The organism is Streptomyces sp. JLBG701 (assembly GCF_058544905.1).
In genome coordinates this window covers 1923014-2035147 of the sequence record NZ_CM178588.1, presented here as the reverse complement: position 1 = coordinate 2035147, position 112134 = coordinate 1923014, and the positions used below count along the sequence as shown (strand labels likewise).

The following is a 112134-nucleotide window of genomic DNA, read 5'->3' as shown; positions in this document are numbered from 1 at the left end:
CCCGCGCGGCGGCGTCCGCGTCCCGGCACGCCGGTGAACTGCTGGCCCGCGCCGGGGTGCTCGACCTGTTCGACGTCCTCGTGCACGGCGGCGAGGCGGCCCGGCTGGGCCTGGCGGGCAAGCCGGAGCCCGACCTGTTCCTGGAGGCGGTCCGCCGGCTCGGCGTCCCCGCCGACCGCGCCGCCGTCGTGGAGGACGCCCTGGCGGGTGTGGAGGCGGGCCGGCGCGGCGGATTCGCCCTGGTGGTCGGCGTGGACCGCACTGCGGAGGAGGACACCGGGGCGCGATTGCTGCGGCACGGCGCCGACATCGTCGTACACGACCTCGGAGAACTGGTCGCGGGAGGAGCGAAGTGACGGGCTGGAGCTGGGAGTACGAGGGTTACGAGCCCGCCGACGAGCGCCTGCGGGAGTCGCTGTGCACGTTGGGCAACGGCTACTTCGCCACGCGGGGGGCGCTGCCGGAATGCGCCGCGGACGAGGTGCACTACCCGGGCACCTATGTGGCCGGCTGCTACAACCGGCTCACCTCCGAGGTCGCGGGCCGCCAGGTCGAGAACGAGGACATGGTCAACGTCCCCAACTGGCTGCCCTTGCGCTACCGCCTCCCCGACGGGCCGTGGCTCACCCCCGACACCGCGACCGTGCTCGAGCACCGCGAGATCCTGCACCTGTCCGCAGGACTGCTGGAGCGTCGCACGCGCTACGACCTCGGCCAGGAGCGGGTGCTGACGGTGCGCCAACAGCGGCTCGTGCACATGGCGGATCCCCATATAGCCGCGCTCCGCACCGAGTTCACCGCCGAGGGCTTCTCGAGCGCACTCGATGTCGAGGCGGCCCTCGACGGCGGCGTCGCCAACTCCGGCGTGCCGCGCTACCGGGACCTGGACGGCCGCCACCTGACCCACGTGTACACCGACACCGCCGCCCCGGACACGGTGTGGCTGCGTTGCCGCACCCGGACCTCGGACATTCGCATCGGCATGGCGGCCCGCGTCACCGCCGAGGTGCCCGTCACCAGCAGCCACGAAATCCCTTGCGCCGTCCAGCGGTTGACTCTCGACCTGGCCCCGGGCCGTACCGCCACCGTGGACAAGATCGTCGCCCTGCACACCTCACGCGACCCGGCCATCAGCGACCCGGTGTACGCCGCCATCGACCGGGTGGGTCAGGCGCCCGGCTTCGACGAACTGGTCGAGTCGCACCTCACGGCCTGGGACCAGCTGTGGCGCCGGGCCGACCTGGACGTGGCGGGGGAGGCCGGCCGTATCCTGCGGCTGCACCTCTTCCACGTCCTGCAGACCCTCTCCCCGCACACCGCCGACCTCGACGTCGGGGTACCCGCCCGGGGACTGCACGGCGAGGCCTACCGCGGACACGTCTTCTGGGACGAACTGTTCGTCCTGCCCTACCTCAACCTGCACTTCCCGGAGGTCTCCCGGGCTCTGCTCCGCTACCGTCACCGGCGCCTCGAACAGGCCTGTTCTGCCGCCCGGGAGAAGGGTCGCAGGGGTGCGCAGTACCCCTGGCAGAGCGGCAGCGACGGACGCGAGGAGACCCAGCAGCTCCACCTCAACCCGCGCTCAGGGCGCTGGCTCCCGGACCACTCCCGGCTCCAGCACCACGTCGGATCGGCGATCGCCTACAACGTGTGGCAGTACTGCGAGGCGAGCGGCGACACCGAGTTCCTGCACACCAAGGGGGCCGAGATGTTGCTGCAGATCGCCCGTTTCTGGGCGGACTCGGCCGTCTACGACGAGGCCCTCGGACGCCATCGCATCAAGGGTGTGGTCGGCCCCGACGAGTACCACGAGGCGTACCCCGGCGCGCGGGAACCCGGCCTCGACGACAACGCGTACACCAACGTCACCGCCGCCTGGGTGCTCGCCCGCACCCTGGATCTGCTGGAGACCCTGCCCGAGCCCCGCCGCCGCGAACTCGTCGAGCGCACGGGCCTGGACGGGGGCGAGCTCGAACTGTGGGAGGACGTCTCCCGCACCCTCCACGTGCCCTTCCACGACGACGTCATCAGCCAGTTCGAGGGCTACGGCGAGCTCGCCGAACTCGACTGGGACGGCTACCGGCAGCGGTACGGCGACATCAGGCGCCTCGACCGGATCCTGGAGGCGGAGGGCGACAGCGTCAACCGCTACCAGGCATCCAAACAGGCCGACGTCCTGATGCTCGGCTACCTCTTCTCGCCGGCCGAACTCCAAGGCCTGTTCGGCCGGTTGGGCGTACCTCTCGACGAGGTCACCTGGCGCCGTACCGTCGACTACTACCTGCACCGCACCAGCCACGGCTCCACCCTCAGCGGCCTGGTCCACGGCTGGGTGCTGGCCCGGGCCCGGCGCGCGGAGGCCTGGAAGTTCTGCCAGGAGGCCCTGCAGGGCGACATCGCCGACCTGCAGGGCGGCACCACCGGCGAGGGTATCCACCTGGGCGCGATGGCGGGCACCCTCGACCTCGTCCAGCGCGGGCTGACCGGCCTGGAGACAAGGGGCGGGGCGCTGTGGCTCGACCCCGTGCCACTGCCAGAGCTTTCCTCGTACGGCTTCGCCCTGCGCTACCAGGGCCACTGGGGCGTACGGCTGCGGCTGGAGCGCGAGCTGCTGCAGATCGAGGTGCCGTCGTCCGAGGGCTCGCCCATCGACGTACGGCTGCCGGACCGCGCGGTGTGCCTCCAGCCGGGGGAGACGGGGCGACTGGTGCTCCCGGAGTGACGGTCACGCTCGCTCGCCCGGATTGCGGACACACCATTTCGAGCGTGGTTCGGTCAACTCCGGCCCAGCATGGGCCGGATGGTCCCGGGCCAAGACCTGACGGCCCATACCCCCTGGTCGTGCGCGGCGTGAGGCTGGCCGTGCCGAGCAGTTCAAGCGTTGGAGGTATGCGTCATGCTTGCGCCCGTGATCGCCGGAGTGGACGGATCCGCCGAGAGCCTCGCCGCCGCCGAGTGGGCGGCCCGTGAAGCCGAGCGCCGCGACCGGTCGCTGCAGCTGGTGTACGTCAGGAACTGGAGCCCGCGTTCCGAGGAGGGGGAGTGCGCGGGCGCGGTTCACCGCTATATGGCGGGGCGGGTGCTGCGCCAGGCGGAGGAGCGCGTCCGCGAGGCGTGCCCGGACGTGCGCGTGCACGACGAGCAGATGGAGGGGCCGGCGACGCAGGCGCTGCTGCGTGCGGCGGAGCGGGCCGACGTGCTGGTCCTGGGCTCGCGAGGGCTGAGCGGCTTCACCGGATTCCTGGTGGGGTCGGTCGCCTTGGGGGTGGTGGCGCGGGCCACGCGGCCGGTCGTCCTCGTGCGGGCCACGGAGGAGGCCTCGGACGAACACCTGCCCGCGGACGACGGGAGCCCATCCACACGGACCGGGTACCGGGACGTCGTCCTGGGCATCGACCTGGGCGACTCCTGCGACGAGGTGCTGGAGTTCGCCTTCGAGGCCGCACGCCTGCGCGGCGCACGTCTGCGGGTCGCGCATGTCTGGCGCTCGCCGTCGCCCGTGAGCCTCGGGCCCGGAGACATCGGTCTGGTGGGTGACACGCAACGACAGGAGGAGTGGCGGGGATTCCTGTCCGCCATGCTTCAGGTGTGGCGGGACAAGTACCCCGAGATCGACGTCGTCGAGTCCGTGACGGAGGGCAATGCCGCGACCGCGCTGGTCCGGGCCGCCTCCGGAGCGAGTCTGCTCGTCGTCGGCCACCGCACGACCGAGCGGCCGCTGGGCCCGCGCATCGGCCCCGTCACCCACGCTGCCATCCACCACGTCGGCTGCCCCGTGGCCGTCGTACCCCACGAGTGAGCCGTACTCCACGAGCGACCGGAAGTGCCCGCGGCGCGTAGGCCGGTTCACGGTGCGAGGGAGAAGTAGTTCTCCTCCTCCTGCGTGAAGTGCAGACGCAGGACGGTGTGCAGCCCGTAGAGACAGGCACGCAGGTCGTCGAGCTGCTCCGGCGCCGGTCCGTCGTTGCCGGCGAGCGTGAGGTGGACGGCGATGCGCCGGGCGAGCCGTTCGATCTCGGCGTGGGCGCGGCTCATGGTGGCGGTGGCCTCGGGTCCGCCGAGTGTGGGGGCCAGCGCGGGGTAGAGCTGGTGCTCCTCGGCGTACTCGTGCGGCAGGAGCTGTTCGGTGACCAGGCGATGTGCCTCGCGGACTACCGCGAGGGACTCCGGTCCGGGGTTTTCCGAGAGGCGGTCGGCGGCGGCGCGCACGGACTCCAAGACGTCCTGCAGGTCGTCGTGTTCGGCCGCGAAGCGATGGATGAGGGCTTCCGTGGCGGGCTGCAGCACCGGCTGCGCCGCCCGGTCGTCGCGCAGCGCGCGCAGGGCGTTGAGGATGACCGCCGCGTCGATTGCCTCCTGGAGCAGGGCGCCGGCGGCCGGCGGGAGCAGACCGAAGGCGGCCGCGGCCATCGCGGCGAGCGACATCAGCATGCCGCCGAGCGCGCTCTGTACGGCGATGCGCCGCGAGCGTACGGCGATGGCGACGGCGTCGGCCAGGCGGTCCACCCGGTCGGTGGTCAGGACGATGTCGGCGGCCTCGGAGGAAGCCGTGGAGCCGCGTGCGCCCATCGCCACGCCGATGTCCGCGGCGGCGAGTGCGGGTGCGTCGTTCACGCCGTCGCCCACCATCACGGTGACCGCGCGGTCGCGCTCGGCGCGCACCGCGGTGACCTTGTCGGCCGGGGTGAGTCCGGCTCGTACGTCGTCGAGGCCGAGGACGGCGCCGATCTCGCGGGCCGATTCGGCACGGTCGCCGGTGAGCATCACGAGTCGGTCGATTCCCGCCGCCCGCAGCCGGCGCAGGGTCCGCGGCGCGTCATGGCGCAGGGGATCGCGCAGGAGGATGGCGCCGACAGGGGTGTCGTCGACGGTGAGCCAGGCGATGGATGCCCCGTCCAGGAGCGCCCGGTTCTCCAGCGAGCGCGCCCAGGCAGGCCTCGCCGTGCTGTCGTCGAGGCGGCCGACGGTCATCGGGCGCCCCTCGACGGTGCCGATGGCACCCCGGCCGGATTCCTCGGACACGTCCGCGGGCACGGACAGTTCCAGCCCGCGCTCGCGGGCCGCGTCGACGACGGCCTGGGCCAGGACATGCGGGGAGTATTGGTCGAGCGAGGCGGCCAGGCGCAGCACCTCCGCCGGCTGCAGGCCGGGCGCGGCGGTCACGTCGAGGACGCGCGGGCGCCCCCGGGTGAGGGTGCCGGTCTTGTCGAGCAGGAGGGTGCGGGCCCGGCCGAGGTTCTCCAGGGCCCCGCCGTCGCGGATCACCACGCCGAGGCGGGAGGCCCGCGACAGGCCTGAGACGATCGCCACCGGCGCGGCCAGCAGCAGGGGGCACGGCGTGGCGACCACCAGGACCGCCACCGCCCGCACGGCGGAGCCGCTGACCAGCCAGGCCAGCCCCGCCACCGCCAGGGACAGCGGCAGGAACCAGGCCGCGTAGCGGTCGGCCAGCCGGACGACGGGTGCCGTTTCCGCTCCGGCCTGCCGGGCCAGCCGGACGATCTCGGCGTACGTGCTGTCCTGCTCGGTCGCGGCGGCGCGCAGCTCGAAGGCGCCGCCCGCGTTGACCACACCGCTGCGCACCGACTGGCCCTGTGTGCGCCGCACGGCCACGGGTTCTCCGGTGAGCACCGATTCGTCGAGTACGGCCGTGCTGTCTGCCACACGGCCGTCGACGGGGACGACCTCGCCGGGGCCGACAACGAGCAGGTCATTGACGGCGACCTCAGCCAGCGACACCGTGTGCACCTCGGTGCCGGTGCGGCGCCGGGCGGTGCGGGGCGCGTGCTCCAGCAGGGCGCGCAGGTCGTGGGAGGCGCGCCGCTGCGCCGCGGCCTCAAGCGTGCGACCGGTCGCCAGCATCAGCGCGATCAGAGCCCCGGCGAGGTACTCCCGCACAGCCAGGGTGCCGCCGAGGGCCAGGACGGCGATCAGATCCACCCCGGCGTGACCGCGCCGCAGCGCGGCCAGCACCCAGCCCACCGCGGGCGCGACGGCCGCGACGGTGCCCAGGGCCCAGCACAGGTCGGCGAGGTCGGCGGAGCCCGCGAGCCAGAAGGCGCCACCGGCCGCCAAGGCGATGGCGGTGACGGCCAGGAGGACCGATTCCAGCGCCGGCGTGCGGGACAGCGCCGAGAACACCCGGCGCAGTGGTTTGTCCGTAAGCGTGCGGTCCATGGCAGTCCTACCTCGGGCCCTCCGGCCGGCTCAGTCGTGCGGGACAAGGGCGACGGGGCACGCCACGTGATGCAGGGCCGCGTGCGCGACCGGCCCGAGTTTCCACGTCCTGCGGGACGGGTGGCGCCGACGTCCCACGACGGTGAGTCGGCTGTGTGCGGAAGCGGCCAGCAGTACCTGTGCCGCGGGACCCATGGCGACGTGCTCCACGACGGGGAGGTCGGGGAACTTCTCGCGCCACGGCATCAGCACCGCGGCCAGCCGCGTGCGCTCCTCGGCCTCGCGGTCACGGTCGGTCGGCTGCGCGGCCAGCGGGTGCGGATGGGTCACCAGCGCGGAAACGGGCAGGGCCCGCACCGCGCGCACGGGGGTTCCGCGCAACTCGGCGGTGGTGAAGGCGAATTCCAGCAGCGGCTCGACATTCGGCCCGAGCTCCTGCACACCGACCACGACTTCGTTCCGGTCGGCCGCCGTGGGGTGCTCCCAGCCGGCGTCGACGGCGGGGGCACCGGCCCGGACGGCGACGGCGGGGCACTGGGCGAGGCCCAGGACGTGCAGGCTGATGGAGCCGAGCAGGAAGCTCGCCACGGAGCCGTGTCCGCGGGAGCCGAGGACGAGCATGGCCGCGTTCTCGCCGTGGTCCAGGAGGGCCTGTGCGGCCGGGGCCGACACCAGTTCCGTGGTCAGGGCCAGATCGCCGTGACGGTGGAGCAGTTCGGCCGCGGCCCGCCGCAGCACCTCTTGCCCGTACCGCTTCTTGTTGTGGGCCTCCTGGGCGATCGGCACGTCGAGTGGCTGGGTGGTCCAGGAGTGGAGCAGCACCACGGGCAGGTGCCGGTCCGCGGCTTCGCGGGCGGCCCACCACGCGGCCGTCATGCTCGCGGAGGAACCGTCGAGTCCGACGACGACAGGTCCGGCCATGGCGCACCTCCGGTAGCCGACGCGACAGCTGGGGCGCTCTGCCGCCGCGCATACACCCCCAGTGCATGGTCGCGGGCCGGCGACCGCCGGGGCGAGGGCCGAATGGTGCGCTCCTGAGGTCCGTCCGGCCCTGTGCGGACGGTGGACGGCGCGGGGGAGAGGCTGAGGACCCGAGAGCGAGGCGTGAAGGTCCGAACCCTGCGTATCGGCTGAGGTCCTCCGCACGCGTAGCCCGGTCCATCGGCCGCGGCACCGATTCCGGTACGCGGTCACCGAGGCCGGCGGCGTGGGAAAGATCAGCTCGCGCCCCACCGACTCCGTGAGCCCGTACGCCTCCAGGTCGTCCAGCCGCGAGGACCGTGTCGACGAGTCCAGCCTCGGCGGCCCGACAAGGCCTGCGGAAGGGGCCGTTCAGCCCTACGGAGGCAGACCTTCGGCACTCGGCGACGGCCACCGCCCGCGACGAGAGTGGACGGCGCGTGCAATGCGACGACCGACATCCACGACGTCCCGAAGGGATCATGATTATGGCCGTGCACGAGCAGCCTCTCCGGAGCCCCGGGTTCCACCGGCCGGCGTTCCGGAGGAACCCGGCCGCGTCCGACCCCGGGACCGATGCGCCGGTGAGCGTCGCCACGGCATCCGTGCGGGACTGCGCCTTCGCGTCCCTCCGCCTGCTGGCGGGGTTTGTCTTCCTGTGGGCGTTCCTCGACAAGACCGTCGGCGTCGGCTACTCGACCCGGACCGGCAATGGCTGGATCGACGGCGTCTCGCCCACCAAGGGCTTCCTCAGTGGCGTCGCCGCCGGCCCGATGAAGTCCACGTTCCACTCCTGGGCCGGTTACGCCTGGACCGACTGGCTGTTCATGCTCGGTCTGCTCGGCATCGGGCTCGCCCTGATCGGCGGCTTCGCGCTGTGGCCCGCCGCCGTCGCCGGGACCGCGATGATGGCGCTGATGTGGATCGCCGAGTGGCCGCCGGCCACGCACGCGTCCGACGGCGCGGCGATCTTGTCGACGAACCAGTTCGCCGAATACCACGTCATCTACGCCGTCCTCCTGATCACTCTGGCCGCGGTCTCGGCCGGCGACACCCTCGGCATCGGAAAGCGCTGGGCCCGACTGCCGATCGTTCGCGACAACCGCTGGCTGCGCTGACAACCGGAGTCATGGCGAGCCCCGCCATGGGGTCCGCCGTCCACTGGGCTCGCCGCGCAACCCCGCCCCAGGTGGGGCCAGTCGGCCCGGGCCGGGGACCTGCGGCCCCTGCACTACGAGGCCCCTCGGCAAGACGCTGGAATCAGAACCCCAGATGAGGAGGCAGGAATCATGGCCCGCACTGTTGTCGCAGGTCTCGACGGCTCGCCCGAGAGCCGTGCCGCCGCAGAGTGGGCGGCCCGCGAGGCGAAGCTGCGCGGCCTGCCGTTGAAGATCGTTCATGTCTGGGAGCCCGTGTCCGAGCCCATGGCCCAGGCTCCGCTACTTGGCGACGAGACGCAGCAGCACTGGAGCGAGCGCGTTCCCCGCGAGGCCGCCGAGGGGCTCAGGCTGCGCCACCCTGGCGTCGAAGTGAGCGTGGAGCAGCTGACCGGTGGGCCGGCCGACACCTTGACCAAGGCGGCCGAGGACGCCGAACTGCTGGCCCTCGGCTCCCGCGGGTTGAGCGGGATCGGCGGATTCATGGTCGGCTCCGTCGGCCTCTCCGTTGTGGCGCACGCCGAACGCCCCGTCGTCCTGGTCCGCGCCGGCGAGCAGGCCGCCGACGAGCACGAGCCCGACCCCGTGGGCATCCCGTCGGCCGCCACGCCGTACCGGCCCGTCGTCCTGGGCCTGGACCCGGCCGGCCCCCACGACTCGGTGATCGAGTTCGCGTTCGACGAGGCCGCCCGACGCTCTGCCGTCCTACGGGTCATCAACGGCTGGAACCTGCCGCCGTACTACGTCTACGGCCTCTCCGCCGACCTGGAACTGCACGGCGAGATCGCCCGGCAGCAGGCCGCCGCCCTGGCCGAGGCCCTGCGTCCGTGGCGCCGGAACTACCCGAACGTCCAGGTCGTCGAGGAGTCCCGCTCGGGCAGCGCCGCCAACTTCCTGGTCGACGTCTCCAGCGGGGCCTCCCTGGTTGTCGTGGGCCGCCGGATCCGCCGTAACCCGTTCGGCACGCACATCGGACCCGTCACGCACGCAGTCCTGCACCACGCCACCGCACCCGTCGCGGTCGTCGCCCACGACTGATGCAACCCCCTGAAGGAGCAGTAGTCATGAGCACGAAGCAACTTCCCCTGGTGGTGGGCGTCGACGGCTCCGAGCCGAGCCTGCGGGCCGTGGACTGGGCGGCCGACGAGGCCGCGCTGCGCGGAGTCCCACTGCACGTGGTGTACGCCTGCCTGTGGGAGCGCTACGAGGGTGACGCGCTCGCCCAGGACATCGGCAAGCCCTCCGCGCAGGCGTTGCCCCAGGAGATAGCGACGGGCGCCGCCCGGCGCGCCCGCGCCCGGCAGCCGGAGCTGAAGGTGTCCTCCGAGGTGGTGTTCGAGGAGCCCGAGAACGCCCTGGTGAGCGCGGGCCGGCAGGCCTCCGCGCTGGTCGTGGGCACCCGCGGCCGCAGCGGCATCGCCGAACTGCTGCTCGGCTCGGTCAGCCTGACCGTGGCCGCGCACGCCGACTGCCCGGTGATCGTGCTGCGCGGCACCCCCGACAACCAGGCAACGCCCTCGGTCCACAGCCGGGTCGTCGTGGGCGTCGGCGAGGACGCGAAGGACTCGGCGGCCGTCCGCTTCGCGTTCGACGAGGCGCGGCGGCGTGGGGTGCCGTTGGAGGCCGTACGAGCCTGGCGGTGCCCCGCACACGAGACCACCGACCACCCGCTGCTGGCCGACGCCCCCGCCCGGCTGCACGAGAAGCAGGCGGAAGAGACCCTCGCCGAGGCCCTGCGGGACGTCCCGCCGGACATCGAGTTGCACAGTCGGGTCATCGAGGGGCACGCCCGCCGGGTGCTGGTGGACCTCTCGCACCGCGCCGACCTCCTGGTTGTCGGCGCCAGGCACCGCAACGGGCACTTCGGGCTCCAGCTCGGCCGCGTCGCCCACGCGGCGCTGCACCACTCCGCCTGCCCCGTCGCCGTCGTACCGCAGCAGGTGTGAGGGCCGTGACCGGCTCACAGGCTCGCCGCGTGATCGGGGACCTAGGTCCGCAGATCGCGTGGCGGGCGCACGTAGCCGGTCGGCTTGGGAGGCGTGGCGATCCGCGCCACCCGCGGGTTGAGGTGTTCCGTAACTCGCTTGACTGTGTCGCCCATGCCCGCCGAATTCCGTCCCTCGAAGACGACGAACTGCCCGAGGTCGAGGCCTGTACCTGGAACGCCGGAAACCCGGCCTCACCTTGAAGGACCGACCGGCCCACCCTCCGCCCCCGGACAGCCCATGGGGCTCCGCCCCGTTCCGCTGGACGCTCTGAGTGTCAAGAGACCTGGAGGAGATCCACGATGACGGACGACGCGCTCAGCCGGCCCGCAGTCCACGCCCTGCTCACGGACGGCAGCACCGTGTGCATCCGGTCCGTGCGGCGGGCCGATCACGAACGGCTGGAGGGGTTCTACGAGGAGATGTCCCCGGAGAACCTGCGGCTGCGGTTCTTCGCGGCGAGTCGGCGTTCGGCCGGGATGGCCGCCGACTGGGCGGCCTCGAAGCCGCGCCCCGGCTACCGGGCCCTGATGGCCGAGACGGGCGGCCGGGTGGTCATGAAGGCCCACTGGCCGGGCCTGCTGCACAAGACCGCCGAGCATGCCGTCCATCTCGACCTGCGCGGCGATGCCCAAGTCCGTGCCGCCTACCGTGACTTGGAGACCCGGTTCGCCGGCCTGCTGACCGGCGTGGTGGTCCAGCCGCTCGCCGACCGCCCGACCTTCGCGGTCGCGTGCACGTAGGCGACCGCGCCGGTGTCCTCGACCGCGTCGACCACGAGATCCAGACCGGGAGTCTCCGAATCCTCCGGCGAGAGAAGCTCGAACTGCTCGGGCCGGACGCCGAGAGTGATGTCCGTGGCGGAGCCGTCACCCGCGGACTTGAGGGTCTGCCGGGGCAGCGGCAGGGTCAGCCCGCCGAGTTGGACTCCGTCGGGGGTGAGCGGGAGGCGGAAGAGGTTCATCGCGGGCGATCCGATGAAGCCGGCGACGAACGTGTTGGCCGGGTGGGCGAACACCTCCTTGGGCGTGCCGACCCGTTGCAGCAGGCCGTCGTTGAGGACGGCCAGGCGGTCGCCCATGGTCATGGCTTCGACCTGGTCGTGGGTGACGTACACCGTGGTGGTGCCCAGGCGGCGCTGCAGCACGGCGATCTGCGTGCGGGTCTGCACACGTAACTTCGCGTCCAGGTTGGACAGCGGCTCGTCCATCAGGAACACCTGGGGCTCGCGCACGATCGCCCGCCCCATGGCGACCCGCTGGCGTTGCCCGCCCGAGAGGGACTTGGGCTTGCGGCCGAGGTAGTCCTTCAGGCCGAGGGCTCCGGCCGGTTCGTGTTGACGTCGGCGCCGGGCGCCGGTGCCGACGGGCTCGACGTCAGGTCGGGGTCTCCGGTCGGCCGCACCGGCGGCGCCGAGGCCGGCGACACCCCGGGCGACGGTGGCGGGGGCCCGGTCGGGCTGGCGGTCAGCAGTTTCGCCGCGTCGTTGGCGATCGCGTCGAAGTCGACATCCCCGGTCTTCTCCAGCATCGTGATGTGGTCGAGCACAGTCTGGTTGGCGTCCGTGGCCAGTTGCCGGACGAGCGAGTTGCGGGTGCTGCTGCGGACCTCCGCGATCACCGAGAAGACCTTGCCATGCGCGGACCGCAGTAGATTCGCGAACTTCCGCTCGTAATCCTCGCCCTGGGCCTCCGACAGTTCCTTCAGCCAGCCCTGCTGCTGCGCGTTCGGCTGGTTCGGCAGCGCGATGCCGAGATCGGCCGCGATGATCCGGACGCGCTTGTCGAGGTCGTTGTGGCCGACCACCAGGTGGTCGCCCGCCTCCTTGACCGCCTTCGTGGGCGCGCGCTCGATCGCCTGCTGCCCCGCGGGAATCTCCCACAGACCGGCGAGCCGTACCCGCACCACCAGGTCGCGGTCGGCAGCGGTCAGCGGTCCCCAGCGTGTGCTCACCGTTTCTGCGGGGGCGGCCTGGGTGGCTTTCACGGCGTCAAAACGGTGGGGCCATGAGTAGAACACCGGGTACGCGAGTGAGCCGACCGTGCCGACGATCCCTAACGCGATGAGGAACTTACCAGCGTTGATGCGGCGCACACGAGCCTCCGGTGAGTCGACGGCAAGGGGCAGGCGGCGGCCGTTCTGGCAGCCGTATCCGTCCATGGCGCGCACCGGGTGCTCCGGCCCCTTCTCCCGTACGGGGGAGCGGAAGTGCGGAGGCGGGTGCACCCGGTCGCGACGTCAGGAGACCACCGGGCCCAGCGGGTCGGATAGGGCCGAACGGCCCTGGGGGACCCGGGCCGTTCGGCTACCGGGCCGCGGTGCGATACTGGCGCATTTCCCGGCCGCGCACCTCGCCGCCCTGGCTGGCCGCCGGAGCGCGTGGGTGAGTGTGCCGTAGCGGAACTCGCTGTGGTGATTCTCGGCCTCCGCTTCCGGGGTCGTGCCCGCCAGGGCCGGCCAGCCTGCTGTCATGGCCAACCGGTTCTGGCTCAGGTGGTCTTGCGAATCCACTGCGGTCCGACCTGGTCCCACTCCCGGCCCCACTGGTCGATGCGCCGCCGGTCCAGCCGACAATGTGCGACGCGCCCGACCGCGTACGTCACACCGCCGACCCCGAGTGCAGCTGCGGTACCCACGTATCCCGCATACACGGTGGCCTGGGCAGCAGTCGTCGGCTCCGCGGTGAGTTGCCCCTGGCTGTCCAACCAGATCTGCACCCTCGAACCGGCCTTGTGTCCCGGGTCCACCTTGGCCTCGCCAGTGTGCGTGGAGCCGTCCGCGGCGGTCCAGCGGACCTTGGCGCGGACCTGCTCGTGGCTTGTTCCCGCCTCCGTCACCAAGGCTGCCGGGGTGCCCTCAAGGAGTACAGCCGGGACGGAGTGCCGCCCGGCGCGCTGCTGCGCGAGGGACTCGGCGACGGCATGCCCGGCGACCAGGCCGGCGAGCGTGCCGCCCAGCGCGATGACTGTCCACACAGCCAGCACGACCCATGCCTCGACGACGTCGTCGTGGCGCCGCAGCGGGTTGCTCCGCCACCGCCACAGCCTCCGCTTCGTAAGAGTGTCCCTGCGCATCGGTCCGCACCTCCTCATGGGCACTGCCAGGTCATCAGCACTAGGAGAAAGGTGGCATTCGGGGACGGCACCGGACATGGGCCTGCCAGGCAGTGCGCATGGGGCCGTTTGGGGGTCAACTGATGTTCAGTAATGGGCCGTTCAGCCCTGCCGGGCACGGTCCAACCCATCACGATCTTGCGGCGGGGAACGGGGGAGGCGCGACATCACCGTGCGAAGAGCCGTGACGGTGGCATGGGCAGAGGGGCGGTCGGTCCGCCTGAGGTACCGCTTAGCCCCGCTGCGCGTTGGACCCTCCCGTCGGGAGCGCAGCGGCGAGCCACCCGGCGGGCCCTGTGCCGCATTCCGCACGCCTTCAGGGCGAGAGCTGAGCGCGACGTGGGGAACCGCCGTCCGTGGTCGGGCTGCCGCTGTCGTCGACCTTGAAGTCCAGGTGCTCGGAGACGTCGACCACCCCGTCCACACCGCGGCACAGCCGCAGGGCGACCGGTATGACGCTCTTGCGTTCGACGGTGCCGCGCAGGGTGACCCGTCCGTCGACGACATGCACGGTCACAGCGGTGGGCGGGACGCCCAGCGTGCGCATCAGCACGTCCCCGGTGATCTCCTCGCGGATGGCACGGTCGCCGCGGAGGAACACCCGCAGCAGGTCGGCGCGGCTGACCACGCCGATCAGCCGACCGGACTCGTCCACCACCGGCAGTCGCTTGACCCGGTTGCGCTCCATCGCCTGGGCCGCCTCGACCACCGTCCACTCGGGGCGCGCTACGACGGCCGGGCTGGTCATGAGCCCTTCCGCCGTGGTCGCGTCCGCCTTCGTGCGCTCGGCGGATTCCGGGTGCAGGGCGGGCAGGAGTCCCGTCGGGTCGAGTCGGCTCGCCTCCTTGCGCAACAGGTCCGCTTCGGAGACCACCCCGAGCGGCCTGTCGGTGTCGTCCACGACCGGAACGGCCGTGATGTCGTGCTCCGCGAGCAGCTTGGCGATCTCCGTGAAGGTCGCGTCCTGCCGCACGCTCACGACGTCCGTCGTCATCAGCTCGCTCACGATGCGGTGCCGCATGGCTGCTGCCTCCTTCGGCGTTGCCCCTCTCCAGTTTCCGGCAGCTCGGGCCGATCTCGTAGGGGCCCGTGGGCCACACCTGAGGCCGCCCGGCCCTGCTCGGCCGGGCAATGGGGGCCGAGCGGCCCATGCGGGCAGCTTCTGCCCGGGTCAGGATGGAGTTGAGGAACCGTTCCGGCCGCGAGGAGGTCGCCCTGCGGCACCCCCGCCGTGACGGGAAGCCGCGGCCGGAAGAGCAGGGAAGAGGGATCGTCATGAAGGCACTGGTCTTTCGCGGCCCCGGACAGTCGGCGTGGGAGGACGTCCCGGACCCCGGGATCGAGGACGCCACCGACGCGATCGTCCGCGTCGACGCCGTCACCATCTGCGGCACGGACCTGCACATCCTCAAGGGTGACGTGCCGGAGGTACGCCCCGGTACGGTCCTCGGCCATGAGGCAGTCGGCGAGGTCGTCGAGATCGGCGGCGACGTACGCACAGTGAGTCCCGGCGACCGGGTGCTGGTCTCGTGCATCACGGCGTGCGGCCGCTGCCGCTTCTGCAAAGAGAGCGCGTACGGGCAGTGCCGCGGCGGCGGAGGCTGGATCCTCGGCCACCTGATCAACGGCACGCAGGCCGAGTACGTCCGCGTGCCCCACGCCGACCTGTCCGTGCACCCGCTGCCCGGCGCGTTGGACAGCAAGGACGCAGTGCTGCTGGCCGACATCTTCCCCACCGCCTACGAGGTGGGCGTGCTCAACGGACGCGTACGGCCCGGAGACACGGTCGCCGTGGTCGGGGCGGGGCCTGTCGGACTCGCCGCGATCGCCACGGCACAGCTCTACACACCCCAGAAGATCATCGCCGTGGACCCCGCCCCGGCCCGGCTGGACGCGGCCAAACAACTCGGCGCGGACGCGGTGGCCGCCGCCGCGGGCGACGAAGCCGAACAGCTGGTCGCCGACCTCACCGAGGGACTCGGCGCCGATGTGGTGATCGAGGCGGTCGGGGTGCCGGAGAGCTTCGAGATGTGCACGCGCATGGTGCGCCCCGGCGGACATGTGGCCAATGTCGGCGTGCACGGCAAGCCCGCGACCCTGCACCTCGAGAACCTGTGGATCAAGAACGTGACGATCACCACCGGGCTGGTCGACACGTCCTCCACCCCCACCCTGCTGCGCATGATGGCCGCCGGCCGCCTGCAGGCGGTGTCGATGGTCACCCACACGTTCCCGTTGGACCAGATGGAGGAGGCATATGACGTCTTCTCCCGGGCCGCCGACACCGGCGCGCTCAAGGTCGTCCTCGGCGGGCAGCCCCACGACACCGTGGCCGTCAGGGCGGCCGACCCAGGGAAGTGAACGACCATGTCCGACCAGACACACCCGACCGGCGCGGCCGCAGCACTGGTGTCGCCACACGGCGACATCGGCAGGCGCATCGAGCGGCGACGCGAGGAACTGGGCCTCTCCCTGAGGGAAACGGCCGAACGGGCGGGCACCGCACCCGGATACATCCGGTATCTGGAGGAACAGCCGACCGCCGCGCCGGGCATCGGCCTCCTTGTCAGGCTTGCCGACGCACTGGAGACCACGGTTGCGGCCCTGCGCGGAGGCGACGCCGATCTGCCGCCCGGAATCGGCCGGGCGGCCTTGCACCCTCAGTGGAACGCGCTGACCACCGAGGAATGCTGGGCGCGGCTGGCGACGCACGGCGTGGGACGCCTCGCTCTGTCCACGCCCGAGGGCCTGGTCGTCGTCCCCGTCAACTACAGCGTTATCGACGGCGCGGTCGCCTTCCGCACCGCGCCCCACACGACGCCGGCGGCGGCTGCGGGAACCCAGGTCGCCTTCGAGGTCGACCGCATCGACGACGCGCTCAGCCAGGGCTGGAGCGTGTTGGTCCGTGGGCCCGCCCGGGAGGTGACGGACCCCGATGCCGTACGTCGGCTGGACGAGTTGGCGTACAGCGGTCCCTGGGCGGGCGGCGAGCGCAACCTATGGGTGCGCATCGACCCCGTGGGCATCACCGGGCGCGAGATCACCGTGCGTTGATTCCATGCCCGGTGGACCGGTCGGCTGGCAGTGGACTCCACGCGGGACGAGGACGGAACACAGCCGCGATGGCCGACCGCCGAAGGCGCGGGGTCAGGCCGGCAGAGCGACGTCGCGGCGGCGGAGCGACACTGTGCCCGCCACGGCGAGGACCACGGAGACCGCGACCAGAGCCGTGAGGGGAGTGGCAGGTCCAGGCTCGGGCCGAACAACGGACCGAGCAGGACGGATCTCATAGCGCGGCGGTTCCTGGGCGGCGGCCACAGGGGGCTCGGGATCGTTCAACGATCCTTCAATACCCGTCTATGGAGAGAAACGCGACCTTGGAAGGTGTCCGCCAGGTTCACTTTTTCCTGCGATTCACGAGAAAAGAACCGCTAGGGCTTTTGAACTGGCTTACCGGGGCGGCACTATGCGTATTTGAGGCGCTGAACGGGGGTCTCCAGCCGACGACTTGGCGGCTACAGGCTGGCGTTCGCGCTCTAGACGGTAATCCCGGGAACCAGACCCTCAGATCTGTCACCTACGGGGGAGTGCAGGCACGCCGGGCGTGTCGCTCGTTTCCTCCAGAGGCCCCCTCTGTGACACCACAGGGGGTCTCGTCATGGTCAAGCTCTAACCGTCCAGCTCGCCGGAGACAATCTTGGCGTACAGCTCCTGTGGAGTGGCTGGACGCTCTTCCTCGCGGTCTTGCTCCCGTTGGGCGCACTCCGCCTTCATCTCATCCATGTCATAGAAGACGTAATCGGAGTCCTTCCAGTCGGGAGGCGTCCACCCCTCCGGTATCTGGCCCTTCCGGGCGATCGTCACTGGTTGACCCGCCACTGGCGACCGGGGCCGCTCGGGCTTGCGGTCGTCGAGCGGAGGGGGTCCATTCGCGTTGTCTGCTGCCATACCTCGACCGTAAGACGCCCGATGCAAGGCGTCCATGTGTCACAGGGCGTAAGGAGCCGACCATGCACCGGCTGTTTACCCCGGTCACAGCCGCAACGATGTGGCCCTCAGGCCCGTAATCGGGTTGTCGGCGCCGTTCGGCCCCAGGAAGCCGTGCACTTCGCCCGTGGCGACGGTGAGGTCGAGGCGGTCGAGGGCCCGAGTCGGGCCGAACTCCTTGATCAGACCGGACACCGCAATCGCTGTGGACACGTTCCTTCACCTCATCACATGTGCCGCACGTCGGACCGGGAACGGCGGACGGCTGGGCCACTCGCGGCAGTACCGCATGGCCTGGGCGGCCGGCAGTGGTTCAGTACAGGGAGCCGGGCCAGGCGGATGCCACCGCGACGAGGACGCCCACGTCGAGCAGCACGCCGACGCTGAGCCACGGGTCGAACCAGATCGCCTTGAGGACAAGCCCGCTTGAGGCCGCGACCAGAGCTGCGGTCGGCCACCAGCCGCTGCCCGCGAGCACCCCGGCGCCGGCGACGACGTACACGAGAGCCGTGTACCAGGCCAGCGCCAGGGCCGCGGCCTTGGCCGGCGCGGGCGAGACACGGGCCGCTGTGAGCGCCCACGAATGTCCGGGGTCGAACGGGGACGGCTTCTCGGGCTGCTGCGGCGCGGTCCAGACGCCGGGGTGCAGCAGCCCGTGCACGATCAGGAACGCTGCCATCAGAAAGGCGGTCACGACAGCTCCTCCGGTTCGCCCGGTTCGGTGCCGCCCATGTCGAGCCGGAACGGCGGGTAGGTGTCCGTCATCAGGGCGGCGTAGGCGGCGACCCGGAGCACCCACCGGTTGAGGCCGAGGATCAGGTCGAACAGGCCCTTCGGGTACTTCTCGGTGAAGGCCATGGTCACGGCGGCGATCACCGCAAGCACCGCGACCAGCCCGCCGTCCCACCAGCCGAGGTGCCAGCCGCCGAGGAAGAAGCCGACGACGATGTAGTGCGGGATGGCCAACAGCCACCACTTCACCAGCACCAGGCCGCGGGAGAGGTGTTCGGGGTAGGCGATGTCCAGCCGGGCCGGGTAGTCGGGCTCCTCACCCAGGCTGAACGGTGGATACCGGTCGGTGCCCAGAGCGCCGTACGAGTAGTACGCGACCCGCCAACTCCAGCGCAGCACGCCGAGATTGAAGTCGAACAGGGTGCGTGGATAGCGCTCGGTGAACAGGATGGCGAAGAACGCGATCACGCTCACCACGGTGAACGCGATCCAGAGGAAGAACAGCACCACGTAGTGCGGGATGACCAGGATCCACTTCACCAGCCACAGCCAACGGGACAGCGGCGCGTCGAGGACCGCGCTCACCCGAACCGGACGGTCCGGTATGCCGGCCAGGGTTGTCATGGTGATCAACTCCTTCGGCCCCGGCGGGTGCCCGCCGGGTTGGGCTTACTACCAGCGTGGCCGCCGACCGGGTACCGCCAGGAGGGCCGTGTGGGTCCGTCCCGGAGGCCATCGGTCCCGGCTGCACCCATCAGTCGGCTTTTCAGCGGACGCCAGGGACGAGTCGGACGGCTCGCCACTCACGTCAGTCGCCGGAACCGGCGGACGACGTGACCGGTACCAGGACGACGGGGCTGTGGGCGTGGTGGAGCAGGGCGTGCGTAACCGGGCCCAGCTGCAGTCCGAGTCGGCCCGTGCGGCGGTGGGCGGCCACGACGACGAGGTCGGCCGTGACGGTTGCCTCCACCAGGGTGCGTGCCGGTCCACCGCGCACCGAGTCGAGGTCCACCTCCACCCCTGGGTGTTCCTCTCGTAGCCGGGCCACTGCGTGTGCGGGGACGGCCTCCTCGCTCTGCGAGCGGTGGTTGAGGTCCGCCTGCATGTGTTCGGTGGGCATCGACGTCAGGCCGGCGGGCGCCAGCTGTCGGTACGTCCAGGCGTGCAGTACCTGCAGTCGTGCCTTGCGGCGGGCGGCTTCCTCGAAGGCGAACGCGGCCGCCTCGGTGTCGGCGTCGCTTTCCAGGCCGAGCAGGACCCGGTCGTATCCGAGTGCTGTGCGGGCCACCTCGCGGTCGCCCCGGACGACGAGCAGCGGGCTTTCGGTGTGGGCGGCGACCCGCAGGCTGACCGAGCCGAGCAGAAGGCCGGTGAAGCCGCCGTGGCCGCGGGTGCCGACGACGGTGAGCGCGGCGTCCCGGCCCAGCCGGACCAGTGCCGAGGCCGGATCCTCGGAGACGGCCCTGAACACGACGTCCAAGTCGGGAACGCGCTCCAGGGCTCGCGCGGCGGCGGATGCCAACAGGTCGGTGGCCGCGTCGATCGATGCGTCGTTGTCGCTCTTGTCCCCCGACCATCCGTGCACGATCTCCAGTTGAGTGCCGCGGCGCTGGGCTTCGTCGACGGCCTGGTCCAGGGCGAACAGGGAAGGATCGGAGCCGTCCACTCCGACGATCACGCGGCCGTGCGGCGTTTCCGCCCCGGGGGTCTCCTGCCCCGCTGCTGGTGTGTCCATCTGCCGTGTCCCTCCAACCCTTTGGGCGCGGCGCTCTGCCGCCTGTTCAGCAGCCTGACGGTTTCTCTGAGCGTTGCGCTTGGGGCCGTTCGGTCCTACCCACAGGCCGAAGGGCCAGTCCGCAGGGGAGGGGATCAGACGTCGGTGGGCAGGCCGGTCAGCCCCGACGGATGCGCTCCAGGTGCGGCGATGCGGGTGGTGTGAGTGGCGTGTTCATGGCTCCAGCGCGATACCGATCTCGGGTGGCTGGTGGAGCGTGTTGTGGACGGTGCAGTGCGAGGCGACGGCGAGCAGGGCCGCGCGGCGCTGCTCGGACAGTCCGGGCGGCGGGGTGATGGTGACCTGGACGGCCGCGACGCGGGCCGGACTCTCGGTGGCCATCGTGAACTCCGTACGGACCCGCAGCCCGGCGCGGTCCAGGTCGTGGCGCTGGAGATAACGGCCGGCGTAGAAGGCGACACAGGTGGCCAGGGACGCGGCGAACAACTCGGTGGGGGTGGGCGCGATGTCCTCGCCGCCAACATCTTTGGGCTGGTCGACCAGGAGCCGATGTCCCCGTACCGCGACGGCGTACACGTCGCCGTCGACATGGGTGACCTCGAGCCGGTGCCCGTCCGCCTCCGGAAGCCGTGGGGTGGTGGTCTCCGTTCCTGTCCGGGTCATGACCGCGCCTCCTCGTCAGTGTCCACTGCTGTCGATCTCCAGTGGAGCGCGGGCAGGGCGACAGCGGGAGAGGCCGACGGGAGTGGGAAGAGGGCCGTTCGGCCCCACACCGGCGAACCTGGACCGAGATACCCTCCCGGGTATTTCGACATCAGGCTCTCCGTGGTCAGTTCCCCGACCGCAGGCATACCCCCATGGGTAACCAGCAAGGGACCAACGGCCCCTGACCACACGTCAACCCACTCCCGACAGTGGAGTCATGGACAAACGCATCGTGATTCTGGGAAGCGGTACCGCCGGCACGCTCACGGCCAACCGGCTGCGGAGGATGTACGACGAGCGCGAGTGCCGGATCACGGTCGTCGACCAGAACGACGACCATGTCTACCAGCCCGGGCTGCTGTTCGTGCCCTTCGGCCTCGCCCAGCCGCACGCTCTTGTCCGGTCCCGGCCGCGGCAGTTGCACGACGGGATCGCATACCAGCGGGCGGAGATCGACCGGGTGGACCTGGACGCGCAGAAGGCGCACCTCGTCGGGGGCAGGTCGCTGGACTACGACGTCCTCGTGGTGGCGACCGGAGCCACTCTGCTGCCCGAGGAGACCGAAGGGCTCACCGGCCCGGCCTGGGGAGAGAGGGCCTTCACCTTCTACGACCTGCCCGGCGCAGTCGGCCTGCACCACGCACTGGAGCACTTCGACGGCGGCCGGGTCGTGGTCAATGTGGCCGACCTGCCGATCAAGTGCCCAGTCGCGCCCCTGGAGTTCGCCTTCCTCGCCGACTGGTACTTCCAGCGGACCGGGATCCGCGACCGGGTCGAGCTGACCTACGTCACCCCGCTGGACGGAGCCTTCACCAAGCCGGTCGCTTCCAAGACGTTGAGCGGCCTGCTGGAGGAGAAGGGGATCGAGCTGGTCACCGAGTTCACCCTCGGCGAGGTCGACGGCGCGGGCGGGCGGCTGGTGTCGTACGACGGTCGGGAGGTGCCGTACGACCTGGCCGTGGTCGTGCCGCTGCACGGCGGCGCGGAGTACGTCGGCCGCTCCCCGGGCCTGGGCGACGAGCTCGGCTTCGTCCGCGTCGACCAGCACACCCTCCAACACCCCGACCACCCCGCGGTGTTCGCCATCGGAGACGCGGCGGGCCTGCCCGCGTCCAAGGCCGGCTCGGTGGCCCACTTCGAGGGCGAGGTGCTGGCGCACAACGTCGGCCGCTTCCTCGCCGGGCAGCCGCTGGACGCCTCCTACGACGGGCACACCAACTGCTTCGTCGAGACCGGCTTCCACAAGGCCCTGCTCATCGACTTCAACTACGACACCGAGCCGTTGCCCGGCCACTTCCCGGCCGCCGTCGGCCTGCCGCTGCTCAAGGAGTCGCACGCCAACCATCTCGGCAAGCTCGCCTTCGAGTGGCTGTACTGGCACAGCCTGCTGCCCGGCCGGGAGCTGCCCGGCATCGGCTCGGCGATGCCCGAGCGCGGCAAGAGCCACATCCAAGTCTGAGCGGAGGAGAACCGCCATGCCTAACGCCATCTACGACGGCACGTCCGTGACCGTCGACGAGGAAGGTTTTTTCACCGACCCCGGCCAGTGGACCGAGCCCATGGCTGACCAGATCGCCCGTGAGCAGGACATCGAGACGCTCACCGACCGGCACTGGCAGGTCATCAAGTTCATGCGCGCCGAATACGCCACCAAGGGCACCGGCCCCACAGTGCGGGTGCTCGGCAAGGCGTCCGGCGTGAGCGTCAAGGAGCTCTACCAGCTCTTCCCCAAGGGCCCGGCGAAGACCGCAGCGAAGATTGCCGGCATCCCCAAGCCCCGCGGCTGCATCTGATCCGTCCGCCGTACCGAAGGAGCACACGCCATGACCGCCACCGGCACGATCGAGAAGGTCTCGATCATCGTCTCCAAGGGGTCCCTGGAAGGGATCTACCCGGCCCTCATCATGGCCAACGGCGCCCGCGCCGAAGGCATCGAGGCCGACCTGTTCTTCACCTTCTTCGGCCTCGACGCCATCACCAAGAAGCAGTACGACCACATCAAGCTCGCCACCGTCGGCAACCCCGGACTCCACCTGCCCACCCTCCTGGGAGGCCTGCCAGGTGTCCCGGACCTGATCACCCGGTACATGGAACGCAAGATGGCGAAGCTCGACATCCCACCCATCCCCGAGTTCATCGAGATGATCGCCGACACCGGAGCCGGCATCTACGCCTGCAAGGCGTCCGTGGACCTCTTCGAACTCGACAAGGACGACCTCATCGACCAGGTCCAGGGCGTCATCACCGTCGGCGAGTTCTACGAGCACGCGGCCGGCGGCCAGATCATCTACACGTGATCGGCAGCGGCCTGGCAACCGGCGCGCAACGCGTGCCGGCGGTGGTCGCTCCTCCCGACGACGAGTCGTTCGGCCTGGCACATCCCAGGAATGGATGCGCTCTTCCAGCGTGTGCCTCGCCGCATGCCGCGCCGGCCCGCCGAGGCAGCCATGGGCCACGTGGGGCAACTCGGCAGACCATTCCCTTCGCCCCATGGCCGGCCCGGGCGAAGTGGGAGCCGACAACTGGAGCCTCGGGTAGCCCGCGCCCGGGGCCTGCACGGAGACCACCACCCGCGTTCGTTCGGCCCAGCAGCACGTGTCGGACAGGGACGGTGTCCATAGGGTCAGCGTGATGGCGCCCACCCCTCTCCCCACCCTCGGCGTCCGTGGCGGCATCGGAGGCAGCACAGGCCCAGCCGACTTCGAGCGGGCTCTTGGCGCGGGCCTGGCTCTCGGCTCCCTTGTCCTGGCAGCTGCTCGTGCGGCCCGGTGACGCCGCCATTCCGTCGGCCCGCGACGAAGCTGATCACCCAGGGACGGTTGGTCCGATGCCTGTCCCGGCACCGACGCGGCGATCCCGGAGGGGCGGGCGGATTCACCGGTCCTGGTGGTTCCCGGGGCCGGTGGGCGGGATGCGCACGGCAAGAAGGGCGAGGTCGTCGTGGCCGTCGCCGGGGTTGTGGTCGGCCAGAGTGCGGCAGAGCGTGTCGAGGGGCAGCCCGGCATGGGCGGCGGCGGTGGCGGCGAGTGTGTCCAGCCCGGTATCCAGAGGGCGCGCCGGGTGTTCGACCAGGCCGTCGGTGAACAGCAGCACCGTGTCTCCGGGCGCCAGCGGATGGGTGTGGTCGGGGCGCGGCAGCCGGGTGTCGACGCTCAGCGGCACGCCGGGTTCAGCCAGCAGGTAGCGGGTGCGGCCGTCGGCGGTGACGATCAGGGGCGGCAGGTGGCCGGCCGTCGACCAGTGCAGGCGCCAGCCTTGGCCGCAGGGTTCGATGCGGGCCAGGCAGGCGGTGGTGACGGGGGCCTTGGTGATGGAGTGCAGAGTGTCGTCGAGCCGGTTCAGGATCAGGCTCGGCGGGGTGAGCCGGTCGTACAGCAAGGCCCGAAGCATGTTGCGGGTCTGCGCCATGGCGGCCGCCGCTGTCAGGTCGTGGCCCAGCACATCCCCGATGATCACGGCGCACGCGCCGTCCGGAAGCAGCAGGGCGTCGTACCAGTCGCCGCCCAGGTGGTGGCCGGGAGCGGTCGCCGGCCGGTACACCGCAGCCGCGGTGAACGGGGTCAGGTCGGGCAGGGTGGGCAGCAGCAGGCGCTGGAACTGCTCGGCGGACGAGCGCACCTGCTGATACAGCCGGGCGTTCTCGATGGCGATGCCGGCAGCCCCGGCCAGCGCGAGGACGACCGCCGCATCCTGCTCGTCGAACGGTTTGCCGTCGCGCCGGTCGGACAGGTAGAGGTTGCCGTAGATACGCCCGTGCACGCCGATCGCCACCCCGAGCAGGGTCCGCATCGGCGGATGCCCCGCGGGGAAGCCGACCGCGTCCGGATGGTGTGGTATGTCGTCCACGCGCAGCGGTTCGTGCTGCTCGATCAGGTGCGCGAGCAGGCCGTGTCCGTGCGGGGGGTGGACTCCGGCCAGGTCCTGGCGCTCGGTGTCGCTCAGGCCGAGCGGGATGAAGTCCTGAAGGCCCACCCGGTCCTCGTTGAACACGCCAAGAGCGCCATAGTGGGCGTTCGCCAGCTGCATCGCGGCGCTCACGATCTGTCGCAGCACCACTGGCAGCTCCAGCTCCCGGCCGACCGCGAGCACCGCGTCCAGCAACGCCTGCATGCGTCCCTGAGCTCGGGTGAGTCGTTCGACCTGCTCGGCGATGCTGTCCAGGTCCACATCCCGGACCGGGCCAAACGCCGTCGATGGAAGCCGGCGCTGAAGGCTCTCGTCGCCGTTCATCGGCGCCTCACCTCTTCCCGGCCACCCCCGGGGTCCTGCGACCGGATACGGCCACACCGCAAACCCTAGAACACCGGTAGCCCTCCCGCCCCGCCGCGAGCGCAGGCGGCAAGGAGCGGCCTCGGAGGCGAGCGGCACGGGGCGTGCTCCTTTGGCCTCGCGGAACGAAATACGGGCGGGGACACGTTGCCGCACTTCCCGAGTCTTTCCCGTGATCGTTGGCCCTGGCCAGGACGCGATTGTCGCCTGTTCTCTGACTCGCCCGGCGGGCTCGGCAGGCGGCCCGCCGCACCCCGATCACCTTGCCGTGTCGGCCGCACAGCGGACCGCGCTCCGTGCTCGTCCCCGGGGTCGACGGCGAGCGCTCCGGGACACCGGTCAGCGGCGGGTCCACCCGCCTCCCGCCCGGTGCCTTACGCGTGCCGGTGGCCTCGGCGCGAGTCGAGCTCGTCCCAGGCGCGGTCCCACTGCGCCCAGCGGTGCCGGTCCAGTCGTACCCGGGCGACCCACCAGCCGCCCAGCGCCAGCACGCACGCACCTGCCCCGGCGACCGCTCCGACCGCGGCTCCCTGCGCCCTGGCCTGGACCGCGGTCGGCGGCGCGGGCTGAATGCGGCCGGCATCGTCGAGCCACACCGTGGTGGGTTCGCCGGTCCTGCTGCCCGCTGCCACCAAGGCGGTGCCGGACTCGGGAGCGCCGCTTGACGTCGTCCATCGCACGGTCGCCTGCACGTGCTTGTCGGTCGCCGCACCGGAGAACCGCGACAGCGTCGCGGGGGCGTCCTCGACGAGGTGCGCGGTGACACGATGCAGTCCTCGGGCCTGGTCGAGCGCGGAGCGCTCGGCGACGGCCGCCGTCGCCACGCCCACAACTGGCGGGACGAGAAGCAGTACTGCCGCCGCTGCCACGCCGATCCAGGCTTCGGCGATGTCGGAGCGGCGCTTGAGCGGATTGTGCCGCCAGTGCCACCACAACACCCTGCCGTTCCGTTTCAGCATCAGTGCACCCCTCCCTGCCCGACCGGCATGAACTCCACATGGCTACGGTGACCGACCCTTGATCCGTGGGGCAGAGCCCACCGGGCCGTCGCGTCGGGGCCGTTCGGCCCTGCCGGGGAGCCGACAGGACCGGGGCGGACCGACCGCCGCAAGGCACAATGCCGTTCATGAGAGACGAGGCGACGGCCGGCGTGCGTGCGGCAGAACTACGCGACGCGGTCGCCCTGTTGGCGGACTTCCTGAGCACCGAGCCGCTGACCGCGGCCATCGCCGGACTCGAGCACGACCTGGAGGGCGCGATCGCGGGGGACGTCCGCGACACCGCCGCGACCCGGTGCATCAGCCCCGAACTGCTGGTGGCCGGACTCACCGTGCGTGAGAGTCTCGGTCGTCTCAACGACCTCATCCACGCGGCCGGCATCGTCCTGGCGCTGCCCCACCTTCTGGAGGACGGGGAGAAGATCGCCGTACGCCCTTCACTGGCCGCCGGGGCCGCCGACCGCTCGGGGCGGCGCGCCGAACTGTTCGTCGTCGGGCCAGAGCCCGGCCGGTTCCTGCGCACCTCCAGGGCGACGGCTGCCTGGGGGCTGGACCGCACCCCGCACGCGCGCCGCGCCTTCGAGCAGTTCTTCGGCTCCCTGGACATCTCCATCGCCGAGTTCACCACCCAACACGCAGGCCATGTCCGCATCACCGACCTGTGTGACGTGCTGCCACCCACGGTGGCCGCGGCGCTGGTGCGCTGACGAAGCGGCCGGTCAGGCTGCGGACGGCTCGGGCACAGGCAGCCTGGTCAGGAGCATGATGCTGGGCTCGGTGGCGCGCACGGTGTGCGGCAGCCGTGCGGGCAGGTGGATCCAACTGCCGGGCGTGGCCTCGGTCTTCTCGTCGCCCAGGACGAGGCCGAGGCGGCCGTGGACGACCTGGATGACCACGGGCAGGGCGGGTCCGTGCCTCATGCGGCTCGCCGGGAGCCCGAGGCCGACCGGGGACGGTCCGCGGCCGGTGTGGCTCGTCGCCGGTAGACCAGGTACGGGCGGGCCAGGTAGCCGATCGGGGCGCTCCACACGTGGACCAGCCGGGTGAACGGCCAGGCCGCGAAGAGCAGGAAGGCGCTCAGGGCGTGCAGTTGGAACAGCAGCGGGGCTCCGGCAATCGCCTCGGGCTGCGGCTGGAGGGCGAACAGGCCGCGGAACCACACCGAGACGGTGGAGCGGTAGTCGTAGCCGGCGCCGAAGACGTTGTGCGCGGTGGTGGCGGTGATGCCGAGCAGGACGGTGGCGGACAGCAGCGGGAAGAGGAGTTTGTCGCTGCGGTCGGTGCTCAGGCGGATGCGGCGGGTCAGCAGTCGGCGGGCGCACAGCATGCCCAGCCCGGCGACCATGGCGACGCCCGCAACTGAGCCCGCCCACACGGCGGTTGTGTGGTACGTGTGCTCGCTGATGTCCACGGCCTCGGTCCACGAGTCGGGAATGGCGAGCCCCACGACATGCCCGGCGATCACCATGAAGGCGCCCAGGTGGAAGAGCGGGCTGCCCCAGCGCAGCCACCGGTGTTCGAGGAGCTGGCTGGTGTGCGTGGTCCAGCCGAACTGGTCCTGCCGGTAGCGCCAGACATGGCCGACGGTGAACACGGCGAGGCAGATGTAGGGGACGGCGACCCACAGGAGCAGATCGGCGCCGCTCGCCGTGGCGGAGAGCGAGGTGTTCATCGGGGGCCTTCCGTACGGCCGGTCGGGGAGGGCGGGACATGGGTCGGCGGGGCGGGTGTCGGCGGCACGAAGGTGCCTGGAGGTGCGAACTCCCCGTCTCCGTACGTGCCGTAGGGGTCGAGGCCGACCTCCTCGTTCGGTGGGCCCTCGGCGACCAGCTGGGCCACGGCCGCGCGGTCCGCCTCGGTGGGCGGCGGCAGAAGGGTGAGCAGCGCAGCCAGGACATGCCGGTAGGGGGAGTCCGCGTCGGTCAGGGCCCGGTGTATCAGCTCAAGACCGCGCCGGTGCTGACGCAGTGGCGCCTCGCCGCCACCGGGGCCCGCCAGGGCGGCGAACTCCAGGACGACCGGGAGGTGGTCGGGCAGTTCGCCGCCGGTGGTGTCCCAGCCGGCCGCGCGGTAGCGCTGGTTCAGGGTGAGGAGGGCCATGCCGCGGCGGCGGGTGTCGCCGTGGAGGTAGTAGGTGAGGTAGAGGCTGCTCTTGCGGCGCAGGTCGAACATCTCGACGTAGTGGCGTTCCAGGGCATCCACCTCCTGGCCGGTGAGCCAGGAGGTGAAGGCGGCCAGGTCCTCGGCGGCGGACGAGGACGGCAGCGCCTCGACGGTGGCCTTCAATACCGGTCGAGCGGTGGCGAGTTCGGTGTCCGGGTACTGCAGCAGCAGCGAGCACAGCCGCAGCAGCAGGGTGCGTGCCTCAACCTCCTCGGGCGTGAGCCGGGAAGGCCGGCGTACGGCCGCCCGGACGCGGGTGCGGACGAGGGCGGGAATCGATGGGGGTCCCCCCAGGCGTTCAGCTCTGGGGGAGGGCAGCGGGCTCACGGACGGCCTCCAGCGGTGTTGCGGCGCAGGGTGGGGATGCCGAGCATCACCCGCCGGCCACCGGCGTCCGCCGGGTCGCCGGACGATTCGACCGGGCAGCGGTTCTCCATCGCGCTCAGCGCGGCAGCGTCTTCCTTGTGCGCGGCCGGAACGACATACCGGTCGGCGTACTTGGCGACGGCGAGCAGCCGGTGCAGGTCCTCCGCCTCGCGTGCCGTGAGCCCGACGGCCTTCAGGACGGCCTCGTCGCCGGCCTCACCGAGGGTGCGCTCGCGCATGTACGAGCGCAGCGCGGTGAGTTTCATCAGCACCCCGGCGACGGCGTCGGTGTCCCCGGCGGTGAACAGCTCCGCCAGGTACTCCAGCGGAATGCGCAGCCGGGTGACGGCGGCGAAGACGTGGTCGGGGTCGTCCTGGTTTCCGCCCGCCGCGTCGACGGCGTCCAGCACGGGGGAGAGCGGCGGGACGTACCAGACCATCGGAATGGTCCGGTACTCCGGGTGCAGCGGCAGCGCCACCTTGTAGCGCATGACCAGGTCGTACACGGGGGAGCGGCGGGCGGCGTCCAGCCAGTCCTCGGGGATGCCGGACTCCCGTGCCGCCACGATCACTTCGGGGTCGTACGGGTCGAGGAAGACGCCGCGCTGGGCGTCCAGCAAGTCGTGCTCGTCGGGGGTGGCCGCAGCCTCGCCGACGCGGTCGACGTCGTACAGCAGCAGCCCGAGGTAGCGCAGCCGGCCCACGCACGTCTCCGAGCAGACCGTCGGCTGCCCGGCCTCGATGCGCGGGAAGCAGAAGGTGCACTTCTCGGCCTTGCCGGTGGCATGGTTGACGTACACCTTCTTGTACGGGCACGCCGTCACGCACATCCGCCAGCCCCGGCAGCGGTTCTGGTCGACGAGGACGATGCCGTCCTCGACGCGCTTGTACATGGCGCCGGACGGACAGGCGGAGACGCAGGCCGGGTTGAGGCAGTGCTCGCACAGGCGGGGCAGGTGGAAGAGGAAGGTCTGCTCGAACTCGAACTTGACCTTCTCCGCCCACTCGCCGGTGAGGTTGGGGTCGCCGCCGGCGTTCTCGGGTGCACCGCCGAGGCCGTCCTCCCAGTTGGCTCCCCAGGTGATGGCGGTGGGCTCGCCGGTGAGGACCGATCGGGGGCGGGCGACGGGGATGTCCCGGCCGGCCGGTGCGTTGACGAGGTTGTCGTAGTCGTAGGTGACCGGCTCGTAGTAGTCCTCGATGGACGGCAGGTCGGGGTTGGAGAAGAGGGACAGGAGTCGTTTGATGCGGCCGCCGGAGCGCAGGACGAGACGTCCGCGCTTGTCGAGCATCCAGCCGCCCTTCCAGTGCTCCTGTTCCTCGTAGCGGCGGGGGTAGCCGACGCCGGGCTTGGTCTCGACGTTGTTGAACCAGGCGTACTCGACGCCCGTCCGGTTGGTCCACGTCTGTTTGCAGGTGACCGAGCAGGTGTGGCAGCCGATGCACTTGTCGAGATTCATCACCATCGCGATCTGGGCCATGACACGCATGTCAGTACTCCACTTGCTGGCTGCGCCGGCGGATGACGGTGACCTCGTCGCGCTGGTTGCCGGTCGGGCCGTAGTAGTTGAAGGCGTAGGTGAACTGGGCGTAGCCGCCCGCGAGATGGGTGGGCTTGAGCAGCAGCCTGGTCAGCGAGTTGTGGATGCCGCCCCGCTTGCCGCTGACCTCGGTCTTCGGGACGTTCACGTTGCGGTCCTGGGCGTGGTACATGTACACGGTTCCCTCGGGCATGCGGTGGGTGACCACGGCCCGGGCAGCGACGACACCGTTGCGGTTGTACGCCTCGATCCACTCGTTGTCCTTGACGCCGATCTTCTCGGCGTCGGCGGTGGACATCCAGATCGTCGGGCCTCCCCGGGACAGGTCGAGCATGTACTTGTTGTCCTGGTAGTTCGAGTGGATGGACCACTTGGAGTGCGGGGTCAGGTAGCGGACTGTGACCTCCGCCCGGCCGTCGTGGAGTTCTTGGTCGCCGTAATGCCGCGGCGTGTTCAACGGGGGCCGGTAGACGGGGAGTTGCTCACCCAACTCGGTGATCCAGTCGTGCTGGACGAAGAAGTGCTGGCGGCCGGTGAGGGTGTGCCAGGGCTTCTTGTGCTCGGTGTTGATGACGAACGGCGAGTAGCGGCGGCCGCCGGTCTCCGAGCCCGACCACTCGTACGACGTCATCACCGCGCGCGGCTGGGTGCGGGTGTCGGCGAAGGTGATCCGCTCGGCCTCGCGTTCGGCGGCGAGTTCCACCAGGCCCTCGCTGCCGGTCTGCCGTTCCAGCTCGCGGAAGCCTTCGGTGGCCAGGCGCCCGTTGGTGGTGCCGGACAGGGCGAGGATCGCCTCGCACATGTCGGTGGCGGTGGCCAGGGACGGGCGTCCCGCGGCCAGGCCGTCGCGGACCGTGCCGCTGCGCCGGCGCAGTTCGTCGATCTCCTGGTCCGGGCGGACGGTGATGCCCTTGGTGGTGGTGCCCAGGGTGTCCAGCAGCGGGCCGACGGCGCGCATCTTCTCGGCTACGGCGGCGTAGTCCCGTTCGATGACGACGAGCTTCGGCATGGTCCGGCCGGGGATCGGCTCGCACTCGCCGGTCTTCCAGTCCCGAACGACGCCGCCCGGCTGGGCGAGTTCGTCCGGGGTGTCGTGCAGCAGCGGTACCGCGAGGACGTCGGTGCGCGTGCCGAGGTGCTCGGCGGCGAGCTCGCTGAACCTGTCGGCGATGGTCAGGAAGGTGTCGTAGTCGGTGCGGGCCTGCCAGGGAGGGGCGATGGCCGGGGTGAAGGCGTGCACGAAGGGGTGCATGTCCGTGCTGGACAGGTCGTCCTTCTCGTACCAGGTGGCGGCCGGCAGGACGACGTCGGAGAGCAGGCTGGTGGAGGTCATCCGGAAGTCCATGGTGACCAGCAGGTCGAGCTTGCCCTCGGGGGCCTCGTCCCGCCACACCACGTCCTTGGGTCGTCCCTCGGGTGGTGTCTCCTCGGAGCGGACCGCCGCGTCGGTGCCCAGCAGGTGGCGCAGGAAGTACTCGTTGCCCTTGCCGGAGGAGCCCAGCAGGTTGGCCCGCCAAACGGTCAGTACTCGGGGGAAGTTGGCCGGGTCGTCGGGGTCCTCGGCGGCGAACTTCAGGTTCCCGGCCTTGAGTTCGTCGACGATGTGCTCGGCGACTTCACGCCCTTGAGCAGCCGCCTCGTCCGTCAGGTCGAGTGGGTTGCGGTTGAAGCCGGGGTGGCCGGGCGTCCAGCCCAGCCGCACGGCCTGCGCCAGGCAGTCGGCGAACCCCTTGCCCTGGAACCGCCCGTTCCCGAGCGGGGACGCCAACTCGTCGGGCCCGAACGCCTCGTACCGCCACTGGTCGGAGTTCAGGTACCAGTACGAGGTGCCCGCCATGTGCCGGGTGGGCCGTTGCCAGTCGAAGGCGAAGGCGAGATGCTGCAGGCCGGTGATCGGGCGGATCTTCTCCTGGCCGACGTAGTGCGCCCAGCCGCCGCCGTTGACGCCCTGGCAGCCGGTCATCGTCACCAGCGCGAGGAAGGCCCGGTAGATGGTGTCGGAGTGGAACCAGTGGTTGGTGCCGGCGCCGAGGGCGATCATTGAACGGCCGCTGGTGCGCTCGGCGTTGCGGGCGAACTCCCGCGCGATCCGGGCCGCCTGCTCGGCCGGGACGGACGTGATCGTCTCCTGCCAGGCCGGGGTATACGGTTCGGATGCGTCCTCGTACGACGCCGGCCAACTGCCCGGCAGCCCTGGCCGCTGCACCCCGTACTGGGCGAGCATCAGGTCGAAGACCGTGGTGACGAGCCGTCCGCCGATCCTGCGGACCGGAACGCCCCGGACCATGACCGAACCGCCCTCGGTGCCGCCCTCGTCGAACCGGGGCAGCGCGATCTCGACGGTGTCTTCGGCGCGGTCGATGAGGCTCAACTCCGGTATGACATCGCCCAGTTCGAGGTTCCAGCGGCCTCGCCCCGCCTCCCCCCACCGGAAGCCGAGCGAGCCGCCCGGGACCACCGGATCGCCGGTGGCCCGGTCCAGGAGGACCGTCTTGAACTCGGCGTGCTCTTCTTCACGGCCGAGGTCGGCGGCGGTCAGGAACCCGTCGGGGACGAGACCGTGGTCGTGCTCGCGCAGGGCCACAAGGAACGGCGCGTCGGTGAACTTGCGCATGTAGTCCTGGAAGTACGGCACTTCGCGGTCGACGAGGAACTCGCGCAGAATCACGTGGCCCATGGCCATCGCCAGCGCCCCGTCCGTGCCGGGGTGCGGGGCGAGCCATTCGTCGGAGTGCTTGACGTTGTCGGCGTAGTCGGGGCTGACCGCGACGACCTTGGTGCCGTTGTAGCGGGTCTCGGTGAGGAAGTGGGCGTCGGGGGTGCGCGTGACGGGGATGTTGGAGCCCCACATGATCAGGTAGCCCGCATTCCACCAGTCGGCCGCCTCCGGTACGTCGGTCTGGTCTCCGAAGACCTGCGGGGAGGCGATCGGCAGGTCCGCGTACCAGTCGTAGAAGGACAGCAGAGTGCCACCGATCAGCGACATGAAGCGGGCGCCGGCCGCGAAGGACGCCATCGACATTGCGGGAATGGGGGAGAAGCCCGCGACGCGGTCGGGGCCGTACGCCTTGACGGTGTGCACGTGGGCGGCGGCGACCAGCTCGCTCACCTCGTCCCAGTCGGCGCGCACCAAGCCGCCCTTGCCGCGCGCCCGCTTGTAGGCGCGGGCCTTCGCCGGGTCAGAGGTGATCTCGGCCCAGGCCGCCACCGGGTCGCCGAGCCGCTTGCGGGCCTCGCGCCACAGCTTCAGCAGTGCCCCCCGCACATACGGGTACCGGACTCGGCCGGGGGAGTACGTGTACCAGGAGAACGACGCCCCGCGAGGGCAGCCGCGCGGCTCGTACTCGGGGCAGTCCGTGCCGATCGAGGGATAGTCGGTGGCCTGGTGCTCCCAGGTGATGATGCCGTCCTTGACGTACACCATCCACGAACACGAACCGGTGCAGTTGACGCCGTGCGTGGAGCGCACCACCTTGTCGTGCGCCCAGCGGTCACGGTAGAAGCCTTCCCACTTGCCGTCGTTCTCGCCGAACACGGCGCGTCTGTCGGCCGACACCTCGCGGCGCGTCAGCAGCCTGCGAGCAGCCAGCGGCCAGCCTTCCGCGACGCGCGACTGTCCCTGTCGTGCGTTCTGATCGTTCGCCATGACCAGGAACGCTAAGTGGCACAGGCCGCCCTGAACCTGGGGCCGGCGGTCCCTGCCGGATGACCGTCAGGCCCGGTCTGGGCAGTCGCGATAGGGCCCAATGGTCCCGGTGGTAGGGCCCGGTCGGCCGGGGAGTCGGTGTGGCCGGAGGTGCATGCTGGGCATTGATCGAACCGCAGATGCCCATCTGTACGACCGCATTCCGTGCCTGCCAGGCGGCCAATTCCCCCGTCCCTGGCCGCCGCAGGTGTAGCGCGTACGGTGCGTGGCGCCCGTTTCGGTCGTGCGTCCGGCCGCCCCTCGCGGCCGGACGCAGCGTCCTCTTCCCCGGTGCCAGAACCCCGGAATGGCATACAACGCACCCGCATCGGCCGGCCGAGCCGGCCCGACCTGCTGGAGACCCCGTCATGAGCGTGCTCACCCTCGCCTCGGACCCCGAGGACGCCACAGCCCTTGAAGGCGCCGAGGCGCATCATGCCCGCCTGGCCGGGGAGTTGGCCGGTCGGGTGAAGATGCTGCTCACCGCCGTGGACCGCGACGCGAGTGCCGCCGAGAGGATTCACGCCGGGCTCGTGGCCTTCTGTGACCGCTCGCTGCTGCCGCACGCCGCAGCCGAGGAAGCCGCACTCTACCCCGCCGCCCACGGCATGCCCGAGGCCCGTCTGCTCATCGAGAGCCTGATCGGCGAACACCGTTGCCTCACCGCGCTCGTCGACGCCCTGCGCACCGCGCCCAGCCCCGCGGGCGCGGCGGCCGACGCGCGGGCCCTGCAGGTGCTCTTCGAGGAACACGTGGCCAAGGAGAACGGCCTCGTGCTGCCCCTGCTTGCCATGACGCCCGAGGTCTCCCTGACGGCGCTGCTCGCGGCCATGCACCACCGGCTCGCGAACGACACGCCCGCCAAGGGTGCCTATGGAAACCAGGACACCGAGGAAGGACGGGACGTACAGGACGAACAGACCGAGGAGAGCGGTGGCTGCGGCGGAGTATGCGGCGGTGCGGAGGAGGCGGCCGAGCCCGAGCTGGACGTGCGGGAGGTTCCGCACGCCCTGCACGATGCCACGGTCTTCGGCGCCCTGGACGCCGTCCCGGCCGGCACCGCGATCGTGCTGGTCGCCACGCACGACCCGCTGCCGCTGCTCGCGCAGATCGAACAGCGCAGCCCGGGAGTCTTCGCCGTGGAGTACCTGGAACGCGGCCCGGAAACCTGGCGGCTGAGGCTCAGTCACCGCTGACCCGCACCCACTCAACCTCTCAGCGGAGCGGGGACGTTGCCCCACCCGACGTGCACGCACCGCCGTACCCGCAAGCACTCGAGGAAAGGAGGACAACAGATCATGGACGGATCGCACCGTCGGGCCCGCGTCCTGCTCGGAACGGTCGGCACAGCCCTGGCAGTCGCCGGGCCGGTCATGGTGCTGTGCGGCCGCAGCGGCAGGAAGGAGATCCGTACCGAGTTGGCCGCCCAGAAGATCACCTTCCCCGATCACGGACTGCCCACCGAACTCGCCGCCTTCGCCGGCCGGCGCGTGGAAACCGGCCCCGAAGCGCACGCCTACGCGGAGTTCATCAAGGGCAATCTCGCACATGCAACCGGCGGCCGCACCTACGCCGAGATCACCGCGGAGCTGCATACCACCGGAGGCGACGACGAGAAGCTCGCCAAGCTGCGCCAGACCGCGTTCATGGGCCAGTCCCTGCGCTCCTCGCTGATGTCCGCCTACCAGGCATGGCACCTCACGACCCTGGTCACGGGCCTGGGCGCCGCACTGACCGGCCTGGGCGTCGCCATGGTGGCCACCGCGGATGCCCTGACGCCCCGTTCCCCGAACCGCTCCTGAACCTGCGGCGGCGTGCACGGACGGGACCTGGACCCCGGTCTGCCTGGGGGGTGTTCAGGGGCGCTCCCAGGGCCGTCTCACGGCACCACGTCGCCTATCTGACAGCCCGTCCGGCCCTGTCGAACCTGCCGCGAAGAGGGACCATCGGCCCCGTTCGAGAAGACCATCGGCCGCCCGCCGACCACCGCCGCCGGTGGATGCTGACGGCGACCGATCCGGAGGTATCCCGTGCACGAGCGCTCCGCTGGAAACGCGGTTCGAAGCTGCGGATCCGTTGTGGCTGGTAGCGCAGTTCCCCGCGCCCCTAAGAGGCCTGCGGCCTCCTTCGGGGCGCGGTACCGCGGACTTCGGCAAGTCCGCCTAGGGAGGGCCGTCCGATGAACACCGTCAGTGCTCGGGCCATTCGGCGCCAGCGGCACGACGCGGCCGACCGGCCCTTCGTCGTCATCTGGGAGTCCACCCGCACGTGCCCGCTGGCCTGCCGCCACTGCCGCCCGGTGCCCGAGCCGATCGTGGCGGAGATGGCGTCGGCCGCGCACGCTGCGGGCGCGCACCTGTACGTGCCCGACATCCCGGGAACGCGGTCGCTGCTCCGCCTGACCACCGTGGCCGAGGCGCGCAATCACGCCCACCCGGCCCGCGTCGCCGAAACCCGCACCTGGATCACCACTCCGGGCGCGGACTCCGCCTACGGCATTCCTCTCACCGCCCTCGGCCCGCCGGACGCGGGTCGGCGGATGCCGATGCGGGACTTCACCGGCCCGCTGCCCCTCTTCCGGCGGCCCGCCCTGTGGTTCGAGCGCCACGTTCAGACTGCCCTGTTGTGGACGGCCCACGACCGGCGGGAGGACTGGCTGCGGGCGGGCCAGGCCCTGCAGTAAGTGCTGCTCACGGCGACCGCCCACGGGGATCGCACCTCGCTCCTGCACCAGGCCATGGAATGGCCCGACCTGCGTGCTGCGACGGCCTTGCCCCGACACAAGCGATGCCACTCGCAGCTGCTGATCCGCTTGGGCTACGGCCCGGACGGCAGCGCCACACCACGCGCACGGGCACACGGCTGCGCGTCCGGCGCCACCCGCGACGCATAGCGAGCCCATGAGCTGAACCGCGGTGGCCGCCCCCAGGCAGACCACCCCGTTTCCGCCGCACAGAGCGTGTCAGTCCGCGCCGAGGGCACCGCCGAGTTCCCGCCCGGTGACGATCTCCGACTCGATCCGTACGAAGACTCCGTCCCGCACGGGCATCCAGGAACGTGGGCCCGTCCGCGACAGCCGTTCGTGCTCGGCTGGATCGGTCACCACCGTGGCCCGGCCTGTGACGACCACGCTCCAGCCGGACTGGTCCTCGGCATTGAACTCGTCGGCTTCGAAGGCGACCACGACGCCGTCGATGGCGTGGACGAGGTCCGAGCCGGCCGAGGTGCGCAGCAACACGGCAGCGTCCGAGTCCAGACAAAAATTGACCGGGAGGACCGCGGGCAGCGCCTGCCGGGTGTACACGACCCGGCCGACCGGCACCTTGGCCAGCAGACTCAGGCACTCCTGCCGGTCGAGTGTGCGAAAGCCGTCGTTGTGGAACATCGGTCCATCGTCCGTTCCACCGCCGCCCAGGTGTTAGGGCCGTTCGGCCCCGTTTCGGCCCTCGCCGGTGGTCGATGGGCACCAACGGACGCAGCCTGCTCACACCCGCTGTCTCGATGATGCCGTGCGGGCGACCTGGGGAAAGGGCGCGATGTCCGCTCAGCTCGCCCACGCGTCTGGAACTCGGGACGGCCGGCCGGGTGATGGGGACTGTCGGCCCACTCACACCGGGCCATCGGCTGCGGATATTGGCTGCGGAGCACCAGCGCGCAGTGCGTGCCTGGAGCCTACGGTCTCACCACCGACGATCCCGAGGCCGTACCACCGCGAGCAGGAAGGAAGGCGGCATGTTCCAGCCGTCGACGAAGCAGACCGACACACGGACAAGCGGAGCACCTGTGCCTGGCAGAGCGTGGCTGATGCTCACCCTGGCTACCCTCGGTTTCGCCGTCAACTTCTGGGCGTGGGCGCTGCTCAGCCCCCTCGGCCCCCGCTTCAAGGACACCTTGGAGCTCAGTTCCTTCCAGCAGTCGCTGCTGGTGGCGGTACCGGTCGTGGTCGGCTCCCTGGGCCGCATCCCCGTGGGCGCGCTCACGGACCGGTTCGGCGGCCGGACGATGTTCCCGCTGGTCTCCGCGGCCACCATCGTGCCAGTGGTCTACCTCGGCTTGGCCGGACACTCGTCACTCGCCGCCCTGCTGGCCGGCGGCTTCTTCCTCGGCATCGGCGGCACTGCCTTCGCTGTCGGCGTGCCCTTCGTCAGCGCCTGGTTCCCGCCCGAGCGACGGGGGCTCGCCATCGGGATCTTCGGCGCCGGCATGGGGGGCACCGCGATCAGCGCCCTGACCACCGTGAAGCTGGTCGACGGGGGCAGCATGTCCACGCCGTTCCTGCTCACCGCGGGCGTGCTGGCGGCCTACGCGGTCGTGGCCGCGCTGGTGCTGCGGGACGCCCCCGGACGCACGGTGCCGACCGAGCCGCTGACCCGCCGCCTGGCAGCCACCCTGCGCCTGGGCGTCACCTGGCAGGCGTCCGTGCTGTACGCGGTGGCGTTCGGCGGCTACGTGGCCTTCTCCGTCTACCTGCCCACCTACCTCAAGACCGGCTACGGCCTGACGCAGGCGGACGCTGCGAACCGGATGGCCGGATTCGTGCTGCTGGCGGTCGCGATGCGTCCGTTGGGCGGATACCTGTCGGACCGCATCGGCCCCGTACGGGTCCTGGCCGGATCGCTGGCGGTCGTGGTCTCAGGCGCGGCAGCACAGTCCTTCACCCCCTCCCTGGCCCCCCTGGGCACGATCGCCTTCCTGGCCATGGCCGCCGCGCTGGGAGCCGCCAGCGGCGCCGTGTTCGCGCTGGTGGCCCTGCTGGCCCCGGCGAACAAGGTCGGCTCGGTCACCGGCGTCGTCGGCGCCGCCGGCGGCCTGGGAGGCTTCCTGCCGCCGCTGGTGATGGGCTCGTTGTACGGCGCCTACGGGTCGTACGCGATCGGCCTGGTGCTGCTGGCTCTCGTCGCGGCCGCGGCCCTCACGTTCACCGAAACCGGTGTCCGTCGCGCCATCACCCACCGGACCCCGGTCGCAAACATCGGCTGAGCAGATCGAACGGACTGCGAAGGAGGACATCGCGGCATGTGCGAGTTCTGCGGCTGCCAGGCCCTGGAGACAATCGACGAACTGACCCAGGAGCACGACGAGGTCGTCCGCCTGATCAGCCACCTCCGCCCCGCCCACCAGGACGGTGACGTGGCCCGGATGGCGGAGGTCGCCCGCGAGATCGCGTCCGTGCTCGGCCCCCACACAAGGGTGGAGGAGCATGGCCTGTTCCCCGCCCTGGCCGAGGACTTCCCCGACCAGATCGCTGTCCTGGAGGCCGAGCACCGCCACATCGAGGCGGTGCTGGCCGAGGCCGCCGACGGCGTCACACCCTCGGACCCGCCCTGGCCGGACCGACTGACGGAGGCGATGGCCATGTTGCGCAACCACATCCTGAAGGAGCAGGACGGCGTCTTTCCGGCCGCGCTCGCCAACCTCAGCATCGAGCAGTGGGAAGCGATCGAGGCCGAGCGCGTGAAGGCGGGCGGCACTCTCTCCCGGCCGACTGCCTGACCGGGCCGCGCTCCCGGGCGCTCGCGCGCGATCTGGCCTCCGTGCTGGATGCGCTTCACAGACGATCGGTATCGGCAACGCACCGCGCTCTCAGTATTGAGGCATCCCGGAGCCGGCACGCTCGGGGCCGGCCCTGAGTCCTGAGCGGCTTACCCGTCTTCGCTCAACCGGAGAGGAGTCCTCGGCTCGCAGGCCGTACGAGCGCTCAGGTAACGTTTTGTTGTAAGGCAGGTTCCTGCCCGGCACGGGAGCCCCCGCACCTCCTTGGAGGATTACATGATCGCGGGGGCGTCTTGCTGTGTCTTTGCGGGAGTGACCTGCGTCGTTTCGCGTGAAAATGTGGGTCTATGCGTTTCCTTGAGCCCGGTACTGGACGGCCCGTAGAATCAGCTCCGGTTCCCTACGACCTGACGTACGACGACGTGTTCATGGTCCCGAGCCGTAGCGCGGTCGGCTCGCGGCAGGGCGTGGACCTCGGCTCCCCGGACGGCACGGGCACCACGATCCCGCTGGTCGTCGCCAACATGACCGCCATCGCCGGCCGCCGGATGGCCGAGACGGTCGCGCGTCGCGGCGGTCTCGTCGTCATCCCGCAGGACATTCCGATCGACGTGGTCACCGACGTCATCACCTGGGTGAAGAGCCGCCACCACGTCCTGGACACCCCGATCGTGCTGGCCCCGCACCAGACCGTCGCCGACGCGCTGGCCCTGCTGCCCAAGCGCGCGCACAACGCCGGTGTCGTCGTGGACGAGGACCAGCGGCCGATCGGTGTCGTCACCGACGCCGACCTGTCCGGCGTGGACCGCTTCACGCAGCTCGCCGAGGTCATGTCCCGGGACCTGCTGCTGCTCGACGCGGACATCGACCCGCGCGAGGCGTTCAACAAGCTCGACGGCGCCAACCGGCGTTACGCGCCCGCCGTCGACCAGGACGGCCGCCTCGCCGGCATCCTCACCCGCAAGGGCGCCCTGCGCGCCACGCTCTACACGCCGGCCGTCGACGCGAAGGGCAAGCTGCGCATCGCGGCCGCCGTCGGCATCAACGGCGACTTCGAGGACAAGGCCAAGCAACTGCTCGACGCGGGCATCGACACGCTCGTCATCGATACCGCGCACGGCCACCAGGAGTCGATGATCAGCGCCATCAAGCTGGTGCGCGCCCTCGACCCGCAGGTCCCGATCGCCGCCGGCAACATCGTCGCCGCGGAGGGCGTGCGCGACCTCGTCGAGGCGGGCGCCGACATCATCAAGGTGGGCGTCGGTCCCGGCGCCATGTGCACCACCCGCATGATGACCGGCGTGGGCCGGCCGCAGTTCTCCGCGGTCCTGGAATGTGCCGCCGAGGCCAAGAAGTACGGCAAGCACGTGTGGGCCGACGGCGGTGTCCGGCACCCGCGCGACGTCGCGATGGCGCTCGCCGCCGGTGCGTCCAACGTCATGATCGGCTCGTGGTTCGCCGGCACCTACGAGTCCCCGGGCGACCTCCAGCAGGACGCCAGCGGCCGCCTCTACAAGGAGTCGTTCGGCATGGCGTCCGCCCGCGCGGTCCGCAACCGTACGTCCGAGGAGTCGTCCTACGACCGTGCCCGCAAGGCGCTGTTCGAGGAGGGCATCTCCACCTCCCGCATGTTCCTCGACCCGGCCCGTCCCGGCGTCGAGGACCTGATCGACTCGATCATCGCGGGCGTCCGCTCCTCCTGCACCTACGCCGGCGCAGGCTCCCTGGAGGAGTTCGCCGAGAAGGCCGTCGTAGGCATCCAGAGCGCAGCCGGCTACGCCGAGGGGAAGCCCCTTCACGCCAGCTGGAACTGACCCAAGTCCCGCTGCGACGGCCCCCGTTGAAAACCGGGGGTCGTCCGCATCTGTGGCGCACGTCAAGCCCTCTTGACGTCAAGCGGGCTTGACGCAAATCTTTAGTCATGACGACACCACAGAGCATCGAGCCGCAGCACACCCTGCTCACCGCCGTGGCCCGTCTCGACGAGTTGCGGGTGCGGGAATCCATGGCCGTGGAGGCACTCGACCGGTCCGAGCTGCTCGAACTCCTCGCGCTGAGCGAGGTCGTGGCCCGGAAGGCGGCCTACGGGCGGCAGCTCACCGTCCGTGCGGCCCGTGAGGCAGGGGCTTCCTGGACGCAGATCGGGGCCGCGCTCGGTACCAGCAAGCAGGCCGCGTGGGAGGCGCACTCGCGTTGGATCGACGCCCAGGCGGCGGCGTACGGGAATCCCGGGCAGATGGGGTTCGATGAGGCGGATGTGGCCGAGGCCAGGGCCCTTGCCGGGGAGCCGGACGAGCGCTGACCGAATGGCCGTGGGCCTCGTGTTCTACTGCGTGTACGGCCATCGCCGCTCCCGACCCGCACCGCCTGAAAGCTGATCCACCCACCGTGCTCAACGATCTCGACGAACGCATCGTCCACGCCCTCGCCGAGGACGCCCGCCGTTCCTACGCGGACATCGGCCAGCTGGTCGGCCTGTCCGCGCCCGCCGTGAAGCGGCGCGTGGACAGGCTGCGCGCGACCGGGGCCATCACCGGGTTCACCGTGCGGGTGGATCCGTCGGCCCTCGGCTGGGAGACGGAGGGGTTCGTCGAGATCTACTGCCGGCACAACACCTCGCCGGAGACCATCAGACGGGGCCTGGAGCGCTACCAGGAGGTCGTGGCCGCGTCGACCGTGACGGGTGACGCGGACGCGGTCGCGCAGGTCTTCGCCTCCGACATGCGCCACTTCGAGCGGGTGCTGGAGCGGATCGCGGGCGAGCCGTTCGTGGAGCGAACGAAGTCGGTGCTGGTCCTGTCGCCGTTGCTACGACGGTTTTCGTCGGGCTCGCCGACCTGACATGTTCGGCTGGCGCCGGCTTCAAGGGGGCGCGGGGAATTGCGCGACCAGCCACAGACGACCCGCAGACGGCACCCGACCGCGCCCTCCGAGCTCTACTCCGCGGTCTTCCTGGCAAGCGCGTTGTTCCCTATCGAGTTGTGCACGCTAAAGCTCACCGCATCCGACCGATACCGGTCATCCGACCACTCCACCGGCCGCCCTTCCCGCGTAGTAGTCACCCGCCGCACCCGCAGCAGCGGACTCGTACGGCGGACGAGCAACAGCTCGGCATCCTGCGCACCGGCCGCCACCGCGTCGATGACATGCTCGCCATAGGCGAAGACCAGCCCGGTGTCGTCAAGCAGCCGCTGCGTCACGGACGGACAGTCCGGCTCGATCGGCTCGACGGCGGGGGAGATCCAGTCGGCGTACACGGTCCGCTCCAGGAGGACCGGCTCGCCGTCCAGACCGCGCACCCGCAGGACGTGCAACACCGGTGTCCCGGCAGGCAGTTGCAGCCGTACCGCGTCCTCCCGCGATGCCGGGCGGTACTCCTGCGCGACCACCTGCCCCGTCGCCTCGCGGCCCATCGCGCGCGCCCACTGGGCGAAGCTGCGCAGTTCCTCGAAGGTCTGGCTGCGGCGGCTGGCCAGGACCACCCGGCGGGCGCCCTGGCGGGAGCCGATGAGTCCCTCCGCGGTCAGCGCGGCGACGGCCTGGCGGATCGTGCCGCGCGAGACGCCGTGGTGGGCCGCGAGCTCCGTCTCGGCGGGCAGCAGACTGCCGACCGTGTACTCCTCGCGGTCGATCGCCCGACGCAGTTCGTCGGCGATCTCCTCGTGTCGCGCCGCCATACGTCCCCTCTGAGTCGGCCGCTGTGTACAGCGTGATCAGCCTAGTCGACGTTCGACGGGATCCGAAGGGGCTCTGACTGTGCGGGAATTCGGGGGTCAGGGTTTCGCCAGTGTTTACGAGCACGACACCATCGGCGGGCGTACTGAGGCCAACTTGTTCAGACAAGTTCTCTCTGTTTGGCTCCTGCACCTCGCGCGTCCCCTGGAGAAGCCGTGACCGTGTCCCTGCCGAGAACAGCCGCCCTCGGCGTCATCGCCGCCCTCACCCTGAGCGCCTGTGGCGCCGCCCCCGAGAGCTCGTCGACCACCGCCGACGGCAAGAACGCCGCCACCGCCACCTCGGCCGCCGACTTCGGCGGCCTGGCCGCCCTGGTCAAGGCGGCGAAGAAGGAGGGCACGCTGAACGCCATCGCGCTGCCCCGCGACTGGGCCAACTACGGAGCCCTCATCGACGGCTTCGAGAAGAAGTACGGCATCAAGATCAAGGACGAGAACCCGGACGGCTCCAGCCAGGACGAGATCAACGCCGTGACCTCCCGCAAGGGCCAGGACCGCGCGCCGGACGTCCTCGACCTCGGCAGTTCCTTCGCGATCAGCGCGGCCCAGCAGGGGCTGCTCGCGCCGTACAAGGTGGCGTCGTACGACGACATCCCCACCGGGCAGAAGGACGCACAGGCGCGCTGGTACAACGACTACGGCGGCTACATCTCGATCGGCTGCGATGCCAAGCGGGTCACGACCTGTCCGACGACCTTCGCGGACCTGCTCAAGCCCCAGTACAAGGGCCAGGTCGCTCTCAACGGCAACCCCACCAAGTCCGGTTCGGCCTTCGGCGGCGTCTGGGCGGCCGCCCTCGCGAGCGGCGGTTCCTTCGACGACATCCAGCCCGGCCTCGACTTCTTCGCGAAGCTCAAGAAGAACGGCAACTACACGCCCGTCGAGTCGACCCCGGCCACCGTCGAGAAGGGCGAGACGCCGATCAGCATCGACTGGGATTACCTGAACGCCGGGTACGCCGAGGAGTTCAAGTCCAAGGGCGTCGACTGGCAGGTGTCGGTGCCCAGCGACGGCAAGTTCTCCCAGTACTACTCCCAGGCCATCAACAAGGACGCCCCGCACCCGGCGGCCGCCCGCCTGTGGCAGGAGTACCTCTACAGCGCCGAGGGCCAGAACCTGTGGCTCAAGGGGTACGCCCGCCCGGCTTTGATGACCGCCATGGAGACGGCCGGCACCCTCGACAAGACGGCCGCGGCCAAGCTGCCCGAGGTCTCCGGGACGCCCTCCTTCCCGACCGAGGACCAGCAGAGCAAGGCCAAGACGGTGCTCGGACAGGGCTGGGCGAAGGCCGTCTCCGGATGACGGCCACGCTCACGCGGGCCGACGTGGTCGCCGCCGCTTCCCCGAAGCGGCGGCGCCGCGTCCCCGGCTGGATCGCCGTGGTCCCGCTGCTCGTCTTCACCGCGGTCGCCTTCGGGGTGCCCGCCGTCGCGATGCTGAACGGCGCCTTCACCGTCAAGGACCAGACGACGGGGGCCAGTTCGTACACCATCGCCAACCTGACCGACTCGCTGCAGGGCGCCTATCTCACCGCGCTGGTCGGCAGCGTCAAGCTGTCCGCCGTCTCCGCGGCCCTCGGCACCCTGTTCGGTCTGCCCCTCGCCCAGGTCGTCGTCACCTCCCGCTTCCGCGCGCTGCGCGAGGCCGTCCTCACCGCGTCCGGCGTCCTCGCCAACTTCGGCGGGGTCCCGCTGGCCTTTGCGTTCGTCGCCACGCTCGGCAACGCCGGTGTGCTGACCACGCACCTGGGCCTGAAGGACAAGGGCTGGGACCTCTACAGCTTCTGGGGCCTGGTCATCGTCTACCTGTACTTCCTGATCCCGCTGATGGTCCTCACCATCACCCCGGCCCTGGAGGGCCTGCGCACCCAGTGGCGCGAGGCCGCCCAGAACAACGGAGCCACCGGCGTGCAGTACTGGCAGCACGTGGCCCTGCCGGTGCTGCTGCCCTCGCTGCTCGGCGGGTTCGTCCTCCTCTTCGGCAGCGCCTTCGCCGCGTACGCCACCGCCGCGGCCATGGTGGGCAGTTCGATCCCGCTGGTCACCCTGCAGATCGCCGACGCCATCTCCGGCAACGTGCTGGTCGGCCAGGAGAACGTGGCCCTCGCCCTCAGCCTGGACATGGTCCTGGTCGCGGGCCTGGTCATGGCCGTGTACCTGCCCCTGCAACGACGGAGCGCCCGATGGCTGGACGCCTGAACCTCTGGCGGTGGGTCGTCCTCGGCCTCGCCGCTCTGTACTTCCTGGTGCCGCTCGCCGCGTCCGTGATCTTCACGATCGACGTGCCCGGGCAGGGCGTCACCTTCGACGCCTACACCCAGATCGTCTCCGCCGACGGCTTCACCTCCAGCCTGCTGCTCTCGCTGGAACTGGCCGCCGCGACCATCGCCGTGGTCCTGCTCCTGATGGTCCCCGCCATGGTCGCGCTCCGGCTCACCGCGCCGCGCCTGCGGCCCGTCGTCGAGGTGATCTGCTCGTTGCCGCTGGTCGTGCCGCCGATCGCGTTCGTCGCCGGTATCGCCACCGTCCTCAAGTGGGGACCCGATCACCTCTCCCGCACCCCGCTGTTCCAGACCTTCGTGGCCATCCAGAACCCGAGTTTCCCGTTCGTCCTCGTTCTCGCGTATGTCGTGATGGCGCTGCCGTTCGTCTACCGGGCACTGGACTCCGGGCTGCGTGCCCTCGACGTGAAGACGCTCGTCGAGGCCGCGCGCAGCTGCGGCGCGGGCTGGCCGCAGGCGCTGGTGCGGGTCGTACTGCCCAATCTGCGCGGGGCGTTGCTCAACGCCTCCTTCCTCACGCTGGCGCTGGTGCTCGGCGAGTTCACCGTGGCCCAACTCCTCGGCTTCACACCCTTCGCCGTGTGGATCTACAGCGTCGGCGGGTCCAACGCCCAGCTCTCCGTCGCCGTCTCCGTGCTCAGCCTGGTCGTCACCTGGGCACTGCTCCTCACGCTCGCCGGTGTCGGCGGGCGCGACAAAACCGCTTCGTCCCGGGGATGAACCATGACCGCCACCACGCTTGAGAAGACCACCGCGGAGCAAGCCGCCACCGTCGAATTCCGGGGCCTGCGCCGGGAGTTCGGCGCGACGGTCGCCCTCGACGGACTCGACCTGACCGTCCGCCCCGGCGAGTTCCTGGCCCTGCTCGGCCCGTCCGGCTGCGGCAAGACCACCGCGCTGCGCATGCTCGCCGGGTTCGAACACCCCACCTCCGGCGAGGTGCTGGTCGACGGCCAGGACGTCACCGGCGTCCCCGCCCACCGTCGTGACGCCGGGATGGTCTTCCAGTCGTACAGCCTCTTCCCGCATCTCAACGCCCTCGACAACGTCGCCTTCGGGCTGCGCATGCGCAAGGTGAGCAAGACCGAACGGCGGTTCCGCGCCAACGAGTTGCTCCACCTGGTCGGGCTCGGCGACAAGGGCGAGCGGTTCCCGCACCAGCTCTCCGGCGGCCAGCAGCAGCGCATCGCACTGGCCCGCGCGCTCGCGCTCCGGCCGCGTGTCCTGCTGCTCGACGAGCCGCTGTCGGCGCTCGACGCCAAGGTGCGGCTGACCCTGCGCGAGGAGATCCGCCGGCTCCAGCAGGAACTCGGCATCACCACCCTCTTCGTGACGCACGATCAGGAGGAGGCGCTGTCCATCGCCGACCGGGTCGCCGTGATGCGCGCCGGGAAGCTCGAACAGTGCGCCGCGCCCACCGAGTTGTACGGGCGGCCCGCGACCGCGTTCGTCGCCGAGTTCGTCGGCACGATGAGCCGACTCCCGGGACGGCTGGTGGACGGCACCGTCGAGGTGCTCGGGCAGCGGCTGCCGGTCGACGGCGAGGCACCGGCCGGACCCGACGTGGACGTACTCGTACGGCCCGAGGCGATCCACGTGCGGGCCGACGCCGCCGCTGACGCGCGGGTCGTCGCCACCGCCTTCCTCGGCGCGGTCGTCCGCGTCACCGTACGGCTCGCCGACGGCACCGAGGCCAAGGCCGACCTGCCCGCGCACGAGGCCGCCGCGCTGAGTGCCGGCGCCGCCGTGAGCGTGGCGCTGCCGGAGCGGCCGGTACTCGTGGCAGAACGTACGAACCCGTAGGGCCTGCAGTCCCGTAGTGCCCGTAGTGAAAGAGAGAAACGTGACCCCCCACCCCCAAGTCCCGCTCCAGGCCGTCCTGTTCGACATGGACGGCACGCTCGTCGACACCGAGCGGCTGTGGTGGGAGGCGGTGGAGCAGGTCGCGGGCAGAACCCTGACCGACGCGGATCAGCCGGAGGTGCTCGGCCGTCCGGTCGAGCACACGGCCGAGTGGCTCGCCACGTGCTCGGGCGCACCGGCGGCGGACCTCGCGGCCGAGCTGCACCGCGAGTTCGCCGCCCGCGTCCGCACCGGCATCGTGCCCCGCCCCGGCGCGCTGGACCTGCTGGACGCCCTGGCCCGCGAGGGCGTCCCCACGGCCCTGGTGACCGCGTCCCCCAGAGCGGTCGCCGACACCGTGCTCGAAGCACTCGGCGCGAGCCGCTTCGCGGTCTCCGTCACCGCCGACGACACCCCGCGCACCAAGCCGGCCCCCGACCCCTACCTCGCCGCCTGCCACGCCCTCGGTGTCGACCCGGCGGCCTGCGTGGCCGTCGAGGACACGGAGACCGGCGTCGCCTCCGCGGAAGCGGCGGGCTGCGCGGTGCTCGCGGTGCCCTCGCTGGCCCCCATCGAGGCGGCCCCCGGCCGGACCGTCCGGGCCAGCCTGGAGGACGTCACCGTCACGAGCCTGCGGGCCCTGCTGCCGTACCGGCTCCGCATCATGACCTGGAACCTCTGGTGCGGCGGCACAAAGGTCCACGACCACCGGGCCAAGCAGCTCAAGGTCATCACGGAGACCGACGTGGACGTCGTCGGCCTGCAGGAGACGTACGGCACCGCCGCCCAGGAACTCGCCGACGCCCTCGGCTGGCACCATCACCGGGCCGGGGAGAACCTCGGCATCATCAGCCGCCACCCGATCACGGCCCGCCTCGGCGACCCGGACGTCGGCTTCTACGGCGCGGCGGGCGTCCGTGTCCGGGTCGCCGGGGGCGCCGAGGTCGACGTATGGACGCTCCACCTGGACTACAAGCCGTACGGGCCCTACGAGGCCGCGTTCGACGGGCTGGCGGCCGACGACCTCATCGCCCACGAGGAGGTGCGGCTGGCCCAGATGCGGGAGGCCCTGCGCCGGATCGACAGCGCCGTGCCGGTCGTCCTGGTGGGCGACTTCAACAGCCCCTCCCATCTGGACTGGCCGGACGTGGAGTGGCCGGTGACGAAGGCGGCCGAGGCGGAGGGACTGCGCGACTCCTACCGCGAGGTCCGTCCCGACCCGGTGCGGGACCCCGGCCACACCTGGTCCCCGGTCCATGCCGAGCACGAGGACGGCAGCGGCCGGCCGGAGCCGCAGGACCGGATCGACTTCGTCCTGCACCGGGGTCTCAAGGTGCTCGACTCCCGGACGTACGTCTGCGGCACCCCCCGGACCTGGCCGGATGTCGAGGACAACGCCTGGCCGTCCGACCATGCGGCGGTGATCAGCACATTTTCGCTGGGCGTCGGGGCAGGACCTGTCTAGACTCGGTGCCATGACCTGGCGACATTGATTCACCGGCAGCCGCCGGCTGACGACCACGCTGTACGGCTACGCGTTCCTCGACGACTTCGTCCTGCTCTACCCGGTGTACGCGCTGCTGTTCGCCGACACCGGGCTGTCGCTCTGGCAGATCTCCTCGCTGTTCGCCCTGTGGTCGGTCACGGCCGTCGTGCTGGAGGTCCCCTCCGGCGCGCTGGCCGACGCCGTCTCCCGGCGGCTGCTGCTCGTGGCCGGCCCCTTGTTCAACGCCGTCGGCTTCGCCCTGTGGGTGATCGTGCCGTCGTACTGGGCCTTCGCGCTCGGCTTCGTCCTGTGGGGGATCGGGGGAGCGCTTTGTTCCGGCTCCTTCGAGGCGCTGGCGTACGACGAGCTGGACCGGCTGGGGACCGCCGGCCGGTACGCGCGCGTGATGGGACGGGTGCGGACCGCGCGGCTGGTGGCCACCATGGCGGCGATCGGCCTCGCCGGACCGGTCTTCGCGCTGGGCGGCTACCCGGCCGTGGGCGCGGGCAGCGTCCTGGCCTGTCTGCTGGCCGCCGGGACGGCGACCCGGCTGCCGGAACACCGGACGCGACCGGAGTCCGGGGGAGACGGCTGGGGGAGGACTCTGCGCACCGGGCTCGCCGAGGCGCGCGGGAACCGCTCCGTGCGCTCGGCCCTGCTGCTGATCCCGGCGGTCGCCGCGGTGTGGGGCGCGCTCGACGAGTACACGCCGCTGCTCGTCCGTGACACCGGGGTGGCGGAGGCGACCGTGCCCTATCTGATCCTGCTGATCTGGACGCTCGTCACGGTGGCCGGCCTGCTGACCGGACCCGCCGAACGCCTCGGCACGACTGGGACGGCCTGGCTGCTCGCGGGCTCCGCGCTCGCCCTGGCCGCGGGTGCGGCGGCCCGCACCCCGGCCGGTATCGCCCTCGTCGGCCTCGCCTTCGGCGGTTTCCAGCTGGCCGAGGTGCTCGCCGACGTCCGGCTCCAGCACCGTATCGACGACTCCCGCCGGGCCACCCTCACCTCGGTGGCGAGCCTGGGCACCGAGGTGGTCACGGTCGTCACGTTCGGCGTGTACACGCTGCTCGGCACGGAGCTGGCGCACGGCACGGTCTTCGCGGTGCTGGCGGTGCCCTACCTGGCGACCGCCGTGGCACTGGCCCTCAGGGGACGCCGATGACCCCGCGCAACGAATCGCCGCCATCGCGTCCGCGCACGCAACAAACCGCTTACGGGCGCGCAACGGCTCCTCCTTGTCCGCCCCGGCCGACCGCCCGTACCGTCTAGGGGGCCCACTTGTGTGGCCCCCGCAACCACCTATCGTCCCGGTGAGGATCACGCATGCGCACCGCCCTGCTCCAGAGCTCCGGCCGACCCGGCTCCATCGCCGCGAACCTCAAGGTTCTCGACGAGGCCGCGGGCCGTGCCGCCGCAGCCGGGGCCGGTCTGGTGGCCGTACCGGAGATGTTCCTGACCGGGTACGCGATCGGCGACGACATCGCCCGTCTCGCCGAGCCCGCCGACGGCGACTCGGCCGACGCGGTCGCCGAGATCGCTTCCAGGCATGAGGTCGCGATCGTCTACGGCTACCCCGAGCGGGCCGGCGAGCGAAGCGAGATGGGGGTCCCCCCGGCCGAAGGCTGGGGGAAGGTCTTCAACTCCGCCCAGCTCATCTCCGCCGACGGCACCCGCCTCGGCAACTACCGCAAGACCCACCTCTTCGGCTGCTTCGAGCGCGACCACTTCACCCCGGGCGACCAGCCCGTCGTCCAGGCCGAGCTGAACGGCCTCCGCGTCGGGATCATGATCTGCTACGACGTCGAGTTCCCGGAGAACGTCCGCGCCCACGCCCTCGCCGGCACCGACCTCCTCGTCGTGCCGACGGCACAGATGCACCCGTTCCAGTTCGTCGCCGAGTCGATGATCCCGGTGCGTGCCTTCGAGAACCAGATGTACGTCGCGTACGTCAACCGGGTCGGCCAGGAAGGGGAGTTCGAGTTCGTCGGGCTCTCCACGCTGGCCGGTCCCGACGGGGTCGCCCGGGCCCGGGCCGGCCGCGGCGAGGAGCTGGTGTTCGCCGACGCCGACCCCGTGGCCCTCGCCAACTCCCGTGAGGCGAACCCGTATCTGCAGGACCGCCGCCCCGGCCTCTACGGGTCTCTGGCCTGAATCCCTCCTGATCTTTCTGACTGATCTTTCTGATTTTTTCTGATCCTTTCTGATCTTCTCTGTGTCGCAAGGAGTCCGTACCCCATGACGTCCACGGTGCCCAACGCCGTCCAGCACGCCGACGAGCAGCAGCCGCCGATCACCATGTTCGGCCCGGACTTCCCCTACGCGTACGACGACTTCCTCGACCACCCGGCGGGCCTCGGCCAGATACCGGCGACCGAGCACGGCACCGAGGTCGCCGTCATCGGCGGCGGTCTGTCGGGCATCGTGGCCGCGTACGAGCTGATGAAGATGGGGCTCAAGCCCGTCGTGTACGAGGCCGATCAGATCGGCGGCCGGCTGCGCACGGTCGGCTTCGACGGGCCCGGCACCGGGGAACTGACCGCCGAGATGGGGGCGATGCGCTTCCCGCCGTCCTCCACGGCGCTCCAGCACTACATCGACCTGGTCGGACTTGAGACCCGCCCCTTCCCCAACCCCCTTGCGGAGGCGACGCCTTCGACGGTCGTCGACCTCAAGGGCGAGTCCCACTACGCCACCACCGTCGACGACCTGCCGCAGGTCTACCGCGACGTGATGCACGCCTGGAACGCCTGCCTCGAAGAGGGCGCCGACTTCTCCGACATGAACCGGGCCATGCGCGAGCGCGATGTCCCGCGCATCCGCGAGATCTGGTCGAGGCTCGTCGAGAAGCTCGACAACCAGACCTTCTACGGCTTCCTCTGCGACTCCGAGTCCTTCAAGTCCTTCCGGCACCGCGAGATCTTCGGCCAGGTCGGCTTCGGCACGGGCGGCTGGGACACCGACTTCCCGAACTCCATCCTGGAGATCCTGCGCGTCGTCTACTCCGAGGCCGACGACCACCACCGGGGCATCGTGGGCGGATCGCAGCAGCTGCCGGTCAGGCTCTGGGAGCGCGCGCCGGAGAAGATCGTGCACTGGCCGTACGGCACCTCGCTGGCGTCCCTGCACGTCAACGGCGAGCCGCGCCCGGCCGTGACCCGGCTGCACCGTACCGCCGGCAACCGGATCACGGTCACCGACGCGAACGGCGACATCCGGACCTACCAGGCGGCGATCTTCACCGCCCAGTCCTGGATGCTGCTCTCGAAGATCGCCTGCGACGACTCGCTCTTCCCGATCGACCACTGGACCGCGATCGAGCGCACCCACTACATGGAGTCCTCGAAGCTCTTCGTGCCCGTCGACCGGCCCTTCTGGCTCGACAAGGACGAGGAGACGGGCCGTGACGTCATGTCGATGACCCTCACCGACCGGATGACGCGCGGGACTTACCTCCTCGACGACGGTCCGGACCGGCCCGCCGTCATCTGCCTCTCCTACACCTGGTGCGACGACAGCCTGAAGTGGCTCCCGCTGTCAGCGAACGAGCGGATGGAGGTCATGCTGAAGTCGCTCGGCGAGATCTATCCCAAGGTCGACATCCGGAAGCACATCATCGGCAACCCGGTGACCGTCTCCTGGGAGAACGAGCCCTACTTCATGGGCGCGTTCAAGGCCAACCTGCCCGGCCACTACCGCTACCAGCGCCGCCTGTTCACCCACTTCATGCAGGACCGGCTGCCCGAGGACAAGCGCGGCATCTTCCTGGCGGGCGACGACATCTCCTGGACGGCCGGCTGGGCCGAGGGCGCGGTCCAGACCGCGCTGAACGCCGTCTGGGGCGTCATGCACCACTTCGGCGGGGAGACCGACGCGACCAACCCCGGCCCGGGTGACGTCTACGACGTGATCGCGCCGGTCGAGCTGCCGGAGGACTGAACTCCGGGGAACAATCGCTCAGTCGGGCATGGGAGTGAGCAGCATGCGCCCGGCGAACCCGACCGCCGCGTCCAGCCGCTCGGTGAACTCCCCGGCGACATCGGGCAGTCGGCGCAGCGCCCACAGAGCGCGGGCCGCCGACCAGGTGGCGTCCCGGGCGCGGTCCAGGCTCCACGAGCCGAGCAGATGGGTCAGCGGGTCGGCGATCTGGAGGAGATCGGGGCCCGGCATCAGATCCTCGCGGATGCGCTCCTCCAGCGAGACGAGGAGATCGCCCACGCGGTCGAACTCGTCCTCCAGGTCGACGGGTTCGCAGTCGAGCGTACGACAGGCGTCCACGACGGCCAGCGCCAGATCGTGGCCGATGTGCGCGTTGATGCCCGCCAACGCGAACTGCAGCGGTCGTACGCCGGGATGGCGGCGGAACTGGAACAGTGGCCGCCAGCAGGCAGGCGGGCGCCGCTCGTCCGCCGCCGCGTCCACGGCCGCCAGATAGCGCTCCGCGAACTGCACATCCAGCGCGATCGCGGCTCGCGCGTCCGTGAAGCGGCCGGCGTCGATACGCCGGTCGACCGTCTCGGTGACGGCGAGGTAGACGCGGTTGAACACGGCGACGCCGTCGCGCTCGGGCAGATCCGCGTCCAGGGCGCGCATTCGGGAAACGACTGTGTCCACTGCGTCTACGGGAGTGGTGAACTGTTCCAATTGCGCCATGGGCGCAGGGTCTCAGTTCTAGGCTGACCGGAGTGCCGCCGTGCCCGAGGCTTCCCCAGAACGGGGGAACCCGGGGCCTGACGAAAGGGACGGCGGGAGCGGCGCGGGACGAGGGGGGAACAGCCAGGTGTCAGGCTTACGCGCGCAGCGGCTGGCCGCACGCCGGTCCGAGCGCAGGCGTGCCGCGAGGCGTAGCGCCATGGTCGCGGCGGCCTCGGTCGTGGTCGCCGTCGGCACCGCGACCGGCATGATGTCCGCCCTCGACGACGGGCGCGGCTCGGACGAGGCCCGCCCCGAGGTCACCAGCTCACCGCGCCTGCAACCGCTGCCCGCCGTGTCGTCCTCGGCATCCCCCTCCACCAAGGCGTCCAACTCCCTTTCGCCGTCCCCCTCTTCGAAGAAGAAGGCAAGCCCCACGCCGACACGCACCGAGAAACAGCAGACCGCCGACGCCGGCCGCCTCTACCGCCACCCCGAGTCCCAGGTGCTCGACTGGATCCGCGCCAACCCCGGCGACTCCCGCCGCGCGCTCATCGAGTCCCGCATCGCCGACCAGCCGGCCGCCGTGTGGTTCGCCGACTACACACCGGCGACGATCGCCTCCCGGGTCCGCGCGGTCACCTCGGGCGGCGCCGCACAGGGCCGGGTGCCGGTCCTCGTGGCCTACGCGATCCCGGGCCGCGACTGCGGCGGGGCCTCCGAGGGCGGCGCGCCCGATCTCGACGCGTACGACGCCTGGATCGACGCCTTCGCGCAGGGCCTGGGCTCCGGCGAGGTCATCGTCGTCCTGGAGCCCGACTCCATAGCCCAGGCCGACTGCCTCTCCGACGGGGCGCGCGCCGACCGCTTCGCCTCGCTGGCCCGCGCGGGCCGCGTCCTCAAGGCCGCCAACCCCGACACACGCGTGTACTACGACGCCGGGCACTCCGGCTGGAACCCGGCCGGGAAACAGGCGGCCCTCCTCCGCCAGGCGGGCGCCGCCTCGCCCGACTCCTCCGACGGGGTCTTCAGCAACGTCTCCAACTTCCACACCACGGCCGACGAGGTCGCCTACGACCGACAGGTCCTCGACGCCCTGGGCGGCCCGGCGAGCCTCGGCGCGGTCATCGACACCAGCCGCAACGGCAACGGTGCCCCGGCCGAGGGCCAGTGGTGCGACCCGGCGGGCCGCAAGATCGGCCGGGCCCCGACCCTCAACACCGGCGAGACCCGGATCGACGCCTATCTGTGGGTGAAGCTGCCGGGGGAGTCCGACGGCTGCAAGGGCGCCGCCGGCACGTTCACCCCGTCGTACGCCTACGACTTGGCGCGCTGAGCCTCGGCGGCGGCCGAGCCCTCGTACGACGACGTCCCCTCGTCGAGCAGCGGCAGAGGGGGCCGGGTGAGCGACCGCTTAGGATAGCGATGCTTGCCCCGTACATCTGCCTGCGCCCCAGGAGCCCGCCCGTGACCGCCGAAGCCCCGACAGCCCCCGCCCTGTCCCACGGCCGGCTGATGCCCGTCACCGTCCACTTCGACGACCTGGACGCGCTCGGCATGCTGCACAACGCCCGTTATCCGCTGCTGGTGGAGCGGGCGTGGACCGAGTTCTGGGAGGCGCACGGCGTCCGTTTCGAGGGCGACTGGGCGAGCGCCGGGGACGCGTGCAACGTGGTCAAGGAGCTGCTGATCAGCTACGACGCCCCGGTCACCCGGACCGGAACGTACGCCGTCCACCTCTGGCTGGAGCGCCTGGGCACCACCGGGCTGACGTACGGCTTCCGGCTCTGCTCGGCGGACGGCGTCACGACGTACGCGCGCGGCACCCGCGTGCTGGTGCGGCTGGACGCGGTGACGCTGCGGCCCGCGCCGTGGAGCGACGGGTTCAGGGTCGCGGGTCGGGAACTGCTGCGGCCGGCGGGCTGACCTTCGGCCGCTCGCGGTCGCCGACGCGCAGCACGCGCGCGAAGACCACGAGCCCGGTGGCCAGCAGCGTCACCAGGCAGAACGACACCACCAGGCTCGTCGCCTGCGCCAGCCCGCCGATCGCACTCGGCGCCACAAGGCCCGAGGTGTAGGTGATGGTGGCGACGCCCGCGATGGCCTGGCTCGGATTGGGCCCGCTGCGTCCCGCCGCCGCGAAGCACAGCGGTACGACGACCGCGATGCCGAGGCCGAGCAGCGCGAACCCCGCCATCGCCACCGCCGGATGGCCCGCGACGACGATGAGCAGCCCGCCGAGCGTGGCCAGGACACCGCCCACCCGCACCGTGCGCACCGCGCCGAAGCGGTTCACGACCCCGTCGCCCACCAGCCGGGCCACCGCCATGGTCAGCATGAAGCCGGTCGTCGACGCCGCCGCGAGCCCGTCCGAGGTGCCCAGCTCGTCCCGCAGATAGACCGCCGACCAGTCCAGGCTCGCCCCCTCCGCGAACACCGCGCAGAACCCCACCGCGCCGATGAGCAGCGCCGACCTGGGCGGCAGCGCGAACCGGGGCGGCGGCTCCTCGTCCTCGGCGGGCTGGAGGTCGAGGACCCAGCGGCAGGCGACCACACCGAGCAGCGTGAGCGAGGCCGCGGCGAGCGCGTGATGCACGCGCGCGTCCGAGCCCAGATGCGCGGCGAGCGTGCCGGCCGCCGAACCGATCAGGGCGCCCGCGCTCCACATGCCGTGCAGCCCGGAGAGGATCGACTTGTCGAGCCGGGCCTCGATCTCGACGCCGAGCGCGTTCATGGCGACATCGGCCATGCCGGCCGTGGCGCCGTAGGTGAACATCGCCAGGCACAGGGTGAGCAGGTTGGGCGCGAGGGACGGGAGGACCAGCGCCAGCGTCCAGAGCGCGATCAGGCCGCGCAGAGCCGTACGGCTGCCGAAGCGGTGGGTGATCCGGCCGGCCAGCGGCATCGCGCAGGACGCGCCGAACGCGGTGAAGGCGAGCGCCAGCCCCAACTGCCCCGCGCTGACCGAGGCGTGGTCCTGGATCCACGGCACGCGGGTCGCGAACGAACCGGTGACGGCGCCGTGCACGGCGAACACGGCGGCCACGGCGTACCGGGCGCGCCTCACCTCGCGTTGCTGGTAGACCACTGCGCTCATTGTCCGGCCCCTCCCACAGGGTCTCGTCACGGCGTCTCGGATCCCCGCTCCGTCGCGCTCGCCGCGTAAACTATCAGGGACCCTGCCTGATAGATAGCGAGTTACCGGCCGCCCATCCCGACGGGCGGCCTCGCAGATCTGGGAGGATTCCCGGCATGCCCGCATCCCCGAGCACCGCCCGGGCCATCAACGACCGGCTCGCCCTGCGTCTGCTCCAGCAGGAAGGCCCGCTGACGGCAGGGCAGTTGAAGCAGCTCACCGGCCTGTCCAGACCGACCGTCGCCGACCTCGTCGAACGCCTCGCGGCCGCCGGTCTCATCGCCGTCGTCGGAGAATCGGGCGAGCAGCGGCGCGGCCCGAACGCGCGGGTGTACGGGATCGTCGCCGACCAGGCCCACCTGGCCGCCCTCGACGTCCGCACCGAGGGCGTCTCCGTGGTCGTCTCCGATCTGCTGGGCGAGGTACTGGCCCAGGCATCGGTGCCGATCGGCGACGACACGGGGACCGGGCCCGCGGTCGAGCAGGCGGTCGCTCTGGTGGAACGGGTGGCAAAAGAGGCCGATGCCGAGCGACTGCACACCGTTGGCATCGGCGCCCCCGGTCTGATCGACCCCGGCACCGGCGAACTCCGCGACTCCTCCGGCCTCCCCGAGTGGCATCGGCGCCTCGTGGCCGCACTCCAGGAACGGCTCCCCGAGACCCGCGTCATCGTCGAGAACGAGACCAACCTCGCGGCGCTGGCGGAACAACGCGACGGCGCGGCCCGGGACCGGGACACCTTCGTACTCCTCTGGCTGGGCCACGGCACCGGCGCCGCGGTGATCCTGGACGGCACCTTGCGCCGCGGCGCCTCGGGCGGCACCGGAGAGATCGGCTTCCTGCCGGTACCGGGCACGACGACACTGCCGTCGGCGACGGACTGCGCGGGGGGCTTCCACTCGCTGGCGGGGTCGGCGGCGGTGGTGGAACTGGCGGGACGATACGGGCTGGAAGCGGAGGCGGCCGGTCATGTGCCGCCGGCTGCGGAGCTTGTGCGGGGGGCGGTGGCGGAGGTGGCTGGTGTCGGGGGCGGCGAACCTGGCGCAGGCCCCGCTTCCCGCTTCCTCGACGCCCTCGCCGACCGGCTGACGATCGGCGCCGCCTCGGTCGTCGCCGTCCTCGACCCGGGCTGCGTGGTGCTGGGCGGCGAGGTCGGCCAGGCGGGCGGGGAGCTGCTCGCCGCGCGCGTCGAGGAGCGGCTCGCCCGGATGACACCGCTCCCGACGGAGGTCCGCGCGAGCGCCCTCGGCGGCGCCGCGGTCCTGCGCGGTGCGCTGCTGACGGCACGGGACGGAGCTCAGGAGGAGCTGTTCGCGCCCCGCAGGGCGGTGAGTTGAGACCCGGTGACGGGCAAGGGCCGTCGACACCGCCACCGGGCCGGTCTGCGTGCGCTGTTGAGGCGAGTTGCTGAAGCGCGGGCTGTCGGAAACGACAGGTGATCAGACCCTAAAAGGACTAGACCAGCCCGGTCAATGGACGCGAACCCATGATCCACTGCAACCCCTTGTGAGCCACCCCACACAGCTCGTCTGTATGGACGTCGATCGGGCGTGGCACACTGGCCGTGTACCAGTAGCAGCGCACTCCGGGGTCGGTGAAAGTCCGAACCGGCGGTTATAGTCCGCGACCCGTCCGCTTCCAGCGGCCGGTTGACCAGGTGAAATTCCTGGACCGACGGTTAAAGTCCGGATGGGAGGCAGTGCGCGGCGGGCGGGCATTCGTGCGCGCCGCCGAACCGCTCGTCCATGAGGCGAGCTCCGTCCGGCGTCGCTCCCGGTGTCGTCGCCCGTACATTCTGTCGTCATCGACAGCCCCGGAGTCCGTGCCCGAAGAGGCAGGAGGACCCGGGAAGTGTTCACCGGAATCGTCGAAGAGCTGGGCGAGATCACCGCCGTCGAGAACCTCGGCGACGCGTCACGTTTCCGGCTGCGCGGCCCCGTCGTCACCGAGGGCGCGAAGCACGGCGACTCCATCGCCGTGAACGGTGTCTGTCTCACCGTCGTCGACCACGAGGGCGACGAGTTCACCGCCGACGTCATGGCCGAGACCCTGAACCGCTCCAGCCTGGGCGTCCTCGCCGTGGGCTCCCGCGTCAACCTCGAACGCCCGATGGCCCTCGGCGCGCGCCTGGGCGGCCACATCGTGCAGGGCCATGTCGACGGCACCGGCGAGGTGCTGGAGCGCAAACCGTCCGAGAACTGGGAGATCGTGAAGATCTCGCTCCCCGCGGACCTCACGCGCTATGTCGTCGAGAAGGGCTCCATCACCGTCGACGGCATCAGCCTCACCGTCGTCGACGCGGGCCCGGACTACTTCTCCGTGAGCCTCATCCCCACCACCCTCGCCCTGACCACGCTCGGCCTCAAGCAGCCCGGCGACCCGGTCAACCTCGAGGTCGACGTCATCGCCAAGTACGTCGAGCGGCTGCTCGGCACCCAGGGGGCGGCGAAGTGAACTGGCTGAACTCCGAGGCCTTCGTCCTCTTCGACCAGCACATCATCTGGTCGGACATGGTCGGCAACATCCTCGGCCTGATAGCCCTCGCCCTCGGCTGGCGACGCTCCCTGCTGAGCTGGCCCGTGCAGTTCCTCTCCGGCCTCATCCTCTTCGGAGCCTTCTACGGCCACCTCACCGGCAGCGCCGGCAAGCAGGCCGTCGTCATGGTTGTCGCGCTGTACGGCTGGTGGCAGTGGAACCGCGGCAAGGGCCAGGGTGAGGACGGCCGTATCTCCGTACGCTTCGCCAACTGGCGCGAGCGCGGTGCGATGGTCGCGGCCGGCGCCGTCGGCACGGTCGCCGTCGCCCTGCTCTTCAAGGCCTATCCGACCCTGTCCTGGGACCCCTGGCCGGACGCCTACATCTTCGTCGGCACCATCGTCGCCATGTACGCCCAGGCCCGCGGCATGGTCGAGTTCTGGTTCGCCTGGCTCCTCGTCGACCTGGTCGGCGTCCCCCTGAACTTCGCCAACGGCTACGCCTTCTCCGGCTTCGTCTACGTCATCTACGGCGCACTCGTCCTGTGGGGCATGCGCGACTGGTGGCTGCGCTCCCGCACGGACGCGCGGCCCGCTCTGGAAGGAGCACCGGCATGAGTGCGGCACCCATCCTGTACAGCACCGACGGCTTCGAGGACTTCGCGCTCGACCCCATCGAGCAGGCCATCGCCGACATCGCGGCCGGCCGCCCGGTCGTGGTCGTCGACGACGAGGACCGGGAGAACGAGGGCGACCTCGTCATCGCCGCCGAGAAAGCGACCCCCGAGATCGTCGCCTTCATGATGAGCGAGTGCCGCGGCCTGATCTGCGCCCCCATGGAGGGCGACGAACTGGACCGGCTCCGGCTGCCGCAGATGGTCGACGAGAACACCGAGTCGATGAAGACCGCCTTCACCGTGTCGGTCGACGCCTCGGCCGCCCACGGTGTGAGCACCGGCATCTCGGCCTCCGACCGCGCCACCACCCTGCGGCTGCTCGCGGGCGGGGAGGCGGGGGCCGACGACTTCGTGCGCCCCGGCCACATCTTCCCGCTGCGCGCCAGGCCCGGCGGCGTGCTGGTCCGCAACGGCCACACCGAGGCCGCCGTCGACCTCGCCCGCCTCGCGGGCCTGCGTCCGGCCGGCGCGATCGTCGAGATCGCCGGCGAGGACGGCCGCATGCTGCGGCTGCCCGAGCTGATCCCCTTCGCCCGCAAGCACGGCCTGACGATCATCTCCATCGAGGACCTGATCGCCTACCGCCGCACCTCCGAGCCCACCGTCCGCCGCGAGGCCCAGACCCAACTCCCCACTGCCTTCGGCGAGTTCACGGCGTACGGCTACCGCTCCACCGTCGACGGCGTCGAGCACGTAGCCCTCGTCCACGGCGAGATCGGCGACGGCGAGAACGTCCTGGTCCGCGTTCACTCCGAATGCCTCACCGGCGACGTCTTCCACTCCCTGCGCTGCGACTGCGGCCCCCAGCTGGAGGCCTCCCTGGAGCGCATCCAGGACGAGGGCAGGGGAGTGGTGGTCTATCTGCGCGGACACGAGGGGCGCGGCATCGGTCTGCTGTCCAAACTGAGGGCGTACGAGCTTCAGGAGCGCGGCCGCGACACCCTCGACGCCAACCTGGAGCTCGGCCTGCCCGCCGACGCCCGGGACTACGGCGCGGGCGCGCAGATCCTGGCGGACCTCGGAGTCCGCGGTGTGCGTCTGATGACCAACAACCCCGACAAGACCGACGCCCTCACCAGGCACGGCCTCAAGGTCACCGGCCGCGAGCCGATGCCCGTACAGGCGGGCGAGCACAACCTCCGCTACCTGCGCACCAAGCGGGACCGGATGGGGCACGACCTGCCCTGGCTGGACACGGCCCCCGTGTCCACCTGCGGCAACCAGTAAGAACAGGAACTGAGGAGAGACGTGAGCGGCAAGGGCGCACCGGAACTGTCCGTACGCAATGTGGGTGACCTGCGGGTCGCCGTCATCGCGGCACAGTGGCACGAAAAGGTGATGGACGGCTTGGTGGACGGCGCGCTGCGCGCCCTGCACGACCTGGGCATCGACGAGCCGACCCTCCTGCGGGTCCCCGGCAGCTGGGAGCTCCCGGTGGTCGCCAAGGTCCTCGCGGGCCGGGGCTACGACGCGATCGTCGCCCTCGGCGTCGTGATCCGCGGCGGCACCCCCCACTTCGAGTACGTGTGCCAGGGCGTCACCCAGGGCCTCACCCAGGTGTCGGTCGACACCGGCGTCCCCGTCGGCATGGGCGTGCTGACCTGCGACACCGAGGAGCAGGCCCTGGACCGGGCGGGCCTGGAGGGCTCCAACGAGGACAAGGGGCACGAGGCGGTGACGGCGGCAGTGGCGACGGCGGCCACCCTCCGCTCAGTATCTGAACCCTGGCGCTGAGGTGTGCCCGTAACCGCGTAGGGTTGGGCCATCATGTCCAAGAAGACGTTCGAGGAGCTCTTCACCGAGCTCCAGCAGAAGGCCGCCACCGGCGACCCCGCCACTTCCCGCACCGCTGAACTGGTCGGCAAGGGCGTCCATGCCATCGGCAAGAAGGTCGTCGAAGAGGCCGCCGAGGTCTGGATGGCCGCCGAGTACGAGGGCAAGGAAGCGGCCGCCGAGGAGATCTCGCAGCTGCTCTACCACGTCCAGGTGATGATGGTCGCCCGCGGAATCTCGCTGGACGACGTCTACGCCCACCTGTAGAAACGCCGTTAGTTCAAAGCGCTCCAAACACCCGTCACGAACATCCACGCAAAGGAAGCCGACCTCATGCTGCGCATCGCCGTCCCCAACAAGGGTTCCCTGTCAGGCCCTGCGGCGGAGATGCTGCATGAGGCCGGCTACCAGCAGCGCCGCGAGTCCAAGGAACTGCGGATCGTCGACCCGGTGAACGAGGTGGAGTTCTTCTACCTCCGCCCCCGCGACATCGCGATCTACGTCTCCTCCGGCCGCCTCGACATCGGCATCACCGGCCGCGACCTCCTCATCGACTCCGCCGCCAAGGCCGAGGAGATCCTGCCGCTCGGCTTCGCCCGCTCCACCTTCCGCTTCGCCGCCAAGCCGGGCACGGCGACCGGCATGCAGGACCTCAAGGGCAAGACGGTCGCCACCTCCTACGAGGGGATCGTCGCCGGGCACCTCGCCGACAACGGCATCGACGCCTCCGTCGTCCACCTCGACGGCGCCGTCGAGACCGCGATCGAGCTGGGCGTCGCCGAGGTCATCGCCGACGTCGTCGAAACCGGCACCTCGCTGCGCAACGCGGGACTTGAGGTCTTCGGCGACCCCATCATGAAGTCCGAGGCCGTCGTCATCCGCCGCACGGGCGCCGACACCGATGACAGCGCCGAGTCAAAGGTCCAGCAGTTCCTGCGCCGCCTCCAGGGCGTCCTGGTGGCCCGGACGTACGTGATGATGGACTACGACTGCCGGGTCGAGCAGTTGGAGAAGGCCGTCGCGCTCACTCCCGGCCTCGAATCCCCGACCGTCTCCCCGCTGCACAACGAAGGCTGGGTCGCCGTCCGTGCGATGGTCCCGGCCAAGGAGGCCCAGCGGATCATGGACGACCTGTACGACATCGGCGCCCGGGCCATCCTCACCACGGCCATCCACGCCTGCCGTCTCTGAGGGCCGTACACCATGTCTGATCTGCCTGCTCTGCCCGTCACTTTCCGGCCGGGCCGCACCCGTGTCGTCATGCGCAGCGCCGGTGTGGTGATCTTCGCGGTCATCACAGCCGTCGCGATGCTGCTGGAGCAGCTGAGCACGGGCGAGCGCCTCAGCTTCATCCTCACCGGTGCGCTGATGTTCGCCGTGCTCTACCTGCTCTCCCGGCCCAAGGTCGTCGCCGACGAGTCCGGCGTCACCGTCGTCAACATCGCCGGCCGACGCCGTCTGGCCTGGGCCGAGATCCTCCAGGTCAACCTGCGCCCGGGCGACCCCTGGGTGTTCCTCAACCTCAGCGACGGCACCAGCCTGCCCGCGCTCGGCATCCAGCCGGGCATCGCCAAGAAGCGCGCGATCGAGGACGCCCGCGCGCTGCGGGCGCTCGCCGAAGCCCACTCCGCCGCCGGTCCCGAGCAACATCAGGGCTGACTCAGGGCCGTCCACCCTGCCACAGGGGCCCATGTCTTGATTAATCTGTTGTCGGAGGCGTTTTTCGTCGCGCCTCCGCCACTGATGTTCCACCCGGTTCCTTCAGGCCCCCTGCTACCCGAGGAGTGACTCCCTCCAGCGATGGACGGATCGTCCTGTAGTACCTGCGCCGCCCCCTCCCGACATATCGAGGCGGCGGCATGACCATCCCCCTGCTGCTCCTCGGAGCGGCGTTCCTGCTCATTCTCGCCAACGGATTCTTCGTGGCCGCCGAGTTCGGCCTGGTCACGGTCGAGCGGCCCGACGCCGAGAAGGCCGCGGCCGAAGGCGACCGACGGGCCGGTACGGTCGTCGAGTCGCTCAAGGAGCTGTCCTTCCAGCTCTCCGGCACCCAACTCGGCATCACCATCACCTCCCTCGTCGTCGGCATGCTCGCCGAACCGGCCCTCGCCGAGCTGCTGCACGGCCCCTTCACCGCGATCGGCATCCCCGAAGGCGCGGTGCCCGGCGTGGCCGTGGTCTTCGGCATGCTGCTGGCCTCGGCCGTGCAGATGGTGATCGGCGAACTCGTGCCCAAGAACTGGGCGGTGTCCAAGCCCCTGCAGGTCGCACGCTTCGTCGCCGGCCCGCAGCACACCTTCGCCCGCCTGTTCCGCCCGGTCATCGCCGCGCTGAACGCCGTCGCCAACCGCCTGGTCCGCGCCCTGGGCGTCGAGCCCACCGAGGAGCTGGCCTCCGCCCGCACCCCCGGCGAACTGGTCTCCCTGGCCAGGCACTCGGCGCGGGCCGGCACCCTGGAACAGGACACGGCCGATCTCTTCGTACGGACCCTGTCCCTGGGCGAGTTGACCGCGCAGCACGTCATGACCCCGCGCGTGAAGGTCAGCGCGCTCCAGTCGTCGGCGACCGCCGAGGACGTCGTCAATCTCACCCGTGCCACCGGCCTGTCCCGCTTCCCCGTGTACCGGGAGCGGATCGACGAGATCGTCGGCATGGTCCACCTCAAGGACGCCCTGGCGATCCCCTCGCGGGACCGCCTGCGCACTCCCGTGAGCACGATCGCGCAGGCTCCCCTGCTGGTCCCGGAGACCCTCCCCGTGCAGCCCCTGCTCGCCCGGCTGCGCAGCGAACAGCCCATCGCCGTCGTCGTCGACGAGTACGGCGGCACGGCCGGCGTGGTCACCCTGGAGGACATCGTCGAGGAGCTCGTCGGCGAGGTCCGCGACGAGCACGACGGGCAGGACGTCCCCGAACTCGCCCCCGCCCCGCCCGAGGACGGACGGCCCGCCTGGGACGCCGACGGCAGCTGCCGCGTCGACATCCTCCAACGCATAGGCCTCGACGTGCCCGAAGGCCCGTACGAGACCGTCGCAGGGCTGGTCGCCGACCTGCTCGGCCGTATCCCGGCCCCCGGCGACAAGGCCGAACTGCCCGGCTGGCGGCTCTCCGTCCGCCAGGTCGGCCACTACCGCGCCGAACGTGTCCGCCTCGTACGGACGGCCCCCGTCGCGGAGGCCACCCGATGACCGTGCTCCAACTCCTCTTCGCCGCACTGCTCGTGCTCGCCAACGGCTTCTTCGTCGGCGCCGAGTTCGCGCTCGTCTCCGTCCGCCGCAGCCAGATCGAACCCCTCGGCACCGCACGCGCCCGACAGGTCCTCTACGGCCTGGAGCGGCTGCCGCAGATGATGGCCGCCGCCCAGTTCGGCATCACCGTCTGCTCGCTGACCCTCGGCGCGGTCGCCGAGCCCACCGTGGCCCACCTCCTGGAACCGCTCTTCGAGGCGATCCATCTCCCCGAAGGGCTGATCCACCCGCTCGGCTACGTCATCGCACTCGCCGCCGTCGTCTTCTTCCATCTCGTCATCGGCGAGATGGTCCCGAAGAACCTCGCGATGGCGGCCCCCGAGAAGGCCGCGCTGTGGCTCAGCCCCGGCCTGGTCGCCTTCGCCCGGCTGTGCAAGCCGGTCACCATCGCGCTGGGCGCCTGCGCCCAGGGCATCCTCAAGCTCTTCCGCGTCGAGCCCAAGGACGAGGTCGAGGCCGTCTTCACCAGCGAGCAGCTCAACCGGCTGGTGGAGGACTCCGGCCAGGCCGGCCTGCTCGACCCCGAGGAACAGGAGCGCCTGGAGGACGCGCTGGAACTGGGCTCCCACCCGGTCACCGACGTGCTCCTCAAGCGCGAGTCCCTGGTGACCGTCAGTCCTTCGGTCACCCCGGGGCGGATCGTCGCCCTCACCGCCCGCACCGGCTACTCCCGCTTCCCGGTGGTCGCGGAGAACGGCGCCTTCATGGGCTACCTGCACGTGAAGGACGTACTCGACCTGGAGGAATCCGAACGGGCCGTGCCGCAGCACATCTGGCGCCCCATGACGACCCTCCGATCCGAACTCCCCCTGGACGACGCCCTCACCGTGATGCGCCGCGCCGCCACCCACCTGGCGCAGGTGGCGGACGCGTCGGGCAAGGTACTGGGGCTGGTCGCGCTGGAGGACGTACTGGAACTCCTGGTGGGCGAGGTCCGGGACCCCGCACACCGGGAGGTACCGGCCCCGCAGAAGGTGTCGGAGCCCAGGTCGGGAGCACCGGAGGAGGCGCTGGCGAGCTGACGGACGAGCGCAGGGTCCGTCACATCGCCGACGGATCCTGCGGTCCCCTCCCCGACAGCACCTCTCCGTACGCCTGCATCAGATCCGGCAGTCGCAGCGTCGACAGATCGTCGCGCGACAACTGACCCGGATACATCGACAGCCGCAGATCCCGGTACGCGCAGCTCTTCTCGTACAGCGTCCGCAGGAACCGCCCGTTGCCCAGTTCGTCGATCCACCGCTGGTCCACGACATGCCCCGCGATGGAGCGCAGCTCGTCCAGCGCCTCCTCGTCCCACACGTCACCGTTCTCCGCGGCCAACACCTCTCCGATCGAGGTGAGTTCGAGGGGCCGGTAGGAGGGGAAGTCGACGCGGGTCGTGAAGCGGGAGGACAGTCCGGGGTTGGCGGCCAGGAGACGGTCCATGCCCTCCGGGTAGCCGGCCAGGATCACCACGAGGTGGTCGCGGTTGTCCTCGGCCCGCTTGAGGAGCACCTGGAGCGCCTCGTCGCCGTACGCGTCGCCCTTGCCGTAGCCGGAGTTGGAGAGCGAGTACGCCTCGTCGACGAAGAGGACGCCGCCGATCGCGGAGTCGATCAGCTCGTTGGCCTTCACGGCCGTCTGGCCGAGGTACTCGCCGACCAGGTCGGCCCGCTGCGCCTCCACGAGATGGTCGCCGCCGAGCAGCCCGAGGGCGTAGAAGACGCGCCCGAGGATGCGGGCCACGGTCGTCTTGCCGGTGCCCGAGGGCCCGGAGAAGACGAAGTGCCGCTTGGGCGGCTGGACCGGCAGGCCCTGCCCGGCACGCAGCCGGGCCATGTTCAACTGCGCGGAGAGCGCCTTCACTTGGCGCTTCACCGGCTCCAGGCCCACCATCCGCTCCAGCTCGGCGAGGGCCTCCTCCAGTAGGACGGGGTCGGTCGGTCCGGCGGGCAGCGGGGTCACGGGGCCGCCGGACTTCTCGCGCGCCGGGTCGACGGCCGACGGCAGCGGGCCGGTGGGCGGCAGGCCGGGCTCCGAGAGTTTGAGGTCGCGTCCCTCGGTGCCGAAGAGCGGGTCGAGACCGTCGGGCCCCTCCAGTACGTCCTGCCCGGCCCCGGCGAGCGTGATCGCCGCGAGGTCGGCGGCGGACTCGTCGTACCCGTCGCCCTCGGCGATCGCCGCGAGCCGGGCCGAGGTGTCCATGAACGCGGGGTCGACGCGGTGCACGGCCCGGTAGAGGGGGAGCGCGGCGGCACTGCGGCCGGTGCCCTCGTGAGCCCGCGCCAGCCAGTACCGCAGCTCCTTGCGCTGCGGTTGCTCGCTGCGACAGCGCATCAGGGCCGCGGACAGCAGCGGCTCGGCCTGTCCGAACATCTCCAGGCGGACCCGGGCCATCCCGCCGAACAGGCCCGCCTCGATGCCCAGCATCGGGTCGTTGATCAACGGGTCGGTGTGCCGGACCAGTTGCTCCCAGTCCTTGACGAGATAGGCCCGGCAGGCGTGCAGGAATCGGACCTGCGGGTCGGTGTCCACGGGCGGCAGTCCCGCCAACGCCCGGTCCAGTTCCGGGACATGGCGGCCGTCCAGCCAGTGCGAGGCGTGCGCGAGCAGGAGGTCCCGCGGGCTCTCCAGCACCGGCTGTACCCACCAGCCGAGCCAGTACCAGGAGTTGATCGCCCGGCGGTGCCGGGCGCGCTGCTCACCGAAGCGGTCCCGGTGCCGGAACATCCGCAGCAGCGCGGTCGTCGTGTCGACGCGCAGCGCGTGCAGCCCGAGCCAGCCGTCGGCCATCCCCGGATCCATGCGCACCGCGGCCCGGAACTCCTCCTCCGCCTGCGGATAGGCGCCCATCGTGTAGGCATCCACACCTCGCAGCCAGGCGAGGTCGGCCGGGGCCTCGGGGCCCCGCGTGCCGAAATCCATCACGTCCCCCCACAAACCGTGCCCCCGTAGGTCGCACCGCCGGGCCGGTCGCCCGTCGGCAGCCTTGGTCGAACCGCTGTGCCGCGGACGGGAGTTGCAGTGGTGCGCGAAGCAGCCGTCCGAAGGTCGCACCTTGCGCATCGTACCTGCGGGGGAGGGGCGCACCGAAGGGTGCCGCACAGGCCGTTTGACGAGGTGGGAGCAGATGGGGCGCACTCGGCTCGGTGACCGAGGGTGAGCGAATCACGCCACGGAGCGGCGACAAAATGGGCCGAGAGCAGAACGAAGCCCCCGATCACGGGGGAACAACCGGGGGCTTCGCGTCTGAGGGCGGCCTCGAACGGCCGCACATTCAGAACGTAAGACCTGTACGGTCCCCCGGTCAAGCCGAGTTGAGGCAGTCGGCCAAGTTCAAACACAACGGTCTTCACAAGTTCAGCACACTGCGGATGGCCCGTCACCGTGGGTGACATCCTGGTCCGATCCAACGGTCCCGGAGGGCCCGGGAATGATGTCGTATCCCTTCGCGCACTGCCGCACCAGAAGGTCGGCGAACGGCCGAGAGGGGTCCTTGGCGAAATGCCGCCGTTCCGCCGCGACCCACCCGGCCCAGAACTCCCGCTGCTCCGCCCCGTCCCGCGAACGCCCCCGCGTCCAGGACTCCTCGTGCGGCAACTCCATCCACAGCAGCCGCGCGAGAAACGGACGCAGGGCCCGGCGGCCGGCACCGACACCCTCGATCAGCACCACCGGCGCCGGCGGCAGCGCGCAGGCAGGTCCGAAGCGCCGAGTGTGCCAGTCGTAGGGGGAGTAGTACGCCGTCTCGCCCCGGCCCAGCGGTTCGATCACCTGCGTCAGCAGCCGCCCGGTCCAGGCGAACAGCTCGTCGTGGCTGGCGATGTCGTCGAGGTGCAGTACCGGCGCCCCGTCCAGCGCCTCGGCCAACCGCCCGGCGAACGTGGACTTCCCGGAACCGGCGTGTCCGTCGACACCGACGAGCCGGACCGGTCCGCAGGAGGCGGGAAGCCGGCGGAGCCGGGAGGCGAGGTCGTGCATGGCTGTTCCCGAGGTGCGGTGGGGCGGTGGCCGTGTGATGCGGACACTGTATGCCGGGCGCCGGGCATCCCAGGTCATGCCAGTGGTCGAGACCAATATTCACGGGCGTGGCGTGGGCCGAAGTGCTGGCAGGACCAGGCCGGGTACGGCCATAGTGGGCGCGACTGTGCACCGGATCCGTCCCGACTCGGACACCTGGGGGTCTCCCGCCCATGAGCAGAGCCGAACAACCGTCCCGCCGAGCCCTCCTGACAGCGGCCGTCGTCGCCGCCGTCGCGGGCAGCGCGGGCCCGGCGTCCGCCGCCGCGACCCCAGACGGCTTGGCCGCGGAGGCTCCGGCCGGCCAGGTCGACAACCGGGCCTGGACGACGTACGCCGACTGGTGCGCCGGCACCACGCAGGGCACCCGGGCCGTCGCGGGCACTCGCCCCGGCGTCGTGATCGGCGCCCCCGTCGGCACGGCCGACTACACGGACCCGCACACCGGCAGGACCGCGACCTGGGAGTACGGGACCTGGACCTCGCCCGTCCACCGACTCTCCGTGCCCTCCACCGAGGCGATCGCCTCCTGGAACGCGGATACCCCGGCCGGCACCTGGCTCCAGGTCGAGCTGACGGGGACGTACTCCGACGGCACGGACACCCCCTGGTACGTGATGGGCCGCTGGGCGGCCGGCGACCAGGACATCAGGCGGACCTCGGTGGACGACCAGACCGACGACAAGAGCACCGTCTGGACGGACACCTTCGCCATCGACGACGCCACGAGCGGCCTGCGCCTGGTGTCGTACCGGCTGCGGCTGACCCTCTACCGCAAGCCCGGCACCCGGCTCACCCCGACCGTGTGGCGGCTCGGCGCGATGGGCTCCGACATCCCCGACCGCTTCACCGTCCCGGCCTCCACACCGGGACTCGCCAAGGAGCTGACCGTCCCGCGCTACTCGCAGGAGATCCACGCGGGCCAGTACCCCGAGTACGACAACGGCGGCGAGGCCTGGTGCAGCCCCACCTCCTCGCAGATGATCATCGAGTACTGGGGCGGCCGCCTCACCCCGGCGCAGCTGGCCTGGGTCGACCCGGCGTACGCCGACCCGCAGGTGTGCCACGCGGCCCGGTACACCTACGACTACCAGTACGCCGGCTGCGGCAACTGGCCGTTCAACGCCGCCTACGCGGCCACCTTCGAGGGCATCCAGGGTGTCGTCACCCGGCTCGGCTCGCTCACGGATCTGGAGACGCTGATCGCGGCCGGTATCCCGGCCATAACGTCCCAGTCGTTCCTGGCGAGCGAGCTGACGGGCGCAGGGTACGGCACCTCCGGGCACCTGATGACGGTCATAGGGTTCACCTCGGACGGCGATGTCATCGCCAACGACCCGGCCTCGCCCGACGACGAGGCGGTGCGCCGCGTCTATCTCCGCCGGGAGTGGGAGAACATCTGGCTCAGGACCAAGCGGTACAACGCCAGCGGCAAGGTCGTCTCCGGCACCGGAGGTGTCTGCTATCTCTACTTCCCGGCACGACCGACGGCCCGCCAGCGCGCCGCGCTCGCGGCGGTCGGCGTGCTGTGACCAAGGTCTCGGCCGCAAAAGCCCCGCCCGGTGGCAAGGTGGACGGATGACCGCAAACTCTGCCACCGCCACCCGCGTCCGTACCGGCGGCCCCAAGGACGACGGCCCGAAGATCCTCGAACACGTCATGGGCTGGACCCTCGTCGTGGTCATCGCGATGCTCGTGGCGCAGCTCGGTCTGCTGTGATCTGACATTTTCGATCAGAGTCGAACGGGCAGGTGGTGGCTGTCTGCCATACTGCGGATGACGTACCGCTCGTTGAGATCAGGGTCGAAATTGAAGATCAGTCAACAGCGCGACGCCGCCCGCCCCCGGGCGCGCGGCACCGAGCGCTCGCTGGCGCGTCGCGCCGAACTCATCGCCATCGGGCGGAGACTGTTCGCCGACACGTCCTACGACGCGCTCTCCATGGACGACATCGCCAAGCAGGCGCATGTCGCCAAGGGGCTGATCTACTACTACTTCCAGTCCAAGCGCGGTTACTACCTGGCGATCATCAACGACTCGGTCGCCGATCTGGTCACGTTCGCGGCGAGCGGTCTCGAACTGCCGCAGCTGGACCGGGTCCACCGCACGATGGACAGCTATCTGCGCTGGGCCGAGCACAACCAGGCCGCCTACCGCACGATCGTCAGCGGCGGTGTCGGCTTCGACACCGAGGTGCACGCCATCCGGGACGGGGTGCGGGCGGCGATCGTCGCGACCATCGCCGAGGGGGCGTACGGCCACACCGACCTCTCGCAGCTCGCGCGGATGGGCCTGTTCGGCTGGGTGTGCAGCGTCGAGGGCGCCACCCTCGACTGGATCGACCACCCCGAACTGACCCGCGAGACGATGCGCGAACTCCTCGTGAAGACCCTCGGCGGCACCCTGCGCGCCATCGAGGAGTTGGACCCCGTCTACCGGGCCCCCGAGCCTGCCCGCCGGGACGCCTGACCGACAGGCGGGGCCGACCTGCTCGGCCGCCCCGCCCAACTGCCGTATCCGCTCGGTTAGTTGATCGACTTGATCAGCTCACCGCCGGTGGTGTCGCCGCTCAGCTCCCAGAAGAACGTGCCGCCAAGGCCCTGCTGGTTCTTGTACGTCATCTTCGTCGCGATGGTCGCCGGGGTGTCGTAACTCCACCAGTCGCTCCCGCACTTGGCGTAGGCAGTGCCGCCCACGGTGCCGGTCGCCGGGCACTTGGTCTTGAGCACCTTGTAGTCCTCGAAGCCCGCCTCGTACGTCCCCGCCGCAGGTCCCGTCGCCGTGCCGCCGGGTGCCGCCTGGGTCACACCGGTCCAGCCGCGGCCGTAGAAGCCGATGCCGAGCAGCAGCTTGGTGGCCGGGATGCCGAGGCCCTTGAGCTTCGCGATGGTCGCCGAGGTGTAGTAGCCCGCCGTCGGGATACCGGAGTAGGAGTTCAGTGGCGAGTGCGGGGCGGTCGGGCCGGTCGCCGCCCAGGCGCCGAAGTAGTCGTACGTCATCGGGTTGTACCAGTCGACGTACTGCGCCGCGCCCGCGTAGTTCGCCGCGTCGATCTTGCCGCCCGCCGTGGCGTCCGCCGTGATCGCCGCCGTGACCAGGTTGCCGGTGCCGAACTTCGACCGCAGGGCCGACATCAGGTTCTTGAACGCCTCCCGGCCGCTGGTGTCGCAGGTGTTGCCGCAGGCGTTGGGGTACTCCCAGTCGATGTCGATGCCGTCGAAGACGTCGGCCCACTTGGAGTTCTCGACCAGGTCGTAGCAGGACTGGGCGAACGCGGCCGGGTTCTGCGCCGCCTCGCCGAAACCGCTCGACCAGGTCCAACCGCCGAACGACCAGAGGACCTTGAGGCCGGGGTGCTTCTTCTTCAGCTCGCGCAGCTGGTTGAAGTTGCCGCGCAGCGGCTGGTCCCAGGTGTCGGCGACGCCGTCCACGGACTCGGCCGCGGTGTAGGTGCGGTCGGTCGCCGCGTAGGCGTCTCCCATCGCGCACTTGCCGCCGGTGACGTTGCCGAAGGCGTAGTTGATGTGGGTGAGCCGGGCCGCCGAGCCCGACGTCTCGATGTTCTTGACGTAGTACTTGCGGTCGTAGGTGCCCCATTCGGTGAAGTAGCCGACGACCTTGGAGGCGGCGGCCGGCTTGGGCTTTGCCGACGGGGTCGCGGTGGCCGTGCTCGCGCCGGCGAGCAGCCCGGCGCCGAGGACGGCGCAACACGCGGCGGAGATCAGTGCTCGAAAGCGCGAGCGGGAACGGAGGGGAGTGTGCATCGGGTGTCTCCTCGTGGGGGGTGAGGGGAACGCGTGCCGATTGGCATGAACGCGGGGAGGCGGTGCGCCGAAACAGTAAGAGGACTAGACCAGTCAGGTCAATGGTTCGGACCAATTTGGGCGTTCGGAACACAGTCGGATTACTCTTTGAGTAAGCGGTCGTTAACTGGTGACTGGATGCCTTCGATCGGGCATACTCACAGCGCGCAGCCGCTGGTCAGCAGCTTCCGAGACCCGGAAGTGCGGGCCCCGGCCGGCACCCAGTGAGACCCGGCGGAGTGCCCCCACCAACGGGCCCGTCCGCCAGTGCCCGACAGGGAGGAGAGCGTCGACATGCCCGACCGCGCCCCGCAGCAGGTGGACCGGCAACTGCCCACGGACGAGGCCCGGGATCTGATCTCGCTCGTCCGCGACATCGCACAGCACGAGATCGCCCCGAAGGCGGCCGAGGAAGAGGACACCGGACGCTTCCCGCGCGAGGTCTTCACCCTGCTCTCCGAGTCGGGACTGCTCGGACTTCCCTACGACACGGAGTACGGCGGCGGCGACCAGCCGTACGAGGTCTACCTCCAGGTCCTGGAGGAGCTGGCCGCGGCCCGCCTCACCGTCGGCCTCGGCGTCAGCGTCCACACCCTGTCCTGCCATGCGCTGGCCAACTACGGCAGCAAGGAGCAGCAGGTCGAGCACCTGCCCGCGATGCTCGGCGGCGGCCTGCTCGGCGCGTACTGCCTCTCCGAGCCGTCCTCCGGATCCGACGCGGCCTCCCTGCGCACCAAGGCGGTGCGGGACGGGGAGGACTGGGTGATCACCGGCACCAAGGCCTGGATCACGCACGGCGGAATCGCCGACTTCTACACGGTCATGGCACGCACCGGCGAGGAGGGCGCCCGCGGGATCACCGCGTTCCTGGTGCCCGGCGACGCCGACGGGCTGAGCGGCGCGCTGCCGGAGAAGAAGATGGGCATGAAGGGCTCGCCCACCGCGCAGGTCCACCTCGACGGCGTGCGGGTCCCGGACGAGAGGCGCATCGGGGACGAGGGCCAGGGTTTCGCGATCGCCCTCTCCGCGCTCGACTCGGGACGGCTCGGCATCGCGGCCTGCGCGATAGGACTGGCCCAGGCGGCGTTCGACGAGGCCCTCGGGTATGCCACGGGGCGGCGGCAGTTCGGGCGGCCCATCTCCGACTTCCAGGGCCTGCGCTTCATGCTGGCCGACATGGCGACGCAGATCGAGGCGGGCCGCGCGCTGTATCTGGCGGCCGCGCGGCTGCGTGACGCGGGCCGGCCGTTCGCCAAGCAGGCGGCCATGGCCAAGCTGCACTGCACCGACACGGCGATGAAGGTGACCATCGACGCCGTCCAGGTGCTCGGCGGGTACGGCTACACCGCCGACTTCCCGGTCGAGCGCTACATGCGCGAGGCCAAGGTCCTCCAGATCGTCGAGGGGACGAACCAGATCCAGCGGATGGTCATCGCCCGTCACCTAGCGGGTCCGGAGACCCGCTGAACTCGCCCAGCCTGACCTGCGGCGCCGCGAGCCGCACCCACTCCGGGTCGTGGCGCCCCGGCAGCGTGCGGCCCCGGTCCGCCCAGGTCCGCATGAGGTCGAGGTAGATGGGCGGATCGTGGGGCTGCGGCGGCGCGAGCGGAACCGATTCTGCGGGCATCGACACGAACACCCGGCGCTGACGCCCGGTCGCTGAATATGTGGGGGTCATACCAGGGCAACGCGGGGGGCCCCAACCGGTCACCGGCTCGCGTAATCGTGCGTGAGTTCGTGGTGTGCCCCGTTTCGGGCGGTCGCGAGTCTGGCCGCGTGGCGGTATCTGACGTACCGTCAACTCCCATTCCAGGGAGGTGCGCCGTGCCCGAAGACCGCCCCGTACCGCTCGACGAGTACCCCGTGCACCAGGTGCCCCTGTCCATGAGGCACGTCGCGACCGGGGACCGGAACGCCTACGACCGCTGCATCTTCCACGTCTTCGACCATCATGGGCGCGCCCTGCTGATCCTCGGGCTCGGGGTGTATCCGAACGTGGGCGTGATGGACGCGTACGCGACGCTGCGGGTGGGCGACACGCTGCACGCCGTGCGGGCCTCCGACGCCCTCGCGGAGGACCGGATGCGGCTGGCCGTCGGGCCGTTGCGGATCGAGGTCGAGGAGCCGCTGCGCAGGCTGCGCCTGAAGTGCGACGACGACTCACTGTCGTACGACCTCACTTGGACCGCCGACTTCCCCGCGCTCTGGGAGCCCCATCACGTCCAGCGCCGTGGCGGCCGGCTCACTCTCGAGGGGCGCCGCTTCGTCCAGGCGGGCGGTGTGGAGGGCGTCATCCGGGCCGCCGGTGAGGAGTTCGCGGTCTCTGCGGGGGAGTGGACCGGCACCCGCGACCGCAGCTGGGGTGTGCGGCCCATTCCCGGGGAGGAGGGCGGGCGGCTCGCCGAGGCGCACCCCACCGAGGGCTTCCACTGGATCTGGTGCCCGGTGCGCTTCGAGGACCGCTTCCTGATGGTGATCGCCCAGGAGGACGCGGACGGCTACCGCACGCTCAACGACGCCACGCTCGTCCGCCCCGGCCACCCCGACCGTCAACTCGGCTGGCCCCAGGCCGAGATCAGCTACCGCTCCGGCACCCGCCGCCCGGAACGCGCGCTCATCCATCTCGGCGACATCCGCAAGCCGCTGGAGCTGGACGTGGAGATCCTGACCTCCTCCCCGCTCGCGATCGGCGCCGGCTACCCGCCCGCCGACGACTGGCAGCACGGCACCTGGCAGGGCCACGCCTGGACCGACCGCCGCACCTACGACCTCTCCGACCCGGCCGCCCATCCCCTCGCCGGCTACGGCGTCACCGACCACGCGGCCCGCTTCCACCTGGACGGCCGGACCGGGCACGGCATCTTCGAGCACGGCTCGTTCGGGCGGCACGACCCGAGCGGCTTCACGGGTTTCGACTCGGTCGCCCCGTAAGGGAGTTGGAGGGAACATGGCCACGGCACCCCGCCCCCGTACGACCACCCGCGACCCCGAGGAACTCGCCCACCGCCTCACCGCCTGGCTCGGCACCCGCCTGCCCGGCGCGAAGGCCGTCCGCGTAGGTGTCCCCGCGACCAACGGCATGTCCAGCGAGACCCTGCTCTTCGACATCGAGCACCCCGAACCGCCGGTACGGGCCTGCGCGTTGAGGCTCGCGGCGGACCCGGCCGCGTACACGGTCTTCCCCGAGTACGACATGACCCGCCAGTACCGCACCATGCGTCTGGTGGCCGAGCACACCGACCTCCCGGTGCCCCGGGTGCTGTGGCTGGAGGAGGACGCCGGCCCGCTCGGCGCGCCCTTCTTCGTCATGGAGCGCGTCGAGGGGCGCGTGCCTCCCGACGTCATGCCCTATACGTACGAGGGGAATTGGCTGCACGCGGCGAGCGATGAAGAACGCGAGCACCTGGAAGCGGCCTCGATCGGGCTGCTGGCCCGGCTGCACGACCAAGTCCCGCCGCACGAGGCCGCGTTCCTCACCCTCCCGGGCGACGGAGACGCACTGCGCGCGCATGTCGCGGCCCAACGCGCGTACTACGAATGGGTGGTTGACGGCCTGCCCCGCTCACCGCTCATCGAGAGCGCCTTCGACCGCCTTGAGGAGCTGTGGCCGCGCGAGATCGGCGAGCCGGTCCTCAACTGGGGCGACGCGCGCATCGGAAATGTCATCTACGACGGGTTCGACCCCGCGGCCGTCCTCGACTGGGAGATGGCGGCCCTGGCCCCGCGCGAGGTGGACCTCGGCTGGACCGTCTATCTGCACCGCTTCTTCCACGACCTGACGGTCGCCTTCGGCCAGCGCGGGCTGCCGGACTTCCTGCGCCGCGACCGCGTCGAGGCGCGCTACGCGCAACTCACCGGCCACACACCACGCGACATGGACTTCTATACGCTCTACGCCGCCCTGCGGCATGCCGGCGTCATGCTGCGCGTCGCCTACCGCCAGGTGCACTTCGGAGAGGTGGCCGTCCCGGCGGATCCGGACACACTGATCCTGCACCACGGCAGTCTGCGCGCCATGGTGCAGGGCAGCTACTGGGATTGAGCGAGGAAGCTCAGGCGGCGTGGCGCCGCATGACGGGGACCCGCATGGGGCGCGAGCCCGGGCCGCCGACGTGCGAGAAGGGCTGCGTCCGCCAGTCGAGTCCCTGCGGGAGCGTCAACAGGAGGGCGGTGTCCTGCTCCTGCGGCTCCACCGACTCGTCCGCGGGCCTGGCCTCGGCCGCCGCGCGGCCCGTACCGGCACAGACCGTGAGCCCGAACGGGTTCCACGGCGAGGCGCACAGCGCGTGCTCCGGCAGGGACTCCTCGTCCGCCAGCAGGGCGATGGGCTGCGCACAGTCCGGGCAGATCACCCGGAACATCTCGAAGGTGTCGTACGCGTCGAGCTCTTCGGCCTCAAGAGCGTCGGGTTCGACGCCCTCCGGCTCGGGCTCGACGACGGTGAGCCGCTTGGGCGCGGTACGACCGGGACGCTTAAGACTCTGCATATGGGATTCTCCCCCTCGGGCTGGGCCGTGACGGCACTGCGGCCTCGACCACAGCAAGCACTTCCCGCCCCGTCTCGGCGGTAATCACGAGAGCATCACGGAGACCGTTCGAGGGCTGTGGCGTTCGTCACATGCCGCTTGCAGGTGCCCGGCGCTGCGCGTTCGTCCCTCAGAAGCCTCACAGGCAACTCTCGGCAACATCACGAACCGGGTATGACCTGGGCTGTGCAGGTATCCGCAGAGATCAAGCGCACTGTAGGTTCTGCGGCATGGAGGAGCTGGACCGACAGATCGTGCAGCTGCTCGTCAAGGACGGGCGGATGAGCTACACCGACCTGGGCAAGGCCACGGGCCTGTCCACGTCTGCCGTGCACCAGAGGGTGCGGCGGCTGGAGCAGCGGGGTGTCATCCGCGGGTACGCCGCGGTCGTCGACCCCGAGGCGGTGGGGCTGCCCATGACCGCGTTCATCTCGGTGAAACCGTTCGATCCCAGTGCCCCCGACGACATCGCGGACCGGCTGTCCGACGTGCCCGAGATCGAGGCGTGCCACAGCGTTGCCGGCGACGAGAACTACATCCTCAAGGTGCGGGTGGCTGCGCCGCATGAGCTGGAGGAGTTGCTGGCGCGTCTTCGGTCGCTGGCCGGGGTGTCGACTCGGACGACTGTGGTTTTGTCGACTCCTTATGAGGCTCGGCCACCGAGGATTTGAGCGATTTCGGTCTGATGTCGGCTGCGGGTTCGTTGTGGCTGGTCGCGCCCACGCGGCGGAGCCGCAAATTGATACAGCCCCGCGCCCCTTGGCGGCGTTGAGGGTGCCCTCTGTTCAGAGTGACCCCGGCCAGGCGCGAGACTGTTGCCCATGAGTGAGCGCATCCCCGAGGTCAAGACCGTCCTTCTCCGTCGCGGCGAAGTCCACAGCCCCGCCGATCCCTTCGCCACCGCGATGGTCGTCGAGCGTGGGCAGGTTGCCTGGGTCGGGTCGGAGGGTGCGGCAGATGCCTTCGCCGAGGGTGTTGACGAGGTGGTCGATCTCGATGGGGCCCTGGTCACCCCGGCTTTCACCGACGCCCACGTCCACACCACCGCCACCGGGCTCGCGCTCACCGGGCTTGATCTGTCCGGCGCGCCCTCGCTGGAGGCGGCCCTCGCACTCGTGAAGGACTTCGCCGCCGCCCGGCCCGCCGACCGTGTGCTGCTCGGTCATGGTTGGGACGCCGCCCGCTGGCCCGGTGGCCGTCCGCCGACGCGCGCCGAGCTCGACGAGGCGACCGGCGGGCGTCCGCTGTACCTGAGCCGGATCGACGTCCACTCGGCGGTCGTCACGACAGCCCTGCTCGACATGACGTCCCTGGGAGCCGTGGACGGCCCGCTCACCGCCGACGCCCACCATGCGGTGCGAGCCACCGCCCTGGGCTCCGTCGCGCCCGCCCAGCGCATCGAGGCCCAGCGTGCCGCCCTCGTCCACGCGGCGTCCCTCGGCATCGGCTCGCTGCACGAGTGTGCGGGCCCGGACATCTCGTCCGAGGACGACTTCACGGGCCTGCTGCGGCTCGCGGCCGAGGAGTTGGGGCCGCGCGTCGTGGGCTACTGGGCGGAGCAGAATGTCGACAAGGCCCGTGAGCTCGGGGCGATCGGCGCCGCGGGCGACCTCTTCGTGGACGGGGCCCTCGGCTCCCACACGGCGTGCCTGCACGAGCCGTACACCGACGCGGAGCACACCGGCATCGCCTACCTCGATGCCGCCGCTGTGGCCGCCCATGTCGTCGCCTGCACCGAGGCGGGCCTACAGGCGGGTTTCCACGCGATCGGGGACGCCGCGGTGACCTCGGTGGTCGAGGGCGTGCGCGCGGCCGCGGAGAAGGTCGGCCAGGCCCGCGTCCGCGCCGCACGGCATCGCGTCGAGCACGCCGAGATGCTCACCCCCGAGACCATCGCCGCTTTCGCCGAGCTGGGCCTGACCGCCTCCGTCCAGCCCGCCTTCGACGCCCTGTGGGGCGGCGAGGACGGCATGTACGCCCAGCGCCTGGGCGCGGAGCGGGCCCGCCTCCTCAATCCCTTCGCGGCCCTGCTGCGCGCCGGCGTCCCGCTCGCCTTCGGCTCCGACGCCCCGGTGACCCCCCTGGACCCCTGGGGCACGGTCCGCGCTGCGGCCTTCCACCGCACCCCCGAGCACCGCGTGTCCGTGCGCGCCGCCTTCACGGCACATACCCGAGGCGGCTGGCGGGCCGTCGGGCGGGACGACGCGGGCGTCCTGGTGCCGGGCGCACCCGCGGACTACGCGGTGTGGCGCACCGACGCCCTCGTGGTCCAGGCCCCCGACGACCGGGTCGCACGCTGGTCCACCGACCCCCGCTCCGGCACCCCGGGTCTGCCCGACCTGACCCCGGGCACCGACCTCCCCGTCTGCCTGCGCACCGTGGTGGGCGGACGGACCGTGTTCGTACGGCCGGGCGAGTGATCTCCCGGGGTGGCGCGTTACGGATCGGCCGCCACCGCCCCGTCGCGCGACCTGCGCATCCTCCGCGCTGACCAGGGCTTTGAGAGAAGACGCGCAGGTCAAACGGCTGTTGACAGCCGATGGCAGGGGGCCGGTAGGTTCGGCCGAGTCCACCACCGGACGTCCGACCGGGGAACCTCCGCACACTCGCGGCGGCGCCGCTGCGTCAGGGACGGTGTGCCGCACCGGGGCACCGCCACTGGGAGCCAGGCTCAGCGCCCGCGCCACAGCGAGGGAGCGTTCCGGCCGGTCGGCTGGGTGTGACCCGGGTGGGGCCCGGGCGTTCAGTAGACAACGGCTTTCGGTCGACCCGCAGCCAGCGGGTCCCAGGTCGGCCCGAAGGGCGCCGGGCCCCTATCCGCAGCACACACAGCAGACGGAAGGTGAACTCTTACCCCACTCTTGTTTAATCGACACCTCCATACGATCGTTCTGTCACGTCGCCGCAGAGAGCGGCCACTATGGTGTACCCCTGTGTACGACACGAAGGGGCAGCAGTGAACGACGGCGACGGGACCCTTGAGCCGCAGGCCAAGGGGAGGCAGTTCGGCCCCATCGGCACGGCCTTGGTGATCATCCCGACCTACAACGAGGCCGAGAACATCAAGGCGATCGTCGGCCGGGTGCGCAAGGCCGTCCCCGACGCGCACGTGCTCGTTGCCGACGACAACAGCCCCGACGGCACCGGCAAGCTCGCCGACGAACTGGCCGCCGACGACGACCAGGTCCAGGTCCTGCACCGCAAGGGCAAGGAAGGCCTCGGCGCCGCCTATCTCGCGGGCTTCCACTGGGGCATGGAGCACGGCTACGGCGTCCTGATCGAGATGGACGCCGACGGCTCCCACCAGCCCGAGGAACTGCCCCGTCTGCTCACCGCCCTCAAGGGCGCCGACCTGGTCCTCGGCTCCCGCTGGGTGCCCGGCGGCCGGGTCGTGAACTGGCCCAGGTCCCGCGAGTTCATCTCCCGCGGCGGCAGCCTCTACTCGCGCGTCCTGCTCGACGTACCGATCCGCGACGTCACCGGCGGCTACCGCGCCTTCCGCCGCGAGACCCTCGAAGGTCTCGGCCTCGACGAGGTCGCCTCCCAGGGCTACTGCTTCCAGGTCGACCTCGCCCGCCGCGCGATCAAGGCCGGCTACCACGTCGTCGAGGTCCCCATCACCTTCGTGGAGCGCGAGCACGGCGACTCGAAGATGAGCCGCGACATCCTCGTGGAGGCCCTGTGGCGGGTCACCTCATGGGGCGTGCGGGAGCGGGTGGGCCGCATCACAGCCCGCGGCAAGCGCGCACAGTCGTAGCCCTACGACCTCACAGGCGCCGTTGATCATCCCCTTATCCCGCACTGAGCCGGTCCCAGGCACACTGGAAGCATGACGACTGGCGCTTCGACTCCCACATACCCCGCCCGGCCCCGGCGCTCCCGGCTGCGAACGTTCCTGCCGCTGGGTATCGCGGCGTGGCTGGTGCTGGAGATCTGGCTGCTGACCGTGGTCGCGGGCGCGGCGAGCGGTTTCACGGTGTTTCTGCTGCTGCTCGCCGGCTTCGTGCTCGGCGGCGTGGTCATCAAGCGGGCGGGCCGGCGGGCCTTCCGGAGTCTGACCGAGACGCTGCAACAGCAGCAGAGCGGTGCGGCGCCGACGGCCCCGCAGGGCAACAGCGAGGGCAACGGCCTGATGATGCTCGGCGGCCTGCTGCTGATGATCCCCGGCCTGATCTCGGACGCGGTGGGACTGGTCCTGCTGATCCCGCCGGTCCAGAAGGCGATCAGCCGCTATGCGGAGCGCACCTTCGAGCGCAAGCTGCGCGCGGCCGCCCCGGGCACCCTCGGCGACGCCTTCCAGCAGGCCCGGATGCACCGCCCGGACGGCAAGGTGGTCCCGGGCGAGGTCATCAGGGACAAGCCGGGAGACACCCCGCAGGGGCCGCGCCCGCCGCTGACGGGCTGAGGCCGGCATAACTCAGCCCGTCCGGCGTTTGAGGACAAGGCCCGTTCAGGGCCGAAGCGGGGGTCTGGGGGCGCAGCCCCCGGGGACGGCAAGCACAGACCCACCCGCAGGCAAACGCGAAACCGCGGGCGCCGTACGTGAACCTCACGTACGGCGCCCGCGGTCATTGCGTGTGTTGTTTGATCCGCTCAGTCCCCGAAGGGACTACGCGGACTTGCGGCTGTCCCGGGGATGAACGGCAATGTTCATCGCACCGGAGCGCAGAACGGCCAGGCGCTCCTCGAGGACCTCTTCGAGTTCCTCGCGCGTCCGCCGCTCCATCAGCATGTCCCAATGTGTACGCGCGGGCTTGGCCTTCTTTTCCTCAGGGCCGTCGCCGTCCACGAGGAGTGCCTGGGCCCCGCAGACCTTGCACTCCCACTCCGGCGGGATCTCCGCCTCGACCGAGAAGGGCATCTCAAATCGATGTCCCTTCTCGCATGCGTACTCCACGGCCTGGCGCGGGGCCAGGTCGATGCCGCGGTCCGTCTCGTAGCTGGTCACCACGAGGCGCGTGCCGCGAAGAGCTCGCTCACTCATGAATCGTGCCTCCCGGGCTTGTCGCCCACAGGACAGGTGTCGCTGTCGTCGTCATCCGGTCAACGTCCGGTCGGCGGTAAAGATTCCCGTTCCGAGTCCCGTTCCGGGTCGTGCGTCGCCGTCGTAGCCGCCCCTTGTTGTACCCACCGACGCCCGGTTTGTCACATCTGCTAGCAGATGTCACCCAGCGTTTCGACATCTTTGACGCGCAGTAACGGTACGCCTGGCAGGCCAAACGCGTACACTACCGCCCTTTCGCCTCCAGCGCTAAATCCTGTCAGGAACGGGATTCCCCGCGTCGCTGATCGCCCGGCGCACCGGAACCCTCGCGAGCAGCACGAACCCGATGGCGAAGAAGGCCACCAGCGAGATGATCGCGTCCCGATAACTTCCGGTCAGCTGGTAGGTGACCCCGAACAAAAGAGGGCCCAGCCAGCTCATGCCTCGGTCGCTCATCTCGTACGCCGAGAAGTACTCGGCCTCTTTGCCGGGCGGGACGAGGTGGGAGAACAGCGACCGGGACAGGGCCTGGCTGCCGCCGAGGACGAGACCGATCCCGGCGGCCAGCACGAAGAACCACATCGGTGCCCCGGCCGGCAGGAAGTATCCGGCCCCCAGCGTCACCGTCCACGCGATCAGCGATCCGAGGATCGTGCGCTTCGCGCCGTAGCGCCGAGCCATTCGGCCCATCGCCAGCGCGCCGGCCACCGCGAGCACCTGGACCAGCAGCACGGCCCCGATGAGCGTCGACTGTCCGAGGCCCAGTTCCTCCGAGCCGTAGACCGAGGCCTGGGAGATCACCGTCTGGATGCCGTCGTTGTAGATGAGGTACGCCAGCAGGAAGGAGAGCGTCAGCGGATGGCGGCGCATGTCGCGGACGGTCGCCACGAGCTGGCGAAAGCCCTGGCCGGTGGTTTCCGAGGCCTGGGACCGGCGGTCACGGAGGCGGCGTAGGGGTATGAGGGTGAAGGCGCCCCACCACAGGCCGGCCGAGGCGAGGCAGATGCGGACCGCCGCGCTCTCCGAGAGGCCGAAGGAGTCGTGGGCCTGATAGAGCACCAGGTTCAGCACCAGGACCAGCGCGCCCGCCGCGTAGCCGAAGGCCCAGCCGCGGGAGGAGACCGTGTCGCGGTCCTCGGGCGGGGCGATCTGCGGCAGATAGGAGTTGTAGAGCATCATCGAGACCGACAGCGCCGCGTTCGCGACGACCAGCAGGGCGCCACCGAGCAGGTAGCGGTCGCCGTCTAGGAAGAACATCCCCGTCGTCGCCGCGGCCCCGACATAGGCGGCGGCCGCCAGGAGGGGCTTCTTGCGGCCGGTGCGGTCGGCGGCTGCGCCCACCAGGGGCATCACCAGGACGGCCACGATCACCGACAGGGACACCGAGTACGCGAAGAACGACCCCGCGCGCACCGGGATCCCCAGCGGGTGGACGTATCCGTCCCCGTCCGCCGCGGACTTGGCGACCGACGTCAGATAGGGGCCCAGGAACACGGTGAGCACGCTCGTCGAGTAGACGGAGCAGGCCCAGTCGTAGAAGTACCAGCCGCGCTGCTCGCGGCGCCGCTCGGCGGCCTCGCCGGCCGCCTCCGTCCGCAGGGTGTCCGTGCCCACCCATGCCCTCGCTTCCCCGTGAAGGTGCCGTGCGAGGGCCAGGGCCTGCCGGGGGCTCAGACCCAGACGCCCCGGTCCTCCATGACCTTGCGCAACGTGTCGATGTGATCGGTCATGATGCCATCGACTCCCAGGTCCAGGAGCCGGTGCATACGCTCCGGTTCGTTGACCGTCCACACGTGCACCTGCAGCCCGCGCGCGTGGGCGGTGCGCACGAAGCGGCGGTCGACCACGGGGATGCCGGACTGCGACTCGGGAACCTGCGCGGCGACGCCGGAGCGGCGGACCGGGACCGGCAGCCCCCACGAGCGCAGCCGCAGGTTGAGCACACCGCGGGTGCCGTACGACGTCGCCAGGCGCGGCCCCGCCAGCCGCTGGGCGCGGACGACGCGGGCCTCGGAGAACGAGCCGACGCAGATCCGGTCCCAGCAGTCGGTGCGCTCGACCAGGTCGAGGAAGGGGAGCAGCGCCGGCTCCGCCTTGATGTCGACGTTCCAGCGCGCGTCGGGGAAGGTCTCCAGGAGCTCCTCGAAGAGCGGGACCGGTTCCTTGCCCGCCACGCGCGCGTGGCTCACGTCCTGCCACGGGAGGTCCGCGATCCTGCCCGCGCCGTCCGTGACCCGGTCCAGCGTGCCGTCGTGAAAGGCGACCAGCTTGCCGTCCGCGGTGGCGTGGACGTCCGTCTCCAGGTACCGGTAGCCCGCAGCGACCGCGCGCCGGAACTGCAGCAGGGTGTTCTCCAGACCGTCCGCCGCCCCGCCCCGGTGGGCGAAGGGGATCGGGCCGGGGTGGTCGAGGTAGGGATGGCGTATCGGCGTGCTCACGGACGCAGTATGGCCCGCTCCGGTTGACCCGTGGCAACGACCGTGCTGCCGTCGGATGCCGGGGGAACGGCGAACATGCGCAGGAAGAGCTGGGCGAGCGGGCCGATCGACAGGGCGTAGAGGACCGTGCCGACCCCGATGGTGCCGCCGAGGGCGAACCCGGTGCCGACCACCGTCAGTTCGACCGCTGTGCGCATCAGGCGGATCGAGCGGCCCGTGCGTAGGTGCAGGCCGGTCATCAGGCCGTCGCGCGGGCCAGGGCCGAAACGCGCGGCGATGTAGAGGCCGGTGGCCAGGCCGTTGAGCACAATCCCCGCCAGCAGCAGGGGAATCCGTACGCCCAGGCCGTGCGCCTCGGGGACCAGCGCGAGCGTGCCGTCCATGGCGACGCCGACCACGAAGACGTTGGAGACCGTGCCGAGGCCGGGGCGCTGGCGCAGCGGGATCCACAGGAGGAGCACCGCCGCGCCCACGATGATCGACACGACACCGATCGTCAGGCCGGTGAGTTCGGCCAGGCCCTGGTGCAGCACGTTCCAGGGCTCCAGGCCCAGGTCCGCCTCGACGAGCAGGGCCGAGCTGGCGCCGTAGAGCGTGAGGCCGACGTAGAGCTGGATCAACCGTCGCCCGAGACGGTTCCGCGTGGACAAGGTGCCCCCTGGTGGTGGTAGTGGCCTGGTTCGTGACACCCTGTGGCTTGAGAACGAACGTCATCCATGGCCAATTCGGGGAAGGTGGACTGATTTCCATGGCGCAGTGGACCTCGGCGATCGGGGCAGCTCAGCTGGCCCGACTGCTCAACTCCCAGCAGGAGCGCCCCGCCGGCCCCGGCACACGCCGTCCGCCCGCCTATCGCGCGCTCGCCGACGGCGTTCGGCTGCTCGTGCTGGAAGGCCGGGTGCCGGTGGCGGCCAGGCTGCCCGCCGAGCGTGAGCTGGCCCTGTCCCTCTCCGTCAGCCGCACCACCGTCGCCGCCGCCTACGAGGCGCTGCGGGCCGAGGGCTTCCTGGAGTCCCGGCGCGGCGCGGGCAGCTGGACCGCGGTGCCGGCCGGAAATCCCGTGCCCGCGCGGGGTCTTGAGCCGCTGCCCCCCGAGGCCCTCGGCTCGGTGATCGACCTGGGCTGCGCGTCACTGCCCGCCCCCGAACCGTGGCTCACCCGGGCCGTGCAGGGCGCGCTGGAGGAACTGCCGCCCTACGCGCACACGCACGGCGACTATCCGGCCGGGCTGCCCGCGCTGCGGTCGATGATCGCCGAGCGCTACACCGCGCGCGGGATCCCGACCATGCCCGAGCAGATCATGGTGACGACCGGTGCGATGGGCGCGATCGACGCGATCTGCCACCTCTTCGGCGGGCGGGGCGAACGCATCGCCGTGGAGTCGCCGTCGTACGCCAACATCCTCCAGCTGATGCGGGAGGCCGGCGCCCGACTCGTACCCGTCGCGATGGCCGAGGGGCTCACCGGGTGGGACATGGACCGCTGGCGGCAGGTGCTGCGGGACGCGGCGCCCCGGATCGCGTACGTCGTCGCCGACTTCCACAACCCGACCGGCGCGCTCGCCGACGAGGACCAGCGGCGGCGGCTGGTGGACGCGGCCCGTTCGGCGGGGACGGTGCTCGTCGCCGACGAGACGATGACCGAGCTGTGGCTCGACCCCGAGGTCGAGATGCCGCGGCAGGTGTGCGGCTTCGATCCGGCCGGGTCCACGGTCATCACCGTGGGGTCGGCGAGCAAGGCCTTCTGGGCGGGGATGCGCATCGGGTGGGTGCGGGCCGCGCCCGACATCATCCGCAGCCTGGTCTCCGCGCGCGCGTACGCCGATCTGGGCACCCCTGTGCTGGAGCAGCTGGGCGTGAACTGGCTGTTCAGCACCGGGGGTTGGGAGCAGGCCGTGGAGGTGCGGCGGGCGCAGGCCCGGGAGAACCGGGACGCGTTGGTGGCGGCTGTGCGGCGGGAGCTGCCCGAGTGGGAGTTCGAGGTGCCTCGGGGTGGGCTCACCCTGTGGGTGCGTACGGGGGGTCTGTCGGGGTCGAGGCTCGCGGAGGCGGGGGAGCGGGTGGGCGTGCGGGTGCCGTCCGGTCCGCGCTTCGGGGTCGACGGTGCCTTCGAGGGGTATGTGCGGCTGCCGTTCACCGTGGGGGGAGCGGTGGCGGAGGAGGCGGCGGTGCGGTTGGCCGCGGCGGCGCGGTTGGTGGAGAGCGGGGGGACCGCGGGGACGGAGGCGCCGAGGATGTTCGTGGCGTAGCCGTCCGCGGCTATGCGGGCTCGACCGCAGCTGCCTCCGCAGCTACCGGCTCCGGCTCCGCGTCCGCCGGTGTCGTCCGTGGCGGGAGCAGTTCCAGTACCGCCTGGCGGTGGGCGTCGCTCGTCGCCTCGTCGTACGGGTCGGGGGTCGCCGGGACCTGGAGGCGGTGGACCGGGCCGGTGCCCAGACGGGCATAGCCGCGGCCGGGGGCGACGTCCTTGACCGGGGTCGTGTGCGGGGGTGCGCCCAGGACCGCTTCCAGCTGGTCGGCCGTGGCGGGGCCGAGGACGACACGCGCGCGTGTGTGCTGCCGTACGGCGTCGCTGAGCGCGTCCACGCTGTCGAACTGGTCGGCCACAACCACGGTGACGTTCGCGGCGCGGCCGTGCCGAAGCGGGACCTGGAGCAGGGACTGCGGGTCCGTGCGGCCGTCGGCGGCGGCCAGGTGGCCCAGCGCGCTCGGGCGGTCGAGGAGGATCCACAGGGGGCGCCTGGTGTCGTCCGGTGCCGGATGGCCCGCCTGCCGGGCGCGGTTGGCGGCGATCAGCCGGCGCTCCGTCTCGTGGGTGGCCCACTCCAGGCTCGCCAGCGCCCCGGTCAGCGCGCACTCGACGGCCAGGACGCCGTTCCGGCCGGTGAGACAGGCGTACTCGCCGGTGCCGCTGCCCTCGACGATCAGGACGTCGCCGTACTGGAGGGCCTGGAGGGCGATGGAGCGCAGGAGGGTTGTCGTGCCGCTGCCCGGTTCGCCGAGGGCCAGGAGGTGCGGCTCGGTGGAGCGGATGCCGGTGCGCCAGACGACCGGCGGGACGTCGCGCTGTTCCTCACCGTAGGTGAGAGGAAGCGTGCGCTGGACCTGGGTGGGGTCGGTGAAGCCGAGGACCGTCTCGCCCGGTGCGGTGACGAAGCGCTGGGCACAGACGTCGGTGGGGAGCGGGGCGAGGACGCTGACCGTGAGCTGGTTGCCTTCCTCGTCCCAGGTGAAGTGGTACTCGCGGCCGCGGCCCGACTTCGCGGTGAGCAGCTGCTCGACGCGGGCCCGGGACTCGGCCTCGCCGTCCGTGAAGTAGGCCGGGTAGTGGATCACCAGGTGGGAGACGCGGTTCGTGGCGTCGAACTCGTACGCCGGGAACGCCTTGTCCCAGTCGCCGCCGTGGGCGAACAGGGGAGCCGGGTCCTCGGCGGCCGAGAAGTACGGGACCAGGGCCTCGTACAGCGACTGGAGGCGCTGGGTCTGGGACTCGTCCGGCCCCTCCGGTGCCGCGGGGGTGCGGTCCCGGCCCTGCCAGGCTGCCGCCGCCATCAGGCTGATGACGGCGAGCAGCGGGCCGTACGGCACCAGCGCCACGACCAGGACCACCGACGCCGCCAGGAAAAGCAGCGGCCCGCGCTTGTCCTTGGGGGTGTCGGCCCACTTGCGCCGCCCGGCCGAGGCCAGCCGGCGCAGACCGCGAGTGATCGTGATCAGCGGATGGAGGACGTCGGTGGCGCTGTCGGCCGCCGTCCGGGCCAGCTCCCGGCTCCGGGCGATCTGCGTGCTGCCTGTGCTCAGGATGCGAGGGAGAGGGCGCCGGGCCACTGCTGTCTCCTGTAGGTGCGTACGGACGGGACGGACGGCGTCAGAACTTGATGCCGCCGAGCAGGCTCGCCAGGCTCTCGCCGCCGGCCTTGATGCTCGGGGCGATGGCCGTACTGGCCATGTAGAAGCCGAAGAGTGTGGCCACCAGGGCGTGGGAGGCCTTGAGTCCGTCCTTCTTGAAGAAGAGGAAGACGATGATGCCGAGAAGGACGACGCCTGACATGGAGAGGATCATTTGAGATCTCCTGGTTCGTGGGGACAGTCACCATGAGTTCTTCCAGGCTCACAGCATGTATCCATACGACAAAAGGTGCAAGCGGGTGAATTTCGTTGAATTTCCCCCGAATGGCGGAGCCTTGGAGGCGTCCGGTCATGTGCCCGGGGAGCCAGTACCCTGGCGATTCACCCGTACTAGTGAGAGGCGGTCCCGGCGATGACTGAAGCCCCCGACCCGGAGGTCGTGGAGCTGGCGACCAAGATCTTCGATCTGGCCCGGCAGGGGCGGACCGAGGCGCTCGTGGCGTACGTCGACGCGGGCGTTCCGGCCAACCTCACCAACGACCGCGGCGACTCGCTCGTGATGCTCGCCGCCTACCACGGGCACGCCGACGCGGTGCGCGCTCTGCTGGAGCGCGGCGCCGAGGCCGACCGGGTCAACGACAGAGGCCAGACCCCGCTCGCGGGGGCCGTCTTCAAGGGTGAGCAGACAGTGATCAAGGCGCTCCTGGACGGCGGCGCCGACCCGGGAGCGGGCACTCCGTCGGCCATGGACACGGCTCGGATGTTCGGCAAGACAGAACTGCTGGAATTGTTCGGTGCACACTGATCCGAACGTCCTGACCAGGTGAAACAGACTTCCTGAACAGGAAGAACAAGGACAACGGGGGAGGCGGTACGGGGCCGCCGGAAATTTCGGTCGCGGCAGGTGGAAGAGCCGGGTCATCATGACGTCGTGATTTACGGACGCGATGGCTGGGCAGGTGTTGCCGCACCGCGCGGGCCGTGATGCGGCCCGCATGGGCCACCGACGAGAGGCAGAGGAAGATGGTCTACAGCAAGCAAGAGACGGCGGGGGCCCCGACGTTGTGTCACGCGGCCAGGTAGTGCAGGTTCCCCGGTTGCGTCGACGCTTGATGTGAGGCTGTTTCCCATGTTCGATCCGGTCATAGCGCCCAGCGGTACGCTGCTCGGCCTGCTCCAGAGGGGCCGCGGCGACGGCACGCTGCACGCGCTCACCGCCCCGCGCGCCGAGGCGCTCGCGGCACTGAACCACTGCGTGCTGCGCGATCCCCGCCACGACTGGCAGGTGGAGAACCGCTCCCTCTACTACGCCCGGCTCTTCCTCGACCTGGGCGGCGGTCTTGAGGAGATTGAGGCGCACCTCTTCGACGTGGCGGACGTCTTCGACGGCGAGGAGTCCCGTACCGGGCTCGCCCTCGCGGTGCTCGGACACCTCGCCTCCTACGGCCGCCTGGACGCCCTCGGACTGCTGCGCAGGTACGCCGCCTCGGGCTCCAACTGGGCCTGGGCCCTCGACGAACTCGCGCTCAGGGACGACGACGCGGGCCTGCGCGCCCTGGCCGTCCCCGTCCTGGCGCGTTTCTCGACCGACGCGGCGGGCGAGGCCGAACTCGCCGCCGTCGTGCGCGACGCCTTCGAACCCCGGCCGTGGCGGCTGTGGGCCGACGATCCGCGCGAATCGATCGCCTCACGCGTGCGTGCCGCTCAGGAGGCCGGCTGTTTCGACCGCTGGCAACGGCAGATGCGGCCCAGCGGTCCCCGCCCCGGGTGGAGTGTGCGGGCCGTGTTCGAATGGGCTCAGCAGGGCATCGAACGCGGGGCGGCCCTCCACGTCCCGGCCGCCCGCTGTCTCACCGCCGTCGCGGGACCCGATGACCGGCCCGAGATCGTCGCGGCCGCCCTGGACGGTACCGACGGAGCCCGCTGCACAGCCTTGCGCTACCTGGCCGACAGCAATGATCCCGACGCCCTGGGCCTGATCGAGGGCGCCATGGCCACCGGCTCGGCGGCCGTCGTGGAGGCCGCCGTCGACGCCTTCGAGCGGATGCGCAGCGTCGCCGCCGTCGACCGGGCACGCGGCTGGGCCCACCGGCCCGACCCGTTGGGCGCCGCTGCGGGCCGCATGCTCGCCTGCCGGGGCGGCACCCAGGACAGCGACCTGGTCCTCGGCGCGCTGCGCGAAGCCGTACGGGGTGAAGGCCCCGACGCCCCGACCCTGTGGACCCTCGTCGATGGCACCGGGCGGCTCGGCATTGTGTGTGCCGCACCCGTTCTCCGCCATATCTACCGAGAGACGGCCTCCTCCCATCTGCGCGGCCGGGCCGCTCGCGCGCTGGCCGCCACCGACCCCTCCTTCGCCGCGGGATTCGCCGTCGAGTGCCTCTGGGACTGCGAGGAGACCACCCGCGAGGTCGCCGCCCGGCATGCCGAGACCGGTGACGCGAGGGTCGTCGAGCAGCTGCGCAGGCTCGCCGCGGACCCGGCCGAGGAGGCCGAGGTTCAAACAGCCGTTCGGAGTCGGATCGGGCCAGACACACCCGCTGTATGAACACGAGGTGACTCGCGGGTCAGGAGTGCATGGACGCGGTCTGGCCTGGACAGGTGCGCAGCGTAACGCTCATGGGACGTTCGCCGTTGGGAAAGATCCACGTTGTCGTGACCACGTTCGGCCCGGCGAGAACACCCCTATGCGTGTCGTCATCGTGACCGAATCCTTTCCCCCCGATGTGAACGGCGTGGCCCATTGCGCGCTGCAGACCGCCCGGCACCTCGTCGATCGCGGTCACGTTCCCCTCGTAGTCGCCCCGGCTCCCGCTCCCGGGAACAAGGCGGCCGGCCTCGCGCCGTGCCGCGTCGTCCATGTCCCCTCCCTTCCGCTCCCGGGCTACCCCCAGGTCCGCGTCGCCCTCCCCAGCCGGCGCCTCGCCGCGGCGGTCATCGAGCACCGCGCCGACGTCGTCCACCTGGCCAGCCCCTTCATCCTCGGCGTCCGTGGCATGGCCACCGCCGCCCGGCTCGGTGTCCCCGCCGTGGCCGTCTACCAGACCGACCTCGCGGGATACGCCCGCACCTACGTGGGTGCCGGTGAGGCCGCGGCCTGGCGGCGCATACGCTCCGTCCACTCCGCCGCCGACCTCACCCTCGCCCCGTCCAGCGCCTCCCTGCACGACCTGGAGGCACATGGCGTGCCCCGGGTGAAGCTGTGGCAGCGCGGCGTGGACACCGTCCGCTTCCGCCCCGAGCTCCGGGACGACGCGCTGCGCCGCGAACTCGCCCCGAACGGTGAGCTGATCGTCGGCTACGTCGGCCGGCTGGCCCCCGAGAAGCACATCGAACTGCTGGCGGACGCCTGCCGTCTGCCCGGGGTCCGCGTCGTGGTCGTGGGCGACGGTCCCAGCCAGCCGAGCCTCACCGAGGCCCTGCCAGGCGCGGTGTTCCTGGGCCGTCGTACCGGCGACGAACTCGCCCGGATCTTCGCCTCGTTCGACGTCTTCGCGCACACCGGCCCCTTCGAGACCTTCTGCCAGACGGTCCAGGAGGCGATGGCGAGCGGAGTGCCCGTCATCGCGCCCGCAGCGGGCGGTCCGCTCGACCTGGTCGCCCACGGGCGCACCGGGCTGCTGGTCCCGCCGCGCGACGCGGGCGCCGTACGGGACGCGGTGCAGACCCTGGCCGCCGACCCCGCGATGCGGAGCGCGTACGGCACCGCCGCGCGCGCCATGGTCGAGGGACGCACCTGGGCGGCCGTCGGCGACCAGCTGATCGGGCACTACACCGACGTGCTCGCCGCGCGGAAGGCGGTGCTGGCGGCATGAACGAGTCCCTGCGGATCGTCCGGCTGGCGAACTTCGTCGCGCCTGCGTCCGGCGGACTGCGCACCGCGCTGCGCGAACTGGGCAAGGGCTTCAAGGCGGCCGGACACGAGCCCGTGCTCATCGTGCCCGGCGAGCGCGACACCGACCGCGAGACCGAGCAGGGCCGCGTGATCACCCTGCGCGGCCCGCTGCTGCCCGGCACCGGCGGCTACCGCGTGCTGATCGACAAGCGGCGCGTCGCGGCCCTCCTGGAGGAGCTGGCGCCGGACCGCCTGGAGGTCTCCGACCGTACGACCCTGAGGTGGACCGGCAGGTGGGCGCGGCGCGCCCGGGTCCCCGCCGTGATGGTCTCCCACGAGACCGCCGACGGCGTCCTGCGCACCTGGGGCCTGTCGGAGAACATGTCCCGGCGCACCGCCGACGCCATCAACGTCCGTACGGCGCACACCTACTCGCGCGTCGTGTGCACCACCGAGTTCGCCGAGCGGGAGTTCGTGCGGATCGGGGCGCGCAACGTCGTACGGGCTCCGCTGGGCGTCGACGTGATGGAGCGGCACCCCGCGCTGCGGGACCCTCGGCTGCGCGCACAGCACGCGCGCGTGGACGAGGCGCTGCTCGTGATGTGCTCCCGGCTGTCCGTGGAGAAACGGCCCAGCACGGCGATCGAGGCCGTGGAGTCGCTGGTGCGGCGCGGCCGTCGGGTGCGGCTGGTGGTGGCCGGTGACGGACCGCTGCGGGCACGCCTCGAACAGCGGGCGCGGGAGCGGCACCTGCCCGTCACCTTCCTCGGGCACGTCACGGACCGGGGGATGCTCGGTGCGCTGCAGGCCTCCGCCGACGTGAGCCTGGCTCCCGGGCCCGCCGAGACGTTCGGGCTCGCGGCCCTGGAGGCGATGGCGTGCGGCACGCCCGTCGTGGCGAGCGCCTCGTCCGCGCTGCCGGAGGTGATCGGCTCCGCCGGCGCCACCGCGGCGGACAACGGGGACGCCTTCGCGGACGCCGTGGACATGCTCCTCGAACGCTCCGAGGCCGACCGTCGCGAAGCCGCACGCGCGCGTGCGGAGTGCTTCGGCTGGGGCACCGCGGTCGAGGCGTTCCTCGCCGCGCACGACGCCACGGTCCTCGCGGCCCCGGTGCGGCCCTTCGTGCCGGAGGGCGTGGCATGAGACCGGTGCGTTTCGTGGCGCTCGGGGACTCGCTGACCGAGGGCGTGGGCGATCGTGTGGGCGAGGCGTGGCGCGGCTGGGCCGCGCTTCTCGCCGGCGGGCTCGCCCCGGAGGACGTGGAGTTCACCAACCTCGCGGTCAGCGGGGCGCAGACGCGTGACGTGCTGGAACGGCAGACCCCTGTGGGACTGGCCGCGAGCCCGGACATCGTGTCGGTCGTCATCGGCGTCAACGACACCCTGCGCTGCACCTTCGACATCCACGCCGTGGCCGAACGGCTCGACAAGGTGTACGCGGCCTTCACCGAGCAGGGCGCGGTCCTGCTCACGGCCTGTCTGCCCGACCCGGGCTCGATGCTCGGACTGCCGGGTGCGCTGGCCCGTCCGCTGGCCCGGCGGCAGCGGGCGGTCAACACCGTCGTGCACGCGCTCTCCGAGCGGTACGGGGCCGTGCACCTGCACGCGGCGGAGGAGGACTGGATCTCGGACAAGGCGATCTGGAGCGCGGACCGGCTCCACCCCAGCGAGCGGGGGCACCGGCAACTGGCCGCGCGCTTCCACGCGCTGCTGGCGGAGACGAGCCTCGCGACGGGGGCCACCCCCGTGACCGAGCCCGAGTTCCCGGTGCCCACCAAGTCGGCGAGCCTGCTGTGGCTGGCCACCGCGGGCACCGCGTGGGTGCTGCGGCGGTGCACCGACCTGCTGCCGCAGCTCCTCAGGCTCGCCGCCCACGAAATGCGTCACCGCGCGCGTGGCACCAGCGCCCGGCTCGACCTGAGCGCGTCCCACGCCGTGTCCGCGGCGCTGGCCTCGCTGTCCGTGCCGGAGCAACAACCGCAAGCGGACGCCGCGTAGCGCTCCGCTGGAAGTGCCACGATGTGCCGTCGATTGTCTGCGGCGCCGTCGTGGCTGGTCGCGCAGTTCCCCGCGCCCCTTCGGGGCGCTGCCCCGCTTACAGGCTCAGCGACGGCGTACGGCCACGAAGCGGACCGGGGTGCCTGGTACGGCCTGGGCGGCGGCCGGGAGGTCGGCGGCGCGGACGACCGCGATCACGGGGTAGCCCCCCGTGGTCGGGTGGTCGGCGAGGAAGACCACCGGTCGGCCGTCCGGGGGCACCTGGACCGCGCCCAGGACCATGCCCTCGCTGGGCAGTTCACCGGCTCGGGCCCGCTCAAGGGCGGGCCCCTCCGTACGCAGCCCGATGCGGTTGCTCGCGGAGGACACCCGGAACGCGCGCGAGGTGAAGACGCGCAGTGCCTCCGGCGTGAACCAGTCGTCGCGCGGGCCCGGCGTCACCCGCAGGACGAGCTCGGCCGGCGGGCTCGGCTGCGGGGCCACGTCCACGCGCGCGTGGAGGCCGGCCGGGCTGCCCAGGGGCAGCACGGTGCCGTCGGTGAGGGCTGGCGGGCCGAGGCCCGACAGCAGGTCGGTGGAGCGGCTGCCGAGCACCGGCTCGACGGCGACTCCGCCGGAGACGCCCACATAGGCGCGTACACCGGAGACGGCCGCCCCTACGTCGAGCAGCGCGCCGGCTGATACGCGTACGGGTGCTCCCCAGGCGACCGGCCGCCCGTCCACCGTCACCGGGCAGGGCGCGCCCGCGACCGCCACGGTGACCGTGGAACGGGGGCGCACGGCACAGCCGTTGAGCGTGGTCTCCAGGACGGCCGCCTCGGGAGGGTTGCCGACCAGCCGGTTGACGAGCGCCGCCGCCGGTGCGTCGAGGGCTCCGGAGCGGGGCACGCCGAGGTGGGCGTGGCCGGGGCGGCCCCGGTCCTGCACGGTGGTCAGCGCCCCGGCCCGTACGACGGCGAGCGCACGGTCCGTCATGAGCGCCCCACCGGCACGAACCGCACGCGCGTGCCCGGCGACAGCAGCGCGGCCGGCACGCGCGCGTGGTCCCACAGCACGGCGTCCGTGGTGCCGATCAGCTGCCAACCGCCCGGCGACGAACGCGGGTACACGCCGGTGTACGGGCCCGCCAGCGCCACGGCACCGGGTGGCACGGCCGTGCGGGGAGTGGCCCGGCGGGGGACGTCGTAGCGTGCCGGGAGGCCGGTGAGGTAGCCGAAGCCGGGGGCGAAACCGCAGAAGGCGACGCGGAACTCGGCGGCCGCGTGGATGCGGGCCACCTCCCGCTCGTCCACGTCCCAGAGGGCGGCGACGTCCGTGAGGTCGGGGCCGTCGTAGCGCACCGGGAGCTCGATCACCTCACGCGCGCGTGAGGGTGCGGGCGGGAGTGCGGAGGAGGTCAGTTCGGATGCCAGCCGGGCCGGGTCGGCCAGGCCGTCGAGGAGGACCGTACGGGCCGCGGGGACGATCTCGCGGACCGTCAACGAGCCCTCCGCGCGGCGGCGCAGCAGTGCCGCGTGCAGGGCCTGGGCCTCCTCGCCCGAGGCGACCTCGACGAGGAGTGCGTCGTCGCCGACGGGCAGCGCCCTCATACGAAGGCCTCGACCAGGACGCCGGACTCCCGGAGCCGGTCCCGGACCCGGCGGGCCAGTTCGACCGCGCCGGGTGTGTCGCCGTGCAGACACAGGGAACGCGCGCGTACCTCGATGCGCGCCCCGGAATGGGCGGTGACCACACCGAACCGGGCCAGGCTCACCGAGCGTTCCACGACGGACTCCGGGTCGGTGACCACGGCGCCGTCCTGGCCGCGCGGCACCAGCGTGCCCTCCTCGGTGTACGCCCGGTCCGCGAACGCCTCCGTGACGGCCGGCAGTCCCGCCTTCTCGGCCAGCTCCAGCAGACGCGAGCCGGGCAGGCCGAGCACGGGCAGGGTGGCGTCGGCGACGAGCACGCCGTCGACGACCGCGCCGGCCTGCTCCTCGTCGTGCACGACGCGGTTGTACAGCGCGCCGTGCGGCTTCACGTACGACACGCGCGTGCCCGCCGCCCGTGCGAACACCTCCAGGGCGCCGATCTGGTACGCCACTTCGGCGGCCAGCTCGTCGGGCGGCACGTCCATCGCGCGCCGCCCGAACCCCGCGAGGTCCCGGTAGGAGACCTGGGCGCCGATCCTTACCCCGCGCTCGGCCGCCAGCTCGCACACCCGCCGCATGGTGGAGGCGTCCCCGGCGTGGAACCCGCAGGCCACGTTGGCGCTGGTGACGACGGACAGCAGCCGTTCGTCGTCGGTCAGCTGCCAGCGGCCGAAGCCCTCGCCGAGGTCGGCGTTCAGATCGATCGCGGTCATGGATCCCCATGTCTCCTGTGCTGTGACTTGCCTGTCTTCTGTCAGGCCACGCGGTACTGCTCGTCGCGGGCGTCGGTGAGCAACATCTGTCCCGGTGCGTGGGTGATGGCGAACGGCGGGCGCGAGGCCGTCACCGCGGCCTGCGGGGTCACACCGCAGGCCCAGAACACCGGGATGTCGTCCGGTTCGGCGTCCACCGGATCGCCGTAGTCGGGACGGCCGAGGTCTTCGATGCCGAGCCCCGACGGGTCACCGCAGTGTACGGGGCTGCCGTGCACCGCCGGGAGCAGACTGCTCTCCCGGATCGCGGCCGCCAGGTGCTCCGGCGGCACCGGACGCATGGACACCACCAGGGGGCCGTGCAGCCGCCCGGCGGGACGGCACTGGCGGTCGGTCACATACATCGGGACGTTGCGCCCCTGCTCGATGTGGCGGATCGGGACGCCCGCCCCGGCGAGCGCCCACTCGAATGTGAAGCTGCACCCGATCAGGAACGACACCAGGTCGCCGCGCCAGTGCGCGAGCACGTCCGTCGGCTCGTCCACCAGCTCGCCGTTCTCCCACACGCGGTAGCGCGGCAGATCGGTGCGCAGGTCGGCGCCGTCGGCGAGAACGGTCGACCAGGAGCCGGCGTCCGTGACGTCGAGCACCGGACAGGGTTTCTGGTTGCGCTGGCAGAACAGCAGCATGTCGTACGCCCAGTCCGCGGGCACCGAGATCAGGTTGACCTGGGTGTGGCCGGCCGCGACGCCTGCCGTGGGTCCGGTCAGCCCCGCGCGGAAGCGGTCCCGTGCGCTTTTCGGGCTCCACGCGTGCGCGTGCTCGTCGACGAGGGGCAGGGGGCGGTCCTCCGTGCGGTTCACTCAAGCTCCTTTCCGCGGGTCTCCGGCAGCCCCAGCAGCGCCAGCGCGGCGATCCCGTATCCGATCGCCCCGAAGACCAGGGCGCCGCCCACACCCCAGCTGTCGGCCAGGAAGCCCACGGTCGTGGGGAAGATGGCACCGACGGCGCGGCCGGTGTTGTACGTGAAGCCCTGCCCCGTGCCGCGCACGGCCGTCGGGTAGAGCTCGCTCAGGAAGGACCCGAAGCCAGCGAAGATCGCCGACATGCAGAACCCGAGCGGGAAACCGAGCACCAGGAGCAGGGTGTTGGCGCCGTTCGGGATGTTGGCGTAGGCCAGGATGCAGATCGCCGAGAGCAGTGCGAAGAGCCAGATGTTGCGCCGGCGGCCCAGCCGGTCGGTGAGGTAGCCGCCGGTCAGATAGCCCAGGAAGGCGCCGGAGATCAGGAAGGTCAGATAGCCGCCGGTGCCGACGACCGACAGTCCGCGCTCCGTCTTCAGGTACGTGGGCACCCAGGTGGCGAGCGTGTAGTAGCCGCCCTGGACACCGGTGGAGAGCAGGCCCGCGAAGATCGTCGTACGCAGCAGGCCCGGGGCCTCGGCCGTGCCCGGCTTGAAGATCGCCGCGAACGAACCCTTCTGGGGGTTCTTCTCGCGCACCGCGGCCGCCTCCGGGGCGTCCTGCACACTGCGGCGCAGCCAGACCACCAGCAGCGCGGGCAGCGCGCCGGTCCAGAACATCACGCGCCAGGCCAGGTCGGCGTCGAGGAACGAGAAGACCAGCGTGTAGACGATCGCGGCCAGCGCCCAGCCCACGGCCCATGAGCTCTGGATCGCGCCGAGCGTACGGCCGCGGTGCTTGGCGCTCGCGTACTCGGCGACCAGGATCGCGCCGACCGCCCACTCGCCGCCGAAGCCGAGGCCCTGGAGGGCGCGGAACACCAGCAGGGTCTCGTAGTTGGGCGCGAAGCCGCAGGCCACGGTGAAGACCGCGTAGGTGATCACCGTGATCATCAGCGCCTTGACCCGGCCGACCCGGTCCGCGAAGACGCCCGCGAGGGCGCCGCCGACCGCGGAGACCACGAGGGTGACGGTCGTGAAGAGGCCGGTCTGGCCGCTGTCCAGGCCGAAGTACGCGGCCAGCGCGACCATGCTCAGCGGGAGCGTGAAGTAGTCGTACGAGTCGAGGGCATAACCGCCGAACGCGCCGGCGAAGGCGCGGCGGCCGCGCGGACCGAGGGCCCGCAGCCAGCCCAACGCGCCGTCGTCGGAGGCGAGTTCGTTCGCGTCCGGCCCAGGGCCGGTGGCCAGGGTCTTCAGGGTCCGGGGTGGAGGGGTCGTGCTCATGGGCACCTCGCAGTATGAGGACGGAGGGTGCGGAGCTGAGCCGTGCGGTGAGCAGTAAGGTAGAGGATCGTTCAACGATCCTTCAATACCCCTGTTGTTTCGTTCTCGTGTCTGCGGTTGAATTCCGGGCATGGCAGAGCAGCTGACCGGACTGGCCGACGACCGTGCCCTCCTGGGCCGTACGAGCACGGCCGAGCGGGTCTCGGACATCCTCAGAAGCCGTATCGCCGAGGGCTATTTCCCGCCCGGCACGCGGCTGTCGGAGGACAGCATCGGCGGGGCCCTCGGCGTCTCCCGCAACACCCTGCGCGAGGCGTTCCGCCTGCTCACGCACGAACGCCTGCTCGTCCACGAGCTGAACCGGGGCGTCTTCGTCCGGGTGCTGAGCATCGAGGACGTCGAGGACATCTACCGCACCCGCGCCCTCGTCGAGTGCGCTGTCGTACGAGGACTCGGCGAGCCCCCGTACGCGCTGGACGGGCTCGCCGAAGCCGTCGCCGGGGGGCAGCGGGCCGCGCGTGAAGGTGACTGGAAAGCGCTGAGCACCGCCAACATCCACTTCCACCGGGAACTGGTCTCGCTCGCCGGCAGCGCCCGCACCGACGAGCTGATGCGCAGCGTCTTCGCCGAGTTGAGACTGGCCTTCCACGTCGTGGACGACCCGCGCCGACTGCACGAGCCGTATCTGGCACGCAACCAGCAGATCCTGCTGACGCTGCAGCGGGGCGAGAAGGGCAAGGCCGAGGAACTGCTTGAGGTGTATCTCGCCGATTCGCTGGAGCGGGTGGTCGAGGTGTACCGGCGGCGGGTCGGCGAGGAGGGTTAGCAGGTCCGTCGCACTGGTGTGACAACCGTGACGCCGGGTCGCATCTGCGTCGTTTGGGTCGTTGTCAGACCGAGGACCTAGTCTGTGCACCGTGACTTCGCCTGCATCGACGGACAGTGTTCCGCCCCAGTTCAGCGCGGGGCCGCGTCCCGCGTTGGGCCCGGCCGCCGACGAGGGACTGGCGCGTCGGCTGCGTGCGCTCGCCTGCACCGCGCCGCTGCACGACCTCGATGCGCGCAAGGCCAATCTCGCGGGCGAGTACTCGGTGTACGGCATGGCTGAGGTTGCCCTCTCCGCCATCGACCTGGTCACCCTGAACATGGACTTCGACACGGGCGCGGACCACGACCAGATAGTGGCCCGGCTCATTCCGCGCATCGCCGCCCAGGCCCCGCAGCGGCCCGTCACCGAGCACGAGCGCGTGGCCCGCTGGGTCCTGGAGAACCTGATCAACGTCGGCAGCGTCGACCGCGGCTTCCGGGCCGTATACGGCACGTTCGCGCCCGACGGTACGTACGTCCGCCGCGACTACGACTTCAAGCTGATCGAGGAGGTCCCCGGCTACGGCGGAAGCGTCTACCTCCGTACTACGGATGAGGCGGTCAACGTACTCGTCGGGGCCCTCGACACCGACGTCACCAGCGCTCAGATCGCCGCCGAGGTGAAGCTGGAGGTGTTGATCAGCCGGGGGCGGCTCGCCGACGCCCAACTCGCCGCCGAGCAGGCCCGGTACCGGACCGTGCAGTACTCGGAGACGCTGCGCAGGGCGCTCGACGCGACCCGGCGCAATGTGCGGGCGGTGGACTGGCTGGAGACCGTGCCCGACATGATCGCCGAGGCGCTGGACCATGTCGCCGACCGGTACCGGCACGAGAACGCGATCCTCACGAACATCCGTCGTGCGCGAGACGAGTCCGAGGATCCGGAACAGAAGCGGCGGGCCGCCGAGCTGGTCGACATCGTCAAGGACTGCATTCGGCGGCATACACAGTTGCAGTCCCGGTTGCTGGAGGCCGGGCCGTTGTTCCGGGCCGAGCAGGATCGGCAGGCGTTCGCCACGCCGATGACCACGTCGGGGATCGATCTGTACGGGCATCTGGTCGCGCCTGTGCTGCCGTTGACGTTGGAGCGGGCCGTTCGGGTCACCGATGCGTTCTTTGCTCGTGGGACCGGGTTGCGGACGCCGGTGTCCGTGCGGGTCGGTGATCTCGTCGACATACTGCTGACGCCGCCTGTGGAGCGGGAGCATCTTGGGGCCGAGATGCCGGAGCCCGACCTGATTGCCACGCCGGACGACAGTCGGTTCAGTGAGGAGCAGTTGGCGGCGGCCATGGAGTTGCTCGACTTGCCTGCGGACGCGCCGCGGCGGTTGTCGGGGCTGCTGTCCGACGCGCGTCGGCAGGACCCTGATCTGCCCTATCTGGTGGCCCTGTTGGCTGTGCATGCGGCCAGTCCGCCGGTGGGGACCGCGTATCGGCAGGGCGAGGAGAAGTTGCTGTTTGCCGTTGATGACGGGGTCCAGCTGGATGATCCGGAGTTTGGTGGGGCCGATTTGATCGTGGGGACAGCCTTGTTGGATGCGGTGGGGATGGCTGCGGACAGGACGGAGGCCGCGTGAGGTTTCGGTTGTTCTTTGGCTGCGGCGCCGCTGTGGCTGGTCGCGCAGTTCCCCGCGCCCCTAGGTGGGCTGCCCTTAGCCCTGCTTTTCAGATCCCCGAGGAGTCCCAGTCGTGAGCGAGCATGTCGAGTGGAGTGAGCCGGAAGTCGCCGTCGCTGCACCGGCGGCCGCTGCCGTCACGCCCGCCGATGCCGCCGACGCGGCTCGGCTTGTTGCCTTTGGACTGCAGCCCAAGTTGCAGCCGGCGCGGGATCAGGAGTACGTGGAGTTGCTGCGGCGATACCGGGAGGATTCGCCTTTCGCGCGGCTCGCCGATGCCGTTGCCGCCGGGCTTGGGCTGGTTGTGCTGGAGGTGTCCTCTCGTGCGGGGATGGCGGTGACCGCCGCCGAGGACTCGGTGTTCGCCGTGCGGATGGGGGACTACGCGCGTCGGACGGCCGCCGACTCCGGGGACCGGTTCCTGCACGGGCTCGCCCATCTCGCCGTGGCCGCCATGGCGTTTCCGCGGCCCGAGGATCTCGCCGACGACGGGTACATCGGGCGGGTCACGGTCAACGGGGTCGACGCCTTCGTACGTCAGGCCTGCCGTCGGCTGGAGGAGCGGGCCGAGGCGCAGGGGGAGAACACCGACCCGGCGACGGACACGCCCGGACTTGAGGCCGCCTGGCGGATCTGGGCCAGACGTAGCGCGGCCGGTGCGACCAAGGACGCGCGCAGACTCGCCGGGTCGACCACCGGCATCGTCGGCAAGGCAGCCGCGTTCCTCACCGACTCCGGGTTCCTGCAGCGCACCGGTGACGACAGCGGCGGGACCTATCGGACGACGGCCCGCTACCAGCTCCAGGTGCGGGACATGGCGGGCAGCGCCGCGATGGCCGAGCTGCTGGAGCTGGGCGTCGTCCCGGTCACCGACGGCACCGCGACACTGCTGCCCGCCGAGGACACCGACGACGTGGAGCTGGTGGCCGACGCCGGACTGCCCTTCCATTCCTGATCGCCTCGATCGCCGCGATCGGTTCCATCGCCTCGATCGCCTCAACTGACTTCACGACTACGAGAGTCCGCCATGTACGAGCTGTCCCGGGTCCGCCTCTACTCCATCGGTCCCGCAGGTGCGCGTTACGCCGACACCGTGCTTGACCTGCGGGGAGTCGGCGAGCCCGTGCCCGACCCCGCGCCCACCCAGGCGGAGTTCTTCGAGGACGAGCCCGTCGGGCCGCCGCGTCGGCCCGCGCCCGCGGGCGTGCTCTTCCTGGAGAACGGCGGCGGCAAGTCCGTACTCCTCAAGCTGATCTTCTCCGTGATGCTGCCGGGCCACCGCAACACGCTCGGCGGCGCCAGCTCCGGTGTGCTGCGCAAGTTCCTCCTCGCCGACGACTGCGGGCATGTCGCCCTGGAATGGCAGCACACGCTGACCGGCGAGTGCGTCGTCGTCGGCAAGGTGAGCGAGTGGCGGGGGCGACAGGTCTCCAACGACCCGCGGAAGTTCGCCGAGGCCTGGTACTCCTTCCGGCCCGGGCCCGGGCTGAGCCTGGACAACCTGCCGGTCGCCGAGTCGACCGCCGTACGGCCGTCCGCCGAGGGCGCGTCCGGTGCGCACGGGCGGCGGCGCACCATGAAGGGCTTCCGGGACGCCATCACCGAGGCGGGCAAGGCGTATCCGCACCTGGAGGTGCACTGGGAGGAGATCCACGACCGGTGGATCGAGCACCTCGGCGACCTCGGCCTCGACCCCGAACTCTTCCGCTACCAGCGGGAGATGAACGCCGACGAGGGTGAGGCGGCCGGCCTCTTCGCCGTCAAGAAGGACTCCGACTTCACCGACCTGCTGCTGCGCGCCGTCACCGACACGCGGGACACCGACGGACTCGCCGACCTGGTCAGCGGCTTCGGCAACAAGCTCGGCAGGCGCGCCGAGCTGATGGCCGAACGGGACTTCACCGCCGGTTCGGTCGATCTGCTCGGGCGGATCGTCGAGGCCGCCGAAGCACGCTCCCGCGCGCGTGACATCCACGCCGGCGCCGAGCGCCGTACGCGCACACTGGCGCGGCGGCTGACCGCGCGCGGCGCCCAGGAACGCGTCCGCGCCGGAGACCTCGCCCAGCGGGTCACCGCCGCCGCGTACGCCGTCACCCATGCCGAGGGCGGGCGTGAGCGCAGTTCCCTGATCGCCGCCGAACTCGCCTACCGGCACGCCTCGTTGGCGCTCGCGGCCACCGAGAAGGCCGCCGCCGCGCAGAAGCGCGAGCTCGCCGACGCCCGCACCCTGCACTCCGCCTGGCAGGGCGCCGAGGCCGTGCTGCGGCACCGGGCCGCCGCCGACCGCTCCGCGCGCGTGGCGGTCGCGATCCGCGAGGCCGAGCGGGACGCCGCACCGGCCCTTGCCGCCCGGGCCAAGGCGGCCGTGGACCTCGTACGAGCCCTGCACGCGGCCGCGGACAGTGCCGAGAACCTCGCCAACGAGGAGGAGGAGCGGTCCGCCGGGCTTCAGGAGGTCAGCGACGCGGCGTACCGGGACTCGACCTCCGCGGCGACCGAGGCACAGCGTGCCCGCAGTGAGGTCGGGCATCTGCGCCAGCGGCTGAGCGAGGTCGAGCAGGAGACCGCGGAGGCGGTGCGTGCGGGATGGCTCGACGACAGCGCGCCCGACGCGGACCCGGCGCGGGCCGCGCTCGCGGCGAGCGACGCCGAGAAGACGGCCGTCGCGGCCTGGGACACCGCGCGTGAGGCTTCGCGCAAGACCTCGGAGCATGCCCGGGAGGCGGCTTCCACCGAGTCCCGTGCCGAGCTGACGGCGGCCCGCGCGGCGGACGCGGCGACGGCGGCCGAGCGGTCCTACGACGCCGAGTGGCGGCTCGCCGAAGGGCTGGCGGGGGAGGAGCGGCTGGCCGAGCTGCTGAGCCTCTCGGGTGCGCAATCGCGGCCCGGAGTCCCGCAGCCCCGGCCGGACGCGACCGGATCGGCGGCTCCGGCCGAAGCCGCCCTCACGCCCGAGGAGTTGGACCGGTTCGCCGACGAGCTGCGTGAGTTGCTCGACGACGGGGTCTCCGCCGCCGAGCGGCAGCTCTTCGAGCTGCGGACCGCCGCCGCTGACGACTCCCGGATCCTCGGTGCGCTCGGTGACGGAGGACTGCTGCCGCCCGGCCCCGACGTGCTGGCCACCGTGGAATACCTCGGTGAGCACGGCATCCCCGCCCTGCCCGGCTGGCGCTATCTCGCGCAGGCCGTCGACCCCACCGACCACGCGCGTGTGCTGGCCGCCCGGCCCGAGCTGGTCGACGGCGTGATCATCACCGACCCGGCCACGCACGCGCGTGCCCGGGAGGCGTTGAGCGAGGCCGCGCTGCTGCCGCGGTCCGCCGTCGCCGTGGGTACGGCGGCCGCCCTGCTCGCGCCGACTCCGGCGCCCGATTCCGGGAACGGGGACGTCTTCCTCGTACCGCCGAACCCCGCCATGCACGACGAGCATGCCGCCGACGAGGAGCGGCAGGCGTTGCGGGCGCGGGCGGGCGAGCGGGACGAGGAGATCCGGACGCTCGCCGCGCGGCTCGGCAAGGACCGGGAGTTGGCCGCGCGGCTCGCGTCCTGGCGTACCGGCTGTCCGGCCGGGCGGCTCGTCGAGCTGGCGGAGGCCGCCCGGGAGGCGCGTGCCTTCGCCGAGGAGTCCGAGGCCGAGCTGGCCGAGGCGCGGACCGTGCGGGCCGAGGCCGACGAAGCCGCCGCCGAGACCGCGCAGGTGCGTGACGAGCGGCAGGAGGCCGCCCAGCGTGCCCGGCGCGCCGCCGATGCCCTCGCGGGGCTCGCCTTCCGGTTGCGCGAGCGCGCCGGCTGGCAGGTCAAGGTGCGTGAACTCGCCGACGAGGCAGCCGAGTCGGAGGCCCGCGCCCAGTCCTGCCTGGACCGGGCACGCGCCGCCGACGAGGACCGGCGGGCCATCCAGCGCGCCGCCGACGACGCCCGCCGCACCGCCCGCACGCTGCGCGCCGAGCGGGCCGAGATCGCGGGCGCCCCCGACGACGTACCGGCGGACGACCCTGGTGCCCCGGAGTCGTCACTGCCCGCTCTCCGCGAGGCCTATCGGGCCGCCTCCCAGCTCTACGAGAAGGTCGGTGTCGGCGCCGACCTGCGCGCCGAGCAGGCCCGCGCGGAGAGCGACGAGAGCGCGGCGCGTACCGAGCTGGACCGGCTGAGCAACAAGGTCCGCACGCGCGCGGAGCAGCTCCTTCAGTCCCCCGACGGTTCCGACGGGCCGTCCCGGCAGGCCGCCGCCGCCCGTGCCGAGGAGCTCGTGCAGCTTCTGGAGACCCGGATGTCCACGGCCAGCGAGCAGCTCGGGCGGCTGCGCGGTGAGGCCGAGCGGCACGCGCCCCAGGACGGCGAGGCGCACACCGAGCTGCCCGAGGAACTGCTCCCGCGCGACGCCGAGCACGCGCAGGCCCTGCTGCGCACCGCCACCGCCGAACTCGCGTCCCGCACCGAGGCGTTGAGCCAGGCCCGCGAGGCGCACGCCGAACTCCTCGACGCCCACCGCGGCGCCGAGGACGCGGCCGGCGGCTTCGACGAGATCTCCGCCATGCTGCGCGACCTGTTGCGCGAGCACACCACGGACGAGGAACAGGAGGAGACCGAGCCGTACCCCGGCAGCCCGGAGGAGGCCCGGCACTCCGCCGCCGAGGCCCGGCGCTCCCTGCGCGGCTGCGCCGCCGACCTGTCCGCCGCCGAGGGCGCGGTGCGCGAGGCGAGCGATGTGCTGGTGCGGCACGCCAACTCCACGCGCTACGAGCAGGTACGGACCCCCGCGCGGCAGCAGATCCGTGAGCTGCCCGCGTCCGCGCTGCCCGAGCACGCGCAGAAGTGGGCGGACGCGTTCCGGCCCCGCCTCAGGGTCCTGACCGACGAGTTGGAGCAGCTGGAGCGGAACCGGGACTCGATCGTGGACCGGCTGCGGGGGCTCGTCGAGTCGGCGCTGGCCACCCTGCGGTCCGCGCAGCGGCTGTCCCGGCTGCCCGAGGGGCTCGGCGAGTGGTCCGGGCAGGAGTTCCTGCGCATCCGCTTCGAGGAGCCCGACCAGGCGACCTTGACCGAGCGGCTCGGTGAGGTCGTCGACGAGGCGACCCGGGCGGCCGTGAAGAAGAACTCCGACATGCGGCGCGACGGGATGTCCTTGCTGCTGCGGGGAGTTGGGGCCGCGCTGGAACCCAAGGGTGTCGCCGTCGAGATTCTCAAGCCGGACGCTGTGCTGCGGGCCGAGCGTGTGCCCGTCGGGCAGATGGGTGACGTGTTCTCGGGCGGGCAGTTGCTGACGGCGGCCATCGCGCTGTACTGCACGATGGCGGCGCTTCGAAGCAATGACCGGGGACGTGACAAGCACCGGCACGCGGGGACGCTGTTCCTGGACAACCCCATCGGACGCGCCAACGCCACGTACCTGCTGGAGCTGCAGCGGGCCGTGTCGGATGCCCTCGGCGTCCAACTCCTCTACACCACCGGCCTGTTCGACACGACCGCGCTCGCCGAGTTCCCGCTCGTCATCCGGCTCCGCAACGACGCCGACCTGCGGGCCGGCCTGAAGTACATCAGCGTGGAGGAACACCTCCGGCCGGGACTGCCTCAGCAGAACCCGGCCGGGGAGGACGAATCGGTGCACAGCGAGATCACGGCGACCAGAATGTTCAAACGCCCGGCGCCGACAGCACCGTAGGGGTGCCTACGCGTCCTCCTTCAGCAGGTCCGCGCACTTCTCGCCGATCATCATCGTCGTGATGCACGGGTTGACGGTGACGAGTTCCGGCATCACCGATCCGTCCGCCACCCGCAGACCCTCGACCCCCTTGACCCGCAGCCGCGCGTCGAGCGGGGCCGAGGTGTCGTCGTCCGCGCCCATCTTCACGGTGCAGGACGGGTGGTAGACGGTGTTGTGGGTCTTGTGGATGTAGTCCAGGAGCTCCTCGTCGGTCTGGACGTCCGGGCCCGGGGCCAGCTCGGCACCCGCCCAGCCGCTCAACGCGGGCTGTGACGCGATCTTCCGTGCCAGCTTCAGCCCGAACGTCATCACCCGCACGTCGTGCTCATGCGTGAAGTACCGGGGATCCACCATGGGCTTGTCCCGGTAGTCCCGGGTGCGCAGCCGCACCGTGCCCCGGGACTGCGCGCGCGTCACGTTCGGCGTGAGGCAGAACGCGTTCTCCGACGTCGGATAGCCCCACCGCGCCGTGTTCATGTCGAACGGCACCGAGCCGTAGTGGAACATCAGGTCGGGCCGGTCCAGGCCCGGTTCGGTGTCGTAGAAGATGCCCGCCTCCCACCACTGGCTGGACGTGGTGGTCATCGGCTGTTTGGCGTCCCACATGATGACGCCCTCGGGGTGGTCCTGGAGGTTCTCGCCGACGCCCGCCGAGTCCACCACGACCTCGACGCCGATCTCGCGCAGGTGCGCGGCCGGTCCGATGCCGGACAGCATCAGCAGCTTCGGCGTGTCGATCGCGCCGCACGACACGATCACCTCGCGTCGGGCCCGTACCGTGCGGGTGTGGATGAGGTCGGGGTCCAGGTACTCGGCCCCGACGCACCGCCGCCCCTCAAGGAGCAGCTTCTTGGCGCGTACCCCCGTCCGGACGGCCAGGTTCGGCCGCTTGTCCATGACCGGGTGGAGGTAGGCCACCGACGACGACTGGCGGATGTTGTTCTCGTCGGAGTTGATCTGGAACCAGTTGGCGCCCCGGACGACCGTCTTCCCGGTGTTGAAGGGGGTCGTCGGGATGCCGGCCTGGGCGCAGGCCTCCAACAGGGCCGTGCCGCACGGGTCCTCGCTCTTCAGGGTGCGGAGTTTCACCGGACCCGTGCGGCCGTGGTGCTCCCCGGGAGCGTCGTTGTTCTCCAGCCGCTGGTAGAGCGGGAAGAGATCGGCGGAGCTCCAGCCCGTACAGCCCGCCGCGGCCCAGGCGTCGAGGTCCTCGGCCGGTGCCCAGAAGGCGATACAGGAGTTGTGCGAGGAGCAGCCGCCGAGCACCTTCGCCCGGGCGTGCCGCATGAAGCTGTTGCCGCTGGCCTGGGGCTCGACGGGGTAGTCCCAGTCGTAGCCGGATTCCAGCAGACCCATCCAGCGTTCGAGCTTCAGGATGTCGTCGTCGCCGACGTCGCTGGGTCCTGCCTCCAGGACGCAGACGGTGACCGACGGATCCTCCGACAGCCGGGCCGCCACCGCGTTGCCCGCGGTGCCGCCGCCGACCACGACGTAATCGAACTCATCGATGCTCATGGGGAGTCGCCCTCCTTGCTAGCGGAATGTCAGTCGGCCGCCGGAGCGGCGACGGGCTCCGTCGCCGACTCGGAGTCCAGACGGTGCTCTTCGAGCACACCGGTCTTGTGCCGCTGGATGAACCAGTAGTAGGCGAAGCCGCCGCCCATGATCACGCCGACGAACAGGAGCGCGCCCCACTGGAGGTACCAGTGGAAGGGGGCGGTCGCGTTGTAGACGGCGGCGCGCGGCCAGATCAGGTTGATCGTCATGCCCGCGCCCCATATGACGGCCACGATGTTGACGATCAGGCCCCAACGGCCCAGCGAGAACTTGCCGTCGCCGGCCGGCTCCCACTTGCCGCGCAGCCGCGCCACCAGCATGGGCCCGGTGACGCCCAGGTAGGCGAGGTAGATCATGATGATGCCGATGCTGGTGACGACCGTGAAGATCTGCGGCTGGCGGATGTTGACCACCAGGATCGCCAGCGCCAGGATGCCGATGATCACGGCCGGCAGCACCGGGGTCTGGAAGCGCGGGCTGACCTTGGCCATCAGTGAGGACGCGGGCAGGTTGTTGTCCCGGGCCATCGCGAACGCCAGCCGGATCGCCGCCGTGTGCACGGCGAGCGCGCAGACGGTGACCGCGATCAGCACGCACCACAGCATCGCCTTGCCGGCCGTGGAGCCGAGCACGTCGAGGACGATGTACTGCAGACCGTCCGTGGACAGCTCCCCGCTCTTCAGGCTGGAGACGCTCATCAGCGCGAGCAGCAGGACCAGTCCGCCGAGGATGAAGGAGGCGACGATCGCCCGGATGATCGCGCGGGGCGCGTTCCGGGACGGGTCCACGGACTCCTCACCGAGCGAGGCGGCCGTGTCGAAGCCGTACATGACGTACGCCGAGGCCAGCGAGGCCACCAGGAACGCGCCAAAGTAGCCGGCGCCGTACCCCGCCCCGGTGCCGTTGGTCTCCATGACGACCTGCGGGCCGCGCGTGATGTGCACGGCGAACAGGACGATCAGTACGACGGTGGCGATCAGCTCGATGAACACGCCCGCCGAGTTGATCGTGGCCATCAGCTTGACGCCGAAGGCGTTCACGAGGGTCGTGAACAGGATCAACACCGCGGCCAGGATGACCGCGTTGGTCGCCACGTCGTACTTGCCGGATCCGTCGCCGACGATCTGGAACACGTCGGAGATCTGCGGCAGCGTCAGCTGGTAGGCGAGTGCCACTGCCGAGATCGACACGATCGACGCGATCAGCATCGTCCAGCCGGCCAGCCAGCCCAGGTGCGGATTGCCGATCTTCTTCGACCAGTTGTAGACGGAGCCCGCGACGGGGTAGCGGGCTGCCAGCTCGGCGAAGCACAGGGCGACCATGAACTGGCCGATGAAGACCATGGGCCACGACCACCAGTAGGCGGGGCCCCCGGTGCCGTAGCCGAAGTAGAACAGCTGGAAGGTGCCGGTGAGGATCGAGATGTAGCTGATGCCGGCGGCGAAGGTGTGGAAGTTGCCGAGGGTGCGCTTGAGTTCGGGCTTGTATCCGAACTCGGCGAGTTCGGTGTCGTCCTGTCCTGGTTGTCCGGACGTTGGTTGCTCGGTGGTTGTCATGAGCGGACTCCTGGTGGGCCGGGGAGGGGATGGGAGCGGCTCGTGCGGGTGCCTGGATCAATGAGGGGGGTTATACGTGGGGTGCATGATCGCGCTGTTACGCGCGGGTTAGGCGAACCATCCCTGTGGGGCGGGAGCCGTGTTGCGCCAGATGTGCTTCGCCTCGCGGTACTCGGCGAGACCCGAGGGCCCGAGTTCGCGGCCGAAGCCCGACTGTTTGAAACCGCCCCATTCGGCCTGGGGGACGTAGGGGTGATAGTCGTTGATCCAGATCGTGCCGATCCGCAGCCGCGAGACTACGCGCGCGGCCTTCGCCTCGTCACTGGTCCAGACGGCACCGGCCAAGCCGTAGATCGTGTCGTTGGCGAGCCGTACCGCCTCCTCCTCGCCGGTGAACCGCTCGACGGTCATGACCGGTCCGAACGACTCGTCCTGGACGACCGACATCCGGCCGGTGCACTCGCCGAGCACGGTCGGCGGGTAGTAGAAGCCGTCGTCGTAGCCCGGACCGGACAGCCGGGCGCCACCGCAGCGCAGTACGGCGCCCTCCTCCAGCCCCTTGGCGACATAGGCCTCGACCTTCGCCAGATGGCCGGCGGAGATCAGCGGCCCGGTCTGCGCCTGCTCGTCGAAGGGCCCGCCGAGCCGGATCTCCGAGGCCCGGCGTACGACCTCGTCGACGAACCGGTCGTGCAGCGAGTCCTCCACCAGCAGACGCGCGCCGGACGAGCAGACCTGACCGGAGTGCAGGAACACGGCGGTCAGCGCCATGTCGACGGCCGTCTCGAAGTCGGCGTCGGCGAAGACGATGTTGGAGTTCTTGCCGCCGAGTTCCAGCGCCACCTTCTTCACCGTCGCGGACGCGGCCGACATCAGATGACGGCCCGTCTGGAGTCCGCCCGTGAAGGAGACCATGTCGACGTCCGGGTGCTCGCTGAGCGGAGCGCCCGCGTCCGGTCCTGCGCCCAGGATCAGGTTGCCCGCGCCCGGTGGCAGTCCGGCCTCCTCCAGAAGGCGCATCAGATGGATCGCGGTGTGCGGGGTGAGCTCGCTCGGCTTGAGTACGAAGGTGTTGCCGGCCCCGACCGCCGGGGCGACCTTCCAGGCCGTCTGGAGGAGCGGATAGTTCCAGGGCGTGATCAGCGCGCAGACGCCGACGGGCTCGTACACCACCCGGCTGTCGACGTTCGCCACGCCCGTGTCGATGACGCGGCCGGTCTCGCTCGCCACCAGCTTCCCGAAGTAGCGGAAGCAGTTCGCGATGTCGTCGATGTCGTACTCGCTCTCGACGAGCCGCTTCCCCGTGTCCAGGGACTCGGCGCGGGCGAGCGCGTCCTTGTCGCGTACGAGGAGGTCGGCGACCCGCAGCAGCAGGTCACCGCGCTCGTTCGCCGAGGTCCGGGGCCAGGGGCCTTCGTCGAAGGCACGGCGGGCGGCGCCGATCGCCTCCACCGTGTCCTTGCCGCCCGCCTCGTCCACGACCCCGACCAGGGAGCCGTCGGCGGGACAGCGGATCTCACGGGTGCGTTCGTCGACCGCGCCCCGCCACTCCCCGTCAATGAACAGGTCCGGCATGACCGCCTCCCAGCTTCTCCAGGACCCACTCATGGAAGATCCCGATGTGGTGCTCATTGGGGACCAGCACACCACCGTTGCGGTACGCCCGCGACGCCATGGCGGGCTGCGTCCGTTCACATGCCTCAAAATCCTGGACGTTCACCCGGTGGAACAACTCCACCGACTTCGACACGTCCGCCCCCGACTCGACGACCTCGGGTGCGTACAGCCAGTCGCACTCGACGATCGTCCGGTCCTCGGCCATCGGGAACATGCGGTGCAGGATGACATGGTCCGGCACGAGGTTGATGAACACCGTCGGTTTCACGGTGATGGCGTAGTACCTGCGGTCCTGGTCCTCGGAGACGGACGGCAGCTTCTCGAAGCCCTCGCTGCCGTCGACCGTGAACCCCTGGATACCCTCGCCGAACTCGGCACCGTGACCCACGTAGTACTGGGCCGCGTAGCCGTCCGCGAACTCGGGGAGTACGTCCGTGAGCTCGGGGTGGATCGTCGCACAGTGGTAGCACTCCATGAAGTTCTCGACGATCAGCTTCCAGTTCGACTTCACGTCGTAGGTGATGCGCTTGCCGAGGGCCAGGTTCTCGGTGCCGTAGTGCTCGATCGCCGCCGCGTCGCCGAGCCGCTCGACGGCCGCGCCCATCACCGACTCCTCGAAGGAGGGCGGTTCGTCGGCCAGGCACACCCAGGCGTAGCCGAGCCACTCGCGCAGGGCCACCTTGATCAGGCCGTACTCGACGCGGTCGATGTCCGGCATCTTGATCAGGTTCGGCGCGGCGACCAGCTTGCCGTCGAGGTCGTACGTCCACGCGTGGTACGGGCACTGGAGGGTGCGGCGGACCTCGCCGGCCTCCTCCATGCACAGGCGGGCCCCGCGATGGCGGCAGATGTTGAGGAAGGCGCGCAGCTCACCCGTGCGGGTGCGGGTGATGATCACGTTCT

At 71.1% G+C, this 112134-nt stretch carries 102 protein-coding genes, 4 pseudogenes and 1 riboswitch (2 of these 107 only partly in view); of the genes and pseudogenes, 62 read left to right on the top strand and 44 right to left on the bottom strand.

Going from position 1 to position 112134, the window contains the following annotated elements; all coding sequences use genetic code 11:
* The 3 genes from AC5DRG_RS09315 to AC5DRG_RS09305 all read left to right on the top strand — a co-directional run.
* A protein-coding gene (locus tag AC5DRG_RS09315; RefSeq protein ID WP_491809524.1) for an HAD family hydrolase crosses the window boundary here: on the top strand, positions 1–356 show its 3' end. The gene continues 394 nt to the left of window position 1, outside the view; only the last 356 of its 750 coding nucleotides appear in the window; its start codon lies off the left edge, out of view; its stop codon occupies positions 354–356.
* Positions 353–2722, top strand: coding sequence for a glycoside hydrolase family 65 protein (locus AC5DRG_RS09310; RefSeq protein ID WP_491809523.1), 2370 nt, complete (start codon positions 353–355; stop codon positions 2720–2722). The genes AC5DRG_RS09315 and AC5DRG_RS09310 overlap by 4 nt, the downstream gene beginning before the upstream one ends.
* A 174-nt stretch (positions 2723–2896) precedes the next feature.
* Positions 2897–3799 (top strand): universal stress protein, encoded by a 903-nt coding sequence (locus AC5DRG_RS09305; RefSeq protein WP_491809522.1) that lies wholly within the window; start codon positions 2897–2899, stop codon positions 3797–3799.
* A 47-nt stretch (positions 3800–3846) separates the two neighbouring features.
* Here the strand turns inward: AC5DRG_RS09305 and AC5DRG_RS09300 are convergent, their stop codons facing one another.
* A complete protein-coding gene (locus AC5DRG_RS09300; protein WP_491809521.1) occupies positions 3847–6177 on the bottom strand; it encodes a heavy metal translocating P-type ATPase in 2331 nt (776 codons plus the stop codon).
* Between the two features lie 30 nt (positions 6178–6207).
* Complete coding sequence (locus AC5DRG_RS09295; protein ID WP_491809520.1) at positions 6208–7098, bottom strand: universal stress protein; 891 nt, start codon at positions 7096–7098, stop codon at positions 6208–6210.
* A 527-nt stretch (positions 7099–7625) separates the two neighbouring features.
* Between AC5DRG_RS09295 and AC5DRG_RS09290 the strand changes: the two genes are divergently transcribed.
* The 3 genes from AC5DRG_RS09290 to AC5DRG_RS09280 all read left to right on the top strand — a co-directional run bounded on the left by AC5DRG_RS09290 (position 7626) and on the right by AC5DRG_RS09280 (position 10240).
* Positions 7626–8255, top strand: a complete 630-nt coding sequence (locus AC5DRG_RS09290; protein ID WP_491809519.1) for a hypothetical protein — start codon at positions 7626–7628, stop codon at positions 8253–8255.
* A gap of 171 nt (positions 8256–8426) precedes the next feature.
* Positions 8427–9332, top strand: coding sequence for a universal stress protein (locus AC5DRG_RS09285; RefSeq protein ID WP_491809518.1), 906 nt, complete (start codon positions 8427–8429; stop codon positions 9330–9332).
* A gap of 26 nt (positions 9333–9358) precedes the next feature.
* Positions 9359–10240: a universal stress protein gene (locus AC5DRG_RS09280; protein WP_491809517.1), complete on the top strand. Its 882-nt coding sequence runs from the start codon at positions 9359–9361 to the stop codon at positions 10238–10240.
* Between the two features lie 77 nt (positions 10241–10317).
* On the opposite strand, the pseudogene AC5DRG_RS09275 reads toward AC5DRG_RS09280, so the two are convergent.
* A pseudogene (locus tag AC5DRG_RS09275) lies at positions 10318–10425 on the bottom strand (polyphosphate kinase 2); the annotation flags it as partial.
* Positions 10426–10581: 156 nt separating this feature from the next.
* Here AC5DRG_RS09275 and AC5DRG_RS09270 point away from each other — a divergent pair.
* Positions 10582–11001, top strand: a pseudogene (locus AC5DRG_RS09270) (acetate--CoA ligase family protein); the annotation flags it as partial.
* Here the strand turns inward: AC5DRG_RS09270 and AC5DRG_RS09265 are convergent.
* The 4 genes and pseudogenes from AC5DRG_RS09265 to AC5DRG_RS09250 form a co-directional block, all read right to left on the bottom strand.
* Positions 10995–11627, bottom strand: a pseudogene (locus AC5DRG_RS09265) (ABC transporter ATP-binding protein); the annotation flags it as partial. The pseudogenes AC5DRG_RS09270 and AC5DRG_RS09265 overlap by 7 nt on opposite strands.
* Positions 11588–12373, bottom strand: a complete 786-nt coding sequence (locus AC5DRG_RS09260) for a DUF4142 domain-containing protein (protein WP_491809516.1) — start codon at positions 12371–12373, stop codon at positions 11588–11590. The gene AC5DRG_RS09260 and the pseudogene AC5DRG_RS09265, both read right to left, overlap by 40 nt.
* 395 nt (positions 12374–12768) lie before the next feature.
* Complete coding sequence (locus AC5DRG_RS09255) at positions 12769–13353, bottom strand: Rv1733c family protein (protein WP_491809515.1); 585 nt, start codon at positions 13351–13353, stop codon at positions 12769–12771.
* Positions 13354–13708: 355 nt separating this feature from the next.
* Positions 13709–14413 (bottom strand): CBS domain-containing protein, encoded by a 705-nt coding sequence (locus tag AC5DRG_RS09250; protein WP_491809514.1) that lies wholly within the window; start codon positions 14411–14413, stop codon positions 13709–13711.
* Between the two features lie 254 nt (positions 14414–14667).
* On the opposite strand from AC5DRG_RS09250, the gene AC5DRG_RS09245 reads away from it, so the two are divergent.
* Both AC5DRG_RS09245 and AC5DRG_RS09240 read left to right on the top strand, forming a co-directional pair.
* Positions 14668–15753 (top strand): zinc-dependent alcohol dehydrogenase family protein, encoded by a 1086-nt coding sequence (locus AC5DRG_RS09245; RefSeq protein ID WP_491809513.1) that lies wholly within the window; start codon positions 14668–14670, stop codon positions 15751–15753.
* A 6-nt stretch (positions 15754–15759) separates the two neighbouring features.
* Positions 15760–16446 (top strand): helix-turn-helix domain-containing protein, encoded by a 687-nt coding sequence (locus tag AC5DRG_RS09240; protein ID WP_491809512.1) that lies wholly within the window; start codon positions 15760–15762, stop codon positions 16444–16446.
* A 615-nt stretch (positions 16447–17061) separates the two neighbouring features.
* Here AC5DRG_RS09240 and AC5DRG_RS09235 read toward each other — a convergent pair.
* The 6 genes and pseudogenes from AC5DRG_RS09235 to AC5DRG_RS09210 form a co-directional block, all read right to left on the bottom strand.
* Positions 17062–17340, bottom strand: a complete 279-nt coding sequence (locus AC5DRG_RS09235) for a hypothetical protein (RefSeq protein WP_491809511.1) — start codon at positions 17338–17340, stop codon at positions 17062–17064.
* 114 nt (positions 17341–17454) lie between these two features.
* Positions 17455–17592, bottom strand: a pseudogene (locus AC5DRG_RS09230) (ABC transporter ATP-binding protein); the annotation flags it as partial.
* 100 nt (positions 17593–17692) lie between these two features.
* Positions 17693–18073 carry a hypothetical protein gene (locus tag AC5DRG_RS09225; protein WP_491809510.1) on the bottom strand — a complete coding sequence of 127 codons (381 nt, stop codon included), beginning with the start codon at positions 18071–18073 and terminating at the stop codon, positions 17693–17695.
* On the bottom strand, positions 18070–18735 hold the full coding sequence (locus AC5DRG_RS09220) for a DUF4389 domain-containing protein (protein ID WP_491809509.1): 666 nt from the start codon (positions 18733–18735) through the stop codon (positions 18070–18072). Before AC5DRG_RS09220 ends, AC5DRG_RS09225 begins: the two co-directional genes overlap by 4 nt.
* Before the next feature lie 184 nt (positions 18736–18919).
* Positions 18920–19846: a universal stress protein gene (locus AC5DRG_RS09215; protein ID WP_491809508.1), complete on the bottom strand. Its 927-nt coding sequence runs from the start codon at positions 19844–19846 to the stop codon at positions 18920–18922.
* Between the two features lie 213 nt (positions 19847–20059).
* Positions 20060–20509: an OsmC family protein gene (locus tag AC5DRG_RS09210; RefSeq protein WP_491809507.1), complete on the bottom strand. Its 450-nt coding sequence runs from the start codon at positions 20507–20509 to the stop codon at positions 20060–20062.
* Positions 20510–20768: 259 nt separating this feature from the next.
* Between AC5DRG_RS09210 and sqr the strand changes: the two genes are divergently transcribed.
* From sqr to AC5DRG_RS09190, 4 genes are all read left to right on the top strand, one after another.
* Positions 20769–22010, top strand: coding sequence for a type III sulfide quinone reductase, selenoprotein subtype (sqr, locus tag AC5DRG_RS09205; protein ID WP_491809506.1), 1242 nt, complete (start codon positions 20769–20771; stop codon positions 22008–22010).
* Positions 22011–22026: 16 nt separating this feature from the next.
* The gene (locus AC5DRG_RS09200; RefSeq protein ID WP_491809505.1) at positions 22027–22344 is read left to right on the top strand and encodes a TusE/DsrC/DsvC family sulfur relay protein; all 318 of its coding nucleotides are present in this window, start codon (positions 22027–22029) and stop codon (positions 22342–22344) included.
* 30 nt (positions 22345–22374) lie between these two features.
* Complete coding sequence (locus AC5DRG_RS09195; RefSeq protein WP_491809504.1) at positions 22375–22848, top strand: DsrE/DsrF/DrsH-like family protein; 474 nt, start codon at positions 22375–22377, stop codon at positions 22846–22848.
* A 334-nt stretch (positions 22849–23182) separates the two neighbouring features.
* Positions 23183–23323, top strand: a complete 141-nt coding sequence (locus AC5DRG_RS09190; RefSeq protein WP_491809503.1) for a hypothetical protein — start codon at positions 23183–23185, stop codon at positions 23321–23323.
* Between the two features lie 102 nt (positions 23324–23425).
* Here AC5DRG_RS09190 and AC5DRG_RS09185 read toward each other — a convergent pair whose 3' ends face one another.
* On the bottom strand, positions 23426–24781 hold the full coding sequence (locus tag AC5DRG_RS09185) for a PP2C family protein-serine/threonine phosphatase (protein WP_491809502.1): 1356 nt from the start codon (positions 24779–24781) through the stop codon (positions 23426–23428).
* Positions 24782–25194: 413 nt separating this feature from the next.
* A complete protein-coding gene (locus AC5DRG_RS09180) occupies positions 25195–25779 on the bottom strand; it encodes an Rv1733c family protein (RefSeq protein WP_491809501.1) in 585 nt (194 codons plus the stop codon).
* Between the two features lie 167 nt (positions 25780–25946).
* Here AC5DRG_RS09180 and AC5DRG_RS09175 point away from each other — a divergent pair, with 167 nt between their 5' ends.
* Complete coding sequence (locus AC5DRG_RS09175; protein ID WP_491809500.1) at positions 25947–26525, top strand: PE-PGRS family protein; 579 nt, start codon at positions 25947–25949, stop codon at positions 26523–26525.
* Positions 26526–26537: 12 nt separating this feature from the next.
* Here AC5DRG_RS09175 and AC5DRG_RS09170 read toward each other — a convergent pair whose 3' ends face one another.
* The 5 genes from AC5DRG_RS09170 to AC5DRG_RS09150 are packed head-to-tail and all read right to left on the bottom strand — an operon-like array spanning position 26538 to position 33534.
* The gene (locus AC5DRG_RS09170; protein ID WP_491809499.1) at positions 26538–26738 is read right to left on the bottom strand and encodes a cupin domain-containing protein; all 201 of its coding nucleotides are present in this window, start codon (positions 26736–26738) and stop codon (positions 26538–26540) included.
* The gene (gene narI, locus AC5DRG_RS09165; RefSeq protein WP_491809498.1) at positions 26735–27490 is read right to left on the bottom strand and encodes a respiratory nitrate reductase subunit gamma; all 756 of its coding nucleotides are present in this window, start codon (positions 27488–27490) and stop codon (positions 26735–26737) included. The genes AC5DRG_RS09170 and narI overlap by 4 nt, the downstream gene beginning before the upstream one ends.
* Positions 27487–28308, bottom strand: coding sequence for a nitrate reductase molybdenum cofactor assembly chaperone (gene narJ / locus AC5DRG_RS09160; protein WP_491809497.1), 822 nt, complete (start codon positions 28306–28308; stop codon positions 27487–27489). Before narJ ends, narI begins: the two co-directional genes overlap by 4 nt.
* Positions 28305–29837: a nitrate reductase subunit beta gene (narH, locus tag AC5DRG_RS09155; RefSeq protein WP_491809496.1), complete on the bottom strand. Its 1533-nt coding sequence runs from the start codon at positions 29835–29837 to the stop codon at positions 28305–28307. Before narH ends, narJ begins: the two co-directional genes overlap by 4 nt.
* 1 nt (position 29838) lies before the next feature.
* Positions 29839–33534, bottom strand: a complete 3696-nt coding sequence (locus AC5DRG_RS09150; protein ID WP_491809495.1) for a nitrate reductase subunit alpha — start codon at positions 33532–33534, stop codon at positions 29839–29841.
* A gap of 407 nt (positions 33535–33941) precedes the next feature.
* On the opposite strand from AC5DRG_RS09150, the gene AC5DRG_RS09145 reads away from it, so the two are divergent.
* The 3 genes from AC5DRG_RS09145 (at position 33942) to AC5DRG_RS09135 (ending at position 36256) form a co-directional block, all read left to right on the top strand.
* On the top strand, positions 33942–34769 hold the full coding sequence (locus tag AC5DRG_RS09145; protein WP_491809494.1) for a DUF2249 domain-containing protein: 828 nt from the start codon (positions 33942–33944) through the stop codon (positions 34767–34769).
* Between the two features lie 102 nt (positions 34770–34871).
* Positions 34872–35375 (top strand): hypothetical protein, encoded by a 504-nt coding sequence (locus tag AC5DRG_RS09140; protein WP_491809493.1) that lies wholly within the window; start codon positions 34872–34874, stop codon positions 35373–35375.
* 377 nt (positions 35376–35752) lie between these two features.
* Complete coding sequence (locus AC5DRG_RS09135) at positions 35753–36256, top strand: hypothetical protein (protein WP_491809492.1); 504 nt, start codon at positions 35753–35755, stop codon at positions 36254–36256.
* Positions 36257–36535: 279 nt separating this feature from the next.
* Here the strand turns inward: AC5DRG_RS09135 and AC5DRG_RS09130 are convergent, their stop codons facing one another.
* Positions 36536–36958 (bottom strand): pyridoxamine 5'-phosphate oxidase family protein, encoded by a 423-nt coding sequence (locus AC5DRG_RS09130; protein ID WP_491809491.1) that lies wholly within the window; start codon positions 36956–36958, stop codon positions 36536–36538.
* A 347-nt stretch (positions 36959–37305) separates the two neighbouring features.
* On the opposite strand from AC5DRG_RS09130, the gene AC5DRG_RS09125 reads away from it, so the two are divergent.
* The 5 genes from AC5DRG_RS09125 (at position 37306) to AC5DRG_RS09105 (ending at position 41907) form a co-directional block, all read left to right on the top strand.
* Positions 37306–38553: a nitrate/nitrite transporter gene (locus tag AC5DRG_RS09125; protein ID WP_491809490.1), complete on the top strand. Its 1248-nt coding sequence runs from the start codon at positions 37306–37308 to the stop codon at positions 38551–38553.
* A gap of 36 nt (positions 38554–38589) precedes the next feature.
* Positions 38590–39066: a hemerythrin domain-containing protein gene (locus AC5DRG_RS09120; protein WP_491809489.1), complete on the top strand. Its 477-nt coding sequence runs from the start codon at positions 38590–38592 to the stop codon at positions 39064–39066.
* A gap of 347 nt (positions 39067–39413) precedes the next feature.
* The gene (locus tag AC5DRG_RS09115) at positions 39414–40880 is read left to right on the top strand and encodes a GuaB1 family IMP dehydrogenase-related protein (protein ID WP_491809488.1); all 1467 of its coding nucleotides are present in this window, start codon (positions 39414–39416) and stop codon (positions 40878–40880) included.
* A gap of 107 nt (positions 40881–40987) precedes the next feature.
* Positions 40988–41368, top strand: coding sequence for a hypothetical protein (locus tag AC5DRG_RS09110; protein ID WP_491809487.1), 381 nt, complete (start codon positions 40988–40990; stop codon positions 41366–41368).
* An 86-nt stretch (positions 41369–41454) separates the two neighbouring features.
* Positions 41455–41907: an Lrp/AsnC family transcriptional regulator gene (locus AC5DRG_RS09105; protein ID WP_491809486.1), complete on the top strand. Its 453-nt coding sequence runs from the start codon at positions 41455–41457 to the stop codon at positions 41905–41907.
* Between the two features lie 95 nt (positions 41908–42002).
* Here the strand turns inward: AC5DRG_RS09105 and AC5DRG_RS09100 are convergent, their stop codons facing one another.
* A complete protein-coding gene (locus tag AC5DRG_RS09100) occupies positions 42003–42743 on the bottom strand; it encodes a GntR family transcriptional regulator (protein WP_491809485.1) in 741 nt (246 codons plus the stop codon).
* A gap of 213 nt (positions 42744–42956) precedes the next feature.
* Here AC5DRG_RS09100 and AC5DRG_RS09095 point away from each other — a divergent pair, with 213 nt between their 5' ends.
* The 8 genes from AC5DRG_RS09095 (at position 42957) to AC5DRG_RS09060 (ending at position 52348) form a co-directional block, all read left to right on the top strand.
* Positions 42957–44102 (top strand): ABC transporter substrate-binding protein, encoded by a 1146-nt coding sequence (locus tag AC5DRG_RS09095; RefSeq protein ID WP_491809484.1) that lies wholly within the window; start codon positions 42957–42959, stop codon positions 44100–44102.
* On the top strand, positions 44099–44998 hold the full coding sequence (locus AC5DRG_RS09090) for an ABC transporter permease (RefSeq protein WP_491809483.1): 900 nt from the start codon (positions 44099–44101) through the stop codon (positions 44996–44998). Before AC5DRG_RS09095 ends, AC5DRG_RS09090 begins: the two co-directional genes overlap by 4 nt.
* Positions 44983–45801, top strand: a complete 819-nt coding sequence (locus tag AC5DRG_RS09085) for an ABC transporter permease (RefSeq protein WP_491809482.1) — start codon at positions 44983–44985, stop codon at positions 45799–45801. Before AC5DRG_RS09090 ends, AC5DRG_RS09085 begins: the two co-directional genes overlap by 16 nt.
* 3 nt (positions 45802–45804) lie before the next feature.
* Complete coding sequence (locus tag AC5DRG_RS09080; protein WP_491809481.1) at positions 45805–46884, top strand: ABC transporter ATP-binding protein; 1080 nt, start codon at positions 45805–45807, stop codon at positions 46882–46884.
* Between the two features lie 40 nt (positions 46885–46924).
* Positions 46925–48388 (top strand): HAD-IA family hydrolase, encoded by a 1464-nt coding sequence (locus tag AC5DRG_RS09075; RefSeq protein WP_491809480.1) that lies wholly within the window; start codon positions 46925–46927, stop codon positions 48386–48388.
* A gap of 46 nt (positions 48389–48434) precedes the next feature.
* Positions 48435–49574: an MFS transporter gene (locus tag AC5DRG_RS09070; protein WP_491812999.1), complete on the top strand. Its 1140-nt coding sequence runs from the start codon at positions 48435–48437 to the stop codon at positions 49572–49574.
* A 161-nt stretch (positions 49575–49735) separates the two neighbouring features.
* On the top strand, positions 49736–50563 hold the full coding sequence (locus tag AC5DRG_RS09065; protein WP_491809479.1) for a carbon-nitrogen hydrolase family protein: 828 nt from the start codon (positions 49736–49738) through the stop codon (positions 50561–50563).
* An 84-nt stretch (positions 50564–50647) separates the two neighbouring features.
* Positions 50648–52348: a flavin monoamine oxidase family protein gene (locus AC5DRG_RS09060; RefSeq protein WP_491809478.1), complete on the top strand. Its 1701-nt coding sequence runs from the start codon at positions 50648–50650 to the stop codon at positions 52346–52348.
* Positions 52349–52366: 18 nt separating this feature from the next.
* Here the strand turns inward: AC5DRG_RS09060 and AC5DRG_RS09055 are convergent, their stop codons facing one another.
* Complete coding sequence (locus AC5DRG_RS09055; RefSeq protein WP_491809477.1) at positions 52367–53062, bottom strand: DUF5995 family protein; 696 nt, start codon at positions 53060–53062, stop codon at positions 52367–52369.
* A 199-nt stretch (positions 53063–53261) separates the two neighbouring features.
* Between AC5DRG_RS09055 and AC5DRG_RS09050 the strand changes: the two genes are divergently transcribed.
* Together AC5DRG_RS09050 and AC5DRG_RS09045 are read left to right on the top strand one after the other, a co-directional pair.
* Complete coding sequence (locus AC5DRG_RS09050; RefSeq protein WP_491812998.1) at positions 53262–54377, top strand: glycoside hydrolase family 6 protein; 1116 nt, start codon at positions 53262–53264, stop codon at positions 54375–54377.
* A gap of 131 nt (positions 54378–54508) precedes the next feature.
* Entirely contained in the window at positions 54509–54967 is a 459-nt protein-coding gene (locus tag AC5DRG_RS09045) for an acyl-CoA thioesterase (protein ID WP_491809476.1), read from the top strand.
* Here AC5DRG_RS09045 and AC5DRG_RS09040 read toward each other — a convergent pair.
* Entirely contained in the window at positions 54927–56138 is a 1212-nt protein-coding gene (locus AC5DRG_RS09040) for an MFS transporter (RefSeq protein ID WP_491809475.1), read from the bottom strand. The two genes, AC5DRG_RS09045 and AC5DRG_RS09040, sit on opposite strands and share 41 nt — an antisense overlap.
* Before the next feature lie 155 nt (positions 56139–56293).
* On the opposite strand from AC5DRG_RS09040, the gene AC5DRG_RS09035 reads away from it, so the two are divergent.
* The 10 genes from AC5DRG_RS09035 to AC5DRG_RS08990 all read left to right on the top strand — a co-directional run bounded on the left by AC5DRG_RS09035 (position 56294) and on the right by AC5DRG_RS08990 (position 65368).
* Entirely contained in the window at positions 56294–57514 is a 1221-nt protein-coding gene (locus tag AC5DRG_RS09035) for an ROK family transcriptional regulator (RefSeq protein ID WP_491809474.1), read from the top strand.
* Between the two features lie 239 nt (positions 57515–57753).
* Positions 57754–57884: riboswitch (FMN riboswitch) on the top strand.
* Positions 57885–58028: 144 nt separating this feature from the next.
* Complete coding sequence (locus AC5DRG_RS09030; RefSeq protein ID WP_491809473.1) at positions 58029–58631, top strand: riboflavin synthase; 603 nt, start codon at positions 58029–58031, stop codon at positions 58629–58631.
* Positions 58628–59269, top strand: coding sequence for a nicotinamide mononucleotide transporter family protein (locus AC5DRG_RS09025; RefSeq protein WP_491809472.1), 642 nt, complete (start codon positions 58628–58630; stop codon positions 59267–59269). The genes AC5DRG_RS09030 and AC5DRG_RS09025 overlap by 4 nt, the downstream gene beginning before the upstream one ends.
* Positions 59266–60555 (top strand): bifunctional 3,4-dihydroxy-2-butanone-4-phosphate synthase/GTP cyclohydrolase II, encoded by a 1290-nt coding sequence (locus AC5DRG_RS09020; RefSeq protein ID WP_491809471.1) that lies wholly within the window; start codon positions 59266–59268, stop codon positions 60553–60555. Before AC5DRG_RS09025 ends, AC5DRG_RS09020 begins: the two co-directional genes overlap by 4 nt.
* 21 nt (positions 60556–60576) lie before the next feature.
* On the top strand, positions 60577–61062 hold the full coding sequence (gene ribH, locus AC5DRG_RS09015) for a 6,7-dimethyl-8-ribityllumazine synthase (RefSeq protein WP_491809470.1): 486 nt from the start codon (positions 60577–60579) through the stop codon (positions 61060–61062).
* A gap of 33 nt (positions 61063–61095) precedes the next feature.
* Positions 61096–61368 (top strand): phosphoribosyl-ATP diphosphatase, encoded by a 273-nt coding sequence (locus AC5DRG_RS09010; protein ID WP_086760055.1) that lies wholly within the window; start codon positions 61096–61098, stop codon positions 61366–61368.
* Positions 61369–61434: 66 nt separating this feature from the next.
* Positions 61435–62292, top strand: a complete 858-nt coding sequence (hisG, locus tag AC5DRG_RS09005) for an ATP phosphoribosyltransferase (RefSeq protein ID WP_491809469.1) — start codon at positions 61435–61437, stop codon at positions 62290–62292.
* A gap of 12 nt (positions 62293–62304) precedes the next feature.
* On the top strand, positions 62305–62760 hold the full coding sequence (locus tag AC5DRG_RS09000) for a PH domain-containing protein (RefSeq protein ID WP_491809468.1): 456 nt from the start codon (positions 62305–62307) through the stop codon (positions 62758–62760).
* A gap of 200 nt (positions 62761–62960) precedes the next feature.
* On the top strand, positions 62961–64286 hold the full coding sequence (locus AC5DRG_RS08995; RefSeq protein WP_491809467.1) for a hemolysin family protein: 1326 nt from the start codon (positions 62961–62963) through the stop codon (positions 64284–64286).
* Positions 64283–65368 (top strand): hemolysin family protein, encoded by a 1086-nt coding sequence (locus tag AC5DRG_RS08990; protein ID WP_491809466.1) that lies wholly within the window; start codon positions 64283–64285, stop codon positions 65366–65368. The genes AC5DRG_RS08995 and AC5DRG_RS08990 overlap by 4 nt, the downstream gene beginning before the upstream one ends.
* Before the next feature lie 19 nt (positions 65369–65387).
* Here the strand turns inward: AC5DRG_RS08990 and AC5DRG_RS08985 are convergent, their stop codons facing one another.
* Both AC5DRG_RS08985 and AC5DRG_RS08980 read right to left on the bottom strand, forming a co-directional pair.
* Positions 65388–67253: an AAA family ATPase gene (locus AC5DRG_RS08985; RefSeq protein WP_491809465.1), complete on the bottom strand. Its 1866-nt coding sequence runs from the start codon at positions 67251–67253 to the stop codon at positions 65388–65390.
* Between the two features lie 435 nt (positions 67254–67688).
* A complete protein-coding gene (locus tag AC5DRG_RS08980) occupies positions 67689–68309 on the bottom strand; it encodes a uridine kinase family protein (RefSeq protein ID WP_491809464.1) in 621 nt (206 codons plus the stop codon).
* 212 nt (positions 68310–68521) lie between these two features.
* Between AC5DRG_RS08980 and AC5DRG_RS08975 the strand changes: the two genes are divergently transcribed.
* The 3 genes from AC5DRG_RS08975 to AC5DRG_RS08965 all read left to right on the top strand — a co-directional run bounded on the left by AC5DRG_RS08975 (position 68522) and on the right by AC5DRG_RS08965 (position 70817).
* Positions 68522–69880 carry a C39 family peptidase gene (locus AC5DRG_RS08975; protein ID WP_491809463.1) on the top strand — a complete coding sequence of 453 codons (1359 nt, stop codon included), beginning with the start codon at positions 68522–68524 and terminating at the stop codon, positions 69878–69880.
* 46 nt (positions 69881–69926) lie between these two features.
* Positions 69927–70067 (top strand): SCO1431 family membrane protein, encoded by a 141-nt coding sequence (locus AC5DRG_RS08970; protein ID WP_491809462.1) that lies wholly within the window; start codon positions 69927–69929, stop codon positions 70065–70067.
* A 90-nt stretch (positions 70068–70157) separates the two neighbouring features.
* On the top strand, positions 70158–70817 hold the full coding sequence (locus AC5DRG_RS08965) for a TetR/AcrR family transcriptional regulator (RefSeq protein ID WP_491809461.1): 660 nt from the start codon (positions 70158–70160) through the stop codon (positions 70815–70817).
* A 56-nt stretch (positions 70818–70873) separates the two neighbouring features.
* Here the strand turns inward: AC5DRG_RS08965 and AC5DRG_RS08960 are convergent, their stop codons facing one another.
* Positions 70874–72112 (bottom strand): glycoside hydrolase family 18 protein, encoded by a 1239-nt coding sequence (locus AC5DRG_RS08960; RefSeq protein WP_491809460.1) that lies wholly within the window; start codon positions 72110–72112, stop codon positions 70874–70876.
* A 333-nt stretch (positions 72113–72445) separates the two neighbouring features.
* On the opposite strand from AC5DRG_RS08960, the gene AC5DRG_RS08955 reads away from it, so the two are divergent.
* Positions 72446–73618: an acyl-CoA dehydrogenase family protein gene (locus AC5DRG_RS08955; protein WP_491809459.1), complete on the top strand. Its 1173-nt coding sequence runs from the start codon at positions 72446–72448 to the stop codon at positions 73616–73618.
* Here the strand turns inward: AC5DRG_RS08955 and AC5DRG_RS08950 are convergent.
* The gene (locus AC5DRG_RS08950) at positions 73581–73778 is read right to left on the bottom strand and encodes a hypothetical protein (protein WP_491809458.1); all 198 of its coding nucleotides are present in this window, start codon (positions 73776–73778) and stop codon (positions 73581–73583) included. The two genes, AC5DRG_RS08955 and AC5DRG_RS08950, sit on opposite strands and share 38 nt — an antisense overlap.
* Positions 73779–73975: 197 nt before the next feature.
* Between AC5DRG_RS08950 and AC5DRG_RS08945 the strand changes: the two genes are divergently transcribed.
* Entirely contained in the window at positions 73976–75082 is a 1107-nt protein-coding gene (locus tag AC5DRG_RS08945) for an Rv3169 family protein (protein ID WP_491809457.1), read from the top strand.
* 16 nt (positions 75083–75098) lie between these two features.
* Positions 75099–76193, top strand: coding sequence for a phosphotransferase family protein (locus AC5DRG_RS08940; protein WP_491809456.1), 1095 nt, complete (start codon positions 75099–75101; stop codon positions 76191–76193).
* A 10-nt stretch (positions 76194–76203) separates the two neighbouring features.
* On the opposite strand, the gene AC5DRG_RS08935 is transcribed toward AC5DRG_RS08940, so the two are convergent.
* On the bottom strand, positions 76204–76638 hold the full coding sequence (locus AC5DRG_RS08935; protein WP_491809455.1) for a hypothetical protein: 435 nt from the start codon (positions 76636–76638) through the stop codon (positions 76204–76206).
* Between the two features lie 269 nt (positions 76639–76907).
* Between AC5DRG_RS08935 and AC5DRG_RS08930 the strand changes: the two genes are divergently transcribed.
* The 4 genes from AC5DRG_RS08930 (at position 76908) to fxsA (ending at position 81082) form a co-directional block, all read left to right on the top strand.
* Entirely contained in the window at positions 76908–77348 is a 441-nt protein-coding gene (locus AC5DRG_RS08930; protein ID WP_491809454.1) for an Lrp/AsnC family transcriptional regulator, read from the top strand.
* Positions 77349–77498: 150 nt separating this feature from the next.
* Entirely contained in the window at positions 77499–79097 is a 1599-nt protein-coding gene (locus tag AC5DRG_RS08925; RefSeq protein ID WP_491809453.1) for an amidohydrolase, read from the top strand.
* 536 nt (positions 79098–79633) lie between these two features.
* Positions 79634–80434, top strand: coding sequence for a polyprenol monophosphomannose synthase (locus tag AC5DRG_RS08920; RefSeq protein WP_491809452.1), 801 nt, complete (start codon positions 79634–79636; stop codon positions 80432–80434).
* 72 nt (positions 80435–80506) lie between these two features.
* Positions 80507–81082: an FxsA family membrane protein gene (gene fxsA, locus AC5DRG_RS08915; protein WP_491809451.1), complete on the top strand. Its 576-nt coding sequence runs from the start codon at positions 80507–80509 to the stop codon at positions 81080–81082.
* A gap of 204 nt (positions 81083–81286) precedes the next feature.
* Here the strand turns inward: fxsA and AC5DRG_RS08910 are convergent, their stop codons facing one another.
* The 4 genes from AC5DRG_RS08910 to yczE all read right to left on the bottom strand — a co-directional run bounded on the left by AC5DRG_RS08910 (position 81287) and on the right by yczE (position 84749).
* The gene (locus AC5DRG_RS08910) at positions 81287–81661 is read right to left on the bottom strand and encodes an RNA polymerase-binding protein RbpA (RefSeq protein WP_003977404.1); all 375 of its coding nucleotides are present in this window, start codon (positions 81659–81661) and stop codon (positions 81287–81289) included.
* 267 nt (positions 81662–81928) lie between these two features.
* The gene (locus AC5DRG_RS08905) at positions 81929–83275 is read right to left on the bottom strand and encodes an MFS transporter (protein ID WP_491809450.1); all 1347 of its coding nucleotides are present in this window, start codon (positions 83273–83275) and stop codon (positions 81929–81931) included.
* A 56-nt stretch (positions 83276–83331) separates the two neighbouring features.
* Positions 83332–84099 carry a glycerophosphodiester phosphodiesterase family protein gene (locus AC5DRG_RS08900; protein ID WP_491809449.1) on the bottom strand — a complete coding sequence of 256 codons (768 nt, stop codon included), beginning with the start codon at positions 84097–84099 and terminating at the stop codon, positions 83332–83334.
* Positions 84096–84749 carry a membrane protein YczE gene (gene yczE, locus AC5DRG_RS08895; protein ID WP_491809448.1) on the bottom strand — a complete coding sequence of 218 codons (654 nt, stop codon included), beginning with the start codon at positions 84747–84749 and terminating at the stop codon, positions 84096–84098. The genes AC5DRG_RS08900 and yczE overlap by 4 nt, the downstream gene beginning before the upstream one ends.
* Positions 84750–84847: 98 nt before the next feature.
* Between yczE and AC5DRG_RS08890 the strand changes: the two genes are divergently transcribed.
* Positions 84848–86347, top strand: a complete 1500-nt coding sequence (locus AC5DRG_RS08890) for an SCO1417 family PLP biosynthesis transcription factor (RefSeq protein WP_491809447.1) — start codon at positions 84848–84850, stop codon at positions 86345–86347.
* A 10-nt stretch (positions 86348–86357) separates the two neighbouring features.
* Here AC5DRG_RS08890 and AC5DRG_RS08885 read toward each other — a convergent pair whose 3' ends face one another.
* Both AC5DRG_RS08885 and AC5DRG_RS08880 read right to left on the bottom strand, forming a co-directional pair.
* A complete protein-coding gene (locus tag AC5DRG_RS08885; RefSeq protein WP_491809446.1) occupies positions 86358–87926 on the bottom strand; it encodes a hypothetical protein in 1569 nt (522 codons plus the stop codon).
* Between the two features lie 40 nt (positions 87927–87966).
* Positions 87967–88161, bottom strand: coding sequence for a hypothetical protein (locus AC5DRG_RS08880; RefSeq protein ID WP_352180492.1), 195 nt, complete (start codon positions 88159–88161; stop codon positions 87967–87969).
* 198 nt (positions 88162–88359) lie between these two features.
* Here AC5DRG_RS08880 and AC5DRG_RS08875 point away from each other — a divergent pair, with 198 nt between their 5' ends.
* From AC5DRG_RS08875 to AC5DRG_RS08855, 5 genes are all read left to right on the top strand, one after another.
* Positions 88360–88752 carry an ankyrin repeat domain-containing protein gene (locus tag AC5DRG_RS08875; RefSeq protein ID WP_491809445.1) on the top strand — a complete coding sequence of 131 codons (393 nt, stop codon included), beginning with the start codon at positions 88360–88362 and terminating at the stop codon, positions 88750–88752.
* 324 nt (positions 88753–89076) lie between these two features.
* Positions 89077–90495 (top strand): HEAT repeat domain-containing protein, encoded by a 1419-nt coding sequence (locus AC5DRG_RS08870; protein WP_491809444.1) that lies wholly within the window; start codon positions 89077–89079, stop codon positions 90493–90495.
* Positions 90496–90634: 139 nt separating this feature from the next.
* Positions 90635–91762, top strand: a complete 1128-nt coding sequence (locus tag AC5DRG_RS08865; RefSeq protein ID WP_491809443.1) for a glycosyltransferase family 4 protein — start codon at positions 90635–90637, stop codon at positions 91760–91762.
* Entirely contained in the window at positions 91759–92928 is a 1170-nt protein-coding gene (locus AC5DRG_RS08860) for a glycosyltransferase (protein ID WP_491809442.1), read from the top strand. Before AC5DRG_RS08865 ends, AC5DRG_RS08860 begins: the two co-directional genes overlap by 4 nt.
* Complete coding sequence (locus AC5DRG_RS08855) at positions 92925–93782, top strand: SGNH/GDSL hydrolase family protein (RefSeq protein ID WP_491809441.1); 858 nt, start codon at positions 92925–92927, stop codon at positions 93780–93782. Before AC5DRG_RS08860 ends, AC5DRG_RS08855 begins: the two co-directional genes overlap by 4 nt.
* A gap of 105 nt (positions 93783–93887) precedes the next feature.
* Here the strand turns inward: AC5DRG_RS08855 and AC5DRG_RS08850 are convergent, their stop codons facing one another.
* Genes AC5DRG_RS08850 through AC5DRG_RS08830 form a run of 5 tightly spaced genes read right to left on the bottom strand, consistent with a single transcriptional unit; the run spans position 93888 to position 98314 of the window.
* The gene (locus AC5DRG_RS08850; protein ID WP_491809440.1) at positions 93888–94757 is read right to left on the bottom strand and encodes a 5-oxoprolinase subunit C family protein; all 870 of its coding nucleotides are present in this window, start codon (positions 94755–94757) and stop codon (positions 93888–93890) included.
* Entirely contained in the window at positions 94754–95371 is a 618-nt protein-coding gene (locus AC5DRG_RS08845) for a 5-oxoprolinase subunit B family protein (protein WP_491809439.1), read from the bottom strand. Before AC5DRG_RS08845 ends, AC5DRG_RS08850 begins: the two co-directional genes overlap by 4 nt.
* Positions 95368–96126 carry a LamB/YcsF family protein gene (locus AC5DRG_RS08840; RefSeq protein WP_491809438.1) on the bottom strand — a complete coding sequence of 253 codons (759 nt, stop codon included), beginning with the start codon at positions 96124–96126 and terminating at the stop codon, positions 95368–95370. The genes AC5DRG_RS08845 and AC5DRG_RS08840 overlap by 4 nt, the downstream gene beginning before the upstream one ends.
* Positions 96127–96167: 41 nt before the next feature.
* Positions 96168–96989: a putative hydro-lyase gene (locus AC5DRG_RS08835; RefSeq protein WP_491809437.1), complete on the bottom strand. Its 822-nt coding sequence runs from the start codon at positions 96987–96989 to the stop codon at positions 96168–96170.
* Positions 96986–98314: an MFS transporter gene (locus AC5DRG_RS08830; protein WP_491809436.1), complete on the bottom strand. Its 1329-nt coding sequence runs from the start codon at positions 98312–98314 to the stop codon at positions 96986–96988. Before AC5DRG_RS08830 ends, AC5DRG_RS08835 begins: the two co-directional genes overlap by 4 nt.
* Positions 98315–98444: 130 nt before the next feature.
* Here AC5DRG_RS08830 and AC5DRG_RS08825 point away from each other — a divergent pair, with 130 nt between their 5' ends.
* From AC5DRG_RS08825 to AC5DRG_RS08810, 4 genes are all read left to right on the top strand, one after another.
* Positions 98445–99140: a GntR family transcriptional regulator gene (locus tag AC5DRG_RS08825; protein ID WP_491809435.1), complete on the top strand. Its 696-nt coding sequence runs from the start codon at positions 98445–98447 to the stop codon at positions 99138–99140.
* 91 nt (positions 99141–99231) lie between these two features.
* Positions 99232–100758, top strand: coding sequence for a hypothetical protein (locus AC5DRG_RS08820; protein WP_491809434.1), 1527 nt, complete (start codon positions 99232–99234; stop codon positions 100756–100758).
* A 112-nt stretch (positions 100759–100870) separates the two neighbouring features.
* Positions 100871–101752 (top strand): hypothetical protein, encoded by an 882-nt coding sequence (locus AC5DRG_RS08815; RefSeq protein WP_491809433.1) that lies wholly within the window; start codon positions 100871–100873, stop codon positions 101750–101752.
* A 72-nt stretch (positions 101753–101824) separates the two neighbouring features.
* Positions 101825–106459, top strand: coding sequence for a hypothetical protein (locus AC5DRG_RS08810; RefSeq protein WP_491809432.1), 4635 nt, complete (start codon positions 101825–101827; stop codon positions 106457–106459).
* A 6-nt stretch (positions 106460–106465) separates the two neighbouring features.
* On the opposite strand, the gene AC5DRG_RS08805 is transcribed toward AC5DRG_RS08810, so the two are convergent.
* From AC5DRG_RS08805 to AC5DRG_RS08790, 4 genes are all read right to left on the bottom strand, one after another.
* Positions 106466–108016, bottom strand: coding sequence for a GMC family oxidoreductase (locus AC5DRG_RS08805; RefSeq protein WP_491809431.1), 1551 nt, complete (start codon positions 108014–108016; stop codon positions 106466–106468).
* 29 nt (positions 108017–108045) lie between these two features.
* Positions 108046–109614, bottom strand: a complete 1569-nt coding sequence (locus AC5DRG_RS08800; protein ID WP_491809430.1) for an APC family permease — start codon at positions 109612–109614, stop codon at positions 108046–108048.
* A 108-nt stretch (positions 109615–109722) separates the two neighbouring features.
* Positions 109723–111189 (bottom strand): aldehyde dehydrogenase family protein, encoded by a 1467-nt coding sequence (locus AC5DRG_RS08795; protein WP_491809429.1) that lies wholly within the window; start codon positions 111187–111189, stop codon positions 109723–109725.
* Positions 111170–112134, bottom strand: the 3' portion of a protein-coding gene (locus AC5DRG_RS08790; protein ID WP_491809428.1) for an aromatic ring-hydroxylating oxygenase subunit alpha. The gene runs 199 nt beyond the window's last position; 965 of the gene's 1164 nt are visible here — the last part of the coding sequence; its start codon lies beyond the right edge, outside the window — the gene reads right to left on this strand; its stop codon occupies positions 111170–111172. Before AC5DRG_RS08790 ends, AC5DRG_RS08795 begins: the two co-directional genes overlap by 20 nt.

Excerpts from the sequence above, each read along its gene's own strand:
- AC5DRG_RS08845 (WP_491809439.1), bottom strand. The coding sequence starts at position 95,371 with ATGAGGGCGCTGCCCGTCGGCGACGACGCACTCCTCGTCGAGGTCGCC.
- AC5DRG_RS08990 (WP_491809466.1), top strand. The coding sequence starts at position 64,283 with ATGACCGTGCTCCAACTCCTCTTCGCCGCACTGCTCGTGCTCGCCAAC.
- AC5DRG_RS08975 (WP_491809463.1), top strand. The coding sequence starts at position 68,522 with ATGAGCAGAGCCGAACAACCGTCCCGCCGAGCCCTCCTGACAGCGGCC.
- AC5DRG_RS09100 (WP_491809485.1), bottom strand. The coding sequence starts at position 42,743 with ATGGCGGCGCGACACGAGGAGATCGCCGACGAACTGCGTCGGGCGATC.
- AC5DRG_RS09040 (WP_491809475.1), bottom strand. The coding sequence starts at position 56,138 with ATGAGCGCAGTGGTCTACCAGCAACGCGAGGTGAGGCGCGCCCGGTAC.
- AC5DRG_RS08970 (WP_491809462.1), top strand. The coding sequence starts at position 69,927 with ATGACCGCAAACTCTGCCACCGCCACCCGCGTCCGTACCGGCGGCCCC.
- AC5DRG_RS09035 (WP_491809474.1), top strand. The coding sequence starts at position 56,294 with ATGCCCGCATCCCCGAGCACCGCCCGGGCCATCAACGACCGGCTCGCC.
- AC5DRG_RS09110 (WP_491809487.1), top strand. The coding sequence starts at position 40,988 with ATGACGACACCACAGAGCATCGAGCCGCAGCACACCCTGCTCACCGCC.
- AC5DRG_RS09255 (WP_491809515.1), bottom strand. The coding sequence starts at position 13,353 with ATGCGCAGGGACACTCTTACGAAGCGGAGGCTGTGGCGGTGGCGGAGC.
- AC5DRG_RS08870 (WP_491809444.1), top strand. The coding sequence starts at position 89,077 with ATGTTCGATCCGGTCATAGCGCCCAGCGGTACGCTGCTCGGCCTGCTC.
- AC5DRG_RS09135 (WP_491809492.1), top strand. The coding sequence starts at position 35,753 with ATGAACACCGTCAGTGCTCGGGCCATTCGGCGCCAGCGGCACGACGCG.
- AC5DRG_RS09300 (WP_491809521.1), bottom strand. The coding sequence starts at position 6,177 with ATGGACCGCACGCTTACGGACAAACCACTGCGCCGGGTGTTCTCGGCG.
- AC5DRG_RS08825 (WP_491809435.1), top strand. The coding sequence starts at position 98,445 with ATGGCAGAGCAGCTGACCGGACTGGCCGACGACCGTGCCCTCCTGGGC.
- AC5DRG_RS09085 (WP_491809482.1), top strand. The coding sequence starts at position 44,983 with ATGGCTGGACGCCTGAACCTCTGGCGGTGGGTCGTCCTCGGCCTCGCC.
- AC5DRG_RS09285 (WP_491809518.1), top strand. The coding sequence starts at position 8,427 with ATGGCCCGCACTGTTGTCGCAGGTCTCGACGGCTCGCCCGAGAGCCGT.
- AC5DRG_RS08875 (WP_491809445.1), top strand. The coding sequence starts at position 88,360 with ATGACTGAAGCCCCCGACCCGGAGGTCGTGGAGCTGGCGACCAAGATC.
- AC5DRG_RS08840 (WP_491809438.1), bottom strand. The coding sequence starts at position 96,126 with ATGACCGCGATCGATCTGAACGCCGACCTCGGCGAGGGCTTCGGCCGC.
- AC5DRG_RS09115 (WP_491809488.1), top strand. The coding sequence starts at position 39,414 with ATGCGTTTCCTTGAGCCCGGTACTGGACGGCCCGTAGAATCAGCTCCG.
- AC5DRG_RS09250 (WP_491809514.1), bottom strand. The coding sequence starts at position 14,413 with ATGCGGCACCGCATCGTGAGCGAGCTGATGACGACGGACGTCGTGAGC.
- AC5DRG_RS09295 (WP_491809520.1), bottom strand. The coding sequence starts at position 7,098 with ATGGCCGGACCTGTCGTCGTCGGACTCGACGGTTCCTCCGCGAGCATG.
- AC5DRG_RS08910 (WP_003977404.1), bottom strand. The coding sequence starts at position 81,661 with ATGAGTGAGCGAGCTCTTCGCGGCACGCGCCTCGTGGTGACCAGCTAC.
- AC5DRG_RS09280 (WP_491809517.1), top strand. The coding sequence starts at position 9,359 with ATGAGCACGAAGCAACTTCCCCTGGTGGTGGGCGTCGACGGCTCCGAG.
- AC5DRG_RS08940 (WP_491809456.1), top strand. The coding sequence starts at position 75,099 with ATGGCCACGGCACCCCGCCCCCGTACGACCACCCGCGACCCCGAGGAA.
- AC5DRG_RS09145 (WP_491809494.1), top strand. The coding sequence starts at position 33,942 with ATGAGCGTGCTCACCCTCGCCTCGGACCCCGAGGACGCCACAGCCCTT.
- AC5DRG_RS08860 (WP_491809442.1), top strand. The coding sequence starts at position 91,759 with ATGAACGAGTCCCTGCGGATCGTCCGGCTGGCGAACTTCGTCGCGCCT.
- AC5DRG_RS08850 (WP_491809440.1), bottom strand. The coding sequence starts at position 94,757 with ATGACGGACCGTGCGCTCGCCGTCGTACGGGCCGGGGCGCTGACCACC.
- AC5DRG_RS09130 (WP_491809491.1), bottom strand. The coding sequence starts at position 36,958 with ATGTTCCACAACGACGGCTTTCGCACACTCGACCGGCAGGAGTGCCTG.
- hisG (WP_491809469.1), top strand. The coding sequence starts at position 61,435 with ATGCTGCGCATCGCCGTCCCCAACAAGGGTTCCCTGTCAGGCCCTGCG.
- AC5DRG_RS09290 (WP_491809519.1), top strand. The coding sequence starts at position 7,626 with ATGGCCGTGCACGAGCAGCCTCTCCGGAGCCCCGGGTTCCACCGGCCG.
- AC5DRG_RS08935 (WP_491809455.1), bottom strand. The coding sequence starts at position 76,638 with ATGCAGAGTCTTAAGCGTCCCGGTCGTACCGCGCCCAAGCGGCTCACC.
- AC5DRG_RS08960 (WP_491809460.1), bottom strand. The coding sequence starts at position 72,112 with ATGCACACTCCCCTCCGTTCCCGCTCGCGCTTTCGAGCACTGATCTCC.
- AC5DRG_RS09120 (WP_491809489.1), top strand. The coding sequence starts at position 38,590 with ATGTGCGAGTTCTGCGGCTGCCAGGCCCTGGAGACAATCGACGAACTG.
- AC5DRG_RS09010 (WP_086760055.1), top strand. The coding sequence starts at position 61,096 with ATGTCCAAGAAGACGTTCGAGGAGCTCTTCACCGAGCTCCAGCAGAAG.
- AC5DRG_RS09175 (WP_491809500.1), top strand. The coding sequence starts at position 25,947 with ATGAGAGACGAGGCGACGGCCGGCGTGCGTGCGGCAGAACTACGCGAC.
- AC5DRG_RS09210 (WP_491809507.1), bottom strand. The coding sequence starts at position 20,509 with ATGACCCGGACAGGAACGGAGACCACCACCCCACGGCTTCCGGAGGCG.
- AC5DRG_RS09240 (WP_491809512.1), top strand. The coding sequence starts at position 15,760 with ATGTCCGACCAGACACACCCGACCGGCGCGGCCGCAGCACTGGTGTCG.
- AC5DRG_RS08880 (WP_352180492.1), bottom strand. The coding sequence starts at position 88,161 with ATGATCCTCTCCATGTCAGGCGTCGTCCTTCTCGGCATCATCGTCTTC.
- AC5DRG_RS09050 (WP_491812998.1), top strand. The coding sequence starts at position 53,262 with ATGGTCGCGGCGGCCTCGGTCGTGGTCGCCGTCGGCACCGCGACCGGC.
- AC5DRG_RS09180 (WP_491809501.1), bottom strand. The coding sequence starts at position 25,779 with ATGCTGAAACGGAACGGCAGGGTGTTGTGGTGGCACTGGCGGCACAAT.
- narI (WP_491809498.1), bottom strand. The coding sequence starts at position 27,490 with ATGAACACCTCGCTCTCCGCCACGGCGAGCGGCGCCGATCTGCTCCTG.
- AC5DRG_RS09170 (WP_491809499.1), bottom strand. The coding sequence starts at position 26,738 with ATGAGGCACGGACCCGCCCTGCCCGTGGTCATCCAGGTCGTCCACGGC.
- AC5DRG_RS09080 (WP_491809481.1), top strand. The coding sequence starts at position 45,805 with ATGACCGCCACCACGCTTGAGAAGACCACCGCGGAGCAAGCCGCCACC.
- sqr (WP_491809506.1), top strand. The coding sequence starts at position 20,769 with ATGGACAAACGCATCGTGATTCTGGGAAGCGGTACCGCCGGCACGCTC.
- AC5DRG_RS09185 (WP_491809502.1), bottom strand. The coding sequence starts at position 24,781 with ATGAACGGCGACGAGAGCCTTCAGCGCCGGCTTCCATCGACGGCGTTT.
- AC5DRG_RS08865 (WP_491809443.1), top strand. The coding sequence starts at position 90,635 with ATGCGTGTCGTCATCGTGACCGAATCCTTTCCCCCCGATGTGAACGGC.
- AC5DRG_RS09305 (WP_491809522.1), top strand. The coding sequence starts at position 2,897 with ATGCTTGCGCCCGTGATCGCCGGAGTGGACGGATCCGCCGAGAGCCTC.
- AC5DRG_RS08795 (WP_491809429.1), bottom strand. The coding sequence starts at position 111,189 with ATGCCGGACCTGTTCATTGACGGGGAGTGGCGGGGCGCGGTCGACGAA.
- AC5DRG_RS09200 (WP_491809505.1), top strand. The coding sequence starts at position 22,027 with ATGCCTAACGCCATCTACGACGGCACGTCCGTGACCGTCGACGAGGAA.
- AC5DRG_RS09065 (WP_491809479.1), top strand. The coding sequence starts at position 49,736 with ATGCGCACCGCCCTGCTCCAGAGCTCCGGCCGACCCGGCTCCATCGCC.
- AC5DRG_RS09195 (WP_491809504.1), top strand. The coding sequence starts at position 22,375 with ATGACCGCCACCGGCACGATCGAGAAGGTCTCGATCATCGTCTCCAAG.
- AC5DRG_RS08980 (WP_491809464.1), bottom strand. The coding sequence starts at position 68,309 with ATGCACGACCTCGCCTCCCGGCTCCGCCGGCTTCCCGCCTCCTGCGGA.
- fxsA (WP_491809451.1), top strand. The coding sequence starts at position 80,507 with ATGACGACTGGCGCTTCGACTCCCACATACCCCGCCCGGCCCCGGCGC.
- AC5DRG_RS09020 (WP_491809471.1), top strand. The coding sequence starts at position 59,266 with ATGAGTGCGGCACCCATCCTGTACAGCACCGACGGCTTCGAGGACTTC.
- AC5DRG_RS09190 (WP_491809503.1), top strand. The coding sequence starts at position 23,183 with ATGGCGCCCACCCCTCTCCCCACCCTCGGCGTCCGTGGCGGCATCGGA.
- narH (WP_491809496.1), bottom strand. The coding sequence starts at position 29,837 with ATGCGTGTCATGGCCCAGATCGCGATGGTGATGAATCTCGACAAGTGC.
- AC5DRG_RS08955 (WP_491809459.1), top strand. The coding sequence starts at position 72,446 with ATGCCCGACCGCGCCCCGCAGCAGGTGGACCGGCAACTGCCCACGGAC.
- AC5DRG_RS09245 (WP_491809513.1), top strand. The coding sequence starts at position 14,668 with ATGAAGGCACTGGTCTTTCGCGGCCCCGGACAGTCGGCGTGGGAGGAC.
- AC5DRG_RS08925 (WP_491809453.1), top strand. The coding sequence starts at position 77,499 with ATGAGTGAGCGCATCCCCGAGGTCAAGACCGTCCTTCTCCGTCGCGGC.
- AC5DRG_RS08830 (WP_491809436.1), bottom strand. The coding sequence starts at position 98,314 with ATGAGCACGACCCCTCCACCCCGGACCCTGAAGACCCTGGCCACCGGC.
- AC5DRG_RS09090 (WP_491809483.1), top strand. The coding sequence starts at position 44,099 with ATGACGGCCACGCTCACGCGGGCCGACGTGGTCGCCGCCGCTTCCCCG.
- AC5DRG_RS09000 (WP_491809468.1), top strand. The coding sequence starts at position 62,305 with ATGTCTGATCTGCCTGCTCTGCCCGTCACTTTCCGGCCGGGCCGCACC.
- AC5DRG_RS09215 (WP_491809508.1), bottom strand. The coding sequence starts at position 19,846 with ATGGACACACCAGCAGCGGGGCAGGAGACCCCCGGGGCGGAAACGCCG.
- AC5DRG_RS08985 (WP_491809465.1), bottom strand. The coding sequence starts at position 67,253 with ATGGATTTCGGCACGCGGGGCCCCGAGGCCCCGGCCGACCTCGCCTGG.
- AC5DRG_RS08995 (WP_491809467.1), top strand. The coding sequence starts at position 62,961 with ATGACCATCCCCCTGCTGCTCCTCGGAGCGGCGTTCCTGCTCATTCTC.
- AC5DRG_RS09125 (WP_491809490.1), top strand. The coding sequence starts at position 37,306 with ATGTTCCAGCCGTCGACGAAGCAGACCGACACACGGACAAGCGGAGCA.
- AC5DRG_RS08930 (WP_491809454.1), top strand. The coding sequence starts at position 76,908 with ATGGAGGAGCTGGACCGACAGATCGTGCAGCTGCTCGTCAAGGACGGG.
- AC5DRG_RS08890 (WP_491809447.1), top strand. The coding sequence starts at position 84,848 with ATGGCGCAGTGGACCTCGGCGATCGGGGCAGCTCAGCTGGCCCGACTG.
- AC5DRG_RS08800 (WP_491809430.1), bottom strand. The coding sequence starts at position 109,614 with ATGACAACCACCGAGCAACCAACGTCCGGACAACCAGGACAGGACGAC.
- AC5DRG_RS08810 (WP_491809432.1), top strand. The coding sequence starts at position 101,825 with ATGTACGAGCTGTCCCGGGTCCGCCTCTACTCCATCGGTCCCGCAGGT.
- AC5DRG_RS09140 (WP_491809493.1), top strand. The coding sequence starts at position 34,872 with ATGGACGGATCGCACCGTCGGGCCCGCGTCCTGCTCGGAACGGTCGGC.
- AC5DRG_RS09150 (WP_491809495.1), bottom strand. The coding sequence starts at position 33,534 with ATGGCGAACGATCAGAACGCACGACAGGGACAGTCGCGCGTCGCGGAA.
- AC5DRG_RS08805 (WP_491809431.1), bottom strand. The coding sequence starts at position 108,016 with ATGAGCATCGATGAGTTCGATTACGTCGTGGTCGGCGGCGGCACCGCG.
- AC5DRG_RS08855 (WP_491809441.1), top strand. The coding sequence starts at position 92,925 with ATGAGACCGGTGCGTTTCGTGGCGCTCGGGGACTCGCTGACCGAGGGC.
- AC5DRG_RS09235 (WP_491809511.1), bottom strand. The coding sequence starts at position 17,340 with ATGGCAGCAGACAACGCGAATGGACCCCCTCCGCTCGACGACCGCAAG.
- AC5DRG_RS09055 (WP_491809477.1), bottom strand. The coding sequence starts at position 53,062 with ATGGCGCAATTGGAACAGTTCACCACTCCCGTAGACGCAGTGGACACA.
- AC5DRG_RS08950 (WP_491809458.1), bottom strand. The coding sequence starts at position 73,778 with ATGCCCGCAGAATCGGTTCCGCTCGCGCCGCCGCAGCCCCACGATCCG.
- AC5DRG_RS09060 (WP_491809478.1), top strand. The coding sequence starts at position 50,648 with ATGACGTCCACGGTGCCCAACGCCGTCCAGCACGCCGACGAGCAGCAG.
- AC5DRG_RS09220 (WP_491809509.1), bottom strand. The coding sequence starts at position 18,735 with ATGACAACCCTGGCCGGCATACCGGACCGTCCGGTTCGGGTGAGCGCG.